The sequence below is a fragment of the Lentzea albidocapillata genome (assembly GCF_000719115.1).
In the GTDB taxonomy this organism is placed as follows: Bacteria; Actinomycetota; Actinomycetes; order Mycobacteriales; family Pseudonocardiaceae; genus Lentzea; species Lentzea albidocapillata.
In genome coordinates this window covers 113,056-197,841 of sequence record NZ_JOEA01000024.1, presented here as the reverse complement: position 1 = coordinate 197,841, position 84,786 = coordinate 113,056, and the positions used below count along the sequence as shown (strand labels likewise).

Sequence of the window (84,786 nt, the reverse complement as noted above, 5' to 3'; positions counted from 1 at the left end):
TCTGGCATCTATCTTCTCAAAGGAATACCTCGACGAGGAGGTATTCATATATTACTGGCTGTGTTTCGGCACGCTGTTGAGTTCTCAAAGAACACGCGCTCACCGGTTCCAGTCTCCGTTTCCGGAGGCTTTCTCTCGGGGCTTGTGTTGAAAGCTTAGCCAGTTCGTTTTCGCTTTGTCAAATCAGCCAGTTTGGTCAAACACTGTGGCTTCTTTGGCTCGGCGCAAACTCGCTTCGCATTCAGTTTTTTGCTTGGTTCAGAAGTTATCCGAGTGGCTTTCCCGGTGTCAAATCGGGGTCATTTTCAGATCCCGGACAGCACGTTAGGCCGTTCATTTACTTCTGGGGGTTTGACGCCGTGGAACTCTACTCGGCCCGATCCGCGGTGTCAACCGCTCGTTCCGTGGTCCCGCTTGCGACTTGGAGAAAGTTACTCACAGAGAGGATCAAAGTCAAATCGCCTGGTCAGCGGGCTGCTTGATCGGCACGGACGGCGAAGGAGCGGCCGGCTTGGCCCCGACCGGACGCGGTCGCAGCCACAGGGTGATGGAACGAAGTCCCTCCATCGCCCGCACGATCTGGTCCGGCGCGGCGGGCTGACGGGTCGCCACCGGCACCAGGTCGTAGCCCCAGACGCCGAACTCCTTGAGCACCGTCACCGGATCGTCACCGAAGTCCGCCGTCGCGGTCGCGGAGAACTCAAGGAACACGTGCGGCCTGTCGCGACGCAACAACCGGACGAGTCCCGCGAGAGCGCGATGTCCGCGTCCAGGCGTGTCGACCCGTACGACGGAAAGCTTCATGCCCTGCACCAAGGCGATCTCTTCGAGTGCCTTGTCCAGGCGCACCGCTTTCACGCGCGCGACCTCGTCGGGAGCGTCGGCGGCCAGCGGCGACACCGACACACCGCCGGTCAGCGTCGGGGACGCCGCCAGCTCCCCCGCGCTCTCCCATGCCGCGCCCTCGACCACGGTCATCCGGTCGGCGACGGCGGCGGGCAGGTTCGCCGAGACGTTGTGCCTCAGCAGAGCGGCTGCGGAAGCGTCCGGCTCCACCGCGACAACGGCGCCCATCAGTCCGAGCCGCGACAACACCCGAATCGAGTGGTAGCCGACGTACGCGCCGACGTCGAGGAAGATGCCGTCCGGTTCCAGCACGGAGTCGAGCAGTTCCGCGAGGTCCGGCTCCCACACGCCGTTGGACGACAACAGCGGGAGCATGAACGCGTCGTCGGAGGGCAGCCGCATCATGCCGGCGTCGCACAACACCAGCGACGAACGCACCGCAGGCGCGTCACCAGCGTTCTCGTGCTGGCGAACGACCACCCGCCGCAGCGCGTCAGCGGTCTGTTGTGCCTGGTGAGCAGTGCGAAGGGCGGCGCCCAGCCGTGAGTCGCGCTCGCGGAAGACCTCGACGACCTTGGACTCCAGGCCGTCGATCCGGTCCAGCGTCCGGTCGAGCGCCACGGTCAGCTTGTCGATCCGCTCGGCGAGCACCTCGTCCGACTTCGCGCGCCTGGCCGCCTCGGCTACGACCGCGTCCTCGACGTCGCGCTGCCGGCGGCCCTGACCGGCCATGTCCGCGCGCACCCGCACGACACCGTCGTCGACGCCGACCAACTGGTCGACGAAGTGCGACTGCCGTTGCGCGACCTGCTCGACCTCGGCGCGGAGCAGTTCCAGCTCACCGGCACCGACGCCGGCCTTCAGCGCGTCCTGCCGGTTGACCAGCTCGGACACCGTGCGCTCGACCCCGTCGATCAGGGTGTGCAGCACCTGGCGCATGTGGTTGTCGTAGTGGTCCAGCGCGCGCAGCACGACCTTGCGCAGCGCGGGTGCCATCGGCGTCCGGTGAGGGCCGTCCACGGTCGGCTGCCGCAGTAAGGCGTGCTTGGCCGACTGCAGCGCGAGCATCGGGTCGACCTCGGCCTTCTGCTTCGGCCTGCGGGCCCGCCATCCGCGGTACGCGTGCTCGACGCGTTCACGGAGAACTTCGGCGACTCGTGCGACCGATCGCACGGACAGCACGTGCTGACGTCCGGCCGCACCGAGCGCCGCAGCCGTGGGCAGGTCATCGGCCAACGAACGCAGCAGCTTCGCAGCAGCCTGCACGTCCGGTTCGGCGCCCTGGTGACACGGCACGAGAACGGCCGTCTTGCCGAACAGCTCGGCAACGGCGCCGTGGTCCGACGCGACGATCGGGACTCCCCGCACGGCGAGCTCGGCCAGGCGCAACGCGATCCGGTCGTCCGCCCCGCCGCGGTGCAGCGACACGACGGCATCGGCGGTCGCGGCCACGTCGAGGCCGTCCACCAGCGAGATCCGCTGGTCGGAGGACGTGGCCAGGCGCAGCCGCTCGGCCGCCTCCGGGTGTTCCAGCGCACCGGACACGGCGATCTTCAGCTCGACGTCCGTCCGGTCCGGGAACGCGGTCAGGAACGCGGACACAGCGCCCAGCACGTTGCCGGGCCTGTCGAGGCCGTGGTCCGCAATCGCCGCGAACACCACCACTTCGCCGGACTCGTGCTCACGCGCACCAACGTCGTGCACGGGCACAGGCACCACACGCACGATGGGCCCGCCGATGCGTTCGGCGGCGGCACGCGACGCCTCGGACGAGAGCCAGAGTTCGTTCACGCCCGTGCGGTCGTCCGCAGCGGTGGCGTCCAACGCGACGTCGACGACGAACCGTCCGGAGGGCACTTCATCGGCAGAAGAGGCGCGCACCACGACGGGGTATCCGGCGGCGGCCGACACCGGCAGCCCGGACGCACGCGCGGCGGCGAGCATCAGTTCGGCCAGCGGCCCTGAGCCGATGACGGACACACCGAGCTGGTCGAGCAGCGCCGGCCCCTCCGAGCGGGGCTGCGGCACGGCGGGCGCGGGCAACCGTCCGGAAGCGACGCCGACCCCGGCGCACCACTCGCGCCAGGCCTCCGCGTCCGCACCGAAGGGCGCCGGGAACTGCTGCTGCAGCGCGGTATCCGCACGCCACACGGCGTCGGCCCAGCGCGTGCCGCCACTCTCGGTCGGCTCGCACGCCCAGATGAGGAACCCACCACCACCGTCCTCACCGAACGCCGGCGGCGGTGTCAGTACGGAGGCCCGGTAGTCGGCGCGCAGCTCGGACGGGATCTGCGTCCCGTCGATCAGGGAGTCGAACCGGTACGGCACGGGCGCCACGGACCAGCCGTTGCGCACCAGTTCGCCGCGGTAGGACTGGCAGAGCTCGGCGACCTCCGTGTGTTCCGAGAGCAGCACACGGGGACGTTCGGCGAAATCGGCGGACAGCAACCAGGGCCGACGTGGGTCGAACCCGCGGAAATGCACCGTCAGCAGATCTTGGCCGACCACGGCCAGCGAACCGGACTCGGTGCGGTGCAACGGCCGGTCCGCGACGTTCCACACGGACAAACCGATCCGCGCGTCGCGCACGACGTGGTGCGGCACGATCGCCGGCATGTCCAAAGAGGTCAGGTAGGGCTCGGAACCCGGGCCGACGGCGATGAACCCGGGGTCGAAGGCACCCTGGTCGTGCAGGTCGGCGGGGCCGGGCTGCAGGCCGTCGGACGCCAACGGTCGTAACGTGCGCGGCAGCATCACGACCGGTGCGGTGCGCAACGCCTCCAGCACGACCTTCGTGAGCGACCCGAACACCTGCACCCACGGGTCGAGGTACAGCACGGGCATGCCCTGCGACAGCAACGCCTCCAGCAGCCGCGGCACCATCGCGGCCTTGAGGCCCGCGGCGTCCAGGGACGTCGCGAGCTCGTGCAGCTCGACCTCGGCGACGCCGATGTCCAGCGGCGTCATCAGTCCAGGCCCCGCGTGCTCCGGCTGCGCGTCGACGACCAGCGCGACGAACCGGCCCTCGGGGTGTTCCGCGAGGAACGAGCTGGACAGGACCTTGACCGCGGGCAGCTCCGCCGCCGTGGCGACGGTGCACGCGCAGATCGTCGGCTGGAACTCGGGTACCTCAGTCACGGAGAGCACGTATCTGCCTCACAGCATGGGGAGAAGTGTGCGCAACTCGTACGGGGTGACGCTACGACGGTACGCGTCCCACTCCGTCCTCTTGTTGCGCAGGAAGAAGTCGTAGACGTGCTCGCCCAGTGCCTCGGGCAGCAGCTCCGAGTTCTCCAGTTCGGTGAGCGCCTCGCCGAGGTTCTGCGGCAGGTTGGCGTACCCCGCCGCGCGCCGTTCGCGGTCGGTCAGCGACCACACGTCGTCCTCGGCGGGCGGCGGCAGTTCGTAGCCCTTCTCGATGCCCCGCAGGCCGGCGGCCAGGATCACCGAGTACGCCAGGTACGGGTTGCACGCGGAGTCCAGCGAACGGACCTCGACGCGGCGCGACGACGACTTGCCGGGCGAGTACATCGGCACACGGACCAGTGCGGAACGGTTCGCGTGACCCCAGCACACGGCCGTGGGGGCCTCACCGCCGACGATCAGGCGCTTGTACGAATTGACCCATTGGTTCGTGACACCGGAGATCTCGCGCGCGTGCTTGAGGATGCCCGCGACGAACTGCTTGCCGATGTCGGAGAGCTGGTACGGGTCTTCCTCGTCGTAGAAGGCGTTGCGGTCGCCCTCGAACAGCGAGAAGTGCGTGTGCATACCCGACCCCGGCTGGTCGGAGAACGGCTTGGGCATGAACGAGGCGCGCACGCCCTGCGTGATCGCGACCTCCTTCACCAGGTAGCGGAACGTCATGACGTTGTCCGCCATGGTCAGCGCGTCGGCGTAGCGCAGGTCGATCTCCTGCTGGCCGGGCGCGCCCTCGTGGTGGCTGAACTCGACCGAGATGCCCATCGCCTCGAGCGCCTCGATGGCGTGGCGGCGGAAGTGCGTCGCGGTCTCGTGCGAGGTCTGGTCGAAGAAGCCGCCGTTGTCCGCGGGCTCGGGCTCGCTCCCGTCGCCGGGCAGGCCCTTGAGCAGGAAGAACTCGATCTCGGGGTGGACGTAGCAGGTGAAACCGGCCTCGCTGGCCTTCGACAGCGTGCGGCGCAGCACGTGGCGCGGGTCGGCCCACGACGGGGAGCCGTCCGGCATGGTGATGTCGCAGTACATGCGTGCCGAGTAGTTGCTGCCGTCCGGCGTCTGCCAGGGCAGCACCTGGAACGTCGAGGGGTCCGGCTTCGCGACCATGTCCGACTCGTAGACGCGGGCGAAGCCCTCGATCGCCGACCCGTCGAACCCGATGCCCTCGCTGAAGGCACCTTCGAGTTCGGCCGGTGCGACAGCCACGGACTTCAAGAAGCCCAGGACGTCCGTGAACCAGAGCCGGACGAACCGGATGTCGCGTTCCTCTAGCGTGCGGAGCACGAACTCCTGCTGGCGGTCCATAGAGCGCAGCTTAAGGGCTCGGGAGACCTTACGATCAACGCATGTCGGCCCGTTGGTTGTTGGTTTGCGCACTCGCCCTGCTCACGAGCTGCACGTCCGGGGGAGATCTCCCCGATGGTGCGACCTTGCTCTCCAAGTCGGCCGAGTCGATGCGCTCGGTCAAGACCGTCCACTTCACCATCAAGGTCGACGGTGAGCTGCCGGACGTGCCGGTGAAGGAGGCCGACGGCGACCTCACCTCGGCCGGTGACTCGAAGGGCACCGCGAAGGTGACGTTCGGCGGGCAGCTGCTGTCCATCGAGTACGTGCTGACCGGCGGAAACCTGCACTTCAAGGGCCCGACCGGCGGGTTCACGAAGCTTCCGGCGGCGTTCGCGGGCCAGGTGTACGACCCCTCGGCCATCCTGAACCCGGACAAGGGCGTCGCGCAGGTCCTGGCCAGTGCCAGGGACGCGAAGACCAAGTCGTCCGGTGACGTGTCGGTGGTCGAGGCGACGGTGCCGAAGGACGTGGCGGCCGGGCTGGTGCCGGGCATCTCCGCGGACGTGAAGGCGACGTTCTCGATCGACAAGGACAACAAGCTCAAGAGCGCGCTGTTCGAGCTTCCCGGTGGTCAGAAGGTCGACATCGGCCTCACGGACTTCGACAAGCCCGTCACGGTCACGGCACCCGCGTAGATGAGAAAGGTAGCTCTCGCCGCGTCCGGCGCGGCCGTGCTCCTGGGGGCGCTCGACGCGTACGTCGTCGTCGGTGTCCTGACCGACATGGTGCGTGACCTGGGCATCGCGGTGAACGAGCTGGAACAGGCGACGCCGATCGTCACCGGGTACCTGCTCGGGTACGTGGCCGGCATGCCGTTGCTCGGGCAACTGTCGGACCGGCTCGGGCGGCGGTTCGTGCTGCAGGTCTCGCTGCTCGGGTTCCTGGTTGGCTCGGTGATCACGGCACTGGCGGCGGACGTGCCGTTGCTCGTGCTCGGGCGCGTCGTGCAGGGCCTGGCCGGTGGCGCGCTGCTGCCGGTGACGATGGCGCTGGTCGCGGACCTGTGGGAGGAGCGACGGCGGTCGGCCGCTCTGGGGACCGTCGGTGCGGCTCAGGAGTTGGGGTCTGTTCTCGGCACGCTGTACGGCATCGCGGTGGCCTCGCTGTTCAACGCGATGCCGTTGTTCGAGGCGTGGGAGCCGCAGAGCTGGCGGTGGATTTTCTGGGTGAACATCCCGTTGGCGATCATCGCGATGGTGGTCGTGCAACGGACCGTGCCGAACACACGGCGCGAGGTGCGCATCGACGTCGTGGGCGGGGTGTTGCTGGCAGCAGCGTTGTCGTTGCTGGTCGTGGCGCTCTACAACCCGACGCCCGCCGAGTCCGTGCTGCCGTCGTGGGGCTGGCCGACGCTCATCGCGGCGTTCGTCGTGCTGGGCGGCTTCTTCTTCTGGGAACGCCGTAGCGCTGTGCGGCTCATGGACCCTGATGGCGTGCAGTGGCGGCCGTTCTGGGCCGTGCTCGGGGTGTCGCTGGCCGCCGGTGCCGCGTTGATGGTGACGCTGGTCGACGTGGAGTTGTTCGCGCAGACCGTGCTGCGGCGCGACTCGGCGTCCGCGGCGACGCTGCTCGCCCGGTTCCTGATCGCGTTGCCGGTCGGCGCCGTCCTGGGCGGGTTCCTCGCGTCACGGCTCGGCGACCGCTGGGTGTCCTTCGGCGGGCTCGCGATGGCATCGGTGTCGTACGTGTTCATCGCGCAGTGGCCCGCTGACGTCAGTGGGCTCGTGCTCACGCGTGACCTGGCCATCGCCGGTTTCGGGCTGGGCCTGGTCATCGCGCCGTTGTCCGGTGCTGTGCTGCGTGTCGTACCTCCCGTCCGGCACGGTGTTGCGTCGGCGTTCGTCGTCGTCGCGCGCATGACGGGCATGCTCGTTGGTGTGGCGGCGTTGTCCGCGTGGGGACTCCACCGGTTCCGCGAGCTCACGGCAGGCCTGAACACACCGCTGCCGTTCGGCGTCGAACCCGCTGAGTTCCAGCGGCAGATGGCCGAGTACCAGCGCGGGCTCACCGAGGCGCTGCTCACCGAGTACCACGAGATCTTCCTGATCACGGCGGTGATCTGCGCGCTTGGAGCGCTGGGGTCGGTCCTCCTGCCCGGGAAGTCTCAGCAGACCGAGTCTGTTTCGGGCAACCTCAGGTCCACCAAGTAGTTCGTGCCCACGCCGTCCACGCAGCCGATGCCCGCGAGGAACGCCGTGTGCTGGTTTCCGTTGTATGTCAGCAAACGCGCTCCTAGTGCCTGCGCGAGGTCCACGCCGGACTGGTAGGGCGTCGCCGGGTCACCGGTCGTCGACACCACCAGCACCTGCGGCAGTCCGTCCACGTTGGGCGGATGCGGTTCCGACGTGTGCGGGGCCGGCCAGAACGCGCATGGGCCGAGCGCGGTCTCGTCGGTGGGGATCGTGTCGTTGCCCAGCAGTTCCAACAGCCTCCGACGGTTGGACTCCAGGGTGGCCCGGTCCTTGATCGGCGGTTCGTCGACGCAGCGGATGGCCACGAACGCGTCCTGGATGCGGCTGTAGGTGCCGTCCTGGGCGCGGCCGAGGTACTGGTCGGCGAGCTGCAGCAGGGTGTTGCCCTTGTTCTGCCGTAACTCCTGAAGACCCTTCAGAGCGGTCTCCCACAGCCGGTCCGTGTACATCGCCTGGATGATCGCGGTGTTCGCGTCCGAGTGGGACAGCTTGCGGTCACCGACCTGCAGCGGCGTCTTCTTGAGCGGCTCGATCATCTGCCGGAACTGGGACTCCGCCGCACTCGTGTCCCTGCCGATGGGACAGTCGCGTTGCGCGCACCAGCCGGCGAACCGCTCGAACGACTCCTCGAAGCCCTGCGCCTGGCGTGCCGACGCGGCCACCTTGTCGCTGTTGACCTCCACCGCGCCGTCGAGCACCATCGCGCGCACGTTGCGAGGGAACATCTCGGCGTACAACGTGCCGATGCGCGTGCCGTAGGAGTAGCCGAGGTAGGTCAGCTTGTTCTCCCGCAACGCGCCGCGCAGCACGTCGACGTCGCGTACGACGTCACGGGTGCCGACGTTGCGCAGCAGGTCGATGCCGCTGCGTTCGGTACAGCGGTCGACGAAGAACTTGTTCTCCTGCTCGGTCAGGTTCGCGCTCTCGCCCTTGGGCCGCAGCCGTTGCGCGTCACGTTCGGCATCGGTCAGGCACTGGACGCGGGGCTGGCTCGCCCCCACGCCGCGCGGGTCGAAACCCACCACGTCGAACCGCTTGCCGACCGGGTTGCCCGGCTGCATGTTCGCGACGTGCGACATGCCCGAACCTCCCGGACCGCCGGGGTTCACCACCAGAGAACCGACCCGCCGGTCCTTCTCCGCGGCAGGGCGGCGCAGCAGTCCGACAGTGATCGTCCCCGCGTCCGGATTCTCGTAGTTGAGCGGAACGTACAGCCGAGCGCACTGAATGCCCTCGCGCTCATACAGGCCCTTGCTCTTCGCGTCGGTCGCGTAGGGCTGGCACGCACCCCACGCCAGCGTCTGCTCGTAGAAGCGCGCCAGGCCCTTGCGCGCGGCGACGGGTGAGCCGTCGATGCGCGCGTAGGACGTGGACGTGCCGAGCAGAACGATCAAGGCGAACAAGGCTGCGGTGACTCGGGATCGCCTCTTCGTCATTAGGCGCACCGGGTTCCGTCAGCGGGCAGCGTCTGGTCGATCAGGTACTTCACGCCGGCGCCGTCCACGCACTGGTCGCCCTGCAGGAAGACCGTGTGCTGGACACCCTCGTAGGTGAGCAGCCGCGAGTTGAGCGCTTTGGCCAGGTTCACGCCCGCCTCATAGGGCGTGGCCGGGTCGCCGGTCGTGGAGATGACCAGCAGCGGCGGGATGCCTTCTGCCTTGGGCGGGCCCGCGGGCGCGGTGACCGGTGCCGGCCAGAACGCGCACGAGTCGAGGGCCGCGCCGGCCGGGTTGCCGTCGTCGAGGAACGGTGCCGCCTCCTTGTACTTCTTCTGGGTCTCGAGCAGCGCGTTCTTGTCCGTCAGCCGTGCGTCGTCAACGCAGTGCACCGCGTTGAACGCGTCCGTGATGGTCGAGTACTCGCCCTGATCGTCGCGGTCGAAGTACGCGTCGGCGAGGCGCAGCAGCGTGGTGCCCTTGCCGCTCTTCAGCTCCTGGAGGCCGTTGAGCAGGAGGGGCCACAGCTGTTCCGAGTACATCGCCTGGATCGCGGCGGTGATGGCGTCGTTGTAGGACAGCTTGCGGTCACCGACGTCGACCGGCTTCTGGATCAACGGGGTGGTGAGCTGCCGGAAGCTCAGGTTCGCATCGTCTCCGAGGGGGCACTCCTTCTTCTCTCGGCACCACTTCACGAACTCGTCGAACGCCTTCTGGAAGCCGGCCGCCTGTGCGACCAGCGACGCGAGCTGGTCCTGGGTCGGGTCGACGGCACCGTCGAGGATGAGCGCGCGCACGTTCTGGGGGAAGGTCTCGGCGTATTCAGTGCCTATGCGGGTGCCGTACGAGTACCCGACGTAGCTCAGCTTCGCGTCGCCGAGCGCAGAGCGGAGGACATCCATGTCCTTAACTACGTCCCGCGTGCCCAAATTGGCGAGCATTGCCGCCCCGAATTTTGTACCGGCGGCACACTTCTCGGCATATGTCCTGTTCTCTTGCTCCGTTTGGGCGATTCCGGCCGGACTTGTGTCGATGTCGAGGTCCAGACGCTCCGCGTCGCGCTCCGGTCCGGTGAGGCAACTGACCGCCGGCTCGCTCGCGCCGATGCCCCTCGGGTCGAATCCGATGAGGTCGAACTTCGCCGCGAGTTCGGTCTTGCGGTAGGCCGGGATCATGCCCGCGGCCGACGCCATGCCGGACGCGCCGGGCCCGCCGGGGTTGGTCAGCAACGAGCCGATCTTCTGCCCGGTGGCCTTGTACCGGAGCACGCCGATGGTGATCGTGTCGCCGGTCGGCTTGCTGTAGTCGAGGGGAACCCTCAGGCGGGTGCACTCGACGTCGCGCCTCTTGCCGTACGCGTCGCGGCTCGACCCCGTCGTGGCGTACGGCTCGCAGTTCTCCCAGGCGAGCTGCTGGCCGTAGAACTCCTCCAACCCGGCCGGAACGACGCCCGCCGGACCGACCTTCTCGAAGGTCACGCCCGGTTTGGCGGTCCCTTCGATGATCGACGTGCAGGACGCGAGCAGCGGAATGACGAGCAACACGCTCAAGAGACGGACCACAGCCCGATGGTATGGGAGATGATGAGGGCATGCCGCAGCTTCGGATCGCGCTGGCCCAGGTCAACGCCACTGTTGGTGATCTCCAGGGCAACGCTTCGCTGGTCGTGGAGTGGACGCGCAAGGCCCGGGAGGGCGGCGCGCACCTCGCCGTGTTCCCCGAGATGGTGCTGACCGGCTACCCGGTCGAGGACCTGGCGATCCGCACGTCGTTCGCGCGGGCGTCCGCGGAGGCGCTGGAGGCGCTGGCCAGCTCCCTGGAGGCCTCGGGCCTCGGTGACATCGCCGCCGTCGTCGGCTACCTGGAGCACGACTCCGTCGGCCCGCGCAACGCCGTCGCTGTGCTGCACGGCGGACGCGTCGTCGCGCGGCAGTGCAAGCACCATCTGCCGAACTACGGCGTGTTCGACGAGCGCCGCTACTTCAAGCCGGGTTCGTCGCTGGACATCGTGCGGATCAACGGCGTCGAGGTCGGCATGGTGATCTGCGAGGACCTGTGGCAGGACGGCGGCCCGATCACCGCTCTCGGTGACGCCGGCGTCGACCTCGTGGTCTCGCCCAACGCCTCGCCGTACGAGCGCAACAAGGACGACCAGCGGCTGCCCCTGGTCGCGCGCCGTGCCGCCGAAGCCCACGCGCCCCTCGCCTACTGCAACCTGGTCGGCGGCCAGGACGAGCTGGTGTTCGACGGCGACTCGCTCGTCGTCTCCGCCGACGGCCAGCTGGTCGGGCGGGCGCCGCAGTTCGTCGAGCACCTGATGTTCGTCGACTTCGAGGTGCCGGGCGACCGCGAGTACGAGCAGGGCCAGATCGGCGACTTCTACGTGCGCCGTGTGTTCCTCTCCGACGCGATCCCGGCATACGAGCCGTTGCCCGCGCCCCGCGTGTTCGAACCGCTGGCCGATGAGGCAGAGGTGTGGCACGCGCTGGTGACCGGTCTGCGCGACTACGTGCACAAGAACGGCTTCCGGACCGTAGTGCTCGGTCTGTCCGGTGGCATCGACTCGGCCGTGGTGGCTTCGCTGGCCGTGGACGCTCTCGGTGCCGACGCGGTCTACGGCGTCTCGATGCCGTCCTCCTACTCGTCCGAACACTCACGTTCGGACGCCTCCGACATGGCCGTGCGGACCGGCCTGCACTTCACCACCGAGCCGATCGGCGAGATGGTGTCGACGTACGTCTCGCAGCTGGAGCTGACCGGCCTGGCCGAGGAGAACATCCAGGCCCGATGCCGCGGCATGCTGCTGATGGCGCTGTCGAACCAGCACGGTCACCTGGTGCTCGCGACGGGCAACAAGTCCGAGCTCGCGGTCGGCTACTCGACCATCTACGGCGACGCGGTCGGCGGCTACGCCCCGATCAAGGACGTGCTGAAGACCCTGGTCTGGGACCTCGCCCGGTGGCGCAACGCCGAAGCCGAGAAGCGCGGCGAGACCCCGCCGATCCCGGAGAACTCGATCTCCAAGCCGCCGTCGGCCGAACTGCGGCCCGGCCAGGTCGACTCCGACTCGCTGCCGGACTACGAGGTGCTCGACCGCCTGCTGGACGACTACGTCCACTGCGACCGCGGGTACGACGACCTGCTGGCCGCCGGGCACGAGCCGGCGCTCGTGGACCGCGTGCTGCGGATGGTCGACAAGGCCGAGTACAAGCGCCGTCAGTACCCGCCGGGCACCAAGATCTCCAACAAGGCGTTCGGGCGGGACCGGCGGCTGCCGATCACGAACGGATGGCGCGAGGGCTGAACTCAGGAGTAGAGCCTGCTCCACCGCGCGAACACAGGGCGCCCAGATACGTTTCTCCACATGAAACGGATCTGGGCGTCGCTGCTCTATCTGGCGACCGGTCTGCTGACGGCCATCGCGGCGTGGCTCGCCATCGGCGTCCTGCTGCTGTCCGTGGTCGTGTTGCCGTTGCTGCCGATCACCGCACCCTGGATCCGGCGGATCGTAGACTTCGACCGGCGAAGGCTGGCGCGCTTCACCGGCGTCGAGATTCCGTCGCCGCCACCGCTCGACGGGCCGTGGCTGCACCGGGCGCAGCGGGTGCTGACCGATCCGGACAGCCGCCGGGACGGGATGTGGGTGCTGCTGCACGCCCTGTTCGGCACGTTGTCCGGGTCGGTCGCGATCGGCATCGCGGGGGCGCTCGTCCAGCAGCCCGTCGCCTTGTTCCTCTGGTGGACGGTTCCCGGCGGGATGGCGAACTCGTTCGGCGTCCACGTCGACTCGTGGGCGAAGGCGCTGCTGAGCGTGCCGATCGCGATCGTGCTGGCCCTGATCCTCACGCAGTTCCCGAGGCTCGCGGACCTCGACGCGACGTGGGCGCGGAAGTTGCTGGCGCCACCGAAGGCCTCGCTGGAGAAGCGGCTGGCCGAGGTCGTGGCTACCAGGGCGGCGGCGTTGCAGGCGCACGGCGCCGAACTGCGGCGCATCGAGCGGAACCTGCACGACGGCACGCAGAACAAGCTGGTCGGCGTGGTCATGATGCTCGGCATCGCCGAGCGGACGCTCCAGCAGAACCCGGACAACGCGCTGCAGGCGTTGCTGCGTGCCCAGGACGCGGCCGGGGACGCGTTGGAGGAACTTCGCAACGTCGTGCGCAGCATTCACCCGCCGGTGCTGGAAGATCTGGGACTGGACGGGGCCATCCAGGCTCTGGCCGCCCGGTGCCCGGTGCCCTGCGTGCTCTCGGCCGAACACCTCGGGCGGTTGCCCGCGGCGGTGGAGGCGGCGGCCTACTTCGCGGTGGCCGAGGCGCTCACCAACGTGGCCAAGCACAGCGGCGCGAAGCGGGCGTGGGTCAGCCTCAACATCATCAACGATCAGCTCACCGTCATCGTTCACGACGACGGCAAGGGCGGCGCCGACGAGAAGCAGGGGACAGGGTTGGACGGGATTCGCGGCAGGGTGGCGGCGTTGGACGGCAACGCGGACGTGAGCAGTCCCGAGGGCGGGCCGACCGTGCTCACCGTCGTGCTGCCGGCAGGAAGGTGAACCCGTGCGCATCGTGATCGCCGAAGACGACGCGCTGCTCCGCGAGGGGCTGACGTTGTTGTTGCGCAACGAAGGCCTCGACGTGGCAGCGGCCACGGACAACGCCGACGACTTCCTGAAAGCCGTGGCCGAACACGAGCCGGACATCGCCGTGGTCGACGTGCGGATGCCACCGACGTTCACGGACGAAGGCCTGCGAGCGGCTGTAGAGGCGCGACGGCGGCACCCGAAGCTGGCCGTGCTGGTCCTGTCCGCGTGGGTCGAGCAGAGCTACGCGCACGAACTGCTCGCCGGCTCCGGCGGCGGCGTCGGCTACCTGCTCAAGGAACGCGTCGGCAAGGTCGCGGACTTCCTCGACTCGCTGCACCGCGTCGCGAACGGCGGCACGGCGCTCGACCCCGAGGTGGTGTCGCAGCTGCTCGTGCGGCGCAGAGCGGACGACGCGCTCGGTGTGCTGTCACCGCGTGAGCGCGAGGTCCTCGGGCTGATGGCGGAAGGGCTGTCGAACGCCGCTATCGGCGAGAAGCTCGTCATCAGCGCCGGAGCCGTACACAAGCACATCGGCAACGTCTTTCTGAAGCTCGGCCTCAACAGTGAGGACGGGTCGGGCGACAGGCGCGTTCAGGCTGTTCTCGCGTACCTGGATCACTGAGGACGAACAAAGGGAAACAGCACGGTCTGCCGGATCGACGTGCCGGTCAGCATCATCAGCAGCCGGTCGACGCCCATGCCGAGCCCGCCGGTCGGTGGCATGCCGTGCTCCAGCGCCCGCAGGAAGTCCTCGTCCAGTTCCATCGCCTCGACGTCACCGGACGCGGCCTTCAGCGACTGCGCCTCCAGCCGTCGCCTCTGCTCCAGCGGGTCGGTCAGCTCCGAGTAGGCCGTGCCGATCTCCGCGCCGAACGCCACCAGGTCCCACCGTTCGGCCAGCCGCGGGTCGAGGCGGTGCTGGCGGGTCAGCGGCGACACCGACGTCGGGAAGTCGATGTAGAAGGTCGGGCCGGCGGTCGAGGCCTCCACGAACGTGTCGTAGGCCTCCTGCACGAGCTGGCCGTGGTCCCAGTCCTCGTTGATCTCCACGCCCCGCGCCCCCAGGAGCCCCCTTAGTTCGGAGACGGACGTGTCCGGCGTGATCGACGCGTCCAAAGCCCCGGAAACGGCCGTGTAGACCGGAATCACCGGCCACTCCCCCGAGATGTCGAACGAGCCCTCGGGCCGCACAGCGATCTCCGAGCCGAACGCCTCGCGTGCCGCGTGCTGGATCAGCGTGCGCACCAGGTCGAGCATGACCCGGTAGTCCGCATAGGACTGGTAGGCCTCCAGCATCGTGAACTCGGGGTTGTGGGTGGCGTCCGCGCCCTCGTTGCGGAAGTTGCGGTTCAGTTCGAACACCCGGTCCACGCCCGCGACGCAGAGCCGTTTCAGGTACAGCTCCGGCGCGATCCGCAGGTACATCCGCATGTCGTAGGCGTTGATGTGGGTGACGAACGGCCGTGCGTTCGCGCCGCCGTGCACCGCCTGCAGCATCGGCGTCTCGACTTCGAGGTACTCCTGGGCGTGCAGGAACTCGCGCACGCTGCGGATGACGTCGCTGCGCAGCTTCAGCAGGTGCGCCGAGTCCTGGTTCACGACCAGGTCGAGGTAGCGCTGGCGGACGCGGGCCTCCGGGTCGGTGAAGCCCTTCCGCTTGTCCGGCAACGGATGCAGGCACTTCGCGGTCATCGTCCACGACGACGCCAGCACCGAGATCTCGCCGTGGTCGGACTTGACCACCTGGCCCGTGACGCCGACGTGGTCGCCGAGGTCGATGTCCGACTTCCACGACGCCAGGGCCTCGCCCAGCGAGTCGACGGTGAGCATCAGCTGAATCTCGCCGCTGAAGTCCCGGACCCGCGCGAAGCAGAGCTTGCCCATCTCCCGCAACGCCACCACGCGCCCGGTGACCGAGACCTCCTCGCCGAAGCGTTCGCGGGCCCCGGCGAGGAGTTCGGTGCGCGCGAACCCGACGGGGTACGGGTCGACGCCCTGCGAGACCAGCCGTTCGACCTTCGCGATCCGCACCCGGACCTGCTCCGGCCTGCGCACGGACTTCGGTTCGACCCGGATCGCGTCGATCTCGGCGACACGAGCCGCGAAGTCGTCGCTGACGTCCGCCTTCTGCAACGCCCGCTTGCGCAACGACCGCAGCGACGGCACGAAGCCCTCGGCGACACCGGCGGCGATGCTGACCCGCGGCAACGACCGGGAACGCTGGTAGCAAAGGAACCTCGGCTCCCACTCCGGCAGGTACTTGGCGTTCGACCGGTACAGCGACTCCAGCTGGAAGAACCGCGACGCGAGCGACAGCACCCGCCGCCACGCCCGCAGCACCGGGCCGGCGCCGATCTTCTCGCCCTCCTCGAACACCGCGCGGAACATCGCGAAGTTCAGCGAGATCCGTTGCACACCAAGGTGTCCGGCGGCGGCCGCGAGCGCGGCGACCATGTACTCGTTGAGGCCGTTCTCCGCCGCACGGTCGCGGCGCATCAGGTCGAGCGACACGCCCCGGCGGCCCCACGGCACGAACGACAGCAAGCCTCGCAACGCACCCGACGCGTCGTAGGCCTCCACCATCACGCACCGGCCGTCGCTCGGATCTCCCAGGCGCCCCAGCGCCATCGAGAAACCGCGCTCGGTCTCGGCGCCGCGCCAGGCCTCCGCCAGGTCCAGGATGGACGCCATCTCGTCCGGCGCGATCTCGCTGTGCCGGCGGACGCGGGTGGTGTACCCGGCGCGTTCGACGCGCGACACCGCCTGGCGCAGCCCGCGCCGTTCCGGACCGGCGAGGACGAACCGGCGGACGTCCAGAACCGCCTCGTCGCCGATCTCCAGCGCCTTGAGCCCGGCGCCGGCGTAGACCTGCGCACCTCGTTCGGACGCGCCGAGCACGCCCGGCGTCCAGCCGTACGTGCGTGCCTCGGACAGCCACGCCCGCACGGCCTCGGGCCAGTGCTCCTCGTCGCCGATCGGGTCGGCCGAGGCCAGCGTCACGCCGCCGATCACCCGGTACGTCAGGGCCGCCCGGCCGGACGCCGCGAACACGACGCTCTTGTCGCGCCTGGTCGCGAAGTACCCCAGTGAGTCGGGCTCGCCGTCGGCCGCGAGCAGCCGGCGCACGTCGAGCTCCTGGTCGCCGGTGATCATGCTCTGGCTGCGGACGCCGCGGAAGAACAGGTACATCGCCCGGATCGCGACGAGCACGCCGAACAGGCTCAGCACCACGCTCAGCCACTGCGGGCCCTCGGGGATGTCGAGCCGGCCAAGGCGGACCACCTCGCCCGTCGCCTGGTTGGCCGCCCACGCGAGCTTGTCGGTCTGCGCGACCAGTTCGCCGGGGAAGATCTCGGTGAGGCCCCAGCCGGCCGCGATCAGCGCGATCATGCCCAGCACGAACGACGCGAGCGCCCGCCGCCACGCGCCGCGGGCCAGCCGGGCGGGGAACGCCTCGCGCACCACGAACAGGAGCGCCACGAACAGTGCCGAGGTCGTGGCGCCGACGCCGAGGAACACCCACTGCGGTTCCTCGCCCGCATCCAGGATTTCTTCAGGCGCCAGGGCCAGGATGACCATGATGAAGCCGACCAGCACCAGGCCCATGACCTGGAACAGCAGCAGCGTCCACAGCGCCGCTCGCTTGTGCCTGCGCAGGGCGGCGCCGAGCACGAAGAACACCATGGCGATGAACAGGTTGCCGTCGATCGGCAGACCGAAGAAGTACCCGACGCCGTCGGCGAGGCCGGTGAACCAGCCGTCCTCCGGCAGAATCACCCTGAGCAGCGACAACACCCCGGCCAGCTGCACGATCGTCGCGATCGTGCCCGCGGTCTTCCACTTCCACGCCGGTGCCACTACCACTCCCGAGGTCAGCCGATGACCGTCATGATCCCGTCTTCGGCCGGAAGGGTGCATGTCGCCACGTCCGGGCGTGTCGAGGCACCCGTCGTGGTGCTCAGTTCGGGCCTGGGCGGGGCGTGGTTCGACTGGGACCGGACCGTGCGGCTGCTGGCACCCCACGCCAGGGTGATCGTGTTCGACCGGCCGGGGCTGGGGCTGAGCGGCCCTGCCCGGCGCGGGCCGTCGCTGGCACGGGAGGTGGCGGTGCTCGACGCGGTGCTGCGCGGGGTGCCGCGGGCGGTCCTGGTCGGGCACTCGATGGCGTCGATGCACGTCGAGGCCTACGCGCGGCTGCGGCCGCACCGGGTCGGCGGCATGGTCCTGCTGGATCCGGACGCCGAGACGCCGGGCTCGGGAGCCCCGTTCGACATGTCGGCGGTGATCGCGCAGGGCGTGCGGGCCATCGGCAGCCGCTGGCTCGGCGCCCGGATCACCCAGCGGTACGGGCACTCGTTCCGCAACCTGCTGACCGCCGTCTCCACGCTCGGCGTGACCGATCCGGCACCCTCTGACCTGGTCGAACTCGTCTACCGGCGCCCTGGTGTCGGGCGCGCGGTGCTGTGGGAGCTCGCGTCGTACCCCGGCCAGGTGGCGACGCTCGAACGGCTGCGGAAGCGCCGTCCGTTGCCGCGTGTGCCCTGGCTGGTGCTCACGGCCGGCCGGAAGGTGTGGCCGGAGCACCGGTCGTTGGCCGCTCTCGTGCCGTGGGGACGCAACGTGCCGGTGCCCGGAAGTAGGCACATGATTCAGATGGATCGGCCGGACGCCGTGGTCATGGCCGTCCGAGAGGCGCTTCGGGGACTACCCGAGGAGTGATTCGTGTGACGGTAGCCGCATCTGCGTTCCGTTTCTCGCCAACGGTGCCACTCTGGTGTTCGGCAACCGTGCACCCAGCGCCCGGGGACCCACACACGTGGGCCTCGAGGAAAGGAACGGTCAACGATGACCAATGCCGAAGTTTCCGCGCCCTACGGCTCCGGAGCGGGCCAGAAGCCCCCGGCCAAGCGCGTTCGCGTTCACCACCTGCGTGAGATGAAGGAACGCGGCGAGCCGTGGCCCATGCTCACCTCGTACGACACCTTCACCGCCTCGATCTTCGACGAGGCCGGCATCCCCGTCCTGCTGGTCGGCGACTCGGCCTCGAACACCGTCTACGGCAACGACACCTCGCTGCCGGTCACCGTGGACGAGCTCGTACCGCTCGTGCGCGCGGTGACGCGTTCGGTCAAGCGCTCTCTCGTAGTCGCCGACCTGCCGTTCGGCTCCTACCAGGTGTCGGTGGAGCAGGCCGTGGCGACGGCGGTCCGGTTCATGAAGGAAGGCCAGGCGCACGCGGTCAAGCTGGAGGGCGGCGCCTACTTCGCACCGCACATCCGCGCGATCACGGCCGCGGGCATCCCGGTCATGGCGCACATCGGCTTCACCCCGCAGTCCGAGCACCAGCTGGGCGGTTACCGCGTGCAGGGCCGGCACGACAACCACGATGTCGTGGTCCAGGACGCGATCGCGGTGCAGGAGGCGGGCGCGTTCGCGGTCGTGCTGGAGATGGTGACCGCCGAGGTCGCGAAGCAGATCACGCACGACCTCGTCATCCCGACCGTGGGCATCGGTGCCGGTCCGGACACCGACGCCCAGGTGCTGGTGTGGCAGGACATGATGGGCCTGAACCGCGGCAAGGCACCCCGGTTCGTCAAGCGCTACGCGGACATCGGCAACATCATGCTGGGCGCCGCCGCGGAGTTCGCCAACGAGGTGCGCGGACAGCAGTTCCCCGGCCCCGAGCACACCTTCCACTGATCGCCTGCCTCTAGCGGGTCCAGACCTCCGGGTCTGGACCCGCCGGCACGATCCCGCTCGGATTGATGTCGTGGTGCGTCACGTAGTAGTGGCGCTTGATGTGGTCCCAGTTCACGGTGTCGCCGAACTGCGCGTAGAGGCGTTTCGCGTACGCCCACAGGTTCGGCATCTCGGTGAGCTTGTTGCGGTTGGTCTTGAAATGGCCGTGGTAGACCGCGTCGAACCTGACCAGCGTGGTCCAGAGCCTGATGTCGGCCTCGGTGAGCTGCTCGCCGACCAGGTACGTGTGGGTGGCGAGGTGGGCCTCGATGCGGTCGAGTTCCGTGAACAGATTCGTGTAGGCCTGCTCGTAGGCCTCCTGTGACGTGGCGAAACCGGCCTTGTAGACGCCGTTGTTGACGTTGTGGAAGATCGGCTCGATCCAGGCGTCGATCTCCGCGCGCAGGTGTTCCGGGTAGAGCGTGCTCTCCGGGCGCCAGCGGAGGCTGAAGTCCAGGGTGATCTGCGGGTAGTCGTTGGTGACGACCTTCTTCGTGGTCGTGTCGACCAGCGCGGGGACGGTGACCCGGCCTTCGTAGTCCGGGTCGGCGTTGTCGTAGGCCTGCTTGAGGTAGTCGATGCCCAGGACCGGGTCCGTCTCGGCGAAACGCCAGCCCTTCTCGTCGCGGATCGGGTCGACGACCGCCAGGGAGATGGCGTCCTCGAGGCCGAGGAGCTTGCGGACGATGACCGCGCGGTGCGCCCACGGGCAGGCGAGGCTGACCACGAGCCGGTAGCGGCCCGGCTCGGGCTCCGGCCGTGCGGTGAAGCGGTTCGGCTGCCTGACGAACGCCCCCGTGGTGGAGGTCTCCTGTGAGAACTGCGCCATGTGCTCGACGATAGGCCCATGTACCCGGAGATCGAGCCCCACGCGTCAGGCCACCTGGAAACCGGTGACGGCAACCTCGTGTACTGGGAGGAGTGCGGCAACCCGTCCGGCAAGCCCGTGGTCTTCCTGCACGGCGGTCCCGGCGGCGGCTGCTCGCCGTCGCACCGGCGCCTGTTCGACCCGTCCGCCTACCGGATCGTCCTGTTCGACCAGCGCGGTTGCGGGCGTTCGCTGCCGCACGCCTCCGTGTCCGGCGATCTGTCGCTGAACACGACCTGGCACCTCGTGGCCGACATGGAGCAGCTGCGCGCGTCGCTGGGGATCGACCGCTGGCAGGTCTTCGGCGGCTCCTGGGGCTCGACGCTGGCGCTGGCGTACGCGGAGACGCATCCGTCGCGCGTGTCGGAGCTGGTGCTACGCGGCATCTTCACGCTGCGTTCGTCCGAAGTGGACTGGTACTACCGCGGCGGGACGGCGAACCTCTTCCCCGACCTGTGGGAGAAGTTCATGGCGCCGCTGGCCGGTCTGTCCGGCGATCCCGTCGACCTGTACGCGAAGCTGCTGGCTTCCGAGGACCCCGAGGTGCATGGGCCCGCCGCCGTCGCGTGGAGCACGTGGGAGGGCGCGACGGTGACGCTGCTGCCCCGGCCCGAGCTGGTGGCGCAGTTCGCCGTGCCGGAGTACGCGCTGGCGTTCGCGCGGATCGAGAACCACTACTTCGTGAATCGCGGATGGTTCGAGGAAGGGCAGCTGATCCGGGACGCGGTGCGGCTCAAGGACATTCCCGGTGTGATCGTGCAGGGCCGCTACGACGTGGCGACTCCGGCCGTGTCGGCGTGGGACCTGCACAAGGCCTGGCCCGAGTCGGAACTGGTGCTGGTGCCGGATGCCGGGCACGCGTACGACGAGCCCGGCATCCTCGCGGCCCTGCTGGCGGCGACGGATCGGTTCCGCGGCTAACGCAGGCCGTTCCACTTCGCGCTGGACGTCGTGCAGGTCGCGACCGTCACCTGCGCGGTGAGGCACTTGTTGGTGCCGACGTTGCGGAACTGGAAGGAGGTGCCCGACGCGACGCGGCGCCACCGCTGTTTGCCGCTCGTGGTGCAGGCCTGGCCGAGCACGTCACCTGACGCGGTGGCGGCCAGGCACTTGCCGGTGGCAATGTTGCGCGGCCAGTCGACGCCTCCGCTGATCGGGACGATCCAGCGCTGCTCGCTGGAGAGTTCGTTGCACAGCTTCAGCACGACGTTGCTGCCCGTGTCGGCGAGGCAGCGGTGGCTGCCGGCGAGCTGGTAGACGACGACGGGTTCGGCACTGGCCGGGATGGCGGTGAGCGTGACGGTGACAGCGGCTGTCGCGATGATCGCGGCTAGTTTCCCCATGGACGAGAATCCTGGCAGGGCCGGGGGTTCCGCGAAACCACCCACGGTTGTCAACCCTGGCCGTAGTCCAGTGCCCTCTGGAGAGCGGGCTTTGCTTCGACGAGCGAAGGCCCGTACCAGGTCAGGTGTCTCCCGTTGACGAGCGCGTAGGGCAGGCCGGGGAAGCTCTCCGGGCCGTCCTCGTGGGTGAACACGTACGGCTCGTCCGGCAGGATCACCAGGTCTGGGCGCTTGTCGTTGAGCTCGTCGAGGCTCGGACGCGGGTAGCGCTCGTCGTGCGTCGCGTAGACGTTCTCGATTCCCAGGCGCCGCAACACATCGGTGGCGAAGGTATCGCGGCCGACGACCACCCACGGGCGGCGCCAGACCGGGATCAACGCGGTCAGCTTCGCCGGTTTCGTGTCGCGCCACAGCCCTTCGGCTTCGGTCAGCCACTCGGGTAGGAGGTCCCAGCCGAGCGCGAAGAGCCTTCTGAGCGACCCCAGCGCCATCGGCACCGTCTTCGGCGCCTCGGTCACCCAGACGTGGATGCCGTTGGCGCGCAACCGGTCCACGTCCTCGGCGCGGTTCTCCTCCGAGTTCGCGATCACGAGATCGGGCTGTAGGGCCAGGACCTTGTCGACGTCCGGGTACTTCGACCCACCGACGCGTGCGACGTCGAGATCGGCCGGGTGCGTGCAGTAGTCCGTTGCCCCGGCAAGAGATCCGGGCACGCTCACCGCGACGGCCTCGGTGATCGACGGCACCAGGCTGACCACGCGTCGCGGCTGGTCGAGCGGGACCGGTTCACCGAGGTCGTCGACGGGAAGCATCAGACTCCCGTGATCTTCAGGCCGGCGTGCGTCTTGTACCGGCGGTTGACCGCGATGAGGTTCGCGGTGAACGCCTCGACCTGGTGGGCGTTGCGCAGCCGGCCGCCGTAGACGCCGCGGAAGCCGGGCACGAGCTCGGCCAGTTCCCGGACGGTGTCGGTGGCCTCGCGGTCGTCGCCCAGCACCAGGACGTCCATGTCCACTTCGGACACGGTCAGGTCGGCGAGCAGCACGGCGGACACGTGGTGGAACGCGGCGGTGACCTTCGACTCCGGCAGGAGGATCTCGGCCTGCTGCGCCGCGCTGCCCTCGGCGACCGGCAGCGCGAACGGGCCCTGCTTGTCGAAGCCGAGGGGGTTCACGCAGTCGATGACGATCTTCCCGGCGAGCTGGTCGCGCAGACTGGCGAGCAGGTCGCCGTGCCCGTCCCACGGCACCGCGACGAGCACGACGTCGGAGTCGGCGGCGCAGTCGGAGTTGTCCGCGCCCCGGACGTCGCCGCCCGCGATCTCGACGATCTCCTTGGCCGCCAGGTCGGCCCGGTCGGCGCTGCGGGAGCCGATGATCACCTTGAGGCCCGCCTTGGCCCAGCGGATGGCGAGGCCCTTGCCCTGGGCTCCGGTACCACCCAGGACGCCGACGGTGAGGTCACGAATGTCTGTCACCCCTGCATCTTCACACGATCCGCCGGATGCGGGCTGCCCAACGTGACCTTGGGCTCTCAGCGCACGGCCTCGAAGCGCACGCGCCGTTCGACCGGGTCAGCCTCGGCCAGGCGCACGCGAATCGATTCACCTTCCGGCAACCGCTTCCCGGAGCACTTGGCGAGGATCGGCGGCGCGGACACGAACACCTCGGCCTCGTTGTCACCGGACCGCAGCACCACGGCGTCGAACTCCCGCCCGACGCGTCCGGCCAGCACCCACGCCTCGACCTGGTCCAGCGACGCCCGCTCCACCTTCGAGGCGAGGGAGTCGGACGACCCCATCAGCGACGGCAACTGCGGCAGGGCCTCGGCCAGCCACGACGGCAGCTCCTGCCCGGCCGTGACCGCCAGGCACACCTCGGTGGCGAAACGGTCGACCAGGCGGCGCAATGGTGCGGTGACGTGGGTGTACGGGGCCGCGACACCCGCGTGCGTCACGAGTTCGGGGACGGACCCGTTGAACGCCGAGTAGCCCGCACCGCGGAGCAGTCGCGTGGCGTCCGTGAACAGTGCCAATGCTTCTGGCGTCGAGGCGTCCAGACCGGCCAGGAACGCACCCGGCGACAGGTCCGCGGGCCACGCCACCTTCAGGGCCGCCGCGGACTTCCGCAGCGAGGCCACGGCAGCGGCATCCGGGTCGGGCAGCGTGCGCAGGACGCCCACGCGGGCCTCCAGCATGATCGACGCGGCGGCCATGCCGGTCATCAGCGAGATCTCCGCGTTCCAGGAGTCCACCTCGGCACGTGGCCTGGTGACCAGCTGCCAGCCCTCACCGTCGGACTCGATCTCCTGCTCGGGCAGCTGCAGCTCGATCGCGCCGCGCTCACGGGCCAGTGCCCGCCGCAACGGCCCGAACTCGGCCAGCGCCGCCACCGACGGGTGCGGATCGCCCGCGTCGAACGACTTCTGCACCGACTCGTAGTCGAACTGGGCCGTCGACCGCACCATCGCCCGCCGGACCTCGACGGCCGTGGGAACGCCATCGGCGCCACACGTGAACGTCCACAGCACAGCGGGGCGCACGACACCGGGCAGCAGCGACGCCGCCCCCTCGGAGAGCACGGTCGGGTGCAGCGGCACGTTGCCGTCAGGCAGGTAGAGGGTCTGGCCGCGACGCCGGACCTCCAGATCCAGCGGACCGCCGGGCGTCACGAACAGGCCCAGGTCGGCGATCGCGTAGTGCACGACGAAGCCGTCGCCGGACTTCAGGACGCAGAGCGCCTGGTCCAGGTCCTTGGCGCCGGGCGGGTCGATCGTCACCAGGGGCAGCGAGGTGAGGTCGGGCCGGTCTCCCGGGGAACGGGAGACCGCCGTCTCTGCCTCGGCGAGCACGGCCGCGTCGAAGGAAGAGGGCAGACCGAACTCGGTGCGAATGCCGTCGAAGGACACGTCCGCACGACCCGTGCGGATCACCAGGGAAGCCACCCGCACAGAGTAAGGACCGATGAATCAGTCCTCGTCGTCGCCGCGCCACTTCTTGTCGGACTCGTCGGCTGCCTTGGTCCGTTCGCGGGCGATCTCCAGGGCGCGGGCCGCGGTGGCCTCGTCCGGGTACGGGCCCATCCGGTCCGGGCCCTTGCAGCCCTTGCCCTGCTCCACCGTCTGGTGGGTCAGGCAGAAGTACCAACCGCTGCTGTCACTCATACGCGTTCGCCTCCCAAAGGCGCCGGGAATCCGCGCGGCGGCGTGGACTGGTTGGCGTTGGCGTACTCCGCCGGGATCGGGTCCAAACACGAGACCAGCACCGTGCGGTCCTCGGCGTTCTCGATCCTACGTCCGGAACGGTCGCGGTAGACGAGAGAGCCGTCGGAGTCGATCTCCATGATGGCGCCGACCTCGGCCAGCTGTTCCTCGTCGAGGTCGGCGAGCTTCTCGTAACGGGACGGCACCACCCGGTACACCGGCCACTTCAGGTGGCCGTAGGTGCGGTGGAAGTCCGCCAGCAGGTGCACGAGGTGCTGCTGGAACGGCAACGGCATGGCCTCGGCCAGAGCCCGTGGGATCACCACGTAGTCGGCAGAGACTCCCGGTCCTCCGGCCGCCACGTAGTCACGCACTGGTGCGCTCGACGCGGGCGGTCCGGAAGGCCTCGGGATGGGGTCGTGGTTGAACATGGAGCGCCTCCCCGCGATCTACACGCCCGGCCGGACGGCCAGCGGCATCAGCTCGTAATAGTCCCAGTTGAGCTTGCTGATCTTCACGACATCACCCGTCTGGGGGGCATGGATGTACTCGTCGCCACCGAGGTACATGGCCACGTGGTGCACCGTCCTGGGGTTCGACGTGTCCGTCGCCCAGAAGATCAGGTCGCCTGCCTGGGCGTCGCGCACCGGGAGGTGGGCGCCGCCCTTCTCGTACTGGTCGTTCGCGACGCGCGGGATGCTGACACCGGCCGCGCCGAACGCCTTCACCAGGATGCCGGAGCAGTCCCACGCGTCCGGGCCGTTGCCGCCCCACAGGTACGGCTCGCCCAGCTGTTCCCTGGTGAACCCGATCGCGACGCCCGCCGCGTTCGACGCCAGCAGGAACTCCCCCGCGCCCGAGCCGCAGCCCGCCGGGTCGGTGATCGCGCCCAGTTCGCCGAGCAGGAACGCCGCCATGGACTCCCAGTTGTGGTACCGGTCCGGGTACGCCGACCGCTCCACCGCCTGTGCCGAGTCACCGGGTCGCTTGTTCTCCCAGTCCGGCACCTTGAGCAGCACGTCGTAGAACTTGTTGATCGCGTACGTCGGGTCGATCACCTCGGCCTCGGTGCCCCAGCCCATCGACGGACGCATCTGGAAGATGCCGAGCGAGTCGCGGTCGCCGTAGTCCAGCGGGCGCAGGCCCGACTCGGTCATGCCGGCCTGGATCGCGATCTGCCACGCGAGCGGGGGCAGCTTGCGCTCCTGGCCGATGGAGATGATGCGCGCGACGATGTTGCGCTGCTGTTCGTTGAGGCGCGACGCGTCGTGGCGGCCCTTGTCGCCGCCGCCCGCGTCCCACGGGCCGATGGCGGCGTTGCAGCTCATGCGCATGAGGTTTGCGCCGGCCGCGGGGTTGGTGGAGTTGCTGACGACCTGCGACACGCCTGACGTCGCGACCGCGATCACTACGATCATCGCCAGTGCCCCGACCACCAACATCACGCGCATGGCTCAGTCCACCTTCGTGTAGCTGGTCACACGCCAGGACCCGTCCGGCGCCTTGACCAGCGTGATCTGCACCTTGCCCTGGTCAGTGGGGATCGCGTAGTCGATCGACGACGTCGTCGACTTCACCGCCGTCACCTTCCCGGTGATCTTGTCCGGCACGTTCCGCGGGTCGATCGTGGCCATCTGCGCCAGGAACTCGGGGGTGGTGTAGTCCTCGAGCTGCTTGAGCCACTTGTTGACGTCGTTGTCCGGCGGTGGCTTGATCCAGGTCTCCGCCCACAGTTCGGCGATCAGCCCCGCGTCGGCCGGGGGCGGTGCCGCCTTCGCCGAGTTGGACGGCGACGGCGCCTTGGTCGGCAGCGAGGTGCCACTCGACGGCAGCTGGCCGACCTGGGTGCCCTGCGACGACGTCGACGGCTGACCGGCGGCGGACGGATCGGCGGGCTTGCGGTCGAGGACCCTCGGGATGATCACGCCGAGCGCGACGACGAGCATCACGAAGATGACGATCGAGGCGGCCAGGTGACGCGGGGAACGCAGCGGCCAGCCCCACAGCCTGCGGTAGACCGCGGCACGGCCGCGGTTGGTACGGATCGGCACCTACGCCCCCCTTCAGTTGTCCCTGACTTCGAACCCGCGCGACGGCCGGTAGATCACGTGCACTGGACGCCCTGCCACCACTTCTGTCTCTGCTCTGCGAGGTTCCTGCACCGGAGCGGAGTAGGCGTTGGACCGCGACGGCACGAGTACCGCGTCGTCGACCCTGTCCCACTGCCGGTCGGTGACCGTGGGGCTGTCCACCACGCGCGACCGGGCGGCCGGCAACGCCGCCGGACCCGATCCCGAGGGCAACGCGCCCGCCCGCACCGACGAGGAGTCGCCACCGTTGACGATCTGGCCCGGCACGGAGTCGCGGTCGAGCCGCTGCGCCGTCGCCATGACCGGGTTGGACGCCTCCGGGCGCACCCGGCCGCGACCGCGCTGCGGCACCTCGTCGCCGCCGGTCTCGTTCTCCCGCACGGACTCCCAGAACTCGTCCTGTGGCGTCGGGCCCGTCTGCTTCCTGCGGCCCGCGAGCTTCGACCAGACGCCGCCGCTCATCGGCAGGACGTTGCTCGCCGAGCCGACGGACATCTCGACCATCTGCCACATGCGGCGCAACGGTTTGCCGATCACGAAGCACACGAGTGTCAGCATCAGGCCGAGCAACGTGCGGGTCAGCAACGACAGCCCGGTCGCGTTGAAGATCGCCTGCAGCAGCAACGCGTGCACACCCGCGAGGACCGCGAGGACCAGCACGTTGAAGATCGTCACGGCGGCCGCACGGGCGACCTTGCGCAGCAGGTCGTGGTGCAGCAACGCGACCAGGCCGATGAGCGGCCCGGCGAGCGTCAGGATGCGCAGCAGCAGCTGGGCCAGCAGCACGGCGGCCTTCGCGAACAGCTGGAACAGGGAGAACGCGATGGACTGCAGCAGCGCCAGGAAACCGGCGCCGGTGCGGCTGCCGTCGGCGCCGTCGAAGTAGCCCTTGGCGGTGCCGAGCTGGGCTTCCAGGGCCTTCCACTCGGCCTTCTTGGCGTCCAGGGCGGCCTGGTTGGCGTCCTTGCCCTCGGCGATCTCGGCCGTGGTCCACGCCTGCGCCTTGAGGATCCGCGGGCCGTACTCGGCGGCCTGCGGTGCTTCCGGCGTGCCGAACGCACCGCGCAGCCAGCTCTGGTAGACGACGGCGTCGTGCAGTTTCGTCGGTAGTACGTGGAGTGTGCCTTGTTCTTCGGGCGCCTCGATGAACCCCGCCTGTATCTCCGAGGTCTTGGAGACCAGCGTGTTGTCGAGGAGGTTGTAGAACTGTGGCAAGGCCAATGTGGACGTTGCCAGCCACATGGCCGCCAGCGCCCAGAGCCCGCGTTTGGAGATCGTGGCGAAGTCGCCGGTCCAGATCTGCCGGAACATCAGGATCGCGAGGAGCAGCGCCACCAGGCCGAACCAGCGCAGGTAGACGTTGTCGTAGACCTTCTGCACGCCGTTCTTCACGGCGTCGTCCAGCGGGACCAGCAGACCGCGGCCCATCACCGTGTAGTGCAACGCGTTCGTGGCACCGACGATGTTCTTGCCGATGCTGAAGAGCTCGTTGCCGGCCCACGTGTCGAGCGTGGCGTTGGCGTCCGGCAGGACGCCGCACTTGGGCTGGTAGTTGTGCCAGACCATGCCCGCGTAGCCGTAGTCGAGGTACGGCGAGCCGGGCAGGCCGTTGCCGACGGGCGGGTCGAGTGCGCCGACCATGCCGGCGCCGGGCCGTTCCGGGTTCGGTGCCTCGCCACAGGACTGGGCGTGCGCCATCGGGGCGCCGATGACCACCTGCAACGCCAGGATGGCCGCGACGAGGCCGACCGACCTGGTGCGTGCTGACGCGCGCAGCGCGAACCGCCGCCTTGCCCAGAGCAAGGCGGCGATCGCGAGCACGATCGTCAGCGCCGTCATGCGCCGCCGTCCCGGTGGCGGTTGGTGCCGTCACCGTGGCCCACCAGCTGGGCCTCTTCTTCCTCCGTCAGCCCTAGTTCCATGTCCGCCGCCAGTTCGTCGTCGATCTCGTCGGGCACGTAGGCGGGCGGCATCGGAGCCGCGTCGTGGTCGTCCGCCGGCACGAGTTCGCCGTTGCCGTTGTCGCGCTTGGCATCGGGGGTCGTGTCGAGGGCGTTGCGCAGGTGTTCCAGGTGCGGGCCGCTGAAGTCGATGCGGATCCGTTCCACACCACCGGCGCCGTCGCCGAAGATGAACTGCCGCGGCGCGCGGTCGCGTTCGGTCGCGTTGCGCTCGCCACCGGGGCGGCGGCCCAGCGAGGCGATGACCTGCTCGTACCCGGCGCCGATCGGCACCTTGAGCAGCCGCAGCGCGTCCGCCTGCGCCGAGTCGTCGTCGAGCCGGCCGACGAAGACCGAGTCGAGCAGCGTCACGAAGCCCTGGATCTTCAGGAAGTCGGCGGGGATCTGCGACGACAGCAGCACGCGGACGTTCCACTTGCGCGAGTCACGCGCGAAGCGGTTCATCAGCACGCGGCCGGTCGGGACCTCGGAGAGGAAGAACGCCTCGTCGATCCAGACGCCCTTGCGCTGGTCCTTCGGCTTCTCGTAGATCGAGCGCTGGGTGAGCCAGGCGGCGAGGTTCAGCATCTCGACGCCGAGCGACTCCGCGTCCGTCCAGTGCTCGCGGCCGACGCCGTCCTTGGGCAGGTTGAGGCCCGCCATGGTCAGGACGGTGAGTCGGTCGTCGCGCACCTCGTTGTACGGGTCGAGGTTCTCCTCGGGGATCAGCAACGACATGCGCTCGCGCATCTCGTCGAGGAAGTCCGCGACGACGACGGCGTGCTCGTGGTGCTCGGACGCGTCCCGGCGCAGCGCCTCGAAGACGAGACCGGGGTGGGCGTCGAAGCGGCCACCGACCGTGCGGACGGCACGCAGCAGCACGATGCGCGTCTGGGGCAGACGCGCGACCTCGAACGGCAGCAGGCCGCTCAGCACGTCCAGCACGAGGCGGCGGCGGGTGGCGGCCGCGAGGGCCTTCTCCCGGCGCCAGGCCCGTTCCGGGTCGTCCTCGTCGAGGAAGTGCTCGATCATCGGCTCGGCGACCACCCGGTACGGGTTGAGGATGCCGGGCTGGGCGTTGAGCAGGTTGATCGGACGCGCGTAGGGCCGCAGCTCCGGCAGTTCGCACAACGCGGACAGCGGGCCGGACGGGTCGAGCAACGTCCAGTGCGCGCCGGCCCGCAGGGTCTTGTAGACCATGCCGCCGCCGAGGAACGACTTACCGGCACCCAGGCCCGCGACCATCGCCGTCAGGCCCGAGGCGTCGCGGAGTTCCTGCGCCATCCACGGGTCCCACGCGACCGGGCGGCGGGTGGCCGTGACGGTCTCGCCGAGCAGGATGCCTCGGCGGTCGCCGACCTCGGCCGTGGCGGTGGGGACGGCGGACGCGGCCCACAGCACGCTGCCGCGCCGCAGATACGCGCCGCTGGACAGCGGTTCGCCCGGGATGAACTCGCGGGCGATCGCGTACTGGGCCTCGGGGTGCTCGATGGCGACCTTCGGCTTGTACAGCTCCAGCAACGACTGGGCGAGCCTGAGCGCCTCGCGCTCGGTCGGGCCGCTGACCGCGAGACGCCACCAGGACCTGACCCGGGTGCCGAGCGCGGTGAAGCCGGACGTCATCTCGTCGTCGATCTCCAGCACGCGGCCGGCCTGGCGGGCCAGCGACTGCGGCGGTTCCAGCTCGTGCTCGTCGGTGTAGTGCCGGACCTGCGAGCGGACCTTGCTCATCTGCCGCGACAGCTCACCCGAGACCTCTTCGGGCTTGCGCACGTAGATGCGGGCGGACCACTCGACCGAGGCCGGCAGCCGGTCGGCACGCTGCACCCACGGGTCGTCGACCTCGGGGATCTGCAGGCCGTGCATGAGGCCGACGGTCAGGACCGCGACGTGCCGCTTGATGCCCGCGTTCGAGCCGGTGCGGCCGCGCACCGTCACCGTCGGCGAGTAGGGCTCCTGGTGGAAGTCCGCGGCGTCGGTGAACGACGCCAGGTCCTCCGGTTCCCACGCGGCACCGGGCACGGCGGGCAGGTTGCGCGGCGCGGGCAGGCCCAGCGAGCACGACCTGTGCATCAGCCAGGACATCTCCTCGGCCGTCGCGGGACGGCCTTCGAGACCAGCGGACCCGATCACCTGGTCGAGGTGCTCGACCTCGGAGTCGAGCGCCACGAGTTCGGCGTCGACGGCGTCCGGGAAGACCTTGCGCAGCACGGGGGCCGCGCGTTCGACGGCGCGATCCATCATGTTGCGGGTCTGCACCTGAACGCCCAGGTAGACCTCTTTCTCCGCCATCGAGCGGCCCATGAGCTGCTGCTGCTCGCCGACCATGTAGTCGTCGAACGACAGCGTGCCGGGAGTGTCCGGCAGGCGCTTGACGGCGTTGTGCACATGCGCCTCGGCCCACATGCGGATCGGGTACGGCCGGGTGGTCACCCGGAGGTGCATCCAGCGGCCCTGCAGCTCGGCGTACTGCCCCGCGATGGCGGCGATCAGGTCCTGGCGCTGCGAGTCGCTACGGAACGACCAGCGCTGCGGCGCGAGCCGGTACCAGGCGTAGACCTCCTGGCCGGTGCGCAGCAGATGACCGTCGATGCTCCTGGCGGAGATCGACGGCGTGTAGCTCGGCACGGTCTGCTCGCCGGGCAGGCGGCGGCCACGCTTCGAATAGGCGGCCCGGTCGCGGTCGCGGGGGTCTGCCGCGGCGTGCTGGGCGATGTGCTGGGCGGAGCGACGGTCACGGTCTCGCCGGCGTCCGAACACCGCGAACCTCCTTCTTACGGCTGTCTGGCGTCCGGCGGGGCTGGGCCTGCTGTCTCGCCCGTAGTTGTTGTTTCTTGGTCAACTTGGGACGAGGCCGCTGCGGACTGACCCGGATCCGGGCGGCGCTGGCCGCCCCACCGGTGCTGGCCGTGCGCTCTCGAGGTGCGGTGAGCTCGCGGACCCACATCGACATGACGGCCGTGAGGGGCCGTTCATGGCTGATCCGCTGGGTGATGAACCGGGTGAGGAGGATCGTCGCGACGAGGGCCCACGCGGTCGAGAAGAACCCGAACCCGATGCCCATCTGCCGTTCGATCGTGAGTACGACGAGGAAAACGACGATCCCGACGCCCCACGCGACGTATCGCGCGCGCCAGGGAAATGTCGCCTTCGGCGGACCGAGCCAGACGGCGTCGACCCGGTAGACCTCGTCGTCGGTGCGGACCCGCACGGATCAGCCTCCGACGAACAAGCCGGCGAGCCACTTGCCGATGTTCGCTCCCGCGTCTGTCGTGACCGCGAGACCGATGATGGCCAGTGCGACGATCACGCCACCGAGGCGGCGCATGACACCCGCGTTGTCGCCCTTGCCTCCGCCGAGCCACAGCAGCAGGAGTGCGACCGTCAGCAGCAGCAGGGGGACGATGTTGCCCAGGATCCAGTCACGGACGTTGCTTGTGCCCGGCACCGTCGGCTGCTGCTGAGCGAGTGTCACCAGGTCCATGGCGATCATTAGGTACTCCAGAGTGCGCTCGGGCTTGCGCTACGAGTAGAACACGAGTTCGTCACGGCGTGTGGGGCTGTTGGTGCGGGGTGTAGATCATCTGGCCGTTCCCCCTGGGAGGAATTACGTCTAATCTGGCCGACACATCATCACTGAGGAGACGTCAGTGGGGAACACCGGGCCCAAGATTCTCTCCGTCGCTGACAAGGTTCACCCGACTGCGAACGCCCTGGTCACCCACAGTGCGTGCGGCCTAAACATGCGCACGGGTACACCCACGTGAACGCTCTGAACGGCCGGTTCGCGACCCCTTTGACCGACACTGCGGGGACGCGTCGAAGCGACGACTCCGAGGAGATTCGCCCATGCTCGAACCTGACCTCGTGCCGGACGGAAGTGTGGACGGAATCACAGCCTCCCCTAGTGCTCCAGGCGTGGACGAGCCTACCGGGCAGAGCACGCAATCCCGGCGCCGGGTCCAACGGACGATCAACTTCGACAGGTCGGTGCTGGAGCGCGCTCGTGCGGCCGCGACCTACCTCGCTTCGTACGAGCCCCAGGCCGGGGTGAGGTCGCTCGCCGACATCGTGAATCCCGCGGTGCTGGCCTACGTGACCGAGTTGGAGGAGCTCTACAACGACGGGGAGCCGTTCCGGCCGGTGCTGCGGATGCCCTCGGGGCGTCCCGCGAACCGGTGAAGCCCGGCGACCATGGGCCGCCGGGCTTCGTGAGGGGTTCGCCGGATTGCTAGGAGGCGCCGCTGATGCGCCAGAACACGCCGGTCGAGGCGTAGTCGGAGCCCACGGAGCCCTTGCCCCAGAAGTAGTCGTTGTAGTTGCCGAGCGCACCCGTCGAGGTGACGGGACCCATGGTCGCCCAGCGGACGGACGGGGGCTGGGTGTCGATGCTGGCCTGCGCCCACGCGTCGCGGACCTTCATCGGGTTGTTCCACCACAGGAACGGCGAGCGCCACATGTAGTGACCGAACTTGCCGCCGTGGTTGGCGGAGTTGTAGCTGATCGTCGTGAAGCTGTTGATCTGGTGCAGGCCGCGGAAGGCCTGGCCCCAGCGCTGCGCCCAGTTCTGGCCGCCGTTGCTGTTCTCGAGGATCAGGCAGGTGAACAGGCTCATCCACTCGACGTCGTTCTGACCCCAGCGCGCGTCGGTGTTCGCGAGCTTGCTGTCGGTGTGGTTGGAGCAGCCGGTGAAGTAGAAGCCGGTGCCGGAACCGTGGCCCTGCCAGTAGGTGAGGTCGACGTCGTCGGCCCAGTTGCTGTCCTGACCACCGGCGAACATCGGGTCCTTGAAGTCGCTCTCCCACGCGTTGCCGTCGAGCCAGCTGAAGTCGCGGGTGATGCCGTGGTTGCTCGCCTCGGTGTTGAACGTGCCGATGTTGGCCGCGGTGTTCGGCAGGCCGGAGCAGTTGCCGGTGCCCTCACTGCCGACCTGGGTACCGATCGCCTGGCTCCTGAACTGGGCGTCCGGGCGAGGCTCCTGGCCCGGTCCCGGCTGCGGCAGCTCGGCGCCGACCGCGGCGGGCAGGGTGATGGCCTGCGGTGCGCCACCGTCGTCGTTGCGGCCGGCGCAGCGGAACGAGGGCTCGATCTTGTCGACCTTGTCCTCCAGCGGCGGGGCCACGTAGACGTAGCTCACCTCGGGCTTCACCGAGGCGCCCAGGTACTTCTGGCACAGCTCGGCGCCGTACGCGAGGTCGTTCACCTTGACCGTGCCGGCCTTGTCGTAGGTGCGGGCGGCGTGGCTGACCGCCGTCACGCCCTGCGCGTCGAACGAGACGCGGATGTTCGCGCCTTCACCCTCCAACGGGAGGCCGTCGAGCTGGAACGTGTACGACACGCTTGTGTCGAGGTTCGCCGTGAGTGCGTTGCGCCCGTTGGCATCCGACAGTTCGAACGTCGTGTGCTGCGCGCTGGGCGTCGCGTTGCCCGGCAGCACACCCGCTGCCCTCAGGCCTTCCTGCGCGCGCTTGGCGGCCTCTTCGGCAGGGATGGTCTGGATGCGCTTGATCGCCTCGGTGTCAAGCGCGGTCTGCGTGGTGGCGTTGCCGTCCTCGTCCGGCCTGCCCTGTCCTTTGTCGACGGTCGGCAGGTACTGGTAGCGCTGCTCGTCCGCGAAGGCCACCACGCCGGACTCGGATCTCTGGACGTCCTTGAGGCCGAACGCCCGTTGCAGCCTCTGCGCCTGCTCCTGGTCGAGACCGGAGCTCGTCACCCCGTAGACGGGCAGCTCCGTGGCGTCGGCGGTCGCGACACCGACCGCTCCCGCGGTGACGAGACTGGACAGGGCCAGCACCACCGTCAGCTTGCGTTGCATTGTCTGTTCCCTCCCTCGGGGACGGCCGGCTGCAGGGGCCGGCCGTCTGACAGGAGGATCTGGGTTCGTTCGCGGTGATACCGAGAGTGGCCAGTTGCGGCGGGCGCACCACTCGAACGGCCGTAATTCTGTAACACCCTTGGGCAGTGGAAGATCTAGAGGCGGACAGTTGGGTACTTGATGCCCGCTCCGGTGTTCAGCACGACCACTTCGTCGTCCGCCTCGAGCCAGCCGTCCTCGCGCAGTGAACGGACGGCGCTGATCGTCGCGGCGCCTTCCGGGCACAGGAACACGCCTTCGAGCCGGGCGGTCTCGGCGCGGTCGGCCGCGATCTGCTCGTCGGTCACCGCCACCGCCGTGCCATCGGTCTCCCTGATGGCCTGGAGGATGATGAAGTCCCCCAACGGTTTCGGCACGTTGATGCCGAACGCGCTGGTGTACGCGTCGTGCCAGAAGGCCGATTCCGCCTCCCCCGCCTCGAACGCCCGGACGATCGGCGCGCAGCCGGTGGACTGCACCGCGACGAGCCGGGGCAGGTCGCCGGAGATCCAGCCGAGCTCGCGCATCTCCAGCAGTGCCTTGTGAATCCCGATCAGACCGACCCCGCCGCCGGTCGGGTAGACGATCACGTCGGGGACGCGCCAGCCGAGTTGCTCGACGATCTCGTAGCCCATCGTCTTCTTGCCTTCGATGCGGTAGGGCTCGCGGAGCGTGGAGGCGTCGAAGAGGTCGACGTCCGCGATGGCCTTGCCGGCGTCGGCGATGGTGCCCGGCACGATCCGCAGTTCGGCGCCGCTCGCCTCGACCTCCTCGCGGGTGATCAGCGGGGCGTCCTCGGGCATCGCGATGACACTGCGGATGCCGGCGCGGGCCGCGTACAGGGCCCAGGCCGCGCCCGCGTTGCCGTTGGTCGGCATCTTGATGCCCTCGATGCCCAGTTCCTTGGCCCTCGCCACGCCGACGGCCGCGCCACGGGCCTTGAACGAGCCGGTCGGGATGAGCGATTCGTCCTTCATGAGGACGTTCGCGTCCAGCGCCCGGCTCAGCGCGGGCAACGGCACGAGCGGCGTCATGCCCTCGCCGAGGCTGAACGCCGGGTCAGGGTCGCGGACCGGAAGGACGTCGCGGTAGCGCCACAGCGAGTTCTCGGTCGTCGGCCTTCGGACCTTCGTCAGGTCGTAGCGGGCGAGCAGCGGCGACGCGCACTCGTGGCAGAGGTTCTGGACGGCGTCGGCGTCGTGTTCGCGGCCGCAACGGGCACATTCCAGATGCGAGAGCATGACCTCATGCATACAGGCGGATGAGCCGGCATGTAAGCCGGATCCTGTTCATGGGACCGAGGTCCCAGTCGGCGGCCATCCATCTGGGCCTGCCGTTGCCGACAGGCTCTAGCGGCCTACCCGCGAGCATCGGACGGGCAGCCCTCGAACGCTCGCGCAGCACCTTCACTTGCGATCCGGTGCCCTCTTGGCCTTGCTCCGGGTGGGGTTTACCTAGCCGCCCCAGTCACCTGGGGCGCTGGTGGTCTCTTACACCACCGTTTCACCCTTACCGCGGCTTTCGCCGAGGCGGTCTGTTTTCTGTGGCACTGTCCCGAGGGTCGCCCCTGGTTGCCGTTAACAACCACCCTGCCCTGTGGAGTCCGGACTTTCCTCGACAGTCTCCTGCCGCGGCCGCCCTGCCGACTCATCCGCACTGACCAGGATATCCCAGCGGCTGGAACCGGTTGTCCACCGGTGCGGACGTTGGTTGACTTCGGCCATGACACGACGTCGCCACGTCGACTACGGCCGCGTGGCAGCAAGCCTGTGTTGCCTCCTCTGAGTGTGTTCTCCGTAGCCGCGAACTCAGGGAGTGCCCTGTCATGTCCGATCTGCTGATCATCTCCGGTGCGCCCTCCCACTCCGCGCCGACCGGTGTCGTCGTGTCGTTCGTGGAGGAACAACTGCGGGCCGCCGGGCACCGCGTGTCGTTGCTCGACGTGCGCTCCCTACCCACGTTGTCGCTGCTCACCGAGGACCTGCGGGATCCGGAGATCTCCGCCGCTGTGAGCGGAGTGCTGGCCGCGGACGGCCTCGTGGTCGCCTCGCCGGTGTACCGCGCGGCGTACAGCGGGCTGGTGAAGGCGTTGCTCGACCTGCTGCCGAAGAAGGCGTTGCGCGGGCGGGCGGTGCTGCCGCTGGCGACGGGCGGCAACCAGGGTTTCCTGGTGGCGATGGACTACGCGCTGCACCCGTTGCTCGCGGCCAAGGGCGCGGACCAGGTGGTACGCGGTGAGTTCGTGCTGGACCGGAACGTCGGGACGCCCGGCGCGGCGGCGGCCCTGGAGGCGGCGGCCGACCGGTTCACGACGGCGCTGACGCCCCGGTTGCGCAAGGTCGGCTGACACCGGCTCCTTCCTGGGACACTGCTCTGGGGAGGACCGATGGTGAAACCGCTCCACATCGCCTTGGCCGTGACAGTCGGCCCCCAGCGTCGAGGCACTGGCGGCCGGTGGCGCCGTCCTGGCCGTACTGACGATCTGCTGGTGGCGCGCCGCCGTTCCGCGCGCTGACCTCAGCCGAGGTGCGAGGTGTCGTTGACGAGCTTCACCGACGCGTGCCCGTCCGGGTAGAACTCGGCGATCGACACCCCGGTGAGGTCGAGGTGCATCCGGAACAGGAACTGCGGCCCGACGTCCAGCGCCTGGCGGAGCATCGTCTTGATCGGCGTGACGTGGCTGACCAGCACCAACGTCTTGCCGCCGTACCGCGCGATGATGTCCGTGCGCGCCTTGCGAACCCGCGCGTGCACCTCGTCGAAGCTCTCGCCGTCCGGTGGCTTCACGGACGTGTCGCCCAGCCACCTGCGGTGCACCTCGGGGTCCTGCTTGCTCGCCTCGGCGAACGTCAGCCCCTCCCACGTGCCGAAGTCGGTCTCGATGAGCCCCTGGTGGGTGACGACCTCGAGCCCGATCTTGTCCGCGAGCTTTCCCGCCGTCTGCTGCGCCCTTTGCAGCGGTGACGAAATGACGCCCGCGATGCCGTCCATTTTGGAGAGACGTGCCGCAGCCCTCTCCGCCTGCTCCAGCCCGAGCTCCGTCAGCGGGTGGTCGCCCCGCCCCGAGTAGCGCCGGTCGACCGACAGCCTCGTCTGCCCGTGCCGCAACAGGATCAGCCGCGTGGGCTCCCCCGCCGCGCCACTCCAGTGCGGCTGCTTGGCGCCTTCGGCCTGTGGGGGTTTCGCCTCGTCGTCCATGGCCTCGTTCGCGAGCCTGTCCGCCTGCCGGTTGCGCTCGCGCGGGATCCACTCGTACGTGATCTTCTGGAAGTCACGCGCCACCTCCTGCGCCTCCCGCGCGAGGGGCTGCATCGAGGGGTGCTTGATCTTCCAGCGCCCGGACATCTGCTCGACGACGAGCTTGGAGTCCATCCGCACGTCCACGGTCTCGGCGTTCAGCTCGCGCGCGGCCCTGAGCCCGGCGATGAGCCCCTGGTACTCGGCCACGTTGTTGGTGGCGACGCCGATGAACCCCTTGCGCTCGGCCAGCGTCTCGCCGCTGAACTTGTCGCGCACGACCGCGCCGTACCCGGCCGGACCGGGGTTGCCCCGCGAGCCGCCGTCAGCCTCGACGATCACCTTCACGGGCCGATCGTAGCCCCGCGTTCAGGTACCTCCGGACGCCCTGTATTCTGTTCACATCAGTCTGGGTGGCGGAATGGCAGACGCGCTAGCTTGAGGTGCTAGTGCCCGAAAGGGCGTGGGGGTTCAAGTCCCCCCTCGGACACCAGCTTTATCCCTACCAACGGCCCGGATGCTCGAAACGAGCATCCGGGCCGTTGCGTTGTAGACGATCTCCACGTTCAGCGCCTCGTGCAGTCTTTGCAGCTCGGCGGGGTCCGCCTGTCTGATTACCTTCTTCACGTCGCCGAGCGAATCAATCATGGCGTGGATCTCGGCGGCGCTTCGCCCGACGCGTTTCGGCACCCCGTTCAGCTCGGCTTGAGCAGCCGCGCGCTTCTCTTGCGCCTCGTTCATCGCCTCTACGAGTGCGGACGGGTCGATTCCCGCCGCGATAGCGTCCTGGAACCGGCGCAGCTTCGCTTCGCTTCCGCGTCGGTGAGACGTTCCTCGCGGCAGCATGGTCGGACGCGCCGGTCTCGCCGTTCGATTGACAGACCCCTTCTTCGCCTTGCTGCAGAACAACGTTCTCAACCGGCGCACCTGGCCCACCCGCGACGAACTCCGGACCGCGATCGTCACCTGGATCGAACGCACCTGCCACCGCCGCAGACGCCAAACCGCCCTCGGCCGGTTGACCCCCATCAATACGAAGCAATCATGACCACGCCAGCCAGCCAGGCTGCGTGACTACCACTGTCACCTAACGGTGCAGCAGACCCAACTGCAAGACCGGCCGAGGCCTCACCGAGTAGGGGCCCGTCAACTGGCGAGCAGCTACTGCCTGGTCGAGGACACGCCTGGCCACGTCGACTCCACGCACAAGGTCTACGCGCAGTCCAACGTGACCTCGACATACGCGGTCAGCTTCGGCAACGAGTGGGCCGGTGGCGGGCTGTTCCAGGTCACGCCCGCGTGACCTGCCGGTAGTCCGATGTCACGTCGTCTCTCCCCTCGTGGCCGGAACGGGCGGTGCCCAGCGGAGCCTGGCACCGCCCGTTCCGGCCACGCGATCAGCCGATCGGCAGCTTCGGATGCCGGTCCGCCAGCGCTTTCAGCTGCTCGGCTAGCGATCCGCCGCGCTGGTCCGCCCTGGAGGGTTGTGCGTCGGCCGGTACGTCCGGTCGCGGCGCGCCCGCGCAGGTGGACTGCTTGGACGGGAGAACGCCGCGGAGGAGGTAGTCGTCGACCCGCTTGGTGACGCAGGCGTTGCCGATGTAGAGGCCGTGGCTGCCGTCGTCGACCGCGGTGATCAGGTGGTCGCGGAGCTTGCGCGCCATGGCGGGCCCGCCCTCGTACTTCGTCGCCGGGTCGAACTCGGCCTGCAGCACCAGCCCCGGTGGATAGCCCCGGCGCTGGAGGTCGACGGGGCGTTCCGTCGGCGTGAAGCTCCGGAACGTGCACGGGGTGGGAGCCGCGGACATCGCTCCTTCACCGTAGGGGTACTTCTCGCGGAAGATCCGCATCTGCCGGTAGTACTCGTTGACGTCTGCGGGCCAGTCCCGCTCGCACGTCACGGCTTCCCACACACCGATCGCGGTCTTCGGTTCGGCCGGGACCATGATTTTGAGCGCGGCGGCGGTGTCCGGCGAGAGAGCGCCGGTCTGCAACGCCTCCTGGAACTGGATGAGGAGCCGGGCGAGGACGTCCCAGTTCGGCCGGCCTGGGGCGTCCATGCCGACGATCAGGTCCAGCACGTCGCCGTCGACCGCGGGAATGTCCGGTGGACCGCCATTCCAGGGCACCGGTGTGCGCTCCAGCTCTGCGCGCAGCTTTTCCAGCGCTGTGTGGACTTCGGTCGCCGTCCTGCCGAGGTGGTAGGCGTTGTCGCGCTGCGCGACCCAGGCGAGCCAGGCGTCGACGCTGGCCTTGATCGCGATCGCCTGCGACTTGGACGCCTCGTAGTAGGACCAGTCGGGGTGCATGGAGGAGTCCAGCACGCTTCGGTTGAGCTTACTCGGAAAGAGGCTTCCGTAGACGGCACCGAGGTAGGTGCCGTACGAGGCGCCGTAGTAGTTGATCTTCCGTTCGCCCATGGCGGCGCGGATGACGTCCATGTCCCGCGCGGTGTTCGCGGTGGTGACGTGCTTGCGCAACTCACCGCCCGCGCGCTGACACATCTCTTCCTGCTGTCGTGCCTGTTCGGCGATGACGGCCAGTTGCGCGTCGGTCGGCCGGGTCGGCCGGTCCGGCGCCTGGTCGGGGACCTCGCACCGCAACTCGTCCTTGTTGAACCGCGTGCCCCTGGGACCGAAGCCGATGACGTCGAAGCTCTCCGCGGCGGCGGACAGCCTGGCGAAACCCTTGGGGAAGAACAGCCCCGTGATGCCGGGACCGCCGGGATTCGTCAGCAGCGCGCCCTGTCGTTTCGCCGGATCCTTGGCCCTGACCCTGGTCACGATGATCTCAAGCGTGCGACCGCCCGGACCGCGATAGTCCATCGGCACCATGACCGTGCCGCAGTCCATTCCGGACCACTGTTGCTTCCAGAAGTCGGCCGGGACTCCCGGTGGCACCGGCTGGTCGCACGCCGCCCACGTGATCCGCTGACTGTAGAACCGGTTCAGGCCAGCACCTGTTTGCTCGCCCTGCGCCACGGGCGTGGTCAGGCTGAGCAGGGTCCCCGCGGCCATCACTGTACTCAGCACCCTGATGGACCGATGTCGTTTCCGCATGGCTGGTTCTCCGTATCGGTTGATCTTGTGCGGACCGTCCTTTCCGTGGCTCAGCAGCGGCCTTCCGCGTTCACTCGGCGGAAGGACGTGATGATGTCGTGGGTGAAGTCCATGTGGCCGAAGGAGTTGGAACCGTACGAACCCAGAAGGCCTCGGTAACGGCTGTGGTCGTACACGCAGACCCTCTTGTCCATCCGGTTCCAGTGCGACGTGGACTTGTCGTTCATGTCGGGGCCGACATTCGGCACGTCGTGGGGGGATGAGAAGAACCTGCCCTTGTAACCCGCGTGCTCCCACAGGCAGAAGTGGCCTTCAGGACACTGCTCCGGTCCGGCCACGGCCGGACTGACGGCACTGAGCGACAGACCGAGAGCGGCGACGAGCGTGACCACGCCGGTCACCCTGGCGACGTTGCGGAACATGGAGGAAACCCCGTTCGGTAGGAATGCGACGGCGAGAGGCAGCTCTGGCCTGATGTCCGCAGGTCTACTCGAACGGGTGTTTCCAGAGGCTCTCCACCAGTGGAGACGTTCTGGAAACCCTGGGGTGCGCATACTCGCCGCATGAGGGTTTTGGTGGCCGAGGACGAGGTTGCGCTCGCCGAGCTCGTGGCGGCGGGCCTGCGCAGGCAGGCCATGGCAGTGGATGTCGTCCACGACGGGATCACCGCGCAGGAACAGCTCGCGATACACGACTACGACGTGGTCATCCTCGATCGCGACCTACCGGGAAAACACGGTGACGTCGTGTGCGCCGAGCTCGCCGCGCAGGGCAGCCGCACCAAGGTGCTCATGCTCACCGCCGCTGGGGCAATGGAGGACAAAGTGGACGGTCTGCGGCTGGGCGCCGACGACTACCTCGCCAAACCGTTCGAGTACCCCGAACTGGTGGCGCGGGTGCACGCCCTGGCGCGGCGCAACCAGCCCGCGCTTCCGCCGGTGCTCGAACGCAAGGGTGTGCGCATGGACGTCGCGCACCACGACGTCAGCCGCGAAGGCAGGCGGGTGGAGCTGACTCCCAAGGAGTTCGCGGTGCTGGCGGTGCTGATGCGCGCCCAGGGCGCGGTGGTCAGCACCGAACGGCTGCTCGAGCTCGCCTGGGACGAGCACACCGACCTGTTCACCAACGCCGTCCGGGTGGCCATGTCCAAGCTGCGAGCCAAGCTCGGTGATCCCACCGTGATCGAGACGGTGCCCGGTGCCGGCTACCGCATCTAGGCCGCCGCGGTTCACCGTCCGAGTCAAGCTGACGGCGCTCTACGGCGGTTTGTTCGCCGGCGGCGGCGCGCTCCTGCTCACCGTGATCTACCTGCTGATGCGCAGCCAGTACCCGTTCCTGGTGGAGCAGGCTTCGCACACGCCGTCGGTCGGGAGCACGTCTGCGGAGCGACTGCCGCACGGGGTGACGCGTGGTTCGGCGACGGCGGCCGAGGCCGACGCCAAGGTTCAGCAGGTGGCCGAGACCATCCAGGCCATGACGCTGGACACGCTGCTCATCGTCTCCGCCCTCTCGTTGTGCGGCGTGGCGCTCATCTCCGTGGCCGCGGGCTGGTGGCTGTCGGGCCGCGTGTTGCGTCCTCTGCACACGATCATCGCGACCGCGCGGCGACTCTCCTCGTCCAACCTGCACCAGCGGCTGGCGCTGCAGGGGCCGCGCGACGAGCTCACGGAACTGGCCGAGACCTTCGACGACATGCTCGACCGCCTCGAGTCGGCGTTCGACAGCCAACGGCGGTTCGTCGCCAACGCCTCCCACGAGCTGCGCACCCCACTGGCCGTTCAGCGGGCCGCGGTGCAGATCGGACTGGCCGACAACCCCACACCGGCGGAAGCCGCGCGGATACGGGAACAGTTGCTGACCGCCAACCGGCAGATCGAGCGCCTCATCGACGGACTCCTCGTGCTGGCCCGCAGCGACCGCGGCCTGGATCGACGGGAACCCGTCGAGCTGCACGTGGTGGTCGCCGAGGTCCTGGAACAACATCGTGCCGAGGCGGCGCGACAGCAGGTCGAGATGCACGCGGACCTTTCCGGCACCACCGTGCTCGGCGATCGGGATCTCCTCTTCCAACTGGTGACCAACCTCGCGACGAACGCGGTCAGGCACAACGTTTCCGGTGGCACGGTGTGGATCAACACGAACTCGCCCGGCGTGCTCACCGTGTCCAACACAGGCTTACCGGTGCCGGCAGCGAGCATCCCTCAGCTGTTCGAGCCCTTCCGCCGCGGCGACGTCCGCGACGCCGCGGTCAAGGGCAGTGGGCTCGGATTGTCCATTGTGGAGTCGATCGCGCGGGCGCACGACGCGTCCGTCGACGCACGGTCGCGCGACGAGGGCGGACTTCGCATTGTCGTCACGATTCCGACCCAAGCGAAATGCCCGCCGTGAGCGGACATGTGCATTCCGCCGCGGAAATGGTTGATCAGTTGATCGATGGTCATTCGATTGCTTCCGATCTGAATTTCCCCCTCGCGGATCGCTATGTGATCGCGGTGCTGAAGCTGCCCAACGGCAGTCTGGAGAGTTTTCCGTGCTCGGATGTGTTGCTCACGTGCCGCGACGGCGTCGTGGTCGCATTACTGGCTGACGTCGATCCGGAGTCGACCAGATCGGCGCTCGGGAGGCTGAGTGCGCGTCTGCCGAACGAGGGGTGGGTCGCGGTGGCGCACCGGCCCGTCGCCGAGATCGCCGAGGGCTACCGGGAAGCGGTGGACACGGCTCGGTTGCTGGCCGCCGGCCGCAGACCCGGTGGCACCTACCGGATGACGGATATGCTGGTGGAGTACGCGGCGACCCGCGACCGTGCCGTGGCCGACCAGCTGGCTGCGATGATCGCGCCACTGCGCGGGTATCCACTGCTGTGGGCCACGCTCACGGCGTGGATCGACACCGACCGCAACCGCAACCAGGCGGCGAAGCAGCTGTTCGTGCACCGCAACACGCTGAACTACCGGCTGGGTCGCGTCACCGAGATCACCGGTGTGGACCCGACAACGGGCCGGGGTCTGCAGCAGCTCGCCATCGCCATGATCGCGGAGTCGATTCGCGGCAGCTGATTCGTCAAAGTGCGCATGGATCCTTCGTTGCCCTCAGCCCTACCTTCGGTCCAGCCCTGCAAGACCGGACGAAAGGTCTTCACGAAGTGACGTTGAAGCGAAAACTCGCGGCGGTGACCGCCACCAGCGCGGTACTGCTCGGCATGGTTCCGGCCGGAATCGCTCACGCGGCCCAGAACTGCGATTACTCGGTCACCACGACGAGATACAGCTGCAACGGCCCCGACAGCGTGCGCGGCGGTAGCGACGTGATCGGCGCCCGGATCTTCACCGGTCAGGACTACACCGGTGACCGGCTGACGGTCTGGGTGCCGAGGCCGTGCCCGAAGAACGACAAGGTCGACCACTTCGTGGCGCTCAACGACAGCCCGTGGCGCAACCAGGTCGGCTCGGCACAGGCGTGGTCGTCCTGCTGGGTGTGGCTCTATCCGTCCGACGGCTCCCGCCACGGCCCGTTCAGGAACAACCACCCCGACCTCGCCTTCGCCGGCGACCGCACCGTCACCGTGGGTCTGAGCTGAGGAGCCGGAACATGTCGAACAGGACCAGAGTTCTGACCGCGCTGGCGCTGGCGCTCGCGGCGACCTTCGCCGCCGTTCCCGCGGCCAACGCCACGCACCAGGGTTCCCCGACCACGCAGCAACTGGTCGAGCACTGCGTCTGGGCGAACTCCTGCAAGTTCAAGCCAAGCGGCGGCATGCAGATCTTCAACGGGCCCCGCCAGTTCGCGGGAAGCTCGACGAACTGCACTGACTTCAACCAGACCAGAGTCATCCGCTACGAGGCGACCACGGGCACGAAGAACACGTTCGGCGTCGAGATCTCCGGCGGCGTGAAGCTGGGGCAGATCTACGAGGCGTCGATCAAGGCGAGCTTCCAGCGCGAGTGGTCCTGGTCGGAGACCCAGGCGGACGAGATCCGCCAGGAAGTGGGACCGAGGTCCCGGGTGGACATCTACGTCTCCAAGCAACAGGCCCGCGTGGCGGGCACCTGGGAGATGCAGTTCGAGGATCGCTGGTACGGCCACTACTACTGGTACGTGGACGGCCAGGTCGAGGGCCAGACCAGGGGCCAGCCGTGGGACATGCAGGCTGAGCAACGCGGTGCGAACTGCTGATTCCCACTGTTCCGAGGGCTCCGGCGCCCCGCCGCCGGAGCCCTCCCTCACCGTCGCGAGGCAGCTGTGATGATCAGGTTTCTCGTGTGCTCGGTGGCGATGTTCGTGCTGGGCACGGGCACGGCCGTCGCGCACGTGACAGCGCACACCCCGGACAGTCCGCCGGAAAAGGGCGGGTACGGCACTGTCGTGCTTCGGGTGCCCAACGAGGAAACCGTTGCCACCACTCGAATCGAAGTCACGATCCCACCGGCACACGGCATCACCACGGCGCGCACGCGTCCGCTGACAGGCTGGATCCCCACGGTCCGCCGCGGTCCGGGCGGCGTGGTCACCGCAGTCGAGTGGACCGCGCGTCCCGGCAGCGAACTGGCCGGTGGCGACGCACACTACGAGGACTTCGGCCTCACGATGGGCCCACTCCCGTCGGACGTGGACACGCTCGTGCTGCCCACCACGCAGTTCCTCGCCAACGGCGGCACCGTGGCCTGGAACGACCAGCCGGACCGCCCAGCTCCTGTCGTGACACTGACCGAGCCGTCCGGCGCAGGACACCACGGCGAACGCGCCGCGTCCGCCGCGAACGTGCCGTGGATCGCCGTGGCAAGCCTGGTGGGCCTCAGCGTGGTACTGGCCGTCGGAGGCGTTCTGTTGTTTCGCCGCAGGGAGATCTCGTGATCCGTGTGCTACTCCTCGCGACCGCGCTGCTCCTCTGCTCGGTGCCGTCCGCCTCGGCCGAGCCCGCTCTGCGGGACGCCAGCCCTCACGCGGAGTCGCGGATCTCCGTTGCACCGCAACGCGTTCGCTTGACTTTCGACCGGCCGGTGGCCGGGGCGGGGCCGTACTCGATCACCGTGACAGGTGGTGGCGAGGTGTGGAGCGAACCGATGATCGGCGTGGACGACACCGTGGTGACCGTGCCGCTGCGCTTGCTGCCGTCCACCGGCGAGTACCTGGTCAGCTATCGGGTGACGCCGCCTGACGGGACCGTGCTGGCCGGTCGGTACCGGTTCTTCCTCGGAGGGTCCGCGCCCACGCCCTGGTGGGTGTGGATGGTGGTGACACTCGGCGGAGTGGCCATGCTGGTCGTGGCGTTCCGCCTCGCTCGCCACCCGCGGTGAGTGCTGGCGTCGCTGCGACGTGCCGGTCCGCCGCCGGAGTCCTCCGCCGGAAACCGGACGGCGACTGCCACTTCACCGTTCCGCGACGAGCCGTGCGTGGGCTGCGAGCACAGCACGTGCCCGCAGCGCCACCGGCCGGTCGACCTGTGTCGCTCGAAAAGTCATCGCTGCAGTTCAAACGGCATATCGCTACTTGTTGATCGCCCCACCGAGGATCCGCGTGCGAAGTGGTCAGCAGCCTGTGGGGTTCCAAAACATGTCCCGAGTCGATCCCAGCGTCGACGAAAACGGAATCGAACGACACCGCAGCAGCACGGTGTCCGAGCTTGAGCAGTTCACCATGGAAACGGCGGTAACCCCAGTCGGCGTTCTCCCGCGCCATACGCTCGATCAACACCACGATGGCCTGGCAAGGGCGTCACGATCACATAGTGATGACGACCTTCGCGCGGGCGTGTTCGGTCTCGACGTAGCGGACGGCCTCGGGCACCTCCTCCAGCGAGTAGGTGCGGTCGATGACCGGCGTGAAGCCTCCCGACTCGGCGAGGTGCCGCAGCGCCGCGAGGATCTCCCGGTCGAGCGTCGTGGTGAGCACCAGCAGCCGGTCGCGGACGAACGGGACCAGCAGCTTCGCCCTGATCATCAGCCACATGGGCCCGACGAGGCTGCCGCCGCTGAACACTCCCCCGCCGGACAGCACGATCGTCCCACCGGGCGTGAGCGCACGCCGCAACGCGGTCAGCGAGTGGTTGCCGACCAGATCGAGGACGAGGTCGTAGCGCGTGCCGTTCCTGGTGAAGTCGTCCACGGTGTAGTCGATGACGTGGTCCGCGCCGAGCGACGCCACCAGCTCGGTGTTCCTCGTGCGGCACACGCCGGTCACCGTGGCGCCCAAGGACTTCGCGATCTGCACGGCGAACGTGCCCACGCCTCCGGACGCTCCGTTGACCAGGACGTGCTGTCCCGGCTGGACGTCTCGCAGTCCCTTCAACGCGGTGTGCCCGGCCAGCGGTACCGCGGCGGCCTGCTCGAACGTCAGGTTGGCGGGCTTGGCCTCGACGAGGTCCTCGGACACGCACACGTACTCGGCGAACGCTCCGTCGGCGGCACCGAGGTCGCCGTACACCTCGTCACCGGGCCGGAAGCGCCGCACGTCCCTGCCCACCGCCTCCACCGTGCCCGCGAAGTCGCGACCGCGGATCTTCCTCCTTGGAGCGGTGACTCCGATCCCGGTGAGCCGGGCCAGGTAGGGGTCTCCGCGCATGACGTGCCAGTCGTACGCGTTGACCGAGGCCGCGTGCACCCGTACGAGGATCTCGTTGCCGGAGGCCGCCGGCGGCTCCACGTCGCGGAACTCCAGCACGTCCGGCGATCCGTACCGGTGCTGGACGACTGCCTTCATCGAGTCTCCTCGAGCGCGAGTCCGGCGCGGGCCGGACGAGTCGGCGACGCCGGGCGGCGGATGATCCACTCCGCGACGGCGAGGTTGACGATCCAGGCGGCGAGCATCAGCAACGCGTTGCTGAGCCGGTCGGGCTCGCCGACGGCCACCAGCCACGCGGTCAGCGTCACCGCTTGGGTGCCGGCGCCGAGCCCGATCGCGAAACCGCGGATCATCCAGGCGCGGTGCCCGGAGACGTCCCGGCGGCGGATGGCGGCGAACCCGAGGACGATGAACGCCGCCCATGCCGTGCCGAACACCAGCCGGATGCCGGTGAGCAGAGCGCCCACGTCGGCGGGTTTGGGGTAGAACACGGTCATCCACAGACCTGACAGCGCTCCTATGAGTCCACAAAGGACCAGTAGTCGTCCTGCCGCCCGGTGCCATCCCGGTCTGCGGCGGCGGAAGCCCGGAGCGAACTGGAAGGCACCGAGGACGGAGTACACGCTGACGGTGACGGCATGCACCACCACGGGCACGGGCGAGGCGAAGAACCGCGCGTTGTCCGGTGTGATCTCCGCGCCGCCGCCCAGCTCGGCCAGCCGGAGGGCGCCACCGAGCACCGGGATGACGCTGAACAGGATGATCGCGGCCGGGATGAGCTTGTCCGACTTGGTGAAGGAGGCCATACGCCAGATCGTGGTGCCTGCGGCGGTGTCGACTCATCGGCACATGGGCCGCGATCATCTCGGCCGATGGTCCGACCCGCTCGTCGTACTTTCGGCTACTGGCGCCGGAGTCCACTCCGGACGCGCTTGGTCTCGTAGGCCCAGATGGCGATCTCGACCCGGTTCCTGGCGCCGATCTTGGCCATCAGGCTGGCGATGTGGCTCTTGACGGTGCTGAGCGCGATGTGGAGGTCCTTGGCGACCTCGCTGTTGGTGCGCCCACCCGCGACGGCGGCGAGGACCTGCTCCTCCCGTTCGGTGAGCGGATCGATCGGCTGCCCGGCGCGGCCGGCGGGCCCGGTGTCCGCGAAAGCCTCGATCAACCGAGCGGTGACGCTGGGGGCGATCAGGGCGTCGCCGGAGGCTGCGGCGTGGACGGCCTGGGCGAGCAGGGCGGCGCCGGCGTCCTTGAGCAGGAAACCCCTGGCGCCCGCACGCAGTGCGGCGTAGACGTACTCGTCGAGGTCGAACGTGGTGATCACGACGACGGCCAGCGGGTCGGCGACGCCGGGCCCGGCGAGCAGGCGAGTGGCCTCGATGCCGTCGATTCCGGGCATGCGGATGTCGAAGAGGCACACGTCCGGCCGCAGCCGGCGGGCCAGTTCCACGGCCTGCAGTCCGTCCGGTGCCTGGCCGACGACCTCGATGCCCGGCTGGGCGTCGAGGATCATCGAGAGTCCTGTGCGGACGATCTCCTGGTCGTCGGCGACGATGACCCGGACGCTCATGCGGCCGACCCGGTGAGCGGCAGCACGGCGGTCACGGTCCAGCCCCGGCCGGGGTTCGGGCCCGCCTCACAACTGCCGCCGAGCAGGCCGGCGCGTTCCGTCATGCCGATCAGCCCGTGCCCCTGCGCCGAGGTGCCGCGGAGGCTGCCGGTGTCGCCGTCGTCGCTCACCCGGAGACGGACCGACGAGTCGCCGACGGTGACCCGCACCTCGATGCGGGTGGCGTGCCGGGCATGCTTCCGCGCGTTGGTGACCGATTCCTGGGTGAGCCGATAGATCGCGGTCCCCACCGATCTCGGGAGGTCGCCGACGGCCCCGTCGATCCGCACGTCGACCTCGGGTCCAGGCCGGCCGGGGCTCGCGAGCCGTTCGATGTCGGCGACGTTCGGGCTGGGTGCCAGGTCCGCGGGTTCGTTGTGGCGCAGGGCTCGCACCATCGTGCGCATCTCGGCGAGCGCCCGCGACGCTTCCGATTCGATCAGGGCGAGCGCCTCGATCGCCGCCTCAGGCCGCGACGCCACCGTCGCGAGCCCCGCCTGGGCCCGGATCGCCATCGCCGACACGTGGTGCGCCACCGTGTCGTGCAGGTCCCGTGCCAGCCGCTCCCGTTCCAGCAGCTTGACCTGGTCGAGCTCCCGTGCCCGCGCCCGTCCCCGGTACCGCACCGCGGCACCGAGGGCGCACGCCGCCCCGAGAACAGCGCCGCCGCCCACCGCCTCCCCCACGCTGATGAAGCCGAGCGCCGCAGACAGCCCGACCTTGCCGACCATGATCGCCAGCCCGATCACCGCTTCGCGCCCGGAACCCCACCGGAACAGTGAGAACGGGAAGAGCACCATGTACACCATCACGGCGAGCTCGGATTCGCCCCCGAGCACCAGCGAGGCGACCGCGGCCACGCCGAACGCGACGGCGACCACGAACAGCGGCCTGCTCCGGCGCAGCAACAACAGCGGCAGCAGCCCCACCGCCAGGACCAGCGAGCCGGCCCGCGAGCTCAGGTCCGGCCGCAGCAACGCCTCGATCACCGCAACCGGCGGGAGCACGGCGACCAGCACCCAGTCCCACCACAGCCGCGCCGCCGCACGCACCGGCCGGGGCTCATCCCACACCGACCGCAGAAGGGCGAACACGTCCTCATCGTACGAGAGCCGGCACCAGGACAGATCCGTCCAAAGTACGAGGCCCGGCCCGTCGCCGAGCGCGAGCCGCCGACGCTGTCGTCCATGCCCTGCCAGTCGATCATGACGCAGGCTTCCTCGCCGACCGTCCACGCGTCGTGGCCCGACGCGGCGATCATGAAGTCACCCGAGCCGATCTCAGCCTCGCGGTCACGAAATCGCAAGCCGGCCCTGAGGTCAGCCGCGCCCTCGGAGAATGCCTTCCACCGCTTCAAGGAGGGTGTCACCGATCGGATCCGGATCTGAGAGGCAGCCGGCCGCCATCGCGCCGTCGCGCAGCATCACGAAATGCCTGCCATCGCGCTCCGCAGGAGCGTTCCCGACACGGGCGAGCAGGGCGGTGACGGTGTCGAGGAACCATTGGCGGTGCGCCAGAACCGCCTTGTGCACCGGGTGTTCGGGGTCGGCGTACTCCGCCGCGGCGTTGAGGAAGGCGCAACCGCGGAACTCTTCCAGGCGGATGTGCGCGGCGATTCCCCTCGCGACGGAACGCACGGCGTCCGCGTCGTCCGCCGCCGCTGCCACGCCCGCCTCGACGTTGCGGCGAGTCGCCTTGTCGGCCTCGGTCAGGTACTCGAGGACGAGGTCCTCCTTGCCGGCGAAGTGGCGGTACATCGTCGCGCGGGTCACCTTCGCCTCGGCGAGGATGCGGTCGACTCCGACGGAGTGCAGTCCCTCCGCGTAGAACAGCCGGCTGGCCGTTCCCAGCAGGCGGTTCCTGGCGTCGGACACGGTGCGGGTCACCCTTCCGACGCTAACAGAGAGAACGTTCGGTCTTGACAAGGTCCGCAGTCGGCTGACACTGTCGAAGTAGAAAGAACGTTCTCCCTACTTCAAGGACACCTCGTGAGCATCGACGCAGCGTCACCCGCAGGCCTCGCTCCCGCCCTCCGCACGCTCTACCTGGTCCGCTTCGGGTTCGCGGTCGTGTGGGCGGCGCTGCTGTTCCTCACCGCGACGGAGATCGGGCCGGTCAGCGGCACGTTGCTGGTGCTCTACCCGCTCTTCGACGTGGCCGCGATCGTCGTCGACAGCCGTGCGGCACGCGCTGGACGGGCCTCCGTGGCCCTCTACACCAACATCGCGGTCAGTACGCTCGCGGCGGCGGGGCTGGCGTTCGCGGTGACGTCGGGTATCCCTGCGGTCCTGCAGGTGTGGGGCGTCTGGGCTGTCGTGTCCGGCGTGACGCAGCTCGCCGCCGGTCTCGTGCGCCGGAGCCTCGGCGGGCAGTGGCCGATGATCATCAGCGGTGCGATCTCGACGCTCGCCGGGACGTCGTTCTTCCTGCAGGCGAGTGCCGCGGACGCGACGTTGCGCAACCTCGCGGGCTACGCGGCGATCGGTGGCGTGTTCTTCCTCGTCTCGGCGCTGCGGCTGCGGCGCGCGCGATAGACGTATCCACAGAACCACCGTCGAAAGGACGAAAAGGCCCGGCAGAAAGGTTTCTGCCGGGCCCACGTTCGTCCAGCGACTCAGGCCCTGGGCTCCGCGATGCGGACCAGGATCGCGCCGCACTCATCACAGCGCACGATCTCGTCCGCCGCCGCTTCCTTCAGCTTGGACACCGCGCCGCTGTCCAGCTCGATCCGGCACGCCCCGCACCGGCGCGACTGGAACGGCGCGGCGCCGATGCCGCGCTGCTCGCGCTGACGGTCGTAGGCCTTCAGCAGGTCGTCCGGGAAGCCCTTGGCCATCGTCGAACGGTCGGCGGTACGGCGGCTCTCGGTCGCTTCCAGGTCGGCGAGGGCCTGGTCACGGCGGCCGGCGGCGTCCTTCAGGGTCGCGCGGGCCTTGTCGAGCTCCACGCGCGCGAAGGATGCGTCGGCGTCGACGGCCTCGCGGCGTTCCATCAGCTCCAGCAGGTCGTCCTCGAGGATGCCCTGGCGGCGCTGGATGGTGGCGAGTTCGTGTTCGAGGTCGGTGAGCTGCTTGGCGCCCACCGAACCGGACTGCAACAGCTTGCGGTCGCGCTCACCACGGGCGCGGACCTGGTCGATCTCGGTCTCCTGGCGCTTCACGTCGCGGTCGAGGTCGGTGAGCATCGTCTCTACGGCCACCAGCGCGTCCTGCTTGGCGCGCACCTGCTGCTCGGCCTCGGTGATCTCCGCGATCTCGGGCAGCGTGCGGCGACGGTGGGTGACACGCGCCAGTTCGGCATCGACCGTGGCCAGGTCGAGCAGCCTGCGCTGCACTGCGGGATCGGCTTTCACGCATGTCCTCCTACTGCTGTGCTCGTCGCACCGACGGTCCACGGGTCGGTCCGGCGGGTGGAGACGAGTACGTCGACCCTACCGCCGAAGGCCGCCCGCAGAATCTCCGCCGCCTGCTCGCACCACGGCCACTCGCTGGCCCAGTGCGCGACGTCGACCAACGCGGGCCCGCCGGACTCGATGTGCTCGCTCACCGGGTGGTGCCGCAGGTCTGCCGTGACGTAGGCGTCGACGCCCGCGTGCTTGACCGCGTCCAGGAAGCTGTCGCCCGCGCCGCCGCACACCGCGACCCGTCTGATCAGGCGTTCCGGGTCTCCCGCCGCCCGGACGCCCTGCACGGTGGCGGGCAGCGCGGCGGCCACCCGCTGGGCGAACGCCCTGAGCGGCTCGGGTTCCGCCAGTTCCCCGACGCGGCCGAGGCCCGTGCCCTCGGGCTCGGCCGGTTCGAGCGGGCCGGTGACGGTGAGCCCGATGGCCTTCGCGAGCGCGTCCGAAACACCCGGCAGCGCCGAATCGGCGTTGGTGTGCGCGCAGTACAGGGCGGCGCCGTTGCGGATCAGCTTGTGCACCAACGCACCCTTGGGGTCGTCGGCCGGAACACCGTTGACGCCCTTGAGGAGCAGCGGGTGGTGCGCGAGCACGAGCTGCGCGCCCCGTTCGACCGCCTCGTCCACAGTGGACGACGTCGGGTCGACGCAGACCAGGACCCTGGTGACCTCCTCCTGCGGATCACCGCAGACCAGGCCGACCGCGTCCCACGTCTCGGCGGTCTTCGGCGGATACGCGGACTCCAGGACCGCGATCACGTCGGCGAGCTTCACGCCAGTTCCTCCATCACGACGCGCAACGCGTCCACGAACACCGCGAACTCCTCCGGCGGCCGGATCGCCACGCGCAGGTACGTGTCATCGAGCCCTGGGAACGTGTCGCAGCGCCGCACCGCGATCCCCTTGTCCCGCAACGCCTGCCGCGCGCCTCGCGGTGCCCTGATCAGCAGGAACGGCCCTTTCGGCGCAACGACGACGAGGTCTTGGAGCTGTTCCAACGCATGCGCGGCGTACTGCTCGGCCTCCAGCGCGAACCGCGCGGACTGTTCGAGCGCCTCCGGTTCGCAGCACGCCGTGATCGCTTCCAGCGTGAGACTGCCCACGGGCCAATGCGGACGGCCGTGCGCGAGCCTCGCGAGAGTCTCCGGGTCACCGAGGAAGTAGCCGGCGCGCAGCCCCGCGAGGCCCCAGGTCTTGGTCAGGCTGCGCAGCACCAGCACGTCAGCGTCGTGCGCGAGCGACTCGGGCTCGCCGGGGACGGCGTCCATGAACGCCTCGTCGACGACCACCCGGCCGGGCAACGCCTTGAGCGCGGCGGCCTCGTGCAGCACGGACGTCGGGTTCGTGGGGTTGCCGATGACGGTGAGGTCGGCGTCCGAAGTCACGTCCCGCAGGCGGAAGTCGCCGTCGAGCAGCACGTGGTCGACCGGAATTCCGGCATCGCGAAAGGCCACCTCGGGTTCGGTGAACCCGGGGTGGACGATCGCGGCACGGCGCGGCGCGAGCTTCGGCAGTAGCGCGAAGCCCTCAGCGGCACCGTTGAGCAGCAGAACCTCGTCCGGAGAGCGCCCGTGCCGGCGTGCGACGGCCTCACGAGCACGTTCTTCGGCGAGCTTCGAGGGATAACGCCCGAGTTCGCCGAGCGCCGCGGCCAGCCGGTCGCGCAGCCAATCGGGCGGGTGCGGCACCCGCACGTTGACGGCGAAGTCGGCGAGGCCTGGTGCGGCGTCGACGTCACCGTGGTGGCGCAGGTCTGGGCTGGTCATCGCCGGAATTCTAGGCGACCGGCTCAGACAGGCACGTCACTGCATGTAGCGGCGGAGCTCGGTGAGGTGGCTGATCAGCTCATCCAGCTGGAACGCGTCGAGCTGCGCGGACTCACCGGGCGGGGTGCGGAAGCAGACTCGACCCTTCTCGTTGAGGTACACCTCGAACGCACGACGGCGCCCGAGGGCATCGGTGCACCCGATGATCTCCCGTTGCGGGGGCACGTCGGTACCTGTCTGCATGGGCGGCCTCCATGTCGTTTGTCCATACATCTTGCGACAGCGCTTGAGCGTTACCGTGCGGCGGCACCACATAGGCTGCGCGACATGCACGTCTCGTTCGTCTGCACCGGCAACATCTGCCGGTCCCCCGTGGCAGCGCTCGTGTTCCGAGAGTGGCTGTCCCGGGAAGGATTGTCCTCGAAGGTCCAGGTGTCCAGTGCCGGAACCGGTGGATGGCACGTCGGCGACCCGGCCGACCCGCGTTCGCTGAAGACGTTGGCGGACAACGGCTATCCCGTCGACCACGTGGCCGCGCAGGTCGGCGCCGAGCACCTGGACGCCGATCTGCTGGTGGCACTCGACTCCGGTCACGCCCGCGCGTTGCACCGAATGGTCGATCCCGGCCGCGTGCGGCTGCTCCGTTCGTTTGATCCGGACGCCGACGACGTGGACGTGCCGGACCCGTACTACGGCGACGACGCCGGGTTCACCGAGGTGCTGGTGATGATCGAGGCGGCTATGCCCGGGTTGGTCGCGTGGGTCCGCGAGCGGCTGTGAGGACGAAGCTGTTCTTCAGGAAGCCGTGACCTTGGGCTCGCGGGCTTTGTGACTCGGTACGCCCGATAGCACGTTGCGTTTGCTTCGAATACTGCGGATACTTCGATCAGGGAGGTGTGTGCAGATGAGTGCAGCACTGCAGCCGGTACAGCCTGACAGTGGGGACGTCGTCACAGCCGATGCGGCATTGCCCACGGTCAAGGCGTACTTGAGCCTCCACCGGGAGGACGATGACGCGGACCTGGTCCGTGTGCGGACCGAGGATGACGACGAAGTGCTGACGCTGCCGCGAGCCGCCGTCGAGGTCTTCACGCAGGTGCTCGCCTACATGGCCGCAGGACACGGGGTGGTCGTGGTCCCCGTTGACGCGGAGCTGACCACTCAGCAGGCGGCCGACCTGCTCAACGTCTCCCGGCCATACCTGATCGGTCTGCTCGACGCCGGTGCGATCGAGTACCGGAAAGTCGGCAAGCACCGCCGGATCAAGGCCGCGTCCCTGACGGAATATCTGCGAAACGACGATCAGCGCAGGAGGCAGGCTGCGGACGAGTTGTCGTCGCTCACGCAAGAGATGGGCATGGCCTGAGTGAGCTTCGTCGTCCTCTACGACGCGAACGTCCTCTACCCGAGCACGCTTCGCGATCTGCTCATCCGAATCGCGGCAGCTGGTCTCGTCCAGGCGAAGTGGACAGACCAGATCCTGGACGAGGTGTTCAGGAACGTTCGCAAGAACCGGCCCGGTGCAGCGGACGACCTGCTCGACCGCACGCGAGTCCTGATGGTGAGAGCCGTCCGCGACTGCTTGGTCGACGGGTACGAACCGCTGATCCACACGCTGGACCTCCCGGACCCCGACGACCGTCATGTACTCGCTGCCGCGATCCGGGCCCGTGCTCAGGTGATCGTGACCGACAACCTCAAGGACTTCCCGGAAGAGATTCTGCGACAGTGGGACATCGAGCCCGTGTCCGCGGACGACTTCGTCAGCGACCAGATCGGGCTCGACGCCAAGGTCGTGTGGAGCTGCGTCCAGCAGATCGCGAACTCGTGGCGCAACCCTCCGGGCACGCTAGGGGACGTCCTCGCGTCGCTGGAACGCTGCGGGTTGGTGCAGTCAGTGGCCGCGCTCAGGGCGCTCTGACCGGTCATCTACCGTGAGGACGTGCGGTTCAAGTTCCTCCTCAAGCCGGGCTGGCTGGCGCTGACCCTGGCCGTCTGGGTGTTCGCGGGTGCCTGCGTCTACCTCCTGTCGCCGTGGCAGTTCGGGCGCAACGACGAACGCCAGGAGCAGAACTCCGCCATCACCAAGTCGCTGAAGAGCGAGCCCGCCCCGTTCGGCGCGAAGCACGACGAGTGGCAGAAGGTCGAGATCAAGGGCCGCTACCTGCCGGAACTGGAAGCGCTTGCGCGGCTGCGCACCGTCCAGGGCGAGGCGGCGTTCGAGGTCATCACGCCGTTCGAGACCACCACGGGCCACAAGATCCTCATCGACCGCGGGTACGTGCGGCCGATCAACGGCATCAAGCCGCCGAGCTTCGACGCACCGCCCAGCGGCGAGGTCACGCTCATCGGGCTCGCCAGGCACAACGAGTCGAACGACCAGCCCGCGTTCGAGCAGGACGGCCGCAAGCAGATCTACTCGATCAACAACAACGCGGTCGGGCCCGGTATCCAGCCTGGCTACTACCAGCTGATCGAGGACCAGCCCGGTGCGCTGGACACGTTGCCGCTGCCCCGGATCGAGTCCGGGCCGTTCTTCTCCTACGCGCTGCAGTGGATCGCGTTCGGCGTGATGGCGGTCGGCGGCTGGCTGTACTTCACGATCCGTGAGGCGCGGCCGGGTGGCGTGCTCTACGAGGGCAGGAAAAAGAAGAAGTCGATCGCCGAGCTACTTGCGGAAGAGGGCGATGACGGCGCTGACGAAGCCGGCGCCGAAGCCCACGACCCTGGACAGCTCCACCGCACGCGTCACGTGACCTGAGTCCGGGCTGCGGCCGTGGCCGAGGACCGGGCGCTCTTCCACGCCGTGCGAGTAGACGGTGCGGCCGCCCAGCCTGATCTCCAGGGCGCCCGCGAAGGCCGCCTCCACCTGGCCCGCGTTGGGCGACGGGTGCGCTGACGCGTCACGGCGCCAGGTCTCCAGTGCCTGCGAGGCCGAGCCGCCGACGACGGGTGCGCCGCCGACCGTCAGCAGGGCCGCGAGGCGTGACGGCACCAGGTTCAGCAGGTCGTCCAGGCGGGCCGATGCCCAGCCGAACCGCAGGTAGCGCGGGGACCTGTGGCCGACCATCGCGTCCAGGGTGTTGGCCGCCCGGTAGCCCAGCAGGCCGGGCACGCCGGCGACCGCGCCCCAGAACAGCGGCGCCACGACGGCGTCCGAGGTGTTCTCGGCCACGGACTCCACGGTCGCGCGTGCCAGGCCCGTGGTGTCCAGCCTGGCCGCGTCACGGCCGCACAGGCTCGGCAGCCTCGTCCGGGCCGCGTCGAGGTCTCCGTCGGCCAGCTCCCGGCCCATCGACGTGCCCTCGGTGGCCAGCGAGTTGCCGCCGAGCACCGTCCAGGTCGCCAGAGCGGTGGTCGCCGTCTGCAGCAGCCAGTGCTTGCGCGAGGCCCGGTCCACCGCCACTCCCAGAGCCACGGTGCCGCCGACCAGCACGGCGGAATAGACGGCTCCGGCGGCCTGCGAGTCGGCGTACAGCCGCTTCTCGAGGGCCGCGGCGGACGAACCGAATGCCGCTACCGGGTGAAATCGGCGTGGATCACCGAACACCGCGTCCGCGGCCACGCCCAGCAACAACCCCAACGCGCGCCCCGCACCCACGGCATCCTCCCCAGCTCGTCGAAGGCACGGTAGCGCCGCGTCGGACGGGCGCGCGCATTAGGGTGGCCGGTCGTGGAGCACAAGCGGCTGAAGCTGTACGCCTATCTGGACGCGCGCGATCACCAGCGCACGTACCTGGCGATCATGCGGCTGTTCACCTCCACGCTGCTGGCGGACCTGAGCGCGGGCGAGGTCGCGGGCGCGCTGGCCGGGCAGGAGCGCGAGGGCCGCGTCGAGCAGGGCGAGAGCCGCATCGAGAACGTCATCAACCGCCTCAAGCAGCTGGTCGAGTGGGGCAACCTGGTCCAGGGCCGGCGTGAGGTCGTCGCGGCCAGCATCGCCGAGTTCCAGCACGGCAGCGTGCGCTACCAGGTGTCCAAGCTGGCCGTCCGCGTCCAGCGCGACGTCGACGAGCTGCTGCGGGTCCCGGAGGGCGCCCGCGAGGTCTCCCGCGAACTGCTCCCCGCGATCGAACGCGGCCTCAACGAACTGGGCGGATCGCTGTCCGTCGCCCTGCTCAACGAGGGCGACAGGACCAAGGAACTGCTGGCCGAACGCGTCACGACGCTGTTCCTGCAGCACGCCGAACTCGCCGCGACGGTCCGCGACTTCTACGCCTACCTCGGCCAGGTCGTCACAAGGAACCATCTGGCGCCCGAGGAGATCGCGGGCTTCCGGAACCTGCTGGTCGAGTACATCCAGCGGGTCGTCGAGGACGTCCTGAAGTACACGCCTCCGATCGCGGAGGCCCTGGCCGGGCTCACGAAGGCCCGCACCGAACTCCTGCGGCTCCTCGGCACCGACCTCGGCCACAACGTCGAACGCGCCCGCGGCCGCACGCCGGAGGACTGGCAGGAGCTGACGGACTGGTTCGTCGACCGGCCAGGCCGCCCGAGCCAGGTCACGGCTCTGCGCGAAGCCACGGCCCGCGCCATCGGCAGCCTCCTGGCCAGCGTGAAGCGCGCGACGTCCGGCGGCGGGCTCCTCCCGGGACGCCGCGCCGAGCTGCTCAAGCTCGCGAAGTGGTTCGACACCTCGACGAGGGAGGAAGCCCACGAGATCTACGCCTCCGCGTTCGGTCTCTACAGCTCCCGCCACCTCTCCCCCGCGCCCGAGCACGACTCGGACAACGAACGGACGCCGTGGCGCGACGGCCCGGTCTGCGACGTCACCGTGAGTGTCAGGACCCGAGGCGACCGGGGCGGGCGCGGCAGGCCGTCCAGGATCCTCGACGACCCGATGACCGAGCAGTCGCTGCTGGCGGAGGCACGCGAGGCGGACGAGATCCGCGCGAGGCACGTCGCGGAGCTCACCAAGGCCGCCGGAAACCTGGAGAACACGACGCTCACGCACGGCGCGTTGGAGGTCTTCTGCGAGCTGTTGACGCTCGCGATGGCCCAGCGCGACTCTCCGAACGACAGCGGCTCGGCCAGCGACCCCGTGCGCGGCCTCGAACTGGAGATCGCCCGCGGCACGACGACCCGGATCAGGTCGGCCGCCGGGACGCTCACCCTGCACGACGCGACGGTGGCGTTGAAGCGATGAACCACTTGGACAACCTCTCCGACATCGACGCCGCCAACGTGGTGCGGTGCGCGCGAACGTTGCTGCGCAGGCCTTTGCTGCGCACCGACGGCCCGGACGGCGAGCTGCTCAGCCTCGTCTACCGGCACCGCTCGACCCTCCAGGACCTGTTCGCGGGGCTGCTGGGCTACCGGCTGGTCGTGGAACGCCGGTTCGCGCGCCTGTACAAGTCCGGCCCCGGCAACGACGACACGCGTGGCGTGCTCAGCATGTCCCCGCGCGGGTACGCCTACCTGGCGCTGACGCTCGCCGTGCTCACCGGCATCGGCCGGCAGACGCTGCTGTCCCGCCTGGTCGCCGACATCCGTTCCGCCGCAGTGGAAGCGGGCATCGACGCACCGGACGACGTCACCGAACGGCGTGCGCTCACCGCGGCCCTGCGCCACCTCGTGTCTCTCGGCGTGCTGCACGAGACCGAGGGTTCGGTCGCGCAGGACGTGCTGTCCCAGGAAGCGTTGATCACGATCGACACCGACCTGCTTGGCCAGCTCGTGACGGGTCCGGTCGGCGAGGCCCAGAGCCCGGCCCACCTCGTCGAACTGGCGGCGCGTCCCGGTCCGCGCGGCATCGAACACGCGGTGCGGCGCAAGCTGGTCGAGACACCGCTGGTGCTCTACGCGGACCTGCCGGCCGAGCAGGCGGAGTGGCTGCGCCGCAACCAGCGCAAGGAGACCGCGTTGCTGGAGCAGGCTTTCGGCCTGCACACCGAGTGCCGGGTCGAGGGCGTGCTCGCCGCCGACCCCGAGGACTTCCTGACCGACCTGTCGTTCCCCGGCGTCTCGACGGTCGCGCGCATCACGCTGCTGGCCCTGCCCGACCTGCTCGACGGCGAGGAGGAGGACGCGCCCGCACGGCACGTCGTCACCGCCGAACGCCTCCGCGAGGTCTGCGCCGGCCTGGTGGAGGACTATCCCGCGGCGTGGTCGAAGCAGTTCACCGACGACCTCGACCGGCTGGTCGCCGAGGTGACGGAGCTGTTGCGCCGCATGGGTCTGGCCGCCCAGGAAGAGAATGGCGCGTGGTCGATCAGCGCGGCCGCGCACCGCTGGCTGCCGTCCCCCGACGGTGACCCGGAACGAGAACAACAACCGGAACCCGTTGTGGTGCCCGAAGTACCGAGCTGGTCCCTGTTCGACGAGGAGAACGTTTCATGAGCAGGTGGCGGCTGCACCGCGGCGGCGTGGTCAACATCTGGCAGTACACCGAGCAGACGTTCGACTTCTCCGGTGGCCGCGCGATCTTCCAGGGCACCAACGGGTCCGGCAAGTCCCGCACGCTGGAGCTGCTGCTCCCGCTGTGCCTGGACGGCGACCTGCGCCAGGTCGGCTCCAAGGGCTTCGACACCGTCAGCCTCCGGCGCCTCATGCTGGACGACTACGACGGCGGACCGAACCGCATCGGCTACACGTGGGTCGAGCTGATCCGCGAGGCGGCCGACCACAGCGGCAACGAGTACCTGACGTGCGGCCTGGGCGTGAAGGCGTCGAAGACCTCGCAGGCGATCACGGACTCGTGGCGCTTCGTCACGCCGATGCGCGTCGGCACGGAACTGCAGCTCGCGGGCGCCGAGCGCGTGCCGCACGGCCCGGCGCAGCTGCGGGATCTCATCGGCGCGGACTGCATGTTCGAGGAGCCGGCGTTCCGGGCGAAGATCGCCGAGACCGTCTACGGCGTGCCGGCGGCGCGGTACGGCGACCTGCTGCACCTGCAGCGGACGCTGCGCAACCCGGACGTCGGCCTGAAGGTGCTGGAGGGCCAGCTCGAACAGATCCTGAGCGACGCCCTGCCGCCGCTGGACCAGGTGATGGTCGAGCAGCTCGCGACGTCGTTCGACGACCTGGAGTCGATTCGCGAGAACATCGTGCGACTGTCCTCTGCGGACAGTGCGCTCGGCACGTTCCTGAAGACCTACAGCGACTACGCGTTCGGCGGGCTGCGGTCCGCGGCCGAACGGCTGGAGGCCGCCGAGAAGTCGGTGGCGAAGCTGCAGCGTGAGCAGTCGAAGCTCACGCAGGAGCTGGACCTCACGCGGATGGAGCGGGCGGCGGCCGAGCAGGCGCTGACCGACATGGAGACCGGCGAGCAGCAGGCCGAGGAGACCATCGCGGCGCTGAAGGAGCTGCCGGCGTTCCGCGACCTGCAGGACCTCAAGACGCGCGAGAACCTGGTGGCGGAGAAGCGTTCGTCCGCCGTCGCCGCCCTCGAGACGGCCCACCGCCAGCGCGCCCAGGAGGAGGCGGCCGTCGACAACGTGCTGCGCCTGCTGCGACGCCTCGCGGAGGACCTCCAGGCCGCCGACGCGCTGAGCGAGCCGTTGCGCGAGAACCTGCGCCTCGCGGGCATGGACCCGGACCTCGCGCCGGACGTGCCGCAGGTCCCGGCCGCCGAGGCCACCGTGACCACGGCTTCGGTGCGGGCCAAGCCCGACCCCGAGGCCGGGCCGCTGCCGATCGAACGCCGCGTGCCCCCGGCCGCCGCGACCGAGGACGTGCTGGCCGCGCTGACGTCGGTGATCGACCAGACCTCGGGCATCGCTTCCCTTGCGCGCCAGCGGGGTGCTCTCGCCCTGGCCCTGCACGAGCAGGCACTGGCCCTCGACTCGCAGCAGCGCGAGGTGGAGTCGTTGCGGCAGAAGGCCCGCGACGCCCAGCTCGGCGCGACCGACGCAACCTCGTTGCGCAACCAGGAGATGCAGGAGCTGGCCGAGGTCGTGCAGGCCTGGCTGGAGCAGGTCGAGGTGTGGACGTCGAGCGGCCCGTTGCTCGACGAACGCCCTGCCGAGGCGCTGAAGCTGCCGCAGACCGCCGATCCGGCCGCCGCGAGGACGCTGAGCACGACGGCCCGCGAATGGGCGGCACCGCTCGTGCAGACGGCTCGTGACGCCGCGCACGCGTTCACCCAGCAGCGCGCCGGCCTGCGGGCGAGGCTCGACACGCTCGACGAGGAGCTCGTCGGCCTGCGTTCGGGCGACGAGCGCGTGCCGGTGCCCGGCCAGTACACCTCGGCGGACCGTGATTCCGCTGCTGGAGCGCCCTTCTACCGGCTGGTCGACTTCGTGCCGACGCTGACCGACGACGAACGGGCCGGGCTGGAGGCGGCGTTGCAGGCGAGTGGCCTGCTGGACGCCTGGGTGACCCCGGCCGACGCCGACCTGAGCGACGTCCTGGCCGTTCCGAGGCCCGCCGTCGACGGCCGTTCCCTGGCCGACTACCTCGTGCCGGCCGTCGAGGGCTCGCCGGTACCGGAGACCTTCGTCGCCGACCTGCTCAAAGCGGTGTCGCTGGACGACATGACCACCACCGGCGACTGGCGCACGGGCGTGCTGACGGGCCGCTGGACCAAGCCCGAGGCCGAGTTCATCGGCGCGGGCGCGCGGGAGGCCGCCCGCGGCCGTCGAATCGCCGCCCTGGAAGAGGAACTCGCCGACCTGCGCGACCGGCTCGGCACCGCCGAGGACGAACTGGCCCGCGCCCACGAGCACGTCGCCACCTGGGAGGCGCACCTCGCGGCGTTCCCCGGCGACGGCGAGCTGATCGCGAAGCACAGCCGCGTCCAGGCCGCCGAGGAGTCGGCCGCACGGGCCCAGCAGCGCACGTTCGAGCTGCGGGAAGCCTTGGAGAACGCCAACTCCCGGCTCGAAGCGGCACGGGGCGAGCTGACCCGGCAGGCGGGCGACGCCGACCTGTCGTCCGGCACCGAGGCGCTGCGCCAGGCACAGGCCGCGGCTGCGGAGGCCCAGCGGACCGCGGACCTGCTCGGTGACGCGGTGAAAAGGCGTTGCCAGGGCACGATCTCCGACCTCACCGACGCCTCGCACCGCTACCACGAGGCCGTCGCCGACCGGCAGACCGCGGAGGCCGACGCCGACAGCCGTTGCGTCGACCACGCGGCCCAGGCCGGGACGCTCGCCGAGCTGACCGACGCGGTCGGCGGTGAGGCCAAGGAGATCAGCGAGCAGCTCACGCAGCTGGAGAGGTCGCGCAAGAAGATGCGCACGGACCTCAAGGGCGTACGCGAGGGCATCACGACCGCGCGCGAGCAGGCCGCGAAGCTGGAAGCGTTACTGGAGAACAACTCCACGCAGGTCGCCGACGCCTCCGAAGCACTGGAACGGGCCGCGGGGAACTTCCGGGCGACCGTCCGTGCCCCCGGTCTGCTGGCCGCCGCCTTCCCCGAGGTACCCGAGGAAGCCCTGGTGCGCCAGGCCATCGCCGAGACCCCGGACCGGCGTGGCGGCACCGAGGCGACCGTGATCGCGAAGCTGCAGGCGTTGCAGACGTCACTGGCCGGCAGCCACGACATCGCCGCCGAACAACACGCGGGCCTGCTCACGGTCACCGTGACCGGCGAGGAGGGCGCGAAGCCCGTCGCCGTCGCCGCCCGCCAGGTCACCACGAAGCTGGCCGAGCAGCGCGGGTTCCTCGACGAGCGGTACCAGGGCATCTTCGCCGACTACCTGATCCGCGACCTGGCCGAGTGGCTGCGCAACCAGATCACCGTCGCCGAGGACCTGACCAAGCGCATGAACGAGGTGCTCGGCCAGGCCCGGTCCAGCCAGGGCGTGCACGTCAAGCTGGCCTGGAAGTCGTCCAGTGCCCTCGACGACGCGACGCGGCAAGCGCTTGCGCTGGTGCGGCTGCCGTTCGGCGAACGCACGCCCGAGCAGGACGCCACGCTGCGCCGCGTCTTCACCGAACGCATCGAGAACGAGCGCGACACGCACACCGGCGGCTACGCCGAGATCCTGTCGCGCGCCCTCGACTACCGCACGTGGCACCAGTTCACCGTGACCGTCGCCGACACCGGCCCGGACGGCAGCCCGCGCGAACGGCGCCTCCGGCAGCTCTCGTCCGGCGAGACCCGCCTGATCTCGTACGTGACGCTGTTCGCGGCCGCCGCGAGCTTCTACGACGCGGTCAGCGACGAGTTCGATCCGCTGCGCCTGGTGCTGCTCGACGAGGCCTTCGAACGCCTCGACGACCCCACCATCGCGCGCATGCTGGGCCTGCTGGTCGACCTCGACATGGACTGGGTGATCACCTGGCCGAGCGGCTGGGGCGTGTCGGACAAGATCCCGCGCATGCACATCTTCGACGTGCTGCGCCCCAAGAACGGCCGGGGCGTCGCGTGCACGCAGACCACGTGGGACGGCGCGGCCCTCGACCGGGTCGATCCCTAGAAGGGCACCTCGGTGTCCAGCGGGGAGAACCGCATCGGTGCACGGCGAATCGGGAAACTAGGGTGGTGCCGTGAACATGGACCAGCCCGAGCTCGCGGAGTTCTGGCGTCTCGCGCGCGAGACGATGGAGGGCGGCGGCCGGTCGGCGTTCAGCTTCCGCGTCGAGGACGCGAGGACCGCCACCGTCCTGGGTGAACTCCTGCGCAAGCCGATCGCCCACCCGGCCCGCCGGCAGATCTCGCTGGCACGCCTGGACGAACACGTCCGCGCGCACGGAAGCTCGCTGCCCGAAGTCCTGGAATCGGTGCACGGCAAGCCAGTCGGCATGTCGGCGGCGGAGGAGTCGACGACCGCGGACGCCGTCCTCAAGTTCGCGTTGCGCGAGCACGGACTGCTGTCGCGTCCGTGGGCCGCCGAGTGGATCGAGCACGTCCGCAGGTACGGCAAGATCCCGCAGCCCGCGTTGCCCATGATCGCGAACCAGGCCGCGGCGATCCTCGCGAAGCTCAGTCCCGAACCGCGCCGATGGACCACGCGGTTCGCCTTGGCGGGCAACGACTTGGACGACGGCCGCCCGTTGGCCCGCATCGTCGGCAAGGCCCTGCGGCTGGCCGGTACCGACTGGGAACGCGCCGGCGTCCTGCCCGACGCCTACAGCAGTCCCGTCCTCACTTCGCAGGGCTACCTGACGCTCAACGACACCCTCGACGCGGAGGCGGTCACCGTCGTCCGGTCGCCGCGCCTGCTCGAAGCCGGTGTGCCCGGCCCGTTGGTGGTGCTCCCGGACGGCCTTACGCCGCAGGCGAAGCACCACCTCGACGGCAGGACCGTCCGGTGCCACCACGACTTCACGCCCGACGGCATCCGTGTCGCCAACGAGGTCCTCGCCTGGACCGGCGGCACCCCGTGGCGGATGTCGGCAGCCGACTACCGCGAGGCCGTCGCCACGCTGATCGCGCGGGGAGTGGAACTGCCCACCCTGAACAGCAGGCCGGAAACCGCGAGCTGGGACCCCGACCTGGCCGGCACGATGGCGACCACGGGCCTGATGGTCACCGAGGAGCACGTGCTGCCGTCACTCCTCTGAAGCGGCCCCCGACCAGCTCTGCAACATGCGGAACGCGATCGACGCGCCACCGGCGAGGCCGAGTCCGGGAACGCTGCCCGGCTCCTCGATCGCCTTGCGGACGTCGGCCCGCAACACCCACTTGGCCTCGGCGATCTCGCCCTCGGCGAGCCGCAACGGCTCTGCGGGATCGGCCACGGCCTCGAACCCGATCATCAACGACCGCGGGAACGGCCAGGGCTGGGACCCGAGGTATCGGATGTCGCGCACCGAGATGCCGACCTCCTCGGCGATCTCCCGCGCCACACAGCCTTCCAGCGACTCGCCGGCCTCGACGAACCCGGCCAGCACGGAGAACCGGCCCTCCGGCCATTCCGGTCCGCGAGCGACGAGGACCTGGTCGGCGCCGTCGTGGACGAGGCAGATCACCGCCGAGTCGGTGCGCGGGTACTCCTCCCGCTCGCAGCCGGAACAGACCGACGTCCAGCCGGACTTCTCCAGCACCGTCCTGGCACCGCACTTGGCGCAGTACTTGCCGAGCCGGTGCCACTGGAACAACGCGGCGGCCGTGGTGAACAGCCCGGCCGACATGTCGTCGAGCGTCGCGCCGGCCTGCCGCAGGTCGAGCCACTGCGGGTCGTCCGTGAGCTCCGGCAGGCCCCAGGCACGGCCGGCCGGCACGGGCTCGTCGTCCTCGGCGGGCATCAGCACGGCGAACCAGGCCACGCCGTCCTGCTCACCGAGCAGGACGGCGTTCACGGGCGGCTGGTCACCGAACTCCAGGGCCGGCCAGTCGGCCAGCCGTGTGCCGCGATCGGCGACCAGTGTGCGGCCGCGCGTGTCCACGACGATCATCCGGGCCTTGGGCCAGAGCGCGGCGAGCTTCTCCTCGTCGCCGCGCAACGGCTCACCCCGGTCGACCGCGAACCGCGACAGCGCGGGCAGACCGACCAGTTCGAAACTCACTGGAACGAGACCCCGCCCAACACGGCCAGCTTCGGCTTGAGCGTCTCGGCGTCACCGACGAGCACGCCGGTGAAGTTGCCGGGAGCGAAGAACTCCAGCGCGGCCGCGGCCACCTGCTCCGGCGTGACGGCCGCGAGGCGCTGCGGGTGCGCCACGAGCCAGTCGAGGCCGAGACCGAGTGCGACGAGGTTCACCAGGAACGACGCCAGGCCGCCCTGCGAGGACGTGCTGGTGAGCAGCGTGCCGACGGCGTAGCTGCGCGCGGTGTCCACTTCGGACTCCGACGGCGGCACGAGGCCGAGGCGCGCCAGTTCGTAACGGGTCTCCAGCAGCGCCGCCGCCGTCACGTCCGAGGCCGTGTCGGCGTCGATCAGCAACGTCGCGCCGTGCACGGTGAACTCGGGGTGCGACCGGGCGCTGTAGGTGTAGCCCTTGTCCTCGCGGATGTTCTCGACCAGGCGCGACGAGAAGAACCCGCCGTAGACCAGGTTCGCGAGCTGCAGCGCCGGGTAACGCTCGTCGGTGCGCGGGATCGCCTGCGCCGCAAGGCGGATCTGCGACTGCACGGCACCGGCGCGGTGCACGAGCACCAGGTCACCACCGGACACCGTCGGCAGCGGCGGCAACTGGACGGCCTCGCCGTCGCCCTGCCACGCCCCCAGCGCCTCGCCGATCTGGGCCACGGCGTCGGCCGGCTCGACGTCGCCGACGACGACGATGACCGAGCCGCGCGGCAGCAAGGCCTTGCCGTGCAACGCCACCACGGCGTCGCGGGTGACGGCGGCGACCTCGTCGGCCTCCGGCATCTCCTTCGCGTACGGGTGATCGCCGTACAGGACCTTCTGCAACGCCTCGCGCGCGATGACACTCGGCTGCGAGCGGGCGATCGTGATGCGCTCGACCAGGCGGGCGCCCTCGCGCTCCAGTTCCTCGGCCGGGTAGGAGGCGCCGGTCAGGACGTCGGCCAGCACCTCCAGCACCGTGCCGAGGCCCGAGGCCAGGGCGTTGCCGGTGAAGCTCAGGCGCTCCGGGTCGACCATGGCGTCGAGCTCGCCGCCGACCAGCGCCAGTTCGGTGTCGATCTGCACGCGCGAACGCTTCTCGGTGCCCGTCAGCACGGTGTTCGCGAGGATCTCGGCCACCGCGGCGTGCTGGGAGCCGACGCTGCTGCCGGCCGGGTCCGCGAACGGGACGCGCAGCCGCACCTCGACCATCGGCACCGTGGCGCGGCGCACGGCGATGACGCGCAGGCCGTTCGGCAGCGTGGTGTCCACAGTGGACAGCTCGGCGGCCACCTTCTGCGATCCCAGCTCCGGCAGCGGACGGGGACCGGCCTCGGTACGGCCGATCTCGTCTGCCGAGCGATGGGTCTTGGCGGCGGTCACTGAGCTCCTCCGGTGGGCTTGACGAAGAGAAGGGCGCGGGAGTCGGGACGCAGCGCCTTGGCCGCGGCCGACACCTCGTCGACGGTCACCGAGGCGATCCGACGGGGGAGTTCGTAGATCAGCTCGGCACGGCCGAACAGCAGTTCCGCCGAGCCGAGGCCCAGCGTGCGGTTCGTGAGCCGGTCGTGCTCCTTGTGCATGGTCGACGCCCAGCGGGCGGTGACCTTCGCGAGCTCCTCGGCCGACGGCGGCTCCTGCGCGAGCTTCTGCAGTTCCTCGTCGATGGCCGCGACCACCTGGTCGGCGGAGACCTCGGCGGCGTGGATCGCGGTGATGCTGAACGTGTCCGGGTCGCGGGCCTCGAGCGGGCCGAACAGGCCGCAGCCCGCGTTCAGGTCGATCACGATGCCCTCTTGGTGCACCAGGCGCTGCTGCAGGCGCGAGCCGTCGCCGTCCGCCAGCACACCGGCGAGGACGAGGTACGAGAGGTAGCCGTCGATGTCGGTGACCGGGTCGGGCACGCGGTAGCCGATCGCGATCGCGGGCAGCGGCGCCAGCGCGTCGCCGTGCTCGTGCCGCACCTCGCCCTGCGGGGCGGGCTCGGCGAACGAGGGGCGCTCCGGGCGCGGCCGCGCGGGCACGTCACCGAAGTGCTTCTCCACCAACGTCTTCGTGGTCTCGACGTCGAGGTCGCCCGCCACCGTCAGCACTGCGTTCGCCGGGCTGTAGTAGGTGTCGAAGAACTCCGCGCAGTTGTCGACCGTCGCGCTCTCCAGGTCGACGAAGTCGCCGTAACCGTTGTGCGCGTTGGCGAACGTGTTGAACAGCACAGCGGGCAGGAGGATCCAGGGGAACCCGCCGTACGGGCGGTTCAGCACGTTGAGCCGGATCTCCTCCTTCACCACGTCGATCTGGTTGCGGAGGTTCTCCTCGGTGAGCTTGGGCGCGCGCATGCGGTCCGCTTCGAGGAACAACGCCCGCTCCAGGGCCGCGGACGGCAGCACCTGGTAGTAGTCGGTGTAGTCGGGGTGCGTGGACCCGTTGAACGTGCCGCCCGACGACTGCACGTGCCGGAAGTGGGCGAGCTTCTCCAGGCTCTCGCTGCCCTGGAACATCAGGTGCTCGAACAGGTGCGCGAACCCGGTGCGCCCCTCCGGCTCGGAACGGAAGCCGACGTCGTAGTGCACGCTGACGCCGACGACCGGTGCGCCGGCGTCGGGGGCGAGCACCACCCGCAGGCCGTTGGGCAACGTGAACCTGTGCAGTTCGGGTGAGGCCATGGCGCAAGACTACGGGTTCGGCGTCCGGAGCGATCGCAGGTGGCCCGCCTGGGCGAGGACGCCGTCGAGAGCCCCCAGGAACGCCGGGAAGCTGCGCCGGAAGTCCGAGCCGGTTCCCGAGTTGCCGTACCAGTAGAGGTCCTGCTGACCGAACGTGCCGATCCAGCGGTCGGTCTCGCCGAGCACCACCGCGTACGGCAGCGACCGGGAGAACACGAGCTCGCGGTCGGCCTCGGGGACGTCCTCCGGCGTCACCCCGGCGAGGTAGCCGCGCAGGCCGCGGACGTGCTCCAGCAACTCGCTGCCGCGCTTGGTGCGGGCGGGCATCGACCGCGCGCCGAACGCCAGCGCGACACCGCCGGCCGCGACGACGAGCCCGAACAGCGCGTTGCCGATCGTCAGCGCCAGCACGACCGTGGCGGCCACGCCGAGCACCGCGACCACGATTCCGGCCCACCAGAACAGGTTCCGCTCGGCGTCCGGGCGGCGCACGAACCAGCGCTTCTCCACGACGTCGGAGTAGAGGCGGTCGCGCACGGTCGCGAGGTCGATCTGCCGGCCGCGCAGCGCGGACACGCTCACCGCGTCCGCGCCCTGGGGCAGCAGTGCCTCGCAGACCGCCTTCTCGTAGCCGGACAACGAGTCGTCCACCGGGTTGCGGCGCACGATCTGCCAGTCGTGGCCGTCGGTCTCCGTGATCCAGAGGTAGTTGCGCACGGCGAGGTCGATGACCGTGGCGGTCACGTCGACGACGTCCACGTGCTCGTCGACGACGGTGCCGACCTGACCGGGCAGCACGCCGTCCGGAGAGGCGAAGGCGACCCGGTTGTCCTGGTCGCGGACCAGCACGGAGACCGCGCCGACCTCGCTCGCGAGCGCCGCCGCGTCCCGGCCGCGCAGGTACCAGAGCAGCGCGACACCGCCGAGCAGCAACACCAGCAGCCCGCCGAGCGCGGCACCGCTGGCCGGCGTGAGCGCGAACGCGGCCGCGAGACCGGACTGCTCGACCACGACGGCGTTCGGGGGCACGACCCCGGCGGACAGTCCGATCGCGACGTCGACGCGTTCGCCGGCGCCAAGCTTGATCTCCTGCGCGCGCACGCCCTTGCCGTCCGCGAGGTCCGCGCTCGTGCACGGCTGCGACGAGCCGACCGGGCCCGCGAGGCAGTTGACCGACGTCGGTGAGTCGGGTGCGGAGAAGGAGACGGCGACCTTGTCCAGCTCGGTGTCCCAGCCGCCCGCGACCTGCCAGCGGACCTCCAGCGCGTCACCGACGGGGGCGACGGCGCCGACGACCGTGTAGGTCAGCGTGGACTGTCCGCCCTCGAGGGTGACGGAGAAGCTGTCGTCGTCGGTGGAGGTGCTGCCCTTGCCCTCGACCTTGGCGTCGGTGACCTGGTACTGGCGCTCCAGATCGTTACCGGCCGCGAGTCGCAAGGGGACGGTCCGCTTGACGATCTTGCCGTCGGGCACCTGAACGGTCTCGGTGACGGAGAGCCGGGCGTCGCGCTCCAGCTTCATCCGCACCTCGGTGCTGACGGTGCCGGGAAGCGGCTGCGCGTGCGCGCCGGCCGCCGTCCCGAAAGACGTGACGGACGTCAACGCGACGGCGACGAAGATCGCCGCACCCCAGTTCTTCAACACGGCTGCGGACAATAGCGGAGTCCTCATATGCTCCGGCGGACTTTCGAACAGACGCCATCTGGGGGATCTTCGGCGATGACACAACCACCGTCGCCAGGCAATCGGCCACCGCCACGCCCGGTGGGCCCGCCGCCTGTGCCCGCCGCACCGCCCTACGGCCCGCCGATGCCTCCCCGCCCCGGTCAGGGGCCTCCGCCCGGCGCGCGTCCGCCGATGGGACCGCCGCCTCCGATGGGGCCTCCGCCGGGAGGCCGCCCACCGGCAGGCCCGCCACCGCCGATGGGGCCGCCTCCTCCTTACGGCCCACCCATGGGCTCGCCTCCTCCGTACGGCCCGCCGCCCGGCCGCATGCCACTGCCACCGCCGCGTCCGGTGATGCCTCCACCGCAACCGACGTGGGGCCACCACCCGCACCCCGGCGCGTTCGCACCACCGCCCTACCCGATGACGCCGCCCCGCAGGAGCAACAGCGGCCCGGTCCTGGCGCTCGTCCTCGGCGGCGTCGTGATCCTCGGCCTGGGCGCGATCGGCATCTTCTCGGCGACGCTGAACAACAAGGTGAAGGACACGGGCTACTCGAACTACACGACCTACAGCCCGACCTTCACGTCGGCTACGACGACGACAACGACCACCACGACGACGTCCACGCGCACCTCGTCGACCCGCACGCCGAGCACGCAGCAGACCCCGGTAGGCCCGAAGGCGGTCTACAAGCTCGCCGACCACCCGATCTTCAGCACCAACATCGGCGCGAACGACTTCGACTCGTGCCCGTTGCCGCGGATGGAATACAGCCCCGCGGGCGAGAAGCGGTTCCTCGAAGCCGCGCTGCCGTGCATCGAGAAGGCGTGGCAGCCGGCGCTCAAGGCCGCCAACCTGCCGTACCAGCCGGCCGAGCTGCAGGTGTTCACCGGCACCACGCAGACGCCGTGCGGTTCGCGGCAGAACAACACGACGGCGATGTTCTGCCGCGGCGTCATCTACTGGCCCGGCAACTACTACGCGAACGAGGGCGGCACGACGGTCCGGCACCCCGGCGTCTACCTCGGCCAGCTCAGCCACGAGTACGGCCACCACGTCCAGTGGCTGACCGGCATGCTGCGCGCCGCCGACCAGGCCCAGTACGACGTCGGCGGTTTCGACACCCCGAAGGGCCTGGAGCTCAACCGCAGGCTTGAACTACAGGCCACCTGCCTCGGCGGCATGACGCTCGCGCCGTTCTCGCACAAGAACGTCGTGCCGATGGAGGTCGTGAACACCGGGTTGAGCGACGCGGGCAAGCGCGGTGACTACAACCGCAGGCCGGACCACGGCAGCGCGCCGAACAACGACCGCTGGGTGATGCACGGCCACAAGCAGAACAAGATCAACGCGTGCAACACCTGGGCGGCGAGCTCCGGGGACGTCTCGTGAACCGATCCCCCGGCCCGTGCGTCTCAAGGAGGTGGACGGTCGGGGGACGCGTGATCCCGGTCCGCCTATGCTCGTACCCGACCCAGGATGACCATTGGGGGGACCTCAGGCGATGACGCAACCACCGCCACCGGGCAACTGGCCGCCGCCGCCTCGCCCGGTCGGCCCGCCACCGATGCCCGCGCCGCTCGGGCAGCGTCCGCCACAGGGCCCACCGCCTCCGTACGGCCCGCCGCAGGGCCCGCCGCCCGGCTACTACGGCCCGCCGCCGCCTCATGGCCAGGTCATGCCGCCGCCGCAGCAGTCGTGGGGCCCGCCTCCCGGCTACGGCCCGTACCCGCCGATGCCACCGCGCCGCAGGAGCAACGGCCCGATGATCGCCCTGATCCTGGGCGGTGTCGTGGTCCTCGGCCTCGGCGCGGTCGGTGTCTTCGCGGCGACCCTGAACAAGAAGGTGGAGGACGCGGGCTACTCGAACTACACGACGTACAGCCCGACGTTCACCCTCCCGACCACGACCGACGCCCCGGCGACGACGAGCAGCGCACCGCGCGCGTCGGCGTCGCGCACCCCGTCCGCCCCGGCGACCCCGGCGGGCCCGAAGGCCGTCTACGCGCTGGCGGACCACCCGTTCCTCAAGCCGGGCTTCGGCGCGAACAAGCTCTCCGGCTGCGCACTGCCGGCGATGGACTACTCCCCGGCCGGCCAGGACCGCTTCCTGCGCGCCGCGCTGCCGTGCATCGAGAGCATGTGGAAGCCGGCGCTGAACGCCGCGAACCTGCCGTACCAGCCGGTCGAGCTGCACGTCATCACCGAGACCGCGCAGTACCCGTGCGGCACGGTCCGCCCGGACCAGACGGCGCGGTACTGCCAGGGCGGCATCTACTGGACGGCGAACGCCTACGCCGCCGAACGCAACCCGAGCAACCCGAACCACCCCGGCAAGTACCTGGGCCAGCTCGCCCACGAGTACGGCCACCACATCCAGTGGCTGACCGGAATGCTCAAAGCCTCGGACCGCGCGCAGTACGACGCGGGTGGGTGGGATACTCCGAAGGGCCTCGACCTGAACCGCCGGATGGAGCTGCAGGCGACCTGCTTCGGAGGCATGTCGCTGGCCCCGTTGTCGCACGGAGCGATTCCGATCGAGGTGATCCGGGTGGCCCTGACCGACGCGGGCAGCCGGGGCGACTACGACATCTACCCGACGAAGGACCACGGCACCCCGCAGAACAACGCGACCTGGGTCGACCGCGGTTACAAGTCGAACAAGGCGTCCGACTGCAACACCTGGGCAGCCGACCCCGGCGCCGTCTCTTAGGGGGAGAACGTGACCCAACCGGCCAAGAACAACCCGGTCCTGTTCGCGGGAGTGTTCGTGCTGGTGGTCGCGTTCGTCCTCGGAATCGGTCAACTGAGCCGTCCCAGAGTGGTCGCCGGCCACGCCCTGGCCGGTTCACGCCCGGCGGCGACTCCCCCGACGGAGCCGTCGACGCCGATCCGGCCGCGGGCGGTCTTCCGCCTGGCCGACCACCCGTTGCTGGTGAAGCCGGCCTCGCTGAGCCCGGTGACCTGCGCGTTGCCGCAGTTCGGCACCTCGGACGGCCAGCTGGCGGCCTACTACGCGGCCGGCGTCGAGTGCCTGGACACCGCCTGGGGCCCGCTGCTGAAGGCGGCGAACCTGCCGTTCGACAAGCCGGAGCTGGACGCGTCGCCGGTCCTGAAGGACGGCCCGTGCGGCCAAGCCCCGGAGTCGGATCACGCGGTGGCCTACTACTGCGGCCGCAACCGCACCATCTACATGCCGACGGCCCGCCTGCGCGACAACGGCGGCGGCGACGCCCCAGCGACGCACCTGGCCACGCTGTCGCACGAGTACGGACACCACGTCCAGGCGCTGACGGGCCTGCTGCGGGCAGCGGACCTGAAGATCACCGATGCGGGCGAGAAGACCCCGGCGGGCCTGGAGATGTCGCGGCGGATCGAACTGCAGGCGAACTGCTTCGCGGGCATGTTCCTGAGCTCGGCGGCCGGGCGCGGTTCGCTGACGGCGGGCCTCGCGCGGCAGGCGCAGGAGGACTTCCAGTTCGCGATCGAGGAGAAGCCCGAGAACAACGCGCACGGTTCCGCCAAGAACCAGGCGCAGTGGGCGGCCGCGGGCTTCAAGGCGAACTCGACGGACGCCTGCAACACCTTCGCGGCCTCCGCGGCCCAGGTCGGCTAACTCAGGTAGGTCTGCCCGTGCGTCCACACCCCGATGGAATCAAACGCGGCCCGGCTCGGCGACCGGATTGACCGCGGGCAGCACCACACGGAACACAGCGCCCTGATCGGAGGGCTCACAGGTCAGGTCTCCACCGTGTGCACGGATCACGCCACGGGCGATTGCCAGGCCCAGCCCTGATCCACCGGATCGCCGGTCGCGGGCGTCGTCGAGCCGCACCAGCCGGTCGAAGATCCGCTCGCGTTCGGCCTCGGGCACGCCCGGCCCGTTGTCGGACACGGTGAACCCGGTCAGGTCGACCCGGATCCGGACGGTCCCCTGTGGACCGGTCGCCTGCCGGGCGTTGTCCACGAGGTTCGCGAGCACCTGCGCCAGCCGTTGCCCGTCCCCGACCACCGCGACCGAGACGCCCTCGGCCGTGATGTCGAAGTCCGGCGCCACGAACCGGGTCCTGGACACCTCGGCCTCGGCGAGGCCCAGCAGGTCCACCGACTCGCGTTGCATCTCGTACCCGGCGTCGAGCTGGGCGAGGGCGAGCAGGTCGTCCACCAGCCGTCCGGCTCTTCTCGCTTCCCTGACCAGCAGGAACGACATCTGGTCGCGATCGGGCGAGTCGACGGGAGCCTGCACGAGCGCCTCGGCCACGGCCTGCACGCCGGTGATAGGCGTCCTCAGCTCGTGCGCGGCGTCGGCGACGAACCGCCGTGTTCGCTGTTCGGAGCCCTCCAGCGAGTCGAGCATGCCGTCGAACGCGGCCGCGGTCCGTCCCAGCTCGGTGTCGGTCCTGGACGGGTTGAGCCGTCCGCCCCGGTGCCCGGCGGCGATGGCCTGGGCCAGCGAGGTCATGGCGTCCAGCGGTGCCAGCGCTCTGCGCACCACCACGACGATCAGCGCGCCGGTGATGCCGATCGCCGCGAGTCCCAGGATCAGCAGCAGTTTCCGCAGCCTGTGCTGGGCCTGCGAGATCGTCTCAGTGTCGGCGTAGAGGGTGACCTTGTTGCGCTGGACGTTGCGGACCTGGCGCTCGAACTGCCCCTCTGCGGGCGCGCTGCCGACGGTCGTGCCGTTGGGCAGCTCGATGGTGACGTGGATGTTCCGCTTTGTCAGCACGCCGACGACCTCGGCCGGACGCCTGCCGTTCTTCAGCATCTCCACCGCACGCGCCCCGGCGTTGTTCAGCACGCCGTCGACGTCCTTGGAGGACTGCCCGGCGAACGTCCGGTCGACCGAGATCACCAGTGCCACGAGCACCAGGAACAGCACCAGCAGCACGGACACCGCCACCCGCCGGCGCAACGAGACCGTGCGGAGGTTCATTCCTCGGCCCGCAGCACGTACCCAAGGCCGCGAACGGTGTGGACGAGCCTTGTGCCGTGTTCCTCGATCTTGCGGCGCACGGCGCTGACGTGGACCTCGACCAGGTTCGGGTCGTAGTCCTCGTAGCCCCACACTGCCGTGAGGATCTGCGTCTTGGACACCACTCGCCCGCGCTGGGCCGCCAGGTACACCAGCAGCCGCAGTTCGGTCGCGGTCAGCTCGATCGGCCGGTCGGCGCGCATGACGACACCGGCGTCGGCGTCCACGACCAGGTCGCCGACCTGCACGGTCGACGGCGTGCGGCCGAGGCGGCGCAGCACCGCCGACACCCGTGCCACGAGCTCTGCCAGCACGAACGGCTTGCCCACATAGTCGTCGGCGCCTCCGGACAGCCCGCGCAGCCGGTCCGGCACGCCGTCGCGCGCGGTCAGCATGACCACGCCGGCACCGGACGAGCGGCGGATGACCTCGAGCAACTGAAAGCCGTCGCGGCCGGGCAGCATGACGTCGAGCACGACCAGGTCGGGGCGGAAGCGACCGAGGTCGGCCTCCAGCTGGCGCCCGTCCAGGCGGTGCTGCACGTCGTACCCGGACTCACGCAGCGCGGAAGACACCGCGGCACCGATCGCCTCGGCGTCCTCGATCACCAACACCCTGGCGGACACCTCACCATTCTGCTGATCATCGGGACTTCGGGCGACTCGCCTTCAGCTTGCGCTCAGAATGCACGCGCAGGCTGATGCGCATGTCGAAGAAATCAGCGTGGGCCGGCGCCATCGTCGCGGCCTTCGGCCTCACGGTCGGCGGCATCGCGGTCGCGACGGCGGCCGAAGGCCCCGACCGCCCACCGAACGCGGCGTTCGCGGAGCGCCACCTCGGCGCACCCGGTGGCCACGGCAAGCCCGGCCGTCCGGACAAGGCCAAGCTCAAGGACAGCACGCTCGTCGTCGGCCGGGTCAAGTCGGTCGAGACCGGCAAGCTCACGATCACCAAGGACGACGGCAGCGAGGTGTCGTTGACCACTGACGGCTCCACCAAATTGCGCGGGGGCGACCTCGCCGGGCTCAAGGCCGACCAGCGCGTGACCGTGCGCGTGAAGGACGGCAAGGCGCTGAACGTGGCGCTGGCGAAGGCCCAGGCGCGGGGCACCGTCAAGGACGTCAACGGCGACAACGCGACGTTGATCCAGGTCGACGGACTGCAGACGTCGCTGGACCTGTCCGCGGTGACCGAGAAGCCGAAGAACGGCGATCTGGTGGCCGTGAGCGGTTCGGTGACCGACGGCAAGACGATCAAGGTCGAGCAACTGCGTCAGCTGCCGAAATAAACCTGGGCTCCACGCGGGCCGTCGCGTCTGCGAACATCGCAGTGTGGCGGTTCCGCGAAGCCCGGACAGATGGGTGTTCATCCTGCTGGTCGTCGGACTGGTCGGGATAGGGGTCGCGGTCGCGCTTTTGGTGCCCGCCAGCGTGCTGGGCGCCAAGGAACCCCCTAGACCCGTGACGGCGACAGTCGTCGAGAGCGGCTCGTGCGGCCAGGGCATGGACACCGTCGAGTGGGACGCCGGCGGCGAGAAGAAGCAGGCCAAGCTCGACGGCTGCGGTCACACCAAGGGCGAGACCGTCGAAATCGTCAACACCGGCGGCGACATGGTGTCCTCCGCCGCCTCACTGCCCGCCGGACTCCCGGTCGGGCGCCGCCTCACCGCGCTGCTGCTGTGCATGGCAGCGCTGGCGGGCGGCTTCTACGCGTTCCTCTTCCGCTACGCGCCTCTGCGCGCACCGGCCGTGATGCCTACTCCCCGCCGGGCGGAGTCACCTTCTTGACGTAGAGCAGCCGGTCTCCCAGCTCGATCGCGTCGGCCTCCGGAGCGTCCACCCGGAACAGCGTCCCGCCCCGCACCACGCCGAGCACGATGTCGGGCAGGTGCCGCGGCGATCCGCCGATCTCGCTCTTCTCGACGTCCCGCTCGGCGATCGCCAGCCCGGCGTCGGGCGTGAGCAGGTCCTCCACCATCGCCACGACGGACGGCGTCGCGGTGGCCATGCCGAGCAGGCGACCGGCCGTCTCGGACGACACGACCACCGAGTCGGCACCGGACTGCTTGAGCAGGTGCTCGTTCTCCCGTTCCCGCACCGACGCCACGATCTGTGCCTTGGGCGCGAGTTCGCGGGCCGTCAACGTCACCAGCACCGCCGTGTCGTCCCGGTTCGGCGCGACGACGATCGCGCGTGCACGAGCGGCACCGGCGACCCTCAGCACGTCGTTGCGCGTACCGGACCCATGCACGACCACCAGCCCCTTGGCGGACGCCGCGTCCAGCGACTCCTGCACGGTGTCGACGACGACGATCGAGCCGGGGTCGACACCGTCGCCGAGCAGCGCCGCGACCGCCGAACGCCCCTTAGTGCCGTAGCCGACGACTACGACGTGGTCACGCACAATCCGCCTCCACTTTTGAATGCGCAACGCCTGACGGGAGCGCTCCGTGAGAACTTCGAGTGTCGTGCCGACCAGCACGATCAGGAACAGGACCCGCAACGGCGTGATGACCAGAACGTTGATCAGCCGAGCTGACGACGACGCGGGCGTGATGTCGCCGTAGCCAGTCGTCGAGAGAGAGACCGTCGCGTAGTAGAACGCATCGAGCAGCGAGACGCCGTCCTCGTTCACATCGCGATAGCCGTCTCGGTCCAGGTAGACGATCATCACCGCGAGCAGCAGCGCCGCCATCGCGCCGATGACGCGCTTCAGGATCGCGCGGACAGGGCTCTCGACCTTGTCCGGCATCCTGATCACGCCGACGAGCGAGTGCGACGCTTCATCAGACAGGCTCATCGGGACAACCTCTTCGCGATCTCCGCTTGGGCAAGCATCCGCCACAGGTGAGCAGCCGCCTCCGCGCCTTGAAGGAGCACCGGCACCACTACGCGCTCGTTCGGCGCGTGGACGCGATCATCCGGCAAGGTCGCGCCGAGGTAGACGAGGGGCACCCCGAGTCGCTGCTGGAGCACCGCCGCGGGCCCGGAACCGCCGGCCCGCGCGAACCGGACGGGCTGGTCGAACGCGAGTTCCATGGCCTCCTTGACGGCGGCGTTGGCCGGGTCGTAGGGGCTGATCGCGTACGGAGGCACGCCTTCGCCCCTGAAGCCGACCCGCGCCGTGATGCCCGGCGGGGTGTGCTCGGCGACGAACCGGCTGAGCTGCTGCTCGACCTTCTCCGGGCGCTGGTCGGGCACGAGCCGGAAGCTGATCTTCGCGGTGGCGGTCGCGGGGATGATGGTCTTCAGACCGGGGCCGGTGTAGCCGGCGCTGATGCCGTTGACCTCGGCGGTGGGCCGGACCCAGATCCGTTCGAGCGTGCTGTAGCCGGTCTCACCGTAGGTCGCCTGGGCGCCGCCACCGTTGCCCTGGAGCCACTTCCGCTCGTCGAACGGCAGCGCGGCGTAGTCCTCGCGTTCCTTTGTGGACGGTTCCCGGACGTCGTCGTAGAAGCCTTCGAGCCGGATCCTGTTGTCGTCGTCGTGCAGCGCGGCGATCAGTTTCGCGAGAGCCGTCGCCGGGTTCGGAATCGCACCGCCCGCACGCCCGGAATGCACGTCGTCCGTGCCGCCTTCGAACGTGATTTCGGCGCCGAGAACACCCCTTTGCCCAGTGGTGACCGTCGGCGCGTCACGTTCGTGCAATGCCGTATCGGTGAACACCACAAGATCACAGCCGAGTTCGGCTTCGTGATCTTCGAGCAGCTTTCGCAGATGCGGCGATCCCGATTCCTCCTCGCCTTCGACGAAGAGTTTCAACGTGACGCTCGGCGCATTCTGCCCGGTGGCAGCGAGATGCGCTTTGACCGCGAGCAGGTGCATCGCGACCTGTCCCTTGTCATCACTCGCGCCACGCCCCCGGATCTCATCGCCGCTGATCAAGGGCTCGAACGGCGGGTAGTCCCAGCGTTGCACCGGATCGACCGGCTGCACGTCGTGGTGCCCGTAAACGAGCACGGTGGGCGCGTCCGGATCGTCCGCCGGCCAGCAGGCGAACACGGCAGGCAGCGCCGGCCCGTCACCCCAGACCTCGACCTCCGGCCAGCCGTCCTCTCGCAGCGCGTTCGCCAGCCACTCGGCGGATCTCCGCACGTCAGCGTGATGCGTCGGGTCGACCCCGATGCTCGGAATCCTGATCCACTCGCAGAGCCCGGTCACGAAGGAGTCGGCCAGCGCGGCGACAGCGGCGCGTTCGGGGCGTTCTGGGAGTTCGGGGCGTTCGGAATGACGAGAATCACCTGCCACGGCAGTGGAGAATAGGCCAGCCCCGCCTCGCCTACGCGGCGTAGGCATGACAGGGTGACGCCATGGAACCAACCCGTTCCCGAGCGCGGTCGGCGCTGGCGCTCGCCGCACTGCTAGGTCTGGCCGGAGCAACCCACTTCACCAGGCCGAAGTACTACGACGCGATCGTCCCCCGCTCGCTGCCCGGCACCCCGAGGCAGTGGACGTACGTGTCAGGTGCCGCCGAACTGGCCGTGGCCGCCGCAGTGGCCACCCCTCGAACCCGCCGTATGGGCGCCTTCGCGGCAGTCGCACTGTTCGTGGCCGTGTTCCCGGCGAACGTGAAAATGGCTCTGGACTTCCGGGACAAGTCCCCCAAAGCCCGCGCCATCGCCTACGGCCGCCTGCCGCTGCAGATCCCACTCGTCGCATGGGCGTGGAAAGTGGCGAAAGCCTCCCCATGACCACCCTGGGTAATCCTTAACCAAGTATCCCGCAAACGCTGTCATTTTCTGCGCGAGGAACCTTAGGATGCGCCCTGTGCAAACGCTCCTCCAGCGCGCCGCGACCTCACTCGGCTGGGACGGAGTCGTCGTCCCCGACGTCGCCGTCCTGGGCCAGCAGGTGTCCGCGGTAGTGCGTTTGCTGCCCGACGTACACGAGTGGAGAACCCAGAACGGCTGGCCCCCGAGAGCCGACCCGTCCTGGTTCCGCTCGTGGTTCGAGCCAGAAGCACACGACCGCCTCCCCGTGGCCGCCGTGGAACTGGTCGGCGTCCTGGTGAGCGAGTCCACGACAGACCGCGCCCTCCAGTCGTGCGGCACTCTCCTGACCCTGGCCCCGTGCGCGGTGATGCTCCCCCGCACCGACGAGTCGCAGGCCTGGTCCTTCATCGAACTCGACTACTACGGCATCGGCGTCGTCGTGGGCGACGACAGCGGGGCCGAGCTCATGGTGCCGCCGGAGGACCGGTCGCCCGAGTTCGGGCCGTCGCTGTTCGGGCGGTGGCTGCTTGAGGTGCTGTATGAGCGGGTGTTGAAGGCGTCGCACGCGCCTGCGGGCAGTTCGCAGGGCTGAGGGTGAGGACGACAGCTCGCTCGCAGGGTTGAGCTGGTCGCAGGGCCGAGCGGAGGCTGGTCTGCTGCCCCCGCGCGCTTCCTTGTCACGCAACGAGTGAAACGCGACTTAGGTTCCCGGCTATCCACAGGCTACCCAGCAGAAGATAACCGCAGGTCAAAAAGCCGCAACCTGTGGACAACTCGCGATCATGACCCCACCGAGCGGATCAGGTCCTTCAGGCCCTGCTCGTCGAGCAGGTCCGCCGGCCGCACCGTGTGGTCGTGCCGCACGTAGTGGAAAGCGGCCCGCACCTGCTCCAGCGGCGCGCCGATCAGGGCCGCCCACGCCAGCCGGTACGCGGCGAGCTGTACGGACAGGGCCGGCAGGGCCTCGGCGTCCGGGACGGCGCCCGTCTTCCAGTCCACGACGGTCCAGCCGTCGGGGTCTCGGTACACGGCGTCCATGCGGCCGCGGACCGAGATGCCGTCGAACTCCGCCTCGAACGGCACTTCCACGTCGTGCGGTGTGCGGTCTGCCCAGTCGCTGGCGAGGAACGACTCCTTCAGGCGTTCCAGGTCCGCGTCCGGTGCCGCGTCGGCGTCGCCTGCGCCTGGCAGGTCGTCGATGTCGAGTAGGCGGGTGGCGCCGAAGCGGTTTTCCAGCCACGTGTGGAAGGCCGTGCCTCGGCGGGCCAGTGGGTTCGGTGGGAACGGGAGTGGGCGGCGTAGGCGGCGGGCCAGCAGGTCTGGGTCCTTGGCGAGTTCCACCAGCTGTGAGACCGAGAGGTGGTCTGGGAGGGCCACCTGTTCTCGGCGGTTCTGGGAGGCGGCTCGTTCGGCCAGGAGGACGTCGACGTCGCGGGCCCAGCCGTCTGGGTCCTCGTCCAAGGGCATTTCCGGGTCGTCTGGGATGACGTCGTCCGGGAGTGGTTCGGGCTCCGGCGGGAAGTCGTCGTCCGGGGGCTCGTCGGTGGGGGGCGGGTAGTCCTCGTCGAGGACCTCGGCCGGGGGCTCTTCGAAGATCAGTGGCAGTGGTGCCGGTGGGGCGTTGCGCAGGGTGTCGAGCGCGGCCAGGACGAGCTGGGCGCCCTCGACCACGGCGTCGCGGCGTTTGCCGAGGGGGTCGGCTGGCCAGATCGAGGACTTCACGTCCTCGGCCAGTGGGTTCGGGGTGTCCGCGTCCGGTTCGGGTGCCCAGCTGGACACGTCGCCGGGCGGATTGTCGCGCTGCAGGACCTCGTGCATCTCCTGCAGGAAGATCGATGGGCCCTTGGGCTTGCCGCCGGCCTCAGCCCACCAGTGGCCCGACATCAGCAGGCTGTGTTCGGCTCGGGTGACGCCCACGTAGAAGAGGCGGCGTTCCTCCACGAGGCGGCGTTCCTCGAACTCCTCGGCGTGGATGGTGAGCGCCTCGTCGACCTCTTTGCGGTTGTAGCCGGCGGACAGTTTCAACGTGGGCAGGTCGGCCGAGTCGCCGCGCAGGGGGGCCGGCAGTTCGGTCACGGACTTGAGCCAGCACGAGGACTTCTTGCGGCCCGGGAACACGTCGCGAACCAGGTGCGGCAGCGCGACGATGTGCCACTCCAGGCCCTTCGCCGAGTGGACGGTGAGGATCTGCACGCGGTCTTCGGAGACCTCGACCTCGCCGGGTTCGAGGCCGTCTTCGGCGTGCTCTGCCGTGTAGAGGTAGTCGAGCAGCGACGGGAGTGTGGCGGACGGGGAGGCGGCGGCGAAGTCCGTCACGACGTCGGAGAAGGCGTCGAGGTGGGCGCGGCCGACCATGCCGGGGCGTGACATCGACTCGATGTCCAGCAGCAGGGTGCGTTCCACGTCGGCCACCAGTTCGGGCAGTGGCTGGTCGAGCCTGCGCCGCAACGCCGCGAGCTCGCCGCCGAGCCGCCGGATGCGCCGGTAGCCGTCGGTGGAGTAGGCGTCCGGGTCGCCGGGGTCGTCCAGGGCGTCGGCCAGGCCTGCCTGTTCGGCGTGTTCGCCGGGCAACGCGTCGGCCAGCACCATCAGCGGATCGTCCACAACGGACTGTCGTGGTGCGACGCCCGCCAGGTCACGGGCCCTGGACCACAGCGCGGCCAGGTCGACGGCCGCCAGGCGCCAGCGCGAGCCGGTCAGGAGGCGGGCGGCGGCGGTGCCCGCCAGGGGATCGACGAGCACCCTCAGGGCCGACACCAGGTCGCGCACCTCGGGTTCGTCCAGCAAGCCGCCGAGGCCGACCACCTCGACCGGCAGGCCTCGTTCGCGCAACGCGGCGGCGATGGCGGCCATGTCCGAACGGCGGCGCACCAGCACGGCCGCGGTCGGCGGCACGCCCTCGGTGTCGAGGTGCGCTTCCCATTGTGCCGCAACGTTGTCCGCCATCCAGTCGAGCTCCTGGCGGATGTCGGCGTGCAACGCCAGCCGGACGTCACCCGGTCCGGCGCCAGGCCTCGCGCGCAGCTCGTCGACGTCCAAGCCGGCTTCCCGCAACGGCAACGAGACGGCGTTGGCGAGTTCGAGTACCTCAGGCGGGTTGCGGAAACTGGTCAGCAGGCCGAACTTCTTCGTCGGCGGGAAGTCGTCGGCGAAGCGCGGCAGGTTCGCGGCCGACGCCCCGCGCCAGCCGTAGATGGCCTGCGCCGGGTCGCCCACGGACGTCACCGGCATCGGCTTGCCCTCGCCGAACAACGACCGCAGCAACACGCGTTGCGCGTGCCCGGTGTCCTGGTACTCGTCCAGCAGAACGGCGCCGTACCGCTCACGTTCCCCGGTGGACACCTCGTCGAACGCGGCGAGCTGCGCGGCCAGCGACATCTGGTCCGCGAAGTCCAGCGCGGCTTCCTTGCGCTTGCGCTGCTGGTACGCGTCCAGCAACGGCAGCATCGCGATCCGCAACCGTTGCGCCGCAACGATCTCGCGCAGCTTCTCCGGCAACGCGTCCCGCTGGCGGGGCGCACGCGGCGCGTTCTCGACCAGCGCGCAGAACTCGAGGGCGTGCGCTTCCAACGCCTCGGGCGTCACCAGGTGCTCGCCCAGCTCTCCGGCCAGCGACAGCAGGTATCCGGTGATCGTCGCCGGCACCTTGTCCGTGTCGAGGTCGCGAGCCCACGTCGACACCACCCGGTGCGCGAGCTGCCACGACGCCGTCTGCGTCAGCAGCCGCACGCCGGGCTCCACCGGCAACCGGAGCCCGTGCTCGGTCACCAGGCGCCCCGCGTAGGCGTGGTAGGTCAGCACCACGGGCTCGCCGGTCAGCACGGCCATCTTGCGCTCGCCGCTGGGGTCGAGATCGTCCAGCAGGGACGATCCGGCCAGCCTGCGCAGCCGGGCACGCACCCGGTCCGCGAGCTGGCGCGCGGCCTTGCGCGTGAACGTCAGGCCGAGCACGCGGTCGGGCAGCACGAGCCCGTTCGCCACCAGCCACACCACGCGCGCGGCCATGGTCTCGGTCTTGCCTGCTCCGGCGCCCGCGATGACCAGCGCGGGCTGCGCGGGCGCGGCGATCACCTCGGCCTGCTCGGGTGTCGGCTTGTTCAGCCCGAG

The 84,786-nt window shown here is 69.6% G+C and carries 77 protein-coding genes, 1 tRNA gene, 1 other RNA gene and 1 pseudogene (1 of these 80 only partly in view); 36 read left to right on the top strand and 44 right to left on the bottom strand.

The features are described 5' to 3' along the window. Positions 1 to 453 precede the first annotated feature (453 nt). Both IG04_RS0134955 and glnA read right to left on the bottom strand, forming a co-directional pair. Positions 454 to 3,984 (bottom strand): FkbM family methyltransferase, encoded by a 3,531-nt coding sequence (locus IG04_RS0134955; protein WP_144065629.1) that lies wholly within the window; start codon positions 3,982 to 3,984, stop codon positions 454 to 456. Between the two features lie 18 nt (positions 3,985 to 4,002). Beyond that, positions 4,003 to 5,346 carry a type I glutamate--ammonia ligase gene (gene glnA / locus IG04_RS0134950; protein ID WP_030481022.1) on the bottom strand — a complete coding sequence of 448 codons (1,344 nt, stop codon included), beginning with the start codon at positions 5,344 to 5,346 and terminating at the stop codon, positions 4,003 to 4,005. A 41-nt stretch (positions 5,347 to 5,387) separates the two neighbouring features. Here glnA and IG04_RS46845 point away from each other — a divergent pair, with 41 nt between their 5' ends. Then, entirely contained in the window at positions 5,388 to 6,023 is a 636-nt protein-coding gene (locus IG04_RS46845) for an LppX_LprAFG lipoprotein (protein ID WP_030481021.1), read from the top strand. Then, entirely contained in the window at positions 6,024 to 7,538 is a 1,515-nt protein-coding gene (locus IG04_RS0134940; RefSeq protein ID WP_030481020.1) for an MFS transporter, read from the top strand. Here the strand turns inward: IG04_RS0134940 and IG04_RS0134935 are convergent. Both IG04_RS0134935 and IG04_RS0134930 read right to left on the bottom strand, forming a co-directional pair. Next, positions 7,493 to 8,974 (bottom strand): alpha/beta hydrolase, encoded by a 1,482-nt coding sequence (locus IG04_RS0134935; protein WP_245816646.1) that lies wholly within the window; start codon positions 8,972 to 8,974, stop codon positions 7,493 to 7,495. The genes IG04_RS0134940 and IG04_RS0134935 overlap by 46 nt on opposite strands. 41 nt (positions 8,975 to 9,015) lie before the next feature. Then, complete coding sequence (locus IG04_RS0134930; protein WP_084402052.1) at positions 9,016 to 10,578, bottom strand: alpha/beta hydrolase; 1,563 nt, start codon at positions 10,576 to 10,578, stop codon at positions 9,016 to 9,018. Between the two features lie 29 nt (positions 10,579 to 10,607). Here IG04_RS0134930 and IG04_RS0134925 point away from each other — a divergent pair, with 29 nt between their 5' ends. The 3 genes from IG04_RS0134925 to IG04_RS0134915 are packed head-to-tail and all read left to right on the top strand — an operon-like array spanning position 10,608 to position 14,223. Then, a complete protein-coding gene (locus tag IG04_RS0134925; protein WP_030481017.1) occupies positions 10,608 to 12,320 on the top strand; it encodes an NAD+ synthase in 1,713 nt (570 codons plus the stop codon). A 60-nt stretch (positions 12,321 to 12,380) separates the two neighbouring features. Continuing rightward, the gene (locus tag IG04_RS0134920) at positions 12,381 to 13,571 is read left to right on the top strand and encodes a sensor histidine kinase (protein ID WP_030481016.1); all 1,191 of its coding nucleotides are present in this window, start codon (positions 12,381 to 12,383) and stop codon (positions 13,569 to 13,571) included. 4 nt (positions 13,572 to 13,575) lie between these two features. Further along, positions 13,576 to 14,223 carry a response regulator gene (locus IG04_RS0134915; RefSeq protein WP_030481015.1) on the top strand — a complete coding sequence of 216 codons (648 nt, stop codon included), beginning with the start codon at positions 13,576 to 13,578 and terminating at the stop codon, positions 14,221 to 14,223. Here the strand turns inward: IG04_RS0134915 and lysX are convergent. Beyond that, a complete protein-coding gene (lysX, locus tag IG04_RS0134910) occupies positions 14,217 to 17,519 on the bottom strand; it encodes a bifunctional lysylphosphatidylglycerol synthetase/lysine--tRNA ligase LysX (protein WP_084402053.1) in 3,303 nt (1,100 codons plus the stop codon). The two genes, IG04_RS0134915 and lysX, sit on opposite strands and share 7 nt — an antisense overlap. Here lysX and IG04_RS0134905 point away from each other — a divergent pair. Both IG04_RS0134905 and panB read left to right on the top strand, forming a co-directional pair. Then, positions 17,481 to 18,320 (top strand): alpha/beta fold hydrolase, encoded by an 840-nt coding sequence (locus IG04_RS0134905; RefSeq protein WP_084402054.1) that lies wholly within the window; start codon positions 17,481 to 17,483, stop codon positions 18,318 to 18,320. The two genes, lysX and IG04_RS0134905, sit on opposite strands and share 39 nt — an antisense overlap. A gap of 126 nt (positions 18,321 to 18,446) precedes the next feature. Further along, positions 18,447 to 19,301, top strand: coding sequence for a 3-methyl-2-oxobutanoate hydroxymethyltransferase (gene panB, locus IG04_RS0134900; protein WP_030481012.1), 855 nt, complete (start codon positions 18,447 to 18,449; stop codon positions 19,299 to 19,301). Positions 19,302 to 19,311: 10 nt separating this feature from the next. Here the strand turns inward: panB and IG04_RS0134895 are convergent, their stop codons facing one another. After that, positions 19,312 to 20,169 carry a glutathione S-transferase family protein gene (locus tag IG04_RS0134895; protein WP_030481011.1) on the bottom strand — a complete coding sequence of 286 codons (858 nt, stop codon included), beginning with the start codon at positions 20,167 to 20,169 and terminating at the stop codon, positions 19,312 to 19,314. Positions 20,170 to 20,187: 18 nt separating this feature from the next. On the opposite strand from IG04_RS0134895, the gene pip reads away from it, so the two are divergent. Beyond that, complete coding sequence (gene pip, locus IG04_RS0134890; RefSeq protein ID WP_030481010.1) at positions 20,188 to 21,129, top strand: prolyl aminopeptidase; 942 nt, start codon at positions 20,188 to 20,190, stop codon at positions 21,127 to 21,129. On the opposite strand, the gene IG04_RS0134885 is transcribed toward pip, so the two are convergent. Genes IG04_RS0134885 through IG04_RS0134830 form a run of 12 tightly spaced genes read right to left on the bottom strand, consistent with a single transcriptional unit; the run spans position 21,126 to position 32,275 of the window. Next, complete coding sequence (locus IG04_RS0134885; RefSeq protein WP_030481009.1) at positions 21,126 to 21,551, bottom strand: RICIN domain-containing protein; 426 nt, start codon at positions 21,549 to 21,551, stop codon at positions 21,126 to 21,128. The two genes, pip and IG04_RS0134885, sit on opposite strands and share 4 nt — an antisense overlap. Before the next feature lie 50 nt (positions 21,552 to 21,601). Continuing rightward, complete coding sequence (locus IG04_RS0134880; RefSeq protein WP_030481008.1) at positions 21,602 to 22,363, bottom strand: helical backbone metal receptor; 762 nt, start codon at positions 22,361 to 22,363, stop codon at positions 21,602 to 21,604. Continuing rightward, positions 22,363 to 23,028, bottom strand: a complete 666-nt coding sequence (gene npdG, locus IG04_RS0134875) for an NADPH-dependent F420 reductase (RefSeq protein WP_030481007.1) — start codon at positions 23,026 to 23,028, stop codon at positions 22,363 to 22,365. The genes IG04_RS0134880 and npdG overlap by 1 nt, the downstream gene beginning before the upstream one ends. Before the next feature lie 56 nt (positions 23,029 to 23,084). After that, positions 23,085 to 24,494: an RNB domain-containing ribonuclease gene (locus IG04_RS0134870; RefSeq protein WP_144065630.1), complete on the bottom strand. Its 1,410-nt coding sequence runs from the start codon at positions 24,492 to 24,494 to the stop codon at positions 23,085 to 23,087. Between the two features lie 24 nt (positions 24,495 to 24,518). Then, positions 24,519 to 24,713: a hypothetical protein gene (locus IG04_RS0134865; protein WP_030481005.1), complete on the bottom strand. Its 195-nt coding sequence runs from the start codon at positions 24,711 to 24,713 to the stop codon at positions 24,519 to 24,521. After that, the gene (locus IG04_RS0134860) at positions 24,710 to 25,183 is read right to left on the bottom strand and encodes a hypothetical protein (RefSeq protein ID WP_030481004.1); all 474 of its coding nucleotides are present in this window, start codon (positions 25,181 to 25,183) and stop codon (positions 24,710 to 24,712) included. Before IG04_RS0134860 ends, IG04_RS0134865 begins: the two co-directional genes overlap by 4 nt. A gap of 18 nt (positions 25,184 to 25,201) precedes the next feature. Then, entirely contained in the window at positions 25,202 to 26,203 is a 1,002-nt protein-coding gene (locus tag IG04_RS0134855) for a C40 family peptidase (RefSeq protein WP_030481003.1), read from the bottom strand. 3 nt (positions 26,204 to 26,206) lie between these two features. Beyond that, a complete protein-coding gene (locus tag IG04_RS0134850; protein ID WP_030481002.1) occupies positions 26,207 to 26,803 on the bottom strand; it encodes a hypothetical protein in 597 nt (198 codons plus the stop codon). A 12-nt stretch (positions 26,804 to 26,815) separates the two neighbouring features. Then, on the bottom strand, positions 26,816 to 28,681 hold the full coding sequence (locus IG04_RS0134845; protein WP_030481001.1) for a hypothetical protein: 1,866 nt from the start codon (positions 28,679 to 28,681) through the stop codon (positions 26,816 to 26,818). Next, complete coding sequence (locus IG04_RS0134840; RefSeq protein WP_030481000.1) at positions 28,678 to 31,542, bottom strand: ATP-binding protein; 2,865 nt, start codon at positions 31,540 to 31,542, stop codon at positions 28,678 to 28,680. The genes IG04_RS0134845 and IG04_RS0134840 overlap by 4 nt, the downstream gene beginning before the upstream one ends. Beyond that, positions 31,517 to 31,993: a hypothetical protein gene (locus IG04_RS0134835; RefSeq protein ID WP_030480999.1), complete on the bottom strand. Its 477-nt coding sequence runs from the start codon at positions 31,991 to 31,993 to the stop codon at positions 31,517 to 31,519. Before IG04_RS0134835 ends, IG04_RS0134840 begins: the two co-directional genes overlap by 26 nt. Positions 31,994 to 31,996: 3 nt before the next feature. Beyond that, the gene (locus IG04_RS0134830) at positions 31,997 to 32,275 is read right to left on the bottom strand and encodes a hypothetical protein (RefSeq protein ID WP_030480998.1); all 279 of its coding nucleotides are present in this window, start codon (positions 32,273 to 32,275) and stop codon (positions 31,997 to 31,999) included. A 425-nt stretch (positions 32,276 to 32,700) separates the two neighbouring features. Here IG04_RS0134830 and IG04_RS0134825 point away from each other — a divergent pair, with 425 nt between their 5' ends. After that, the gene (locus tag IG04_RS0134825) at positions 32,701 to 32,964 is read left to right on the top strand and encodes a ParB family protein (protein WP_245816647.1); all 264 of its coding nucleotides are present in this window, start codon (positions 32,701 to 32,703) and stop codon (positions 32,962 to 32,964) included. Positions 32,965 to 33,013: 49 nt separating this feature from the next. Here IG04_RS0134825 and IG04_RS0134820 read toward each other — a convergent pair whose 3' ends face one another. From IG04_RS0134820 to rnpB, 3 genes are all read right to left on the bottom strand, one after another. Further along, positions 33,014 to 34,597, bottom strand: coding sequence for a DUF6345 domain-containing protein (locus IG04_RS0134820; protein WP_030480996.1), 1,584 nt, complete (start codon positions 34,595 to 34,597; stop codon positions 33,014 to 33,016). A gap of 155 nt (positions 34,598 to 34,752) precedes the next feature. Continuing rightward, complete coding sequence (locus IG04_RS0134815) at positions 34,753 to 35,877, bottom strand: threonine synthase (RefSeq protein WP_245816648.1); 1,125 nt, start codon at positions 35,875 to 35,877, stop codon at positions 34,753 to 34,755. Between the two features lie 17 nt (positions 35,878 to 35,894). Beyond that, an RNA gene (rnpB, locus tag IG04_RS44510) (RNase P RNA component class A) lies at positions 35,895 to 36,286 on the bottom strand. Positions 36,287 to 36,461: 175 nt separating this feature from the next. On the opposite strand from rnpB, the gene IG04_RS0134810 reads away from it, so the two are divergent. Continuing rightward, on the top strand, positions 36,462 to 36,983 hold the full coding sequence (locus IG04_RS0134810; RefSeq protein ID WP_030480994.1) for an NAD(P)H-dependent oxidoreductase: 522 nt from the start codon (positions 36,462 to 36,464) through the stop codon (positions 36,981 to 36,983). 170 nt (positions 36,984 to 37,153) lie between these two features. Here IG04_RS0134810 and IG04_RS0134805 read toward each other — a convergent pair whose 3' ends face one another. Next, positions 37,154 to 38,215: a bifunctional RNase H/acid phosphatase gene (locus tag IG04_RS0134805; RefSeq protein ID WP_030480993.1), complete on the bottom strand. Its 1,062-nt coding sequence runs from the start codon at positions 38,213 to 38,215 to the stop codon at positions 37,154 to 37,156. Positions 38,216 to 38,280: 65 nt separating this feature from the next. Here IG04_RS0134805 and IG04_RS0134800 point away from each other — a divergent pair. Next, a tRNA-Leu gene (locus tag IG04_RS0134800) sits at positions 38,281 to 38,366 on the top strand. Here the strand turns inward: IG04_RS0134800 and IG04_RS45860 are convergent. Beyond that, positions 38,345 to 38,719 carry a hypothetical protein gene (locus IG04_RS45860; protein ID WP_030480992.1) on the bottom strand — a complete coding sequence of 125 codons (375 nt, stop codon included), beginning with the start codon at positions 38,717 to 38,719 and terminating at the stop codon, positions 38,345 to 38,347. The genes IG04_RS0134800 and IG04_RS45860 overlap by 22 nt on opposite strands. A gap of 34 nt (positions 38,720 to 38,753) precedes the next feature. Here IG04_RS45860 and IG04_RS48410 point away from each other — a divergent pair. Together IG04_RS48410 and IG04_RS0134785 are read left to right on the top strand one after the other, a co-directional pair. Next, positions 38,754 to 38,947, top strand: a pseudogene (locus IG04_RS48410) (IS3 family transposase); the annotation flags it as partial. Between the two features lie 19 nt (positions 38,948 to 38,966). After that, on the top strand, positions 38,967 to 39,176 hold the full coding sequence (locus IG04_RS0134785) for a hypothetical protein (protein ID WP_030480990.1): 210 nt from the start codon (positions 38,967 to 38,969) through the stop codon (positions 39,174 to 39,176). A gap of 94 nt (positions 39,177 to 39,270) precedes the next feature. On the opposite strand, the gene IG04_RS0134780 is transcribed toward IG04_RS0134785, so the two are convergent. Together IG04_RS0134780 and IG04_RS43235 are read right to left on the bottom strand one after the other, a co-directional pair. Beyond that, on the bottom strand, positions 39,271 to 40,890 hold the full coding sequence (locus IG04_RS0134780) for an alpha/beta hydrolase (protein WP_159460509.1): 1,620 nt from the start codon (positions 40,888 to 40,890) through the stop codon (positions 39,271 to 39,273). Positions 40,891 to 40,982: 92 nt separating this feature from the next. After that, positions 40,983 to 41,354: a peptidase inhibitor family I36 protein gene (locus tag IG04_RS43235; RefSeq protein ID WP_051771290.1), complete on the bottom strand. Its 372-nt coding sequence runs from the start codon at positions 41,352 to 41,354 to the stop codon at positions 40,983 to 40,985. 141 nt (positions 41,355 to 41,495) lie between these two features. Here IG04_RS43235 and IG04_RS0134770 point away from each other — a divergent pair, with 141 nt between their 5' ends. The 7 genes from IG04_RS0134770 (at position 41,496) to IG04_RS44505 (ending at position 46,226) form a co-directional block, all read left to right on the top strand. Then, positions 41,496 to 42,149, top strand: a complete 654-nt coding sequence (locus IG04_RS0134770) for a response regulator transcription factor (protein ID WP_030480987.1) — start codon at positions 41,496 to 41,498, stop codon at positions 42,147 to 42,149. Further along, positions 42,130 to 43,320 carry a sensor histidine kinase gene (locus tag IG04_RS0134765; protein WP_030480986.1) on the top strand — a complete coding sequence of 397 codons (1,191 nt, stop codon included), beginning with the start codon at positions 42,130 to 42,132 and terminating at the stop codon, positions 43,318 to 43,320. The genes IG04_RS0134770 and IG04_RS0134765 overlap by 20 nt, the downstream gene beginning before the upstream one ends. Beyond that, positions 43,308 to 43,988, top strand: a complete 681-nt coding sequence (locus IG04_RS0134760) for a PucR family transcriptional regulator (RefSeq protein WP_084402056.1) — start codon at positions 43,308 to 43,310, stop codon at positions 43,986 to 43,988. Before IG04_RS0134765 ends, IG04_RS0134760 begins: the two co-directional genes overlap by 13 nt. A gap of 86 nt (positions 43,989 to 44,074) precedes the next feature. Next, positions 44,075 to 44,509 (top strand): hypothetical protein, encoded by a 435-nt coding sequence (locus IG04_RS0134755; protein ID WP_051771286.1) that lies wholly within the window; start codon positions 44,075 to 44,077, stop codon positions 44,507 to 44,509. 11 nt (positions 44,510 to 44,520) lie between these two features. Continuing rightward, on the top strand, positions 44,521 to 45,105 hold the full coding sequence (locus tag IG04_RS0134750) for a hypothetical protein (RefSeq protein WP_051771284.1): 585 nt from the start codon (positions 44,521 to 44,523) through the stop codon (positions 45,103 to 45,105). Positions 45,106 to 45,174: 69 nt separating this feature from the next. After that, positions 45,175 to 45,783: a YcnI family protein gene (locus tag IG04_RS0134745; protein WP_030480982.1), complete on the top strand. Its 609-nt coding sequence runs from the start codon at positions 45,175 to 45,177 to the stop codon at positions 45,781 to 45,783. Further along, a complete protein-coding gene (locus IG04_RS44505) occupies positions 45,780 to 46,226 on the top strand; it encodes a copper resistance CopC family protein (protein WP_051771280.1) in 447 nt (148 codons plus the stop codon). The genes IG04_RS0134745 and IG04_RS44505 overlap by 4 nt, the downstream gene beginning before the upstream one ends. Before the next feature lie 424 nt (positions 46,227 to 46,650). Here IG04_RS44505 and IG04_RS0134735 read toward each other — a convergent pair whose 3' ends face one another. From IG04_RS0134735 to IG04_RS0134715, 5 genes are all read right to left on the bottom strand, one after another. Continuing rightward, entirely contained in the window at positions 46,651 to 47,628 is a 978-nt protein-coding gene (locus IG04_RS0134735; protein WP_030480980.1) for an NAD(P)-dependent alcohol dehydrogenase, read from the bottom strand. Further along, positions 47,625 to 48,296, bottom strand: a complete 672-nt coding sequence (locus tag IG04_RS0134730) for a DUF2306 domain-containing protein (protein WP_030480979.1) — start codon at positions 48,294 to 48,296, stop codon at positions 47,625 to 47,627. The genes IG04_RS0134735 and IG04_RS0134730 overlap by 4 nt, the downstream gene beginning before the upstream one ends. 95 nt (positions 48,297 to 48,391) lie before the next feature. Next, positions 48,392 to 49,063, bottom strand: coding sequence for a response regulator (locus IG04_RS0134725; RefSeq protein WP_030480978.1), 672 nt, complete (start codon positions 49,061 to 49,063; stop codon positions 48,392 to 48,394). Continuing rightward, complete coding sequence (locus IG04_RS0134720; RefSeq protein ID WP_030480977.1) at positions 49,060 to 50,196, bottom strand: sensor histidine kinase; 1,137 nt, start codon at positions 50,194 to 50,196, stop codon at positions 49,060 to 49,062. Before IG04_RS0134720 ends, IG04_RS0134725 begins: the two co-directional genes overlap by 4 nt. Positions 50,197 to 50,421: 225 nt before the next feature. Next, positions 50,422 to 50,976: a TetR/AcrR family transcriptional regulator gene (locus IG04_RS0134715; protein WP_030480976.1), complete on the bottom strand. Its 555-nt coding sequence runs from the start codon at positions 50,974 to 50,976 to the stop codon at positions 50,422 to 50,424. A 114-nt stretch (positions 50,977 to 51,090) separates the two neighbouring features. On the opposite strand from IG04_RS0134715, the gene IG04_RS0134710 reads away from it, so the two are divergent. Next, positions 51,091 to 51,636: a hypothetical protein gene (locus tag IG04_RS0134710; protein WP_030480975.1), complete on the top strand. Its 546-nt coding sequence runs from the start codon at positions 51,091 to 51,093 to the stop codon at positions 51,634 to 51,636. A gap of 80 nt (positions 51,637 to 51,716) precedes the next feature. Here the strand turns inward: IG04_RS0134710 and IG04_RS0134705 are convergent, their stop codons facing one another. The 4 genes from IG04_RS0134705 to IG04_RS0134690 are packed head-to-tail and all read right to left on the bottom strand — an operon-like array spanning position 51,717 to position 54,510. Continuing rightward, complete coding sequence (locus tag IG04_RS0134705; RefSeq protein ID WP_030480974.1) at positions 51,717 to 52,454, bottom strand: zinc ribbon domain-containing protein; 738 nt, start codon at positions 52,452 to 52,454, stop codon at positions 51,717 to 51,719. Beyond that, positions 52,451 to 53,275, bottom strand: a complete 825-nt coding sequence (locus IG04_RS0134700) for a Nif3-like dinuclear metal center hexameric protein (protein WP_030480973.1) — start codon at positions 53,273 to 53,275, stop codon at positions 52,451 to 52,453. Before IG04_RS0134700 ends, IG04_RS0134705 begins: the two co-directional genes overlap by 4 nt. After that, positions 53,272 to 54,267 carry an Rv2231c family histidinol phosphate aminotransferase CobC gene (gene cobC, locus IG04_RS0134695; protein ID WP_030480972.1) on the bottom strand — a complete coding sequence of 332 codons (996 nt, stop codon included), beginning with the start codon at positions 54,265 to 54,267 and terminating at the stop codon, positions 53,272 to 53,274. The genes IG04_RS0134700 and cobC overlap by 4 nt, the downstream gene beginning before the upstream one ends. A 36-nt stretch (positions 54,268 to 54,303) precedes the next feature. Then, positions 54,304 to 54,510: a hypothetical protein gene (locus IG04_RS0134690; RefSeq protein ID WP_030472678.1), complete on the bottom strand. Its 207-nt coding sequence runs from the start codon at positions 54,508 to 54,510 to the stop codon at positions 54,304 to 54,306. Between the two features lie 84 nt (positions 54,511 to 54,594). Between IG04_RS0134690 and IG04_RS0134685 the strand changes: the two genes are divergently transcribed. From IG04_RS0134685 to IG04_RS0134670, 4 genes are all read left to right on the top strand, one after another. Next, positions 54,595 to 55,047 (top strand): low molecular weight protein-tyrosine-phosphatase, encoded by a 453-nt coding sequence (locus IG04_RS0134685; protein WP_030480971.1) that lies wholly within the window; start codon positions 54,595 to 54,597, stop codon positions 55,045 to 55,047. Between the two features lie 124 nt (positions 55,048 to 55,171). Further along, complete coding sequence (locus IG04_RS0134680; protein WP_030480970.1) at positions 55,172 to 55,633, top strand: helix-turn-helix domain-containing protein; 462 nt, start codon at positions 55,172 to 55,174, stop codon at positions 55,631 to 55,633. Next, positions 55,634 to 56,188 (top strand): PIN domain-containing protein, encoded by a 555-nt coding sequence (locus IG04_RS0134675; RefSeq protein WP_030480969.1) that lies wholly within the window; start codon positions 55,634 to 55,636, stop codon positions 56,186 to 56,188. Between the two features lie 21 nt (positions 56,189 to 56,209). Then, entirely contained in the window at positions 56,210 to 57,028 is an 819-nt protein-coding gene (locus IG04_RS0134670; RefSeq protein WP_051771279.1) for an SURF1 family cytochrome oxidase biogenesis protein, read from the top strand. Here the strand turns inward: IG04_RS0134670 and IG04_RS0134665 are convergent. Continuing rightward, positions 56,936 to 57,868, bottom strand: a complete 933-nt coding sequence (locus IG04_RS0134665; RefSeq protein WP_030480967.1) for a cobalamin biosynthesis protein — start codon at positions 57,866 to 57,868, stop codon at positions 56,936 to 56,938. The genes IG04_RS0134670 and IG04_RS0134665 overlap by 93 nt on opposite strands. A gap of 72 nt (positions 57,869 to 57,940) precedes the next feature. Between IG04_RS0134665 and IG04_RS0134660 the strand changes: the two genes are divergently transcribed. The 4 genes from IG04_RS0134660 (at position 57,941) to IG04_RS0134645 (ending at position 65,718) form a co-directional block, all read left to right on the top strand. Continuing rightward, positions 57,941 to 59,413: a DUF2397 domain-containing protein gene (locus IG04_RS0134660; protein ID WP_030480966.1), complete on the top strand. Its 1,473-nt coding sequence runs from the start codon at positions 57,941 to 57,943 to the stop codon at positions 59,411 to 59,413. After that, positions 59,410 to 60,606 (top strand): TIGR02678 family protein, encoded by a 1,197-nt coding sequence (locus tag IG04_RS0134655; protein ID WP_030480965.1) that lies wholly within the window; start codon positions 59,410 to 59,412, stop codon positions 60,604 to 60,606. The genes IG04_RS0134660 and IG04_RS0134655 overlap by 4 nt, the downstream gene beginning before the upstream one ends. Continuing rightward, positions 60,603 to 64,631 carry a TIGR02680 family protein gene (locus IG04_RS0134650; protein ID WP_030480964.1) on the top strand — a complete coding sequence of 1,343 codons (4,029 nt, stop codon included), beginning with the start codon at positions 60,603 to 60,605 and terminating at the stop codon, positions 64,629 to 64,631. Before IG04_RS0134655 ends, IG04_RS0134650 begins: the two co-directional genes overlap by 4 nt. 76 nt (positions 64,632 to 64,707) lie before the next feature. After that, a complete protein-coding gene (locus IG04_RS0134645) occupies positions 64,708 to 65,718 on the top strand; it encodes a DUF2399 domain-containing protein (RefSeq protein WP_245816662.1) in 1,011 nt (336 codons plus the stop codon). Here the strand turns inward: IG04_RS0134645 and nudC are convergent. The 4 genes from nudC to IG04_RS0134625 are packed head-to-tail and all read right to left on the bottom strand — an operon-like array spanning position 65,707 to position 70,972. After that, a complete protein-coding gene (nudC, locus tag IG04_RS0134640; protein WP_030480962.1) occupies positions 65,707 to 66,663 on the bottom strand; it encodes an NAD(+) diphosphatase in 957 nt (318 codons plus the stop codon). The two genes, IG04_RS0134645 and nudC, sit on opposite strands and share 12 nt — an antisense overlap. Next, complete coding sequence (locus IG04_RS0134635) at positions 66,660 to 68,048, bottom strand: M16 family metallopeptidase (protein ID WP_030480961.1); 1,389 nt, start codon at positions 68,046 to 68,048, stop codon at positions 66,660 to 66,662. The genes nudC and IG04_RS0134635 overlap by 4 nt, the downstream gene beginning before the upstream one ends. Further along, positions 68,045 to 69,328: a M16 family metallopeptidase gene (locus tag IG04_RS0134630; protein ID WP_030480960.1), complete on the bottom strand. Its 1,284-nt coding sequence runs from the start codon at positions 69,326 to 69,328 to the stop codon at positions 68,045 to 68,047. Before IG04_RS0134630 ends, IG04_RS0134635 begins: the two co-directional genes overlap by 4 nt. Before the next feature lie 9 nt (positions 69,329 to 69,337). Beyond that, on the bottom strand, positions 69,338 to 70,972 hold the full coding sequence (locus IG04_RS0134625; RefSeq protein WP_051771277.1) for a DUF2207 domain-containing protein: 1,635 nt from the start codon (positions 70,970 to 70,972) through the stop codon (positions 69,338 to 69,340). Between the two features lie 309 nt (positions 70,973 to 71,281). Between IG04_RS0134625 and IG04_RS0134620 the strand changes: the two genes are divergently transcribed. From IG04_RS0134620 to IG04_RS0134610, 3 genes are all read left to right on the top strand, one after another. Continuing rightward, a complete protein-coding gene (locus tag IG04_RS0134620) occupies positions 71,282 to 72,388 on the top strand; it encodes a neutral zinc metallopeptidase (RefSeq protein WP_245816649.1) in 1,107 nt (368 codons plus the stop codon). Positions 72,389 to 72,500: 112 nt separating this feature from the next. Next, a complete protein-coding gene (locus IG04_RS0134615; RefSeq protein WP_245816650.1) occupies positions 72,501 to 73,709 on the top strand; it encodes a neutral zinc metallopeptidase in 1,209 nt (402 codons plus the stop codon). 9 nt (positions 73,710 to 73,718) lie between these two features. Then, entirely contained in the window at positions 73,719 to 74,612 is an 894-nt protein-coding gene (locus tag IG04_RS0134610; protein WP_030480956.1) for a neutral zinc metallopeptidase, read from the top strand. Positions 74,613 to 74,651: 39 nt separating this feature from the next. On the opposite strand, the gene IG04_RS0134605 is transcribed toward IG04_RS0134610, so the two are convergent. Both IG04_RS0134605 and IG04_RS0134600 read right to left on the bottom strand, forming a co-directional pair. Beyond that, the gene (locus tag IG04_RS0134605) at positions 74,652 to 75,929 is read right to left on the bottom strand and encodes a sensor histidine kinase (protein ID WP_030480955.1); all 1,278 of its coding nucleotides are present in this window, start codon (positions 75,927 to 75,929) and stop codon (positions 74,652 to 74,654) included. Beyond that, a complete protein-coding gene (locus IG04_RS0134600) occupies positions 75,926 to 76,594 on the bottom strand; it encodes a response regulator transcription factor (protein WP_030480954.1) in 669 nt (222 codons plus the stop codon). Before IG04_RS0134600 ends, IG04_RS0134605 begins: the two co-directional genes overlap by 4 nt. Before the next feature lie 80 nt (positions 76,595 to 76,674). On the opposite strand from IG04_RS0134600, the gene IG04_RS0134595 reads away from it, so the two are divergent. Both IG04_RS0134595 and IG04_RS0134590 read left to right on the top strand, forming a co-directional pair. After that, complete coding sequence (locus IG04_RS0134595; RefSeq protein WP_030480953.1) at positions 76,675 to 77,256, top strand: single stranded DNA-binding domain-containing protein; 582 nt, start codon at positions 76,675 to 76,677, stop codon at positions 77,254 to 77,256. 43 nt (positions 77,257 to 77,299) lie between these two features. Beyond that, positions 77,300 to 77,755: a hypothetical protein gene (locus IG04_RS0134590; RefSeq protein WP_144065633.1), complete on the top strand. Its 456-nt coding sequence runs from the start codon at positions 77,300 to 77,302 to the stop codon at positions 77,753 to 77,755. Here the strand turns inward: IG04_RS0134590 and IG04_RS0134585 are convergent. Both IG04_RS0134585 and IG04_RS0134580 read right to left on the bottom strand, forming a co-directional pair. Further along, the gene (locus IG04_RS0134585) at positions 77,724 to 78,767 is read right to left on the bottom strand and encodes a potassium channel family protein (protein WP_030480951.1); all 1,044 of its coding nucleotides are present in this window, start codon (positions 78,765 to 78,767) and stop codon (positions 77,724 to 77,726) included. The genes IG04_RS0134590 and IG04_RS0134585 overlap by 32 nt on opposite strands. Further along, positions 78,764 to 80,215 carry a M20/M25/M40 family metallo-hydrolase gene (locus IG04_RS0134580; RefSeq protein ID WP_051771272.1) on the bottom strand — a complete coding sequence of 484 codons (1,452 nt, stop codon included), beginning with the start codon at positions 80,213 to 80,215 and terminating at the stop codon, positions 78,764 to 78,766. The genes IG04_RS0134585 and IG04_RS0134580 overlap by 4 nt, the downstream gene beginning before the upstream one ends. 62 nt (positions 80,216 to 80,277) lie before the next feature. Between IG04_RS0134580 and IG04_RS0134575 the strand changes: the two genes are divergently transcribed. Together IG04_RS0134575 and IG04_RS0134570 are read left to right on the top strand one after the other, a co-directional pair. Continuing rightward, entirely contained in the window at positions 80,278 to 80,658 is a 381-nt protein-coding gene (locus IG04_RS0134575; protein WP_030480949.1) for a DoxX family protein, read from the top strand. Between the two features lie 76 nt (positions 80,659 to 80,734). Beyond that, positions 80,735 to 81,271 carry a hypothetical protein gene (locus IG04_RS0134570; RefSeq protein WP_173850022.1) on the top strand — a complete coding sequence of 179 codons (537 nt, stop codon included), beginning with the start codon at positions 80,735 to 80,737 and terminating at the stop codon, positions 81,269 to 81,271. A 188-nt stretch (positions 81,272 to 81,459) separates the two neighbouring features. On the opposite strand, the gene IG04_RS0134565 is transcribed toward IG04_RS0134570, so the two are convergent. After that, positions 81,460 to 84,786, bottom strand: partial view of an ATP-dependent helicase gene (locus tag IG04_RS0134565; protein ID WP_030480947.1) — the 3' portion only. It continues 33 nt past the right edge of the window; only the last 3,327 of its 3,360 coding nucleotides appear in the window; its start codon lies off the right edge, out of view — the gene reads right to left on this strand; it ends in the stop codon at positions 81,460 to 81,462.

What these genes read in the sequence shown, in the direction of transcription:
- glnA (WP_030481022.1), bottom strand. Translation starts at nt 5,346, where the DNA reads ATGGACCGCCAGCAGGAGTTCGTGCTCCGCACGCTAGAGGAACGCGAC.
- IG04_RS46845 (WP_030481021.1), top strand. Translation starts at nt 5,388, where the DNA reads ATGTCGGCCCGTTGGTTGTTGGTTTGCGCACTCGCCCTGCTCACGAGC.
- IG04_RS0134940 (WP_030481020.1), top strand. Translation starts at nt 6,024, where the DNA reads ATGAGAAAGGTAGCTCTCGCCGCGTCCGGCGCGGCCGTGCTCCTGGGG.
- IG04_RS0134925 (WP_030481017.1), top strand. Translation starts at nt 10,608, where the DNA reads ATGCCGCAGCTTCGGATCGCGCTGGCCCAGGTCAACGCCACTGTTGGT.
- IG04_RS0134920 (WP_030481016.1), top strand. Translation starts at nt 12,381, where the DNA reads ATGAAACGGATCTGGGCGTCGCTGCTCTATCTGGCGACCGGTCTGCTG.
- IG04_RS0134905 (WP_084402054.1), top strand. Translation starts at nt 17,481, where the DNA reads ATGACCGTCATGATCCCGTCTTCGGCCGGAAGGGTGCATGTCGCCACG.
- lysX (WP_084402053.1), bottom strand. Translation starts at nt 17,519, where the DNA reads ATGCACCCTTCCGGCCGAAGACGGGATCATGACGGTCATCGGCTGACC.
- panB (WP_030481012.1), top strand. Translation starts at nt 18,447, where the DNA reads ATGACCAATGCCGAAGTTTCCGCGCCCTACGGCTCCGGAGCGGGCCAG.
- IG04_RS0134895 (WP_030481011.1), bottom strand. Translation starts at nt 20,169, where the DNA reads ATGGCGCAGTTCTCACAGGAGACCTCCACCACGGGGGCGTTCGTCAGG.
- pip (WP_030481010.1), top strand. Translation starts at nt 20,188, where the DNA reads ATGTACCCGGAGATCGAGCCCCACGCGTCAGGCCACCTGGAAACCGGT.
- IG04_RS0134885 (WP_030481009.1), bottom strand. Translation starts at nt 21,551, where the DNA reads ATGGGGAAACTAGCCGCGATCATCGCGACAGCCGCTGTCACCGTCACG.
- IG04_RS0134880 (WP_030481008.1), bottom strand. Translation starts at nt 22,363, where the DNA reads ATGCTTCCCGTCGACGACCTCGGTGAACCGGTCCCGCTCGACCAGCCG.
- IG04_RS0134865 (WP_030481005.1), bottom strand. Translation starts at nt 24,713, where the DNA reads ATGAGTGACAGCAGCGGTTGGTACTTCTGCCTGACCCACCAGACGGTG.
- IG04_RS0134860 (WP_030481004.1), bottom strand. Translation starts at nt 25,183, where the DNA reads ATGTTCAACCACGACCCCATCCCGAGGCCTTCCGGACCGCCCGCGTCG.
- IG04_RS0134855 (WP_030481003.1), bottom strand. Translation starts at nt 26,203, where the DNA reads ATGCGCGTGATGTTGGTGGTCGGGGCACTGGCGATGATCGTAGTGATC.
- IG04_RS0134845 (WP_030481001.1), bottom strand. Translation starts at nt 28,681, where the DNA reads ATGACGGCGCTGACGATCGTGCTCGCGATCGCCGCCTTGCTCTGGGCA.
- IG04_RS0134830 (WP_030480998.1), bottom strand. Translation starts at nt 32,275, where the DNA reads ATGATCGCCATGGACCTGGTGACACTCGCTCAGCAGCAGCCGACGGTG.
- IG04_RS0134820 (WP_030480996.1), bottom strand. Translation starts at nt 34,597, where the DNA reads ATGCAACGCAAGCTGACGGTGGTGCTGGCCCTGTCCAGTCTCGTCACC.
- IG04_RS0134815 (WP_245816648.1), bottom strand. Translation starts at nt 35,877, where the DNA reads ATGCTCTCGCATCTGGAATGTGCCCGTTGCGGCCGCGAACACGACGCC.
- IG04_RS0134810 (WP_030480994.1), top strand. Translation starts at nt 36,462, where the DNA reads ATGTCCGATCTGCTGATCATCTCCGGTGCGCCCTCCCACTCCGCGCCG.
- IG04_RS45860 (WP_030480992.1), bottom strand. Translation starts at nt 38,719, where the DNA reads ATGCTGCCGCGAGGAACGTCTCACCGACGCGGAAGCGAAGCGAAGCTG.
- IG04_RS0134780 (WP_159460509.1), bottom strand. Translation starts at nt 40,890, where the DNA reads ATGGCCGCGGGGACCCTGCTCAGCCTGACCACGCCCGTGGCGCAGGGC.
- IG04_RS43235 (WP_051771290.1), bottom strand. Translation starts at nt 41,354, where the DNA reads ATGTTCCGCAACGTCGCCAGGGTGACCGGCGTGGTCACGCTCGTCGCC.
- IG04_RS0134770 (WP_030480987.1), top strand. Translation starts at nt 41,496, where the DNA reads ATGAGGGTTTTGGTGGCCGAGGACGAGGTTGCGCTCGCCGAGCTCGTG.
- IG04_RS0134760 (WP_084402056.1), top strand. Translation starts at nt 43,308, where the DNA reads ATGCCCGCCGTGAGCGGACATGTGCATTCCGCCGCGGAAATGGTTGAT.
- IG04_RS0134750 (WP_051771284.1), top strand. Translation starts at nt 44,521, where the DNA reads ATGTCGAACAGGACCAGAGTTCTGACCGCGCTGGCGCTGGCGCTCGCG.
- IG04_RS0134745 (WP_030480982.1), top strand. Translation starts at nt 45,175, where the DNA reads ATGATCAGGTTTCTCGTGTGCTCGGTGGCGATGTTCGTGCTGGGCACG.
- IG04_RS0134735 (WP_030480980.1), bottom strand. Translation starts at nt 47,628, where the DNA reads ATGAAGGCAGTCGTCCAGCACCGGTACGGATCGCCGGACGTGCTGGAG.
- IG04_RS0134730 (WP_030480979.1), bottom strand. Translation starts at nt 48,296, where the DNA reads ATGGCCTCCTTCACCAAGTCGGACAAGCTCATCCCGGCCGCGATCATC.
- IG04_RS0134725 (WP_030480978.1), bottom strand. Translation starts at nt 49,063, where the DNA reads ATGAGCGTCCGGGTCATCGTCGCCGACGACCAGGAGATCGTCCGCACA.
- cobC (WP_030480972.1), bottom strand. Translation starts at nt 54,267, where the DNA reads ATGACCAGCCCAGACCTGCGCCACCACGGTGACGTCGACGCCGCACCA.
- IG04_RS0134690 (WP_030472678.1), bottom strand. Translation starts at nt 54,510, where the DNA reads ATGCAGACAGGTACCGACGTGCCCCCGCAACGGGAGATCATCGGGTGC.
- IG04_RS0134685 (WP_030480971.1), top strand. Translation starts at nt 54,595, where the DNA reads ATGCACGTCTCGTTCGTCTGCACCGGCAACATCTGCCGGTCCCCCGTG.
- IG04_RS0134680 (WP_030480970.1), top strand. Translation starts at nt 55,172, where the DNA reads ATGAGTGCAGCACTGCAGCCGGTACAGCCTGACAGTGGGGACGTCGTC.
- IG04_RS0134655 (WP_030480965.1), top strand. Translation starts at nt 59,410, where the DNA reads ATGAACCACTTGGACAACCTCTCCGACATCGACGCCGCCAACGTGGTG.
- IG04_RS0134650 (WP_030480964.1), top strand. Translation starts at nt 60,603, where the DNA reads ATGAGCAGGTGGCGGCTGCACCGCGGCGGCGTGGTCAACATCTGGCAG.
- IG04_RS0134645 (WP_245816662.1), top strand. Translation starts at nt 64,708, where the DNA reads ATGGACCAGCCCGAGCTCGCGGAGTTCTGGCGTCTCGCGCGCGAGACG.
- IG04_RS0134630 (WP_030480960.1), bottom strand. Translation starts at nt 69,328, where the DNA reads ATGGCCTCACCCGAACTGCACAGGTTCACGTTGCCCAACGGCCTGCGG.
- IG04_RS0134620 (WP_245816649.1), top strand. Translation starts at nt 71,282, where the DNA reads ATGGGCTCGCCTCCTCCGTACGGCCCGCCGCCCGGCCGCATGCCACTG.
- IG04_RS0134615 (WP_245816650.1), top strand. Translation starts at nt 72,501, where the DNA reads ATGACGCAACCACCGCCACCGGGCAACTGGCCGCCGCCGCCTCGCCCG.
- IG04_RS0134605 (WP_030480955.1), bottom strand. Translation starts at nt 75,929, where the DNA reads ATGAACCTCCGCACGGTCTCGTTGCGCCGGCGGGTGGCGGTGTCCGTG.
- IG04_RS0134595 (WP_030480953.1), top strand. Translation starts at nt 76,675, where the DNA reads ATGTCGAAGAAATCAGCGTGGGCCGGCGCCATCGTCGCGGCCTTCGGC.
- IG04_RS0134585 (WP_030480951.1), bottom strand. Translation starts at nt 78,767, where the DNA reads ATGAGCCTGTCTGATGAAGCGTCGCACTCGCTCGTCGGCGTGATCAGG.
- IG04_RS0134575 (WP_030480949.1), top strand. Translation starts at nt 80,278, where the DNA reads ATGGAACCAACCCGTTCCCGAGCGCGGTCGGCGCTGGCGCTCGCCGCA.